The organism is Streptomyces sp. cmx-18-6 (assembly GCF_046548915.1).
GTDB lineage: Bacteria > Actinomycetota > Actinomycetes > Streptomycetales > Streptomycetaceae > Streptomyces.
The window spans coordinates 1-112,909 of record NZ_JAEBEP010000018.1; the positions used below are offsets into that span (position 1 = coordinate 1).

A 112,909-nucleotide genomic window follows, 5' to 3' on the forward strand; every position below is an offset into this window, starting at 1 on the left:
CACCGAGCGCACGGCAGCCCTGGCAGACTTCCTCCACACCTACAACCACCACCGCTGCCACACCGCACTCGGAGGCCAGCCCCCGATCAGCCGAGTCAACAACCCTGCGGGTCAATACAGCTAGGGCGTGTCCGGCGGATCATTGGCTGTCGGGGCGGACGGTCCGAGAGCCGGGGAGGGGTGGGTTCGGACGGATGTGCGCTATCCACGGGCGGCGAAGTAGGCGAGCAGCCCGGCTCCGAATCCCAGGACAACCAGCTGCACGAGGCCAGGGACACGCCACCCCAAGGCAAGGAGACCACCGCCAGTGACGAGAGCACCGGCGGCCAGGAGCCACATTCCTCGTAGTGCTTCCTTGGGTGCGCTGGGCGGATTGCCACCGTTGTAGTTGTCCGCCCAGCTGGACACTCCGTACTGGATGATCACTAGCCAGGCGATGACCATCAGGTCGATAACGAGCAGGGCCACGCTCACCCCAACCTGCTCGCCGATCGACGGTTCGCCCCCGGGCCTCATAACGTCCACCGATCTGATTTGAGGTGACAGCCTGTTGCTCGCATGCCCCTCAGCATGTTGTTACGCCGGGCGCCACACATGAGCACAGGTACTCAGACCCCGGTCACTTCCTCGAAGCCCTCGAAGCGCAGCCGGATCGTCATTGACCGCGAGGGTTGAATGGCCGCGTCGGCAGCCGACTAGGGTGCGCCCGACTGCTCATGTGACTTTCCGACCGGTCGCTCGTTGGTTCGGTCATGGGTCGGGGGGATCTGACGAGTCGCGAGTGGTCGCTGCTTGAGCCGCATCTGCCGCCTTCGGGTGGCCGGGGCGGCCGGTGGAACGACCACCGCACGGTGGTCAACGGGATCCTGTTCCGGGTCCGCACCGGTGTGCCGTGGCGTGACCTCCCGGAACGCTACGGCTCGTGGAAGACCGTCTACGAGCGGCATCGCCGCTGGTCGGCGGACGGCACCTGGGACCGGCTCTTGCAGGCGGTCCAGGCCCACGCAGACCTTGCCGGTCAAATCGACTGGGGCATGGTCGGCGTCGACTCGACGTCCTGCCGGGCCCACCAGCACGCCGCGGGCGCCCGCAAGGCCAGGCCGCGGATCCCGAAAAAAGGACGATGCCCCGGCACCACCGCCCCGACGAGGGACTCGGGCGGTCCCGGGGTGGTCTGACCTCCAAGGTCCACCTTGCCGGTGAAGGCGGTTGCCGCCCCATGGCTCTACTGATCACGCCGGGTCAGTGGGGTGACGCCCCGCAGATGATCGAGGTCCTGGACCAAATCCGGGTTCCTCGCCCGCTGGTCGGGCGGCCCCGGACCAGGCCCGACCATGTCAGCGGCGACAAGGCTTACAGCTCCCGCCGAAACCGCCGCTACCTGCGGAGACGACGCATCAAGCACACGATCCCCGAGCCGAGGGACCAGCGTGCCAACCGCCGGCGCAGAGGCAGCGCGGGCGGCAGACCTGCCAGCTTCGACCGCGAGCGCTACCGGCGACGCAACGAGGTCGAGCGGACCATCAACCGACTCAAGAACTCCCGCGCGATCGCCACCCGATATGACAAGAGGGCCTACGTCTTCCACGGCACGGTCACCGCAGCAGCAGTCCGCCTATGGCTCCGCCCATGATCCGCCGGACAGGCCCTAGTCGCCCTGGTGCTCGTCCTCGCTCGCCGGCTCGACCACGTACGAGCCACGACCGGACACGGTGTAGATGAGCCCACGTTCCCGTAGCACCGCGAGGGCCGACCGCGCCGTGTTACGTGCGACCCCGTATCGCTCCGTGAGTTCCTTCTCGGACGGAAGCGCCGAACGCGGGGGCAACTCGCCCCGCTCAATCTCCGCCATCAAGTCGGCAGCGATCTGCCGGTAAGGGGGCTCCGGGGCCCGGGGGTCGATTTCGCGCGCTGCCATAGGCGGAAGCGTAGACAACCCGCCAAGCACCCTTTGCACACTAGACAGGGTTGAACATGGCTAGATGGATCTATACAGGTTGGCTTAGCGTGATTCCCCGAACACGAAAAAGCCCCGGCGAACCGGTCCTACGCGGCTCACCGAGGCACCGCCGATCAGCTAATGGGAGCTGAACGAACATGCGCGTGCCCTTTCCTGGGTGCTCTCCGTCCTCGCCCCTCGCCGGCTAGGACGCCACTCCGCCGCATTCCTCGCCGACCAGGCCGAGCCGACCCCCGCCCCCGTCAACCCGTGGTCCCGCCCGTGGACCGGCCCGACGAAAGAGCAAGCACGGGAGTTCTTCCGAAGGGAGGCGGAGAGGCAGCGTGCGGAAGACACGATGGAACTCGGCATCATCCGTGAGCGTCGCCGCGCGGCAGCCCTCGCAGCGATGGGCGTGGACTACCCGTACACCTACGACGGGGCCCCCTTCCCGCGCTCCGCGTTCGCCGCTGCGGGGGTGTCGGCATGAGCGACAGATTCCCGCCCGTCCCCGCCCCGAGCGCTGCACAGTGCTGCCGGTGCCACCGGTGGACGGAAGCCGCGATACAGGTCCGGTACATAGAGCGCATGAGCGGCCCCGGATTCGCTCTGTACGCCTGCCCTGACCACGTGGCGGAACTTCGTCCCCGGACCGTTCCCCGGAGAGCTTGAGCGGGGCGCGTAGCCCCACGCAGACAGCAAAACGCCCCGTTCGACCAAGTGCCGGGCGGGGCTCTGTCGTTGGCGCTGACGTGCGCGTATCCTCAGAACTGGTAGTCAGGAGTGTTGGGGTCGGCCAGCACCACCCAGGTGGCGTCCGGCCCCTGCCCGACGTCCAGCCGCCGTGCGCCGAGCGCGATGATCCGCTCGACCTCGGCGTCCTGGTCGTCGGGGGCGAGATCGATGTGCAGCCGGTTCTTGACGGTCTTGCCCTCCGGCACGGGCAGGAAGCACATGCCGGGCAGCGCGGTCTCATGCGCGCCGATGACGATCTCGCCCTCGTCCTCGAACAGCACCTGCCAGTCCAGCACCGCACTCCAGAAGCGGGCCAGGAGCGGCAGGTCGTGGGCGTCGACGGCGAGGTGGTACAGGCGAACGGCCATGCCGGACAGTGTGCCAGGCGGGCGCGCCGCCGCACACCGGGGCGCACGGGAACGGCCGTGCCCGCCGCCAGTAGAACTGGTGGCGGGCACGGCCGTTCGCGTCGTGCGGAAGGTGCGGGATCAGACGTTGAAGCCGAGCGCGCGCAGTTGCTCGCGCCCGTCGTCGGTGATCTTGTCCGGGCCCCACGGCGGCATCCAGACCCAGTTGATCCGGAGCTCGTTGACGATGCCGTCCGTGGCGGACTTCGCCTGGTCCTCGATGACGTCGGTCAGCGGGCAGGCCGCGGACGTCAGGGTCATGTCGAGGGTGGCGATGTTGGCGTCGTCGACGTGGATGCCGTAGATCAGGCCCAGGTTGACGACGTCGATGCCCAGCTCGGGGTCGACGACGTCGTACAGCGCCTCGCGGACCTCCTCCTCGGAGGCCGGCTTCATGGTCGCGGTCTCGTTCTCGCTCATGCGGTCTTCCCTTCGGACAGCGCCTTGGCCGTCGCGTCCTTCCACGCCATCCAGCTCAGCAGCGCGCACTTGACCCGGGCGGGGTACTTGGAGACGCCGGCGAACGCGACGGCGTCCTCCAGCACCTCCTCCATCGCGTCGTCCGGCTCCAGCTGGCCCTTGGACTGCATCAGCTCCAGGAAGGCCGCCTGGATCTTCTGCGCCTCGGGCAGCTCCTTGCCGACGAGCAGCTCGTTCAGCACGGAGGCGCTGGCCTGGCTGATCGAGCAGCCCTGGCCCTCGTAGCTGACGTCGGCGATGGTCTCACCGTCGTACTTCACCCGGAGCGTGATCTCGTCGCCGCACGTGGGGTTGACGTGGTGCACCTCGGCGTCGCCGTCCCGCAGGCCGCGCCCGTGGGGGTGCTTGTAGTGGTCCAGGATCACTTCCTGGTACATCGAATCAAGCTTCACCAGTCAACCCTCAGCCGAAGAAGTTCCGGACGTGCTCCAGCCCGTCCACCAGTGCGTCTACCTCGGCGGGCGTGGAGTACAGATAGAACGACGCTCGCGTCGTCGCGGGAATTCCGTACCGCAGGCAGACCGGGCGGGCGCAGTGGTGGCCGACCCGGACGCAGATGCCCATCTCGTCGAGGACCTGGCCCACGTCGTGCGGGTGGATGTCGCCGAGCGTGAAGGAGATCGTCGCCCCGCGGTCCTCGGCCGTCGCCGGACCGATGATCCGCAGGTCGGGGACCTCCAGGAGGCGCTTCACCGCGTACTCGGTGATCGCCTTCTCGTGGCGGTGGATGTTCTCCATGCCGATCGAGGAGAGGTAGTCCACGGCCGCGCCGAGACCGACGGCCTGGGCGATCGGGGGCGTACCGGCCTCGAACTTGTGCGGCGCGGGAGCGTAGGTGGAGGAGTGCATCGACACGGTCTCGATCATCTCGCCGCCGCCGAGGAACGGCGGCAGGTCCTCCAGGAGCTCCTGCCGTCCCCAGAGCACGCCGATGCCGGTCGGGCCGACCATCTTGTGACCGGTGAAGGCCACGAAGTCGGCCTGGAGCGCCTGCACGTCGAGCACCATGTGCGGGGCCGCCTGCGAGGCGTCGATGCAGACCAGCGCGCCGACCTGCTGGGCGCGGCGGATGATCTGCTCGACCGGGTTGACGGTGCCGAGGATGTTGGAGACCAGCGTGAAGGAGACGATCTTCGTCTTCTCGGTGATGATCTCGTCGATGTTCGACAGGTCGAGCCGGCCGTCGTCGGTGATGCCGAACCACTTCAGCTTCGCGCCGGTGCGCTGCGAGAGCAGCTGCCACGGCACGATGTTGGAGTGGTGCTCCATCTCCGTGGTGACGATCTCGGTGTCGCGGTCCACCCGGTAGGGCTCGTCGGCCCAGCCGAGCATGTTGGCCACGAGGTTGAGCGACTCCGAGGCGTTCTTGGTGAAGATCACCTCGTCGCGGCTGGGTGCGTTGATGAAGGCCGCGACCTTGTCACGGGCGCCTTCGTACAGCGCGGTGGCCTCCTCGGCGATCGTGTAGACGCCTCGGTGCACGTTCGCGTTGTGGCGCTCGTAGTACGTGTTGAGCGCGTCGAGGACCTGGCGCGGCTTCTGCGAGGTCGCCGCGGAGTCCAGATAGAGGATCTTCTTGCCGTCGTGGACCGTGCGGTCCAGGATCGGGAAGTCCTTGCGGATCGCCTCGGTGTCGAGGAGGCCGGTGAGCCCCTGTCGGGCGTCAGTCACGCGGCTGCACCTCCTGAGTTCCCTCCGTTCACGGGACCACCCTTCGTGTATGCCTCGTAGCCCTCGTTCTCCAGCTGGTCGGCCAGCTCGGCGCCGCCGGAGGCCGCGATCCGGCCGTTGGCGAAGACGTGCACGAAGTCGGGCTTGATGTACTTCAGGATGCGGGTGTAGTGCGTGATCAGCAGCGTGCCGACCTCGCCGGTCGCGCGGACCCGGTTGACGCCCTCGGAGACGGTCTTGAGCGCGTCGACGTCCAGGCCGGAGTCGGTCTCGTCCAGGACGGCGATCTTCGGCTTGAGGAGCTCCAGCTGGAGGATCTCGTGGCGCTTCTTCTCACCGCCGGAGAAGCCCTCGTTGACGTTGCGCTCGGCGAAGGAGGGGTCCATCTGGAGCCCGGCCATCGTCTCCTTGACCTCCTTGACCCACGTGCGCAGCTTGGGGGCCTCGCCGCGGACGGCGGTGGCGGAGGTGCGCAGGAAGTTGGAGACCGAGACGCCGGGGATCTCGACCGGGTACTGCATGGCGAGGAACAGGCCGGCGCGGGCGCGCTCGTCGACGGACATCTCCAGGACGTCCTCGCCGTCCAGGGTGACCGTGCCGCTCGTGATCGTGTACTTGGGGTGACCGGCGAGCGAGTACGCGAGGGTGGACTTGCCGGACCCGTTGGGGCCCATGATGGCGTGGGTCTCGCCCTGCTTCACGGTCAGGTCGACGCCCTTGAGGATCTCCTTAGTGGCGTTGTCGGCCTCGACGGAGACGTGCAGGTCGCGGATTTCAAGCGTTGCCATGGGTGACTCAGGACTCCTGGGTGACGGAGACGAGCACATCGTCCCCTTCGATCTTTACGGGGTATACGGGAACGGGGCGCGTCGCGGGCAGACCGGACGGCTTGCCGGTGCGGAGGTCGAACGACGAGCCGTGCAGCCAGCACTCGATCGAACAGTCCTCCACCTCGCCCTCCGAGAGCGACACGTTGGCGTGCGAGCAGATGTCGTTGATCGCGAACACCTCGCCCTCGGTGCGGACGACGGAGACCGGTGTGCCGTCGAGCTCGACCCGCTTGGGGGTGTCGTCCTCCAGCTCACTCAGCGCGCACGCCTTGACGAAGGACATCAGACGGACGCCTTCAGCTCGTTCTCGATCTTGTCGAGCAGACGCGCTTCCACGTCCGGCAGGCCGATCTGCTGGACCAGCTCGGCGAAGAAGCCGCGCACGACCAGGCGGCGGGCCTCCTCGGCCGGGATGCCGCGGGACTGGAGGTAGAACAGCTGCTCGTCGTCGAAACGGCCGGTCGCCGAGGCGTGGCCGGCGCCGACGATCTCGCCGGTCTCGATCTCCAGGTTGGGTACGGAGTCGACCCGGGCCCCATCGGTGAGGACGAGGTTCCGGTTCATCTCGTAGGTGTCGGTGCCCTCGGCCGCGGCCTGGATGAGGACGTCCCCGATCCAGACGGCGTGGGCGCCGTCGCCCTGGAGTGCGCCCTTGTACACCGCGTTGGACTTGCAGTGCGGGGTGTTGTGGTCGACCAGGAGGCGGTGCTCCTGGTGCTGGCCCTTGTCGGTGAAGTACAGGCCGAAGAGCTCCGCCTCGCCGCCGGGGGCCGCGTAGGCGACCCGGGGGTGCAGCCGGACGAGGTCGCCGCCGAAGGTGACGACGATCGACTTGAAGGAGGCGTCGCGGCCGACCAGCGCGTTGTGCTGGCCGACGTGGACGGCCGTGTCGTCCCAGTCCTGGACGGAGACGACGGTCAGCTTGGCGCCGTCGCCCAGCACGTAGTCGACGTTGGCGGCGAGCACCGCGTCACCGGTGTGGTCGATGACGACGACGGCCTCGGCGAACGGCTTCAGCTCGATGAGCTGGTGGCCGTAGGCGGTGCCGCCCTCGCCGTGCACGGCGATCCGGATGGGCTCGGAGAGCACGGCCTCCTTGGCGACCGTGACGACCGAAGCCTGCTCGAAGGCGCTGTACGCCTGCGCGGCGACCCGGTCCACCGGCGTGCCGGCCTTGCCGAGCCGTGCGTCGTCGCGGCCCACGGTCTCGACGGTGACGCCCTCGGGCGCGTCGATCGCGACCTTCACGCCGCCGCCGTCCACGACGGCGGTGCCGTCGTGCAGCCCGCGCAGCCGCTCCAGCGGGGTGAAGCGCCACTCCTCCTCGCGACCGTGCGGGACGGGGAAGTCCGCGACGTCGAAGGACGGGGGCGCGCTCATGCGCGTGGCGACGGTCGACTCGGCGGCCACCGCGATGGAGCCGGCGGTGGTGGAGCCCACCGGAGTGTTCTGAGCCTCAGCCATGGCTGTCGTAGTGCTCGCTTTCTCAGTCAAGAAGGGGGGTGGTTCGGTGGGGGCGGGGGCGGCCGCGAGGGCCGCCCCACAGGACCCTCGTACGAGGACCTAGCCGACCGAACCCTCCATCTGCAGCTCGATCAGCCGGTTGAGCTCCAGGGCGTACTCCATGGGCAGCTCCTTCGCGATCGGCTCGACGAAGCCGCGCACGATCATCGCCATGGCCTCGAACTCGGTGAGTCCGCGGCTCATGAGGTAGAAGAGCTGGTCCTCGGAGACCTTGGAGACGGTCGCCTCGTGGCCCATCGACACGTCGTCCTCGCGGACGTCGACGTACGGGTAGGTGTCGGAGCGGGAGATCGTGTCGACCAGCAGAGCGTCGCAGAGCACGTTGGACTTCGCGCCCGGCGCGCCCTCGCCGATCTCGATCAGTCCGCGGTAGGACGTACGGCCGCCGCCTCGCGCCACCGACTTGGAGACGATGTTCGAGGAGGTGTTCGGCGCCATGTGCACCATCTTCGCGCCGGCGTCCTGGTGCTGGCCCTCGCCCGCGAAGGCGATGGACAGGGTCTCGCCCTTGGCGTGCTCGCCCATCAGGTAGATGGCCGGGTACTTCATGGTCACCTTGGAGCCGATGTTGCCGTCGACCCACTCCATGGTCGCGCCCTCGTAGGCGACGGCGCGCTTGGTGACCAGGTTGTAAACGTTGTTCGACCAGTTCTGGATGGTCGTGTAGCGGCAGCGGCCGCCCTTCTTCACGATGATCTCCACCACGGCGCTGTGCAGCGAGTCCGAGGAGTAGATCGGGGCGGTGCAGCCCTCGACGTAGTGGACGTAGGCGTCCTCGTCGACGATGATCAGCGTCCGCTCGAACTGGCCCATGTTCTCCGTGTTGATACGGAAGTACGCCTGGAGCGGGATCTCGACGTGGACGCCCTTGGGCACGTAGATGAACGAGCCGCCGGACCACACGGCCGAGTTCAGCGAGGCGAACTTGTTGTCACCGACCGGGATGACGGTGCCGAAGTACTCCTTGAAGAGCTCCGGGTGCTCCTTCAGCGCGGTGTCGGTGTCCATGAAGATGACACCCTGCGCCTCCAGCTCCTCGTTGATCTGGTGGTAGACGACCTCGGACTCGTACTGCGCGGCGACGCCGGCGACCAGGCGCTGCTTCTCCGCCTCCGGGATGCCGAGCTTGTCGTACGTGTTCTTGATGTCCTCGGGCAGCTCCTCCCAGGAGGCCGCCTGCTTCTCCGTGGAGCGCACGAAGTACTTGATGTTGTCGAAGTCGATGCCCGACAGGTCCGAGCCCCAGTTCGGCATAGGCTTCTTGCCGAAGAGCTTGAGGCCCTTCAGCCGCAGCTTCAGCATCCACTCGGGCTCGTTCTTCTTCTCCGAGATGTCGCGGACGACAGCCTCGGACAGGCCGCGCTTCGCCGCCGCGCCTGCCGCGTCGGAGTCGGCCCAGCCGAATTCGTACGTACCCAGACCCTCGAGCTCAGGGTGGGCAGTCTCCGTGGGGAGCGTCATGCGGGGTTCCTCCCGGCCGTGCTTGCAGATGCTGAATGGGTGGTCTGTGGGGGTGCTGCGTGGCCGCTGCGCGGCACGTACGTCGTGCACACGCCGTCGCCGTGGGCGAGGGTGGCCAGACGCTGCACATGGGTCCCGAGGAGGCTGGAGAAGAACTCCGTCTCCGCCTCGCACAGCTGTGGGAACTGCTCGGCGACATGCGCCACCGGGCAGTGGTGCTGGCACAGCTGCTCGCCCTGCTGCGGGCCCGGCGCGCTTCGCGCCGTAGCAGCGTACCCGTCGGCGCTCAGGGCCCTGGCGAGGGCCTCCGTGCGCTGCTCGGGCTCCGCGGCCTCGACGGCGGCGCGGTACGCCTCGCCCATCGCGGCCATCCGGGCCCGGGCGAAGGCGGTGATCGCCTCGTCCCCGCCGGATGCGGCGATGAAGCGCAGGGCGTCGGCGGCCAGCTTGTCGTAGGACTGGTCGAAGGCGTCCCGCCCGCAGTCGGTCAGGGCGAACACCTTGGCCGGCCTGCCGCGGGTCCGCGCCCCGTAGACCCGCTGTTCACGGGCTTCGACGACATCGTCGGAGACGAGGGCGTCCAGGTGGCGGCGGACGGCGGCCTGGGTGAGGCCGACGCGCTTGGCCAGATCGGCGGCGGTGGACGGACCGTGGTCCAGGATGGAGCGCGCGACCCGGTTGCGCGTCGAGCGCTCACCGGTCGCGAGTTCCTCCTGAGGAGTCCCACCGTCGTATTTCACAACACCATTGTTGCGTAATTCATTCGGCCATGACAACCACGGTCCGAAACGATCTACGGTGTGGTTCGTCACTTAGGGTTACCTAATCTGGCCCCGGCAGAGGGCGGGCCGCACCCCCTGCCTAGACTTACGCGCCATGGAGAACGAGCCCGTCGTACAGGTCAAGGGCCTGGTGAAGCGGTACGGCACGAAGACCGCGGTGGACGGCCTCGATCTGGTGGTCCCGACCGGCGTGGTGACGGCCGTGCTCGGCCCGAACGGCGCCGGGAAGACCACCACGATCGAGACCTGCGAGGGCTACCGCCGCCCCGACGCCGGCACGGTACGGGTCCTCGGGCTCGACCCGGTCGCCGACGCGGAGCGGCTGCGCCCCCGGATCGGGGTCATGCTCCAGTCCGGCGGCGTCTACTCCGGGGCGCGGGCCGACGAGATGCTCCGCCACATGGCCAAGCTCCACGCCCACCCCCTGGACGTGGACGCCCTGATCGAACGCCTCGGCCTCGGCTCCTGCGGCCGCACCACGTACCGGCGGCTCTCCGGCGGCCAGCAGCAGCGCCTGGCCCTGGCCCTCGCGGTCGTCGGCCGGCCCGAGCTGGTCTTCCTGGACGAGCCGACCGCCGGGCTCGACCCGCAGGCCCGCCGCTCCACCTGGGACCTGGTGTGCGAACTGCGCGCGGACGGGGTCTCCGTGGTGCTGACCACCCACTTCATGGACGAGGCCGAAGCGCTCGCCGACGACGTGGCGATCATCGACGCGGGCCGGGTCATCGCCCGGGGCAGCCCGGAACAGCTCTGCCGGGGCGGCGCGGAGAACACCCTGCGCTTCACCGGCCGTACGGGGCTCGACCTCGGCTCCCTCCTCAAGGCGCTGCCGGACGGCTCCGGGGCCGCCGAGCCGGCCCCGGGGACGTACCGCATCACCGGGACCATCGACCCGCAGCTCCTGGCCACCGTCACCTCCTGGTGCGCCCAGCACGGCGTGATGCCCGAGGGCATCTCGGTGGAGCGGCACACCCTGGAGGACGTCTTCCTCGAACTGACCGGCAAGGAGCTGCGCGCATGAGCGCCGGTACGTACACCCCGCGCCCCGGCGCGGCCCCGCTCCCCCGGATGATCGCCGCGCAGACCGCGCTGGAGACCCGGATGCTGCTGCGCAACGGTGAGCAGCTGCTGCTGACGGTGATCATCCCGACGCTGCTGCTGGTGCTGTTCAGCGCGGTCGACGTCGTCGACACCGGCCCGGGCGCGTCGGTCGACTTCCTGGCCCCGGGCATCCTGGCCCTCGCCGTGATGTCGACCGCCTTCACCGGCCAGGCCATCGCCACCGGCTTCGAACGCCGTTACGGAGTCCTCAAGCGGCTCGGGGCCTCCCCGCTGCCGCGCTGGGCGCTGATGACGGCGAAGACCCTGTCGGTGCTGGTCACCGAGGTGCTCCAGGTCGCGCTGCTGACGGCGATCGCCTTCGCGCTGGGCTGGTCGCCGCAGGGCGACCCGCTGTCGGTGCTGCTGCTCCTGGTGCTGGGGACCGCCGCGTTCTCCGGGCTCGGGCTGCTGATGGCCGGGACGCTGAGGGCGGAGGCGACGCTCGCCGCCGCCAACCTGGTCTTCCTGCTGCTGCTGGTCGGCGGCGGGGTCATCGTGCCGCTGGAGAAGTTCCCCGGCGCGGTGCAGTCGGCGCTGGGGCTGCTGCCCGTCTCGGCGCTCTCGGAGGGGCTGCGGGACGTCCTCCAGCACGGCGCGTCGATGCCGTGGGCGCAGGCCGGGATCCTGGCGGTGTGGGCGGTGCTGGGGCTGGGCGCGGCGGCGAAGTTCTTCCGCTGGGAGTAGCGGGACCAGCCAGGGCAAGCCGCCATGAACCCACCCCTCGTGAAAACGTGCACAAGCCGCGTCCTACGATGGTCCGCGTGGAAACCCCCATCTCTGCCATCGCCAAGCGCTGGACGCCGTCCACCAAGGTGGTGAAGCGCGCCGCGCTCTCCGCCATCATGATGAGCGTCTTCATCATCGTGACCGGCGGCGCCGTCCGGCTGACCGGTTCGGGCCTCGGCTGCGACACCTGGCCCAAGTGCACCGACGACAGCCTCTTCGCGACGCCCGAGCAGGGTCTGCACGGCGCGATCGAGTTCGGCAACCGGCTGCTGGCGTACGTCCTGTCGGCCGCCGTCGGCTGGGCGATCATCGCCGTCAGTGCGATGAAGCCGCGCCGCCGCAAGCTGACCCGGCTGGCCTGGTTGCAGTTCTGGATCGTGCTGGGCAACGCCATCCTCGGCGGGATCACGGTCTGGGCGGGGCTCAACCCGTGGACGGTGGCCGGGCACTTCCTGCTGGCCAACGTGCTCCTGGCGGTCGCCGTGATCACCTGGGTCCGGATCGACGAGGGCGACGGCCCGGCCCGCCCCCGCGCGCCCCTGCCCGTACGCCGGCTCGCCCGGGCGATCCTGGCGACCACCGTGGTCCTGATCGTGCTCGGCACCTCGGTGACCGGTTCCGGCAAGCACGCGGGCGACAGCAGCGACGTACCGCGCATGCCGTGGGACTGGTCGGCCGCCGCACACATCCACGCCATCGCCGCCTGGGTGGTCTGCGCGCTCGCCATCGCGATGTGGCTGGCCCTGCGGGTGGTCGACGCGCCCGCCGACGCCCGGGCCCGCGCCCGTGACCTGCTGGTCGTGCTGCTCGCCCAGGGCGCGATCGGGTACGTGCAGTACTTCACCGGCGTTCCCGAGCTCCTGGTCGGCGTCCATATGTTCGGCTCGGCCATCCTGTGGATCGCCGTGATCCGCCTGATGATGAGCATGCGCGAGCGCGGCGACGACGCGCCGGCCACACTGCCGGGTCCCTCCGCCTCCGCCGAGCGGCGGGAGTCGGCGTCCGCTCCGGCGGCCCAGTAGTCGATACGGCGAAGGGGCGGCGGGCAGGTGCCCGCCGCCCCTTCGCCGTATCCGCTCAGCTGTCGTTGGACGGGCCGCCGACCTGGATCCCGGCCATCCTCGACCACTCGTACGGGCCGGTGCGGACCTTGAGGGCGAACTCGCCGTCGAACTCCTCGTGCACCGTGATCCCGGCCTTCTGGACCGCGTTCTTGGCCACGGCGTAGGTCGGGGCCACCAGGTCGCCCCAGGCGCCGTCCTCGCCGACCAGGACGATGCGGGTGCCGGACTCGCCGATGTAGGCGAGCTGCCCCTCGGCGCCGCCGTGCTCCTTGGCGAAGGAGCCGATCTCGCGGGCCAGCTTCGCCGCCCTGCGCTCCGCGCGGGCCGCCCGCCGGGCGTCGCTCCGGCCGGTCTGTTCGGTCTCTGCTGCGTCTGCTGCCGTCTCTGCCATGGACAGGATGCTACCGACGAGTAGACAGACTGGCGACGGGCGGGTCACGTGGCATGGGCCACGCGAACCGCCCGTGGAGGGAGGAACCGAAGAGAAGCGCCTACCGGAGGAAGGGGTCCACCGCGACGGCCAGGAAGAGCAGCGAGACATAGGTGATGGACCAGTGGAACAGCCGCATCTCCTTCAGCTTGCCGCCGGTCACCCCGGACTTGGCCCGGTTCTGGAGGCCGTGCGCCTCCCAGAGCCAGAAGCCGCCGGCCAGCAGCGCCACCGCCGTGTAGAACCAGCCGGTGTAGCCCAGCGGGGTGAGCAGCAGCGAGACCGCGACCATCACCCAGCTGTAGACGACGATCTGCTGGGCGACCACCCGGTTGGAGGCGACGACCGGGAGCATCGGGACGCCGACCCGGGCGTAGTCCTCCTTCACCTTCATGGAGAGCGGCCAGTAGTGCGGCGGCGTCCAGAAGAAGATGACGGCGAAGAGGATGACGGCGGCCCAGGAGAGGGAGTTCGTCACGGAGGACCAGCCGATGAGCACCGGCATGCAGCCGGCGATGCCGCCCCAGATGATGTTCTGCGAGGTGCGGCGCTTCAACAGCATCGTGTAGACGACGACGTAGAAGAGCAGCGCCCCGAGGGCGAGTGCGGCCGACAGCCAGTTGACGAGCAGTCCGAACCACAGGGTGGAGACCACCGCGAGGGAGATGCCGAAGGCGAGGCACTCGCGCGGGCTGACCATGCCGGTGACCAGCGGACGCTGCGCCGTGCGGTCCATCAGCGCGTCGATGTCCCGGTCGATGTACATGTTCAGCGCGTTGGCGCCGCCCGCCGAGAGGTACCCCCCGATGGTGGTGGTGAGTACGAGCCACAGGTCGGGTACGCCCTGCGCGGCGAGGAACATCACCGGAACGGTGGTGATGAGCAGCAGCTCGATGATCCGTGGCTTGGTAAGCGCCACGAATGCCTTGACACGGGCCCCGTACGGGCGATGGCCCCCTGGGCTGGGAGTCAAGGCGACCCCTGCGGGTCGGGACTCGACGGCCGTCACGCACACCCCTGACAGAGAAATCCCAGCAAGCTCCGGGCGAGGAGGCCCGGTGAAGACTTGCGCGAACCCGACCACTCTAAACGTTGGGCACACACCGTCCTTCGCGGGGGTGGGGTCGTGTTGGGGGTGACTGTGCGATGGACGGGGGCGGGCGGCCGGGAGGCGAAGTGCGCAGGTCGACCGCACCCTGGAAAGTGCACGGAAAGTGTGTCCTGTGGCGGGGGTAGGCTCGACAGCGCCCGGTGCGGTAACAGTCACCGGTTTACGACAGTGGAGAGGAGCCCTGACTCAGGGTGAGCATCAAGCCGACCACCACAGACCTCCAGTGGACCGATTTGGACCAGCGGGCCGTGGACACCGCCCGCGTCCTCGCCGCGGACGCCGTACAGAAAGTCGGAAACGGCCACCCTGGCACGGCCATGAGCCTGGCTCCCGCCGCGTACACCCTGTTCCAGAAAGTCATGCGGCACGACCCCGCGGACGCGGAGTGGACCGGCCGCGACCGGTTCGTGCTCTCGGCGGGCCACTCCAGCCTGACCCTGTACATCCAGCTCTACCTCGCCGGTTACGGCCTGGAGCTGGACGACCTGAAGGCTTTCAGGACCTGGGGCTCCAAGACGCCGGGCCACCCGGAGTACGGGCACACCACCGGGGTCGAGACGACGACCGGCCCGCTGGGCCAGGGCGTCGCCAACGCGGTGGGCATGGCGATGGCCGCCCGCTACGAGCGCGGCCTCTTCGACCCCGAGGCGGCCCCCGGCGCCTCCCCGTTCGACCACACCGTCTGGGTCATCGCCGGTGACGGCTGCCTCCAGGAGGGCATCTCGGCCGAGGCGTCCTCGCTGGCCGGGCACCAGAAGCTGGGCAACCTGGTCCTGCTCTGGGACGACAACCACATCTCCATCGAGGGCGACACGGAGACCGCGGTCTCCGAGGACACCCTCAAGCGGTACGAGGCGTACGGCTGGCACGTCCAGCGCGTCGAGCAGCTGCCCAGCGGCGACCTGGACCCGGCGGGTCTGTACGCGGCGCTCCAGGCGGCCAAGGCCGAGACCGGGCGCCCCTCGTTCATCGCGGCCCGCTCGATCATCGCCTGGCCCGCCCCGAACGCCCAGAACACCGAGGCGGCGCACGGCTCGGCGCTCGGCGACGACGAGATCGCGGCGACCAAGCGGGTCCTCGGCTTCGACCCGGAGCAGACCTTCGAGGTCTCCGACGCGGTCATCGGCCACACCCGTGAGGCGCTGGACCGCGGGCGCGAGGCCCGTGCCGAGTGGGACAAGGCGTTCGCCGCGTGGCGCACCGCCAACCCCGAGCGCGCCGCCGACTTCGACCGGATCGCCGCGGGCGAGCTGCCCGCGGGCTGGGAGGAGAAGCTCCCGGTCTTCGAGGCCGGCAAGTCCCTGGCCACCCGTGCCGCGTCCGGCAAGGTGCTCCAGGCGCTGGGCGAGGTCGTGCCCGAGCTGTGGGGCGGCTCCGCCGACCTCGCCGGTTCGAACAACACCACCATCGACAAGACGTCGTCGTTCCTGCCGGTGGGCAACCCGCTGCCGGAGGCCGACCCGTACGGCCGCACGATCCACTTCGGGATCCGCGAGCACGCGATGGCCGCCGCGATGAACGGCATCGCGCTGCACGGCAACACGCGTATCTACGGCGGCACCTTCCTGGTGTTCTCCGACTACATGCGCAACGCGGTGCGGCTCTCCGCGCTGATGCACCTGCCGGTGACGTACGTGTGGACGCACGACTCGATCGGCCTCGGCGAGGACGGCCCGACCCACCAGCCGGTCGAGCACCTGGCCGCGCTGCGCGCCATCCCGGGCCTGAACATCGTGCGCCCGGCCGACGCCAACGAGACGTCCATCGCCTGGCGCGAGATCCTGCGCCGCTACACCAAGGTGTTCGGCGAGGGCGCCCCGCACGGCCTGGCGCTGACCCGGCAGGGCGTGCCGACGTACGAGGCGAACGAGGACGCGGCCAAGGGCGGTTACGTCCTGTTCGAGGCTGACGGCGGCGAGCCGCAGGTGCTGCTCATCGCGACCGGCTCCGAGGTGCACGTGGCCGTGGAGGCGCGCGAGCAGCTCCAGGCGGCCGGTGTGCCGACCCGGGTCGTCTCGATGCCCTCAGTCGAGTGGTTCGAGGAGCAGGACCAGGCGTACAAGGAGAGCGTGCTCCCGCCCTCGGTCAAGGCGCGGGTCGCCGTGGAGGCGGGCATCGGCCTGACCTGGCACCGGTACGTCGGGGACGCCGGGCGGATCGTCTCGCTGGAGCACTTCGGCGCTTCGGCCGACGCGAAGGTCCTCTTCCGCGAGTTCGGCTTCACCGCCGAGAACGTGGCCGCCGTCGCGCGGGAATCCCTCGAAGCCGCAGCGCGCTGACGCCGTATATACGACGTAGATATACGACTAGTAGGAGATGCAACCCATGACAGACGCACTCAAGCGCCTCTCCGACGAGGGCGTGGCGATCTGGCTCGACGACCTGTCGCGCAAGCGGATCACCTCCGGCAACCTGGCCGAGCTGATCGACCAGAGCCACGTCGTCGGCGTCACCACCAACCCGTCGATCTTCCAGAAGGCGATCTCGCAGGGCGACGGTTACGAGCAGCAGCTCACCGACCTCGCCGCCCGCAAGGTCACCGTCGAGGAAGCCGTCCGCATGATCACGACGGCGGACGTCCGCGACGCCGCCGACATCCTGCGCCCGGTCTTCGACGCGACCGGCGGCCAGGACGGCCGGGTCTCCATCGAGGTCGACCCGCGCCTCGCGCACAACACCACGGCCACCGTCGCCGAGGCCAAGCAGCTGGCGTGGCTGGTCGACCGGCCGAACACGCTCATCAAGATCCCGGCGACCAAGGCCGGTCTCCCGGCGATCACCGAGACCATCGGCCGGGGCATCAGCGTCAACGTGACGCTGATCTTCTCGCTGGAGCGCTACCGCGAGGTCATGGACGCCTACCTGGCGGGCCTGGAGAAGGCGAAGGCCCTGGGCCTGGACCTCTCCAAGATCCACTCGGTGGCGTCCTTCTTCGTGTCCCGCGTGGACACCGAGATCGACAAGCGGCTGGACGCCATCGGCTCCGAGGCGGCGAAGGCCGCCAAGGGCAAGTCGGCCCTGGCCAACGCGCGCCTGGCCTACGAGGCGTACGAAGAGGTCTTCGCGGGCGAGCGCTGGGACGCCCTGGACAAGGCGCGGGCCAACAAGCAGCGCCCGCTGTGGGCCTCCACCGGCGTCAAGGACCCGTCGCTCAAGGACACCCTGTACGTCGACGACCTCGTCGCCCCCAACACGGTCAACACCATGCCGGAGGCGACCCTGGAGGCCGTGGCCGACCACGGCGAGATCACCGGCAACACCGTCGCCGGCGGCTACGACCGGGCGCGCGCCGACCTCGACGCGATCAAGAAGCTCGGCGTCTCGTACGACGAGGTCGTGCAGCTGCTGGAGGACGAGGGCGTCGAGAAGTTCGAGGCGTCCTGGAACGACCTGCTCAAGTCGACCGAGGCGGAGCTCTCGCGCCTCGCCCCCTCGGAGGGCTGACCACTTTGTCTGCTGTTCCCGGAGCCAACCCGCTCCGTGACGCACAGGACCGACGGCTCCCGCGTATCGCGGGGCCGTCGGGCCTGGTCATCTTTGGCGTCACGGGCGATTTGTCCCGTAAAAAGCTGATGCCCGCCGTCTACGACCTGGCCAATCGCGGCCTGCTGCCACCGGGCTTCTCGCTCATCGGCTTCGCACGCCGCGACTGGGAGGACGAGGACTTCGCCCAGGTCGTCCACGACGCCGTCAAGGAGCACGCCCGTACGCCGTTCCGCGAGGAGGTCTGGCAGCAGCTCATCCAGGGGATGCGCTTCGTCCAGGGCAACTTCGACGACGACGAGGCGTTCGAGACGCTGAAGGCGACCATCCAGGAGCTCGACAAGGCCCAGGGCACCGGAGGCAACTTCGCCTTCTACCTGTCCGTGCCGCCGAAGTTCTTCCCCAAGGTCGTCCAGCAGCTCAAGAAGCACGGCCTGGCCGACCAGAAGGAAGGCTCCTGGCGACGGGCTGTCATCGAGAAGCCGTTCGGCCACGACCTGGCCAGCGCGCAGGAGCTCAACCAGCTCGTGCACGACGTCTTCCCGCCCAACGAGGTCTTCCGGATCGACCACTACCTGGGCAAGGAGACGGTCCAGAACATCCTGGCGCTGCGGTTCGCCAACACGATGTTCGAGCCGATCTGGAACCGGTCCTACGTCGACCACGTACAGATCACGATGGCCGAGGACATCGGCATCGGCGGCCGGGCCGGTTACTACGACGGCATCGGCGCCGCCCGTGACGTCATCCAGAACCACCTGCTCCAGCTGCTGGCGCTGACCGCGATGGAGGAGCCCGGCTCCTTCCACCCCAAGGCCCTGGTCGCCGAGAAGCTCAAGGTGCTCACCGCCGTCGAGCTGCCCGAGGACCTGGGTCTGCACACCGTGCGCGCCCAGTACGAGCACGCCTGGCAGGGCGGCCAGGAGGTCCTCGGCTACTGCGAGGAGGACGGCATCGACCCCAAGTCGACGACCGACACCTTCGCCGCGATCAAGCTGACGATCAACAACCGCCGCTGGGCGGGCGTGCCGTTCTACCTCCGGACCGGGAAGCGGCTCGGCCGCCGGGTCACGGAGATCGCGGTCGTCTTCAAGCGCGCGCCCTACCTCCCCTTCGAGTCCGGCGCGACGGAGGAGCTGGGCGGCAACGCCCTGGTCATCCGGGTCCAGCCGGACGAGGGCGTCACCGTGCGCTTCGGCTCCAAGGTGCCCGGCACCTCGATGGAGGTCCGGGACGTCACGATGGACTTCGCGTACGGCGAGTCCTTCACGGAGTCCAGCCCGGAGGCGTACGAACGGCTCATCCTCGATGTGCTGCTCGGCGACGCCAACCTCTTCCCGCGCCACCAGGAAGTCGAGCTCTCCTGGAACATCCTCGACCCGATCGAGGAGTACTGGGACAAGCACGGCAAGCCCGCGAAGTACCAGGCGGGCACCTGGGGTCCCGTCGAGGCGGACGAGATGCTCGCACGCGACGGACGGAGCTGGAGGCGGCCATGAAAATCGATCTCACGGAAACCACGTCCAGCAAGATCAACCAGGCGCTGGTCTCGGCCCGCCGGGCCATCGGCACCCCCGCCATCGGCATGGTGCTCACGCTGGTCATCGTCACCGACGAGGAGAACGCCTACGACGCGCTCAAGTCGGCCGGCGACGCCTCGCGCGAGCACCCCTCGCGGATCATCGCGGTGATCAAGCGGGTCAGCCGCTCGCCGCGCGCCCGGCGCGACGCCCGCCTCGACGCCGAGGTCCGGGTGGGCTCCGACGCGGGCACCGGCGAGACCGTGGTACTGCGGCTGCACGGCGAACTGGCCAACCACGCCCAGTCGGTGGTGCTCCCGCTGCTCCTGCCGGACGCCCCGGTCGTGGTGTGGTGGCCAGAGGGCGCCCCCGCCGACCCGGCGAAGGACCCCCTGGGCGCGCTCGCCCAGCGCCGGATCACCGACACCTACTCCGCCGAGCGCCCGCTCGACGAGCTGGCGGTGCGGGCGGCGACGTACAGCCCCGGCGACACCGACCTGTCGTGGACCCGGATCACGCCGTGGCGCTCGATGCTGGCCGCGGCCCTGGACCAGCAGCCGGCGACGGTGATCGGCGCGACCGTCGAGGGCGAGAGCGACAACCCGAGCTGCGAACTGCTCGCGATGTGGCTCGCGGACCGGCTCGGCGTCCCGGTGGAGCGCACGCTCTCCGGCGGCCCGGGGCTGACCGCCGTACGGATGGAGACGAAGAACGGCGTCATCGTCCTGGACCGGGCGGACGGCTCCCTGGCGACTCTCTCCATGCAGGGCCAGCCGGACCGCGCGGTGGCGCTCAAGCGCCGTGACACCGCCGAGCTGCTGGCGGAGGAGCTGCGTCGGCTGGACCCGGACAACACCTATGAGTCCGCGGTGAAGTTCGGGGTGGAGAAGCTCCACGCGGGCGGCGAGGTCAGGGCGACTCCGGCCGCCTCGGCCGAGGAGAAGGCCGCGGAGGGCGCGCAGAAGGCCCCGGCGGCGAAGAAGGCCCCGGCAAAGAAGGCGGCTGCCAAGTGACGCCTCCTCAGCTGGTCGTGCACCGCGACAAGGAGCTGATGGCGCAGGCCGCGGCGGCCCGGCTGATCACGAAGATCGTGGACGCCCAGGCCGCCCGGGGCCACGCCTCGGTGGTGCTGACCGGCGGACGCAACGGCAACGGCCTGCTGGCCGCGCTCGCCGCCGCGCCCGCCCGGGACGCGGTCGACTGGGCGCGCCTGGACCTGTGGTGGGGCGACGAGCGGTTCCTGCCCGATGGCGACCCCGAGCGGAACGTCACCCAGGCCCGCGAGGCGCTGCTCGACTCGGTGCCGCTGGACCCGGCCCGGGTGCACGCGATGCCCGCCTCGAACGGCCCGTACGGCGAGGACGTGGACGACGCGGCGGCGGCGTACGCGGCCGAACTGGCCGCCGCCGCAGGGCCGGAGGACCACGGCCCGGTGCCGTCGTTCGACGTGCTGATGCTCGGCGTCGGCCCGGACACCCATGTCGCCTCCCTCTTCCCGGAGCTGCCCGCCGTCCGGGAGACCGAGCGCACCGTCGTCGGTGTGCACGGGGCCCCCAAGCCGCCCCCGGTCCGCGTCTCGCTCACCCTGCCCGCGATCCGCGCGGCGCGTGAGGTGTGGCTGCTGGCGGCGGGCGAGGACAAGGCGGAGGCGGCGGCCATCGCGCTGTCCGGGGCCGGGGAGATCCAGGCCCCGGCGGCGGGCGCGTACGGCCGCAGCCGGACGCTGTGGCTGCTGGACGCGGCGGCGGCCTCGCGGCTGCCGCGCGCACTGTATCCGCCGGCGTCCGCCTGAGCTTTTCCGGCCTCCGGCCACCAGGCCCGGCCCGCTTTCTCCGAGCGGACCGGGCCTGTCGCGTGTAAGGCTCGCCCCATGGTGCATATCGGAACCGTGGTGATGGGCGCGAGCGACGTGCAACGGGCCGCCGCCTTCTGGAAGGCCGCGCTGGAGTACACCGAGCGCGAGCCGGGAACGGACGACTGGGTGGTGCTGGTCCCGGTGAGCGGACCCGGCGTGGGACTGTCGCTGGGCCGCTCCGTCTCCCCCGTCCAGGAGGTCCCCCGCGTCCACCTGGACCTCTACTCCGACACCCAGGAGGCCGAGGTGGAGCGGCTGATCGGGCTGGGCGCGCGGCGGGTGGCGTGGGAGCTGTACCCGCCGGACCCGGACTTCGTGGTGCTCGCGGACCCCGAGGGCAACCGCTTCTGCGTCATCGACACGACGCACGGCGGCTGAGGGCCCGTCCGGCCCCGAGCCGCCGGACGCTCCCCGGGCCCAGCGGCCTCAGCCGCCCTCGGGGGCCCGCTCCAGGAAGGGTTCCAGCAGCCCCGGCACGGCCTCGGCGGCGAAGGCCAGGCCCTCGGCCGCGCCGGTGTCGTACGCGCTGTACGCGCCTCCTCCGGCGGCCGTGGTGGCGGTGAGGGTGAGCAGCCCGGCCCGCCGCTGGAAGTACGACTGCTTGACGGTCCAGCCGATCACCCCGGCCCGCTCCAGGGCGGCGGTGGAGCGGCGGAACGTGCCGGAGCGGGTCACCAGGTAGCGGCCGGACAGCGCGTGGCCGAGGTTCCGGTACGCGTCCACCGCCAGCGCCGCCGCGAGCGGCGGGAACACCGCCGCGCAGCCGAGCGCGATCCACAGCAGTACGGGGGTGAGCAGCGCCCCGAGGACGGCGAGGAGCAGGATGGGGGCGAGGGCCGCGGCGAGCGCCCAGCGCAGTCTGCGGCCCCGGGCGGCGCGCGGGTGGCGGGTCAGCGCCGCGCCGGTCGGGGTGACCGCCTCGCGCAGGACGTCGGCGGCGACGGCATCGGCCGTCCCGCGCGGCACGGCCGGGAGCACCGTGTCGTGGTCGGCGTTCCTGGAGGCGTTGTCCTTGGCGAGCCCGGTGGTGATGGCGTCCAGCCGGGCCGCGCCGACCAGCCGTACGCCGAGGGGTTCGACCAGGTCGACGCCGCGCAGCCGGGCCTCCTCGACGGAGATCGAGCGGGAGGTGAGCAGCCCGCGCCGGACCCTGAGGGTGCCTCCGGGCTCGCGCTCCAGGCGGTAGTTCCACCACATCTCGATCCAGAGGCCGAGCGCTCCGACGACACCCGCGACCAGCGCGGCCGCGACGAGGGCGACGATCATCCAGAGGAGCGGGGTCTCCCGGAAGCGGTCGCCGACCCAGGCGATGACCTCGCCCTGCGCTCCGACCCAGTCGCTGATCTGCATCACGGCTCCGGCCGCCGCGCCGCCGAGCATGGGGGCGACGAACGAGACCGGTGCGTAGCGGATCCAGCGCGGGTCGAGGGCGGCCAGTTCGCCGTCGCGGTGGACGGCCCCCTCGGGGGCGGTGACGGCGCGCTCCAGCAGGAGGCGGCGCAGCCGTTCGCCCTCGGTGCGGGTGACCGGGTCCAGTTCGAGGGTGGACTCGGAGCCCTGTTCGCCGGTGCCGATCCTGACGGTGACCAGGCCGAGGAGGCGGAGCAGCGGGTTGGCGGTGAGGTCGACCGTGCGGATGCGGCGCCGGGCCAGGGAGCGGCGCTTGACGAGGAGCAGGCCGGTGTGGAGCTCGACGCGTTCCTCGCCGATGCGGTAGCGGGTGCGGTGCCAGCGGACCCGGTCGACGCCGGCCGCGGCCCCGATGACCACGACGGCCGCGGCGAGCACCCAGAGCACCGCGCCCGGGAGCCCCAGCCAGCGGGCGAGCCCGAGGGTGGCCGGCAGGGCCGCGCCCGCGACGACGCCCGCCACGACGAGGGCGGAGACCACTACCGTACGGGGGTCCAGGCGGCGCCAGTCGTCCTCGGGGGCATACGGCGGGCGCTCGGTGCTCATGTCGCGTCGCCGGGGGTGTCGCGGGTGATGCGGGTCAGCCGTTCCGCGAGCTCGGCGGCGACCTCGTGGTCCAGGCCCTCGATCCGTACCGCGCCCTTGGAAGAGGCGGTGGTGACCGTGACGGTGGCGAGCCGGTAGAGCTGTTCCAGCGGGCCGCGCACGGTGTCCACGGTCTGGATGCGGGACATCGGCGCGATCCGCCACTCCTGCCAGAAGAACCCGGTGCGCACGTACACCGCGTCCTCGGTGACCTCCCAGCGGTGGGTGCGGAACCACCACAGCGGGAGGAGGAGGGCGGACGCCACGCCCGCCGCGGCGATGACCGCGGCGGGCAGCAGCAGCCAGAAGCGGGCGGGCTCGATCAGCGCGCCCAGCACGGCCAGTGGCACGACGGGCACGGCGGTCATCAGCAGCCACTGGACCCGCCACCAGCCCACGACCCGCTCGTTCAGCGTGTTGCGCGGCGGCCGCAGCCGTATCTCCGCCGCCCCCTCCCCCGATGGCATGGGCTCAGCGCCCCCGCAGCGTGCGGTACGCGGCGACCAGGGCGGCGGTGGAGCTGTCGAGCTCCCCGGCGCCGGCCTCCCCGGTGAGGACGGGCTCGATCTTCTTGGCGAGGACCTTGCCGAGTTCGACGCCCCACTGGTCGAAGGAGTCGATGTTCCAGATCGCGCCCTGGACGAAGACCTTGTGCTCGTAGAGCGCGATGAGCTGGCCGAGGACCGAGGGCGTCAGCCGGTCGGCGAGGATCGTGGTCGTCGGGTGGTTGCCCCGGAACGTCTTGTGCGGGACCAGCTCCTCGGGCACGCCCTCCGCGCGGACCTCGTCGGGCGTCTTGCCGAAGGCGAGGGCCTGGGTCTGGGCGAAGAAGTTGGCCATCAGCAGGTCGTGCTGGGCGATCAGTCCGGGCAGCAGGTCGTGGACGGGGGCGGCGAACCCGATGAAGTCCGCCGGGATCAGCTTGGTGCCCTGGTGGATCAACTGGTAGTAGGCGTGCTGCCCGTTGGTGCCGGGCGTGCCCCACACGACCGGTCCGGTCTGCCAGTCCACCGGGTCGCCCTCGCGGTCGACGGACTTGCCGTTGGACTCCATGTCGAGCTGCTGGAGGTAGGCGGTGAACCTGGACAGGTAGTGGCTGTAGGGCAGCACCGCGTGCGCCTGGGCGTCGAAGAAGTTGCCGTACCAGACGCCGAGCAGGCCCAGCAGGAGCGGGGCGTTCTCCTCGGCGGGAGCGGTGCGGAAGTGCTCGTCGACGAGGTGGAAGCCGTCCAGCATCTCGCGGAACCGGTCCGGGCCGATGGCGATCATCAGCGAGAGGCCGATGGCGGAGTCGTAGGAGTAGCGGCCGCCGACCCAGTCCCAGAATTCGAACATGTTGGCCGTGTCGATGCCGAACTCCTCGACCTTCTCCGCGTTGGTCGACAGCGCCACGAAGTGCCGGGCGACGGCGTCCTGACCGGCCCTCAGCTCGGTGAGCAGCCAGTCCCGGGCGGAGGTGGCGTTGGTGATCGTCTCGATCGTGGTGAACGTCTTGGAGGCGACGATGAACAGCGTCTCGGCCGGGTCCAGGTCGCGGACGGCCTCGTGGAGGTCCGCGCCGTCGACGTTGGAGACGAACCGGACGGTGAGCGAGCGGTCCGTGAAGGAGCGCAGCACCTCGTACGCCATGGCGGGGCCGAGGTCGGAGCCGCCGATGCCGATGTTGACGATGTTCTTGACGGGGCGGCCGGTGTGGCCGGTCCACTCGCCCGCCCTGACCTTCTCGGCGAAGGCGGCCATCCTGTCCAGGACGGCGTGCACGGCGGGCACGACGTTCTCGCCGTCGACCTCGATCACGGCGTCGCGCGGGGCGCGGAGCGCGGTGTGCAGGACGGCCCGGTCCTCGGTGGTGTTGATCTTCTCGCCGCGGAACATCGCGTCCCGCAGCTCCGCGACCCCGGTGGCGGCGGCGAGCTCGCGCAGCAGGCGCAGCGTCTCGTCGGTGACCAGGTGCTTGGAATAGTCGAGGTGGAGGTCGCCGACCCTGAGGGTGTAGGCGGAGCCCCGGTCCGGCGTCCGCGCGAACAGCTCGCGCAGCCGGGTGGCGCCGAACTCCTCACGGTGCTTGGCGAGAGCCGTCCACTCGGGGGTCTGGTTGAGCCTGGTTCGGATTGCTGCGTTCATCCCGGATATCAGCCCGCTTCTTCTCGTCACTACGCTTCCCCGCTGCCCCTCCAACCTAATTGATCGAGGAGGCGGGTGGCGCGGACGCGGGGCGCGGCACGGGAAAGCGGTCCGGCCGGACGCCTCTTGGGCGTCCGGCCGGTGAACGACTGGGGGGTCCGTGGAGCTGTGCGGGGATCGCTAGATCTCGCCGCGGAGCTTGGCGAGCGCTTCCGCGAGGATGGCCTCGCCGTCCTCGTCGCTGCGCCGCTCGCGTACGTACGCGAGGTGCGTCTTGTACGGCTCGGTGCGGGGCGGGTCCGGCGGGCTGTCCCGGTCCTGGCCGGCCGGGAAGCCGCAGCGCGGGCAGTCCCAGGTGTCCGGCACCTGCGCGTCATGGGCGAAGCTCGGCTGCGTCTCGTGCCCGTTCGAGCACCAGAAGGAGATGCGCAGGCGCGGCGCGGACTCGCCCCGCTCGGCCTCACCCATCGGCCCCGCTCCGACCCGGCTTCCCCGGATCGCGTTGCCACTTGCCACGGTCGTAACTCCCTGCGTGATGGTGCTCGAGGATGCCCCAGTCTACGTAAGGCCCAACGCGCGTCCAGTGAAAGGAGTTACACCGTCACCGGGAATCGCGGACGGCGGGTCAGCCGTCCAGCTTGACCAGCAGGCCGAGGACGACGACGCACGCGAACCAGATCAGACCGACCACCACGGTGATCCGGTCGAGGTTGCGCTCGGCTACCGAGGAGCCGCCGACGGAGGACTGCATTCCGCCGCCGAACATGTCGGAGAGGCCGCCGCCCTTGCCCTTGTGCATGAGCACCAGCAGCATCAGCAGCAGGCTGAAGACGATCAGAGCGATCTGGAACGCCATAACCACGGCTGGTCCCTACTTTCCGGAATTCTCGACTACTGCCTGTACGTACCGCGGGGGCCGGAGGGTGACTGCCCTCTCGGCCCCCGCAAGGGTACGACGGATCCGCGCTACCGCATACTCACTGGTCGCGGAAGCGGACGATCTTGACGAACTCGTCGGCGTCCAGCGCCGCGCCGCCGATCAGGGCCCCGTCCACATCGGGCTGGGCCATGATGGCCGCCACGTTGCCGGACTTCACCGAGCCGCCGTACTGGATGCGGACGGCGTCGGCCAGCTCCGGGGAGTACAGCTCGGCCAGCCGGCGGCGGATCGCACCGCAGACCTCCTGGGCGTCCTCGGGGGTGGCGACCTCGCCGGTCCCGATCGCCCAGACCGGCTCGTAGGCGATGACGATGGACTCGGCCTGCTCGGCCGGGAGGTCCTTCAGCGCGCCGTCGAGCTGCGCGAGCGTGTGGGGGACCTGGTCGCCGGCCTTGCGGACGTCCAGGCCCTCCCCGACGCAGAGGATCGGGGTCAGGCCGTGCTGGTAGGCGGCCTTCACCTTGGCGTTGCAGATCTCGTCGCTCTCGCCGTGGTACTGGCGGCGCTCGCTGTGGCCGACCGCCACATACGTACAGCGCAGCTTGGCGAGCATCGCGCCGGAGATCTCACCGGTGTACGCACCGGAGTCGTGCGCCGAGATGTCCTGGGCGCCGTACTTGATCTTCAGCTTGTCGCCGTCCACCAGGGTCTGCACGGAGCGCAGGTCGGTGAAGGGCGGCAGGACGGCGACCTCGACGGCGTCGTAGTCCTTGTCGGCCAGGGCGAAGGCGAGCTTCTGGACGTGGGCGATGGCCTCGAGGTGGTTGAGGTTCATCTTCCAGTTGCCCGCCATCAGCGGGGTACGGGTGCTCATCAGGGGTCAGTCCTCCAGTGCGGCGAGGCCGGGAAGCGTCTTGCCCTCGAGGTATTCGAGGCTGGCGCCGCCACCGGTCGAAATATGTCCGAAAGCATTCTCGTCGAAGCCCAGGATGCGTACGGCCGCGGCGGAGTCGCCGCCGCCGACGACGGTGAACGCCGGGGAGTCGAGGAGCGCCTGGGCGACCGCGCGGGTGCCCTCGGCGTAGTCGGGGTGTTCGAAGACGCCCATCGGGCCGTTCCAGAAGACGGTGGCCGCGTCGGCGAGCTTCGAGGCGTAGAGCCGGCCGGACTCCGGGCCGATGTCCAGGCCCATCCGGCCGGCCGGGATGGCGTCGGCGGCGACCGTGTCCGGGTGGGCCGGGGCCTTGGTCTTCACGTCGGGGAAGGTCTCCGCGACCAGCACGTCGACGGGGAGCACGAACTCCACGCCGCGCTTCTCGGCCCGCTCGAGGTACTCCTTGACGACCGGGATCTGGTCCTCCTGGAGCAGCGAGGCGCCGACCTCGTGGCCCTGGGCCGCGAGGAAGGTGAACACCATGCCGCCGCCGATCAGAATGCGGTCGGCCTTCTCCAGCAGGTGGTCGATGACGCCGAGCTTGTCGGAGACCTTGGCGCCGCCGAGGACCACGGCGTACGGCCGCTTGACGTCGGTGGTGAGCTTCTTCAGCACGCCGACCTCGGTGGCGATGAGGTGGCCCGCGTAGTGCGGCAGCCGGGCCGGGAGGTCGACGACCGAGGCGTGCTTGCGGTGTACGGCTCCGAAGCCGTCGCCCACGTACACGTCAGCGAGCTCGGCGAGCCGGTCGGCGAACGCGCCGCGCTCGGCGTCGTCCTTGGACGTCTCGCCGGCGTTGAAGCGGAGGTTCTCCAGGACGGCGACCTGGCCGTCCTGGAGGCCCGCGACGGTGGCGCGGGCGGAGTCGCCCACGGTGTCGGCCGCGAAGGCGACGTCGGCGCCGAGGAGTTCACCGAGGCGCGCGGCGGCGGGCGCCAGCGAGAACACCGGGTCCGGGGCGCCCTTGGGGCGGCCGAGGTGCGAGGCGACGACGACGCGCGCGCCGGCCTCGGCGAGCCCCGCGATCGTCGGCAGGACCGCGCGGATGCGGCCGTCGTCGGTGATGGTGGTGCCGTCCAGCGGCACGTTGAGGTCGGCGCGGACGAATACCCGCCTGCCGGCGACCCCTTCGGTGAGAAGTTCGTCGATCGTCTTCATCTGTTCCGTTACTCCTTGGAAGGACCGATGAGCATGCTAGGCCGTGTCGACGAACTGCCGTCGTCCGGCCGGAGGCCGGGCCGCGCGGCGTCCGGTGCGTGCGACCGCAAGGCGCCGGAATGGCCTCGTAGCGGAGCTACTTGGCCATTCCGGCAAGGCTGCGGGCGTGCTTGCCGGGCGTCGCGCGGCAGACGGAAGTTCGTCGACACGGCCTAGGGGCTCGACCTGCGCCTCATTGCGCCGGTCGAGCCCCTCAGCTCACATCGATGTGCCTGCCGACCCGAGGATCAGAGCTGCTCGCCGACGAAGACCGTGAGGTCGACGAGGCGGTTGGAGTAGCCCCACTCGTTGTCGTACCAGCCGAGGATCTTCACCGTGTTCCCCTCCTGGACCATGGTCAGGGAGGAGTCGAAGGTGCAGGACGACGGGTCGCCGACGATGTCCGAGGAGACGATCGGGTCCTCGGTGTACGTCAGGAAGCCCTTGAGGTCGCCGTCGTCGGACGCCTTCTTGAACGCGGCGTTGACCTCGTCCTTGGTGACCTCGCGCTCCAGGGTGACGACGAGGTCGGTGGCGGAACCGGTCGGGACCGGGACGCGCATCGCGATGCCGTCGAGCTTGCCCTTGAGCTTCGGGAGGACCAGAGCGGTGGCCTTGGCGGCACCGGTCGTGGTCGGGATGATGTTCTCGGCGGCGGCGCGGGCGCGGCGCAGGTCCGAGTGCGGGAAGTCCAGGATGCGCTGGTCGTTGGTGTACGCGTGGACCGTCGTCATCAGGCCCTTGACGATGCCGAAGTTCTCGTCGAGGACCTTGGCCATCGGCGCCACACAGTTGGTGGTGCAGGAGGCGTTGGAGATGACGTGGTGGCTGGCCGCGTCGTACTTGTCCTGGTTGACGCCCATGACGATGGTGATGTCCTCGTCCTTGGCCGGAGCCGAGATGAGGACCTTCTTGGCGCCACCGGTGATGTGCTTCTCCGCGTCGGCCTTCTTGGTGAAGATGCCGGTCGACTCGATGACGATGTCGACGCCCAGCTCACCCCAGGGGATGTCGGCCGGGTTGCGCTCGGAGAGCACCTTGATGGTGTGACCGTCGACCGTGATGGTGTCGGCGGTGTGGCTGACCTCTGCCTTGAGACGACCCAGAATGGTGTCGTACTTCAGCAGGTGGGCCGTGGTCGCAGTGTCACCCAGGTCGTTGACAGCCACGATCTCGATGTCCGCACCCTGCTCCAGCAGCGCGCGGAAGTAGTTACGACCGATGCGGCCAAAGCCGTTGATGCCTACGCGGATCGTCACGAACCGATCTCCTCGTTAGGTACGCCGGTTTTCGACGCCGGCGAGTTGTATAGGGATGTCCCCGACCGCCTCCGACCCTACCTCTCCAAGTGCCCCGGGGTGACATCGACAGGGGCCGTACGCGCCACCGTGAGACGCCGGGAGGCCCGTACTCCCCAGTAGGGTCACGGGCCTCCGTTCGCGCTTCAGGACCTTGGTCCCGATGGCCGGGGACCAACGTCCCCCGGCCGCCACCGAGTCAGCCGACGAGGCCGTCCGCGAGCTCCTCGCTGAGGGTCGCCTCGGTCCCCGGGATGCCGAGATCCTGGGCCCGCTTGTCGGCCATGGCCAGCAGACGGCGGATCCGGCCGGCGACCGCGTCCTTGGTCAGCGGCGGGTCGGCGAGCGCTCCCAGCTCCTCCAGCGACGCCTGCTTGTGCTCCATGCGCAGCCGGCCGGCTGCCGCGAGGTGCTCGGGGACCTCCTCGCCGAGGATCTCCAGCGCGCGCCCCACCCGGGCCCCGGCGGCGACCGCCGCGCGGGCCGAGCGGCGCAGGTTCGCGTCGTCGAAGTTGGCGAGCCGGTTGGCCGTGGCGCGGACCTCGCGCCGCATCCGGCGCTCCTCCCAGGCCAGCACCGACTCATGCGCGCCGAGCCGGGTGAGCAGCGCGCCGATGGCGTCGCCGTCGCGGACGACGACCCGGTCCACGCCGCGCACCTCGCGGGCCTTGGCCGCGATGGAGAGCCGGCGGGCCGCGCCGACCAGGGCGAGGGCCGCCTCCGGGCCGGGGCAGGTGACCTCCAGCGAGGAGGAGCGGCCGGGCTCGGTGAGGGAGCCGTGCGCGAGGAACGCCCCGCGCCAGGCGGCCTCGGCGTCGCAGGTGGCCCCCGAGACCACCTGCGGGGGCAGGCCGCGGATGGGCCGGCCGCGGCCGTCCACCAGACCGGTCTGGCGGGCCAGCTGGTCGCCGCCCGCCACCACGCGTACGACATAGCGCGAGCCGCGCCGCAGCCCGCCGGGGGCCATCACGATCAGCTCCGAGCTGTGCCCGAAGATCTCGAGGATGTCGCGCTTGAGCCGGCGCGCCGCCATCGCGGTGTCCAGCTCCGCCTCGATCACAATCCGGCCGCTCACCAGGTGCAGCCCGCCCGCGAACCGAAGAATCGCCGAGACCTCTGCCTTCCTGCAGCAGGTCCGGGTGACGGGAAGCCGAGAGATTTCGTCCTTCACCGCTGGCGTCATCGCCATGGGCCGATCCTTCCATGCATCCGAAAAATACGGTCGTACGCGGCGGCCAACAGCTCCTGATCATGGACCGGAACGCCGTCGGGCGATGCCACCGGCGCCAGCTCGACCGCGGCGCCGAGCCGCCTGGCGGCGTCGTCGAGCGATGCGCGGTCGGGCACGGCTGCCTCGTCGGCCAGCACCACGTCCAAGGCGAGTTTAGGGGCGTGTCGTCCCAAAACCTCCAAATGACGCTGCGGTGAGAAGCCCTCGGTTTCACCGGGCTGTGGTGCGAGATTCAACGACAGGACCTTGCGGGCCTTCGTGGTGACCAGTGCGTCGAGCAGTTCCGGCACCAGCAGGTGGGGGATCACCGAGGAGAACCAGGAGCCGGGGCCGAGCACCACCCAGTCCGCGTCGAGGACCGCTTCGACGGCTTCCGGGACGGCCGGCGGGTCGGGCGGGACGACGTGCACGGACTGCACCTCGCCGGGGGTGAGCGCGACGGTGGCCTGGCCGCGCACGGTGACGATCGCGTCGGGCAGCTCGGGGTCGTGCCCCTTCACCAGCGCCTGGAGCTCCAGCGGCACGGCGGACATGGGCAGCACCCGGCCCTGCGCGCCGAGCAGCCTGCCGACCAGGTCGAGGGCCTGGACGTGGTCGCCGAGCTGCTCCCAGAGCGCCACGATCAGCAGATTGCCGACGGCGTGCTCGTGGAGGTCGCCCTTGGACTCGAAGCGGTGCTGGATGACCCGGGACCAGGTGCGGCCCCAGTCGTCGTCGCCGCAGAGCGCGGCCAGCGCCTTGCGCAGGTCGCCCGGCGGCAGGACGCCCAGCTCCTCGCGCAGCCGGCCGCTGGAGCCGCCGTCGTCGGCGACGGTGACCACGGCCGTGAGGTCGCCGGTGATCCGGCGCAGCGCCGTCAGGGAGGCCGAGAGGCCCATGCCGCCGCCGAGCGCGACGACCTTGGGCTGTCCGCCGCGCTTGCGGCCGGAGAGCGGCGCGCCGGCGCGGCTCAGCCGCCGCATCCGCAGATTGCGACCGGTCACTCTCGCCCCATGTCCCGGTGGACGAGGACGGTCTCGATCCCCTCGGAGGCCAGCCGGGCCGAGAGCTTCTCCGACATGGCGACCGAGCGGTGCTTGCCGCCGGTGCAGCCCACGGCGATGGTCACGTACCGCTTGCCCTCGCGGCGGTAGCCGGCGGCGATCAGCTGGAGCAGCTCCGTGTACTGGTTGAGGAACTCCTTGGCGCCGGGCTGGTCGAAGACGTAACCGGACACCTCCTCGTTCAGGCCGGTGAAGGGGCGCAGCTCCGGGACCCAGTGCGGGTTGGGCAGGAAGCGGCAGTCCACGACCAGGTCGGCGTCGACGGGCAGGCCGTACTTGTAGCCGAAGGACATCACCGTGGCGCGGAGCTCCGGCTCGTTGTCGCCGGCGAACTGGGCGTCCATCTTGGCCCGCAGCTCGTGCACGTTGAGGCTGGAGGTGTCGATGACCAGGTCGGCGTCGCCGCGCAGCTCGCGCAGCAGGTCGCGCTCGGCCGCGATGCCGTCGACGATGCGGCCGTCGCCCTGGAGGGGGTGGGGGCGGCGGACGGACTCGAAGCGGCGGACCAGGGCGTCGTCGGAGGACTCCAGGAAGACGATGCGCCGGGTGACGTGCTTGGCCTCCAGGTCCGCGAGGGACTCGCGGAGGTTGTCGAAGAACCGCCGGCCGCGCACGTCGACGACGACGGCGATCCGGGCCACGTTGCCCTGCGAGCGCGCGCCGAGCTCCACCATGGTGGGGATCAGCGCGGGCGGCAGGTTGTCGACGACGAACCAGCCGAGGTCCTCCAGACACTTGGCGGCGGTGCTGCGCCCGGCGCCGGACATGCCCGAGATGATCACCAGCTCGGGGATGGCCGGCACCGCCGCCTCGCCCGTCTCGTTCGTGGTGTTCGTACTCACGTCTGCTGCTCCGTCTGCTCGGTCGTTACGGTCGTGCGGCTGATCGGTCCGCTGCTCGGCGCCGTGGGCGCTCCCACGGGTGGGCTCGGTCATGACGCGCCCCCGTCGTCGTCTTCCATGATCTCTCCTGTGGCCGTGTTCACGGCAGGGGCCGCGGGAGCGGTCGAGGCGAGGGCGGCGGCCACCGATTCCGCCGTCCTGCGCCCTATCCCGGGGACCTCGCAGATCTCGTCGATTGTCGCCTGCCGGAGCTTCTTCACGGAGCCGAAGTGCTTGACGAGGGCCTGCTTGCGGGTCTCGCCGAGGCCCGCCACATCGTCCAGGGGGCTGGAGCGGATGCGCTTGGCCCGCTTGGCGCGCTGGTAGGCGAGGGCGAAGCGGTGGGCCTCGTCCCGGACGCGCTGGAGGAGGTAGAGGCCCTCGCTGGAGCGGGGCAGGACGACGGGGTCGTCGTCATCGGGCAGCCAGACCTCCTCCAGGCGCTTGGCCAGACCGCAGACGGCGATGTCGTTGATCCCCAGCTCGTCCAGCGCGCGCCGGGCGGCGGCGACCTGGGGCTGTCCGCCGTCGACCACGACGAGCTGCGGCGGGTAGGCGAACCGCTTGGGCCGGCCGTCGTCCTCCCGGGGTTCGTCCCGGGGTTCGTCGTCGGCCGGAGAGGCGGGGGGGAGGGCGGGGGCCGGGACGGGGCCGGTGGCGGCGGGAGCCCCGGACGCCGCCCCCGGCGTCTGCTCCCACTCCCCCGTGCGCTCCTTGTCCTGGAGGTAGCGCCTGAAGCGGCGGCCGATGACCTCGTGCATCGAGCGGACGTCGTCCTGGCCCTCGAAGCCCTTGATCTGGAAGCGACGGTACTCGCTCTTGCGGGCGAGGCCGTCCTCGAAGACCACCATGGAGGCCACCACGTCGTCGCCCTGGAGGTGGGAGATGTCGTAGCACTCGATGCGCAGCGGGACCGCGTCCAGGCCGAGCGCCTCGGTGATCTCCTCCAGTGCGCGGGAGCGGGTGGTCAGGTCGGAGGCGCGCTTGGTCTTGTGGAGCCCGAGCGCCTGCTGGGCGTTGCGCTGGACCGTCGCCATCAGGTCCTTCTTGTCGCCGCGCTGCGGGATGCGCAGGCTGACCTGGGAGCCCCGGCGCTCGGCGAGCCACTGGGAGACCGCGTCGGCGTCCTCGGGCAGGGCGGGGACCAGCACCTCCTTGGGGACGGCGTCGCCGCGCTCCTCCCCGTACAACTGCTGGAGGGCGTGTTCGACGAGGCCGGCGGTGTCGACCGCCTCGACCTTGTCGGTGACCCAGCCGCGCTGGCCGCGGACCCGGCCGCCGCGCACGTGGAAGATCTGGAGGGCGGCCTCCAGCTCGTCCTCGGCGACGGCGATCAGGTCGGCGTCGGTGGCGTCGGCGAGGACGACGGCGCTCTTCTCCATGGCCCGCTTGAGGGCCTCGGCGTCGTCCCGGAGGCGGGCGGCGCGCTCGTACTCCATCTCCTCGGCCGCCTGCGTCATGTCCTTCTCCAGGCGGCGGATGTAGGTGCCGGTGCGCCCGGCCATGAAGTCGCAGAAGTCCTCGGCCAGCTCCCGGTGTTCCTCGGGGGTGACCCGGGCGACGCAGGGGGCCGAGCACTTGTCGATGTAGCCCAGCAGGCAGGGGCGGCCGGTGCGGGCGGCGTTCTTGAAGACCCCGGCGGAGCAGGTGCGCACGGGGAAGACGCGGAGCATCAGGTCGACCGTCTCGCGGATCGCCCAGGCGTGCCCGTACGGGCCGAAGTAGCGCACGCCCTTCTTCTTGGCGCCGCGCATCACCTGGACGCGGGGGAACTCCTCGTTCAGCGTGACGGCGAGATAGGGATAGCTCTTGTCGTCCCGGTACTTGACGTTGAACCGGGGGTCGAACTCCTTGATCCAGGTGTACTCCAGCTGGAGCGCCTCGACCTCGGTGGAGACGACCGTCCACTCGACGGAGGCGGCGGTCGTGACCATCGTGCGCGTACGCGGGTGGAGTCCGGCCAGGTCCTGGAAGTAGTTGGCCACGCGCTGGCGGAGGTTCTTGGCCTTCCCGACGTAGATCACCCGGCGGTGCTCGTCGCGGAACTTGTAGACCCCCGGGGAGTCGGGGATCTGCCCCGGGCTGGGGCGGTAGCTGGAGGGGTCTGCCATGTCTCACACCCTACTTGCGGGCAGTGACAGTGCGTCGTCCTCGGGGGGTGGTGCGCTCCGGGGCGCGGGAGGCCGGCGGCAGCCCCGGAGCGCGGGTTCGCGGCGGGTGGGCGCTCCGGGGTGCGCGGGCCCCGGAGCGCTCCCGCTCAGGCGTCCGGCGCGGGGCTGTTCCGGGTGCGGACGCGGTGGCGTACGGCGGCTGCGCCGCAGAGGGCCAGCGCGAGCAGGGCCCCGGCTCCGGCCACCGTGGTGACGGCGGCGAGGCCGGTGCCGGGTGCGCCCGCCGCATCCGCGAGGACGGGGCCGGACGCGGCCTGTCCGGCGGCCGGGCCCGAGACCGGGCCCGGTGCGGCCTCCGGGGCCGCTCCGGTGTCCGTCACGGCCCCGGGGCCGTAGCCTCCCGCCTTGCCGGACCTGGCGTATCCGGAGCCGGGCAGCTTGTCGCCGTACGCCTCCGTGACCCGGGCCCGGTAGGCGTTCAGGGTCGTGCCCTTCGCGCCCACGGCGGCCTTGGCGTCCTCGTCCAGCGGGAGCACCCGGGAGGCGTCGTGGACGTACCAGGCGTCGATCTGCGGTTCCCGGAACACGGTGCCGCCGGGGAGCGCGCGGGCCCCTTGCGCGGTGTAGCGGGCCTCGTCGTCGCCGGTGGCGATGTTCACCACCTGCCACTTCCCGCTCCCGGCGGCCCCGGGGACGGTCCACAGGGATGCCTTCCGGCCGTCCGACGAGACGGCGGTGGCGGCGAGGTAGTCCAGGGTGCTGGGGGCCGCGCCCGGCTTCCCGGCGACGAACTCCGCCGAGAGCGTGCGTACGGGGACGGTCTTCGCCTCGATGCGCGGGGCGGCCGCCGTACGCGCCACCGCGCCCTCCCGGGCGAAGAACCGGGACAGGGTCTCCAGGGTCGCCGGTGCGGAGGCGGCGTCGTGGGCCGCTTCCAGGGTGGCGGCGGTCAGCTTCGGGGGCGCGGCGGGGCCCTCGTCGGCGGTGGCCGAGGGTGTGGCGGCGAGCAGGGCGGTGGCGGTGAGGGCGGTGGCGACGGCGAGGCGCCGGGTGGTCGCGGTCATGTCCTCACGCCCCGATCCGGTAGAGCGAGTGGGTCCAGGAGAACTGGTTGTTGTTCACGTACCAGGAGTGCGAGGCCCAGTTGTAGCGGTCGCTGGAGGGCCATGGGTCGCCCCAGTAGACCCAGCTGCCAGCGTCGTCGTAGCCGTAGATGACGTGCATGTGCCCGCCGCCGGACGACCACTGGATGCGGGTCTCGATGGGGCGCTGGGCCGCTATCTCGCTCTGCACGGTCGGGTAGCGCAGCCAGCCGGTGACGTAACTGCCGGGCCTCACCCCGGCCCAGGAGAGTCCGGTCTGGACGTTGCCCAGGGTGGCCTGCGAGTTGGGGCACTCGGTGTTCTGGGAGCGGTTGAAGGAGGCGTTGCAGAACTGGTTCTGCGAGTAACCGCGGCCGAACCAGGCGGCGATGGTGTTGCCGCCGGCCGCCCAGCACCAGTTGGTCTTCTGCTGGGCCTGCATGGTGATGTTGAGCCGCTGGGCGGCGGCGATGGAGACACCGCCGTCCTGGGCCTGGGGCTGGGCCGAGGACTGGACCGGAGGCTGGGCCGGGGACTGGGCCGCGGTGGCGGTGGCCGCGGGGACGGCGAGGAGGGCGGCGGCCAGAAGGGCCGTGAACGGGAACCTGCCGGGCCTTCGAGGCAGGATTCTTCGGTTGCGCATGGCGTTCCTCCCAAGGCGGGGGGCGGGGATCGGAGGAGCGCGTCCGGACGCTGATGAGGAGCATCGACCGTTGTCCGGAGCAGGTCAACACGCTTCAATGCGGAGTGACATCACGGTGTGAACGGCGCGACGCCCGTGTGAACGGCGCAGCCCGGTCACCTGCTCCCCCGCATCCCCCGGGGGCGGTGTCCCCTCTCCCCCACGTGAACGTTCACCGGAGGCCCGCCGTGCGGCACACCGAGAGAGAACTCGCCCAGGCCCTGGACACCGGCCCCTTCCATCTGGCCCTGCGCACGGCCCTCTCGGTGCGCGGGCTGCCGCTCCACCGGGTGCAGCACCATCTGGCGCACCGGGGCGTCAAGCTCGGGGTGACCAGCCTGAGTTACTGGCAGCAGGGCGTACGCCGTCCCCGCCGGCCCGAGTCGCTGCGGGCCGTCCGGGCGCTGGAGGACGTGCTCGCGCTGCCGGACGACTCGCTGCTGCGGCTGCTGCGGGGCGACGGTCCCGGTGCGGACGGGGAGCGCCCGGCGGCCCGCTCGTACCGCTCGCTGCTGGAGTCGTCGGGCGCGGTGGAACGGCTGCTGGCGGCGATGGAGTCGCCCGTGGACGGCGGGCTGCACACGGTGGGCCACCAGGAGCGGGTGCGGATCGGGGCGCGGCGCGAGCTGGCGGGCCGCTCCTCGCTCCATGTCGTACGGGCGCACCGGGACGGCGTCGACCGCTACCTGGCGGTCCACCGGGGCGACGCCGGGTGCGACCCGTCGCGGATCGCCGTGCGGGCCGGGGAGAACTGCCGGACCGGGCGGGTGCGCTGGGACGGGGACGCGGGGGTGCTGGTGGCGGAGCTGCTGTTCGACACCCGGCTGCGCCGCGGCGAGACGTACCTCTTCGGCTACGGCTTCGAGGACGGTACGGGCGGGGCGAGCGACGAGTACGTCCGCGGCTTCACCTTCGGCGGCGGGCAGTACGTGCTCCAGGTCGGCTTCGACGAGGCCGCGCTGCCGGTGCGGTGCCGCCGGTTCGAGCAGTCGTCGGCGGGGGCGGCGCGCGCGGCCCGGCGGGACCTCACGCTGACCGGCAGGCACCGGACGGTGCACGTGGTGGAGGAGGGGGCGGGGCCGGGCCTCGTCGGCATCGACTGGGACTGGGACTGACCCCGGCGTCGCGTGGGGCGTGCTTCCGTACGCGGGTGGGGCGTCCGGGCGCGGTCGAGGAGTCCGTGTACGCCGTTGAGTTGAGGCGTCCCCGGGCGCGGCTGAGGCGTCTGCGCGCGGCTGAGCCGTCCGTACGCGGTGGTGTCAGGCTCCGGGGCCCGCGACGAGCTTTCCGCCGTCGGCCGTGACCGGGACGGCGGGCAGCGGCACGGTGGCCGGGCCCTGGACGACCTTGCCGGTGGTCGTGTCGAAGCGGCTGCCGTGGCAGGCGCAGTGGCCCTCGGTGCCCTCGACCTTGGTCAGGACGCAGCCGCCGTGGGTGCACTGGGCGCTGAACGCCTTGTACTCGCCCTTGGCCGGGCAGCTGACGACGAGGCGCTGCTCGCGGTAGAGTTTCGCGCCGCCCACGGGCACCTCGGAGGCTTCGCCGAGGTCGACGGGGGCGGTGGGGAGGGGCGACTTGGCGTGGCCGAGCTTGGACTCGGTCGAGCAGGCGGCCGCTCCCAGCCCGGCGGCGCCGGCGAGCGCGGCGCCCTTCAGCACGGTACGGCGGGCGGCGGGCAGGCCGGGCATGCGGACTCCACGGGTCGTTGTGCGGGGTGGGGCGGGCGTCGCCGAGCGGGCCGGGAAGCGGCGAGGGCCGTTGCCGCCGGTGACGGAAGCGACGATACCGGCGGGGAACGGGCGGCCTGCGGCCGGGCCGGTATCCCGCCTGCCCGCCACGCGACCGCGGCCCCCTCCTGGACGGGAGGGGGCCGCGGTCGTCGGCTCACGCCTTGCGGGCGCGCGTCGCCTTCTTCGCGGTGGCCTTGGTGGCGGCGGCCTTCGTGGCCGTCGCCTTCTTGGCCGCCGTGACCTTGGTGGCCGCCGTCTTCGTGGCCGCCGCGGTCTTCTTGGCAGCGGCGGTCTTGCGGGCGGCGGTCTTACGAGCCGTCCCCCGGCCCGAGGGCACCGCGGCCTCGCTGATCCGGTCCGCGTCCAGGATGCCCTGGAGGAACTTCCCGGTGTGGCTGGCGGGGACCGAGGCGACCTGCTCCGGGGTTCCCTCGGCGACGACCAGACCGCCGCCGTTGCCGCCCTCGGGGCCCATGTCGATGACCCAGTCGGCGGTCTTGATGACATCGAGGTTGTGCTCGATGACGATCACCGAGTTGCCCTTGTCGACCAGGCCGGAGAGCACCGTGATCAGCTTGCTGATGTCCTCGAAGTGCAGACCGGTGGTCGGCTCGTCCAGGACGTAGACCGTGCGGCCGGTGGAGCGCTTCTGGAGCTCGCTCGCCAGCTTGACGCGCTGCGCCTCACCGCCGGAGAGGGTCGGCGCGGACTGCCCGAGCCGCACGTATCCCAGGCCCACGTCGTTGAGCGTACGGAGGTGGCGGGCGATCGCCGGGACGGCCTCGAAGAAGTCAAGGCCCTCCTCGATCGGCATGTCCAGCACCTCGGCGATGGACTTGCCCTTGTAGTGGACCTCCAGGGTCTCCCGGTTGTAGCGCGCGCCGTGGCAGACCTCGCACGGGACGTACACATCGGGCAGGAAGTTCATCTCGATCTTGATCGTGCCGTCGCCGGAGCAGTTCTCGCAGCGGCCGCCCTTGACGTTGAAGGAGAAGCGGCCCGGCAGATAGCCGCGCACCTTCGCCTCCATCGTCTCGGCGAACAGCCTGCGGACGTGGTCGAAGACTCCGGTGTACGTCGCCGGGTTGGACCGGGGGGTCCGGCCGATCGGCGACTGGTCGACGTGGACCACCTTGTCGACGAGGTCGTCGCCGTCGACCCGGGTGTGGCGGCCGGGGACCGACTTGGCGCCGTTGAGCTCGCGGGCCAGGTGGGTGTAGAGGATGTCGTTGACCAGGGTCGACTTCCCGGAGCCGGAGACGCCGGTGACGGCGGTGAGCACGCCGAGCGGGAAGGAGACGTCGATGTCGTGGAGGTTGTTCTCGCGGGCCCCGTGCACGGTGAGGCTGCGGGAGGGGTCGACCGGGCGGCGGACGTCCGGCGTCGGGATGGCCCGCTTTCCGGAGAGATACTGGCCGGTGATCGACTCCTTGTTGGCCAGCAGCTCCTTGAGCGAGCCGGAGTGGACGACCTTGCCGCCGTGCTCACCCGCGCCGGGACCGATGTCGACGACCCAGTCCGCCACCTTGATGGTGTCCTCGTCGTGCTCGACGACGATGAGCGTGTTGCCCATGTCGCGGAGCCGTACCAGGGTCTCGATCAGGCGGTGGTTGTCGCGCTGGTGCAGGCCGATGGACGGCTCGTCCAGGACGTACAGCACGCCGACCAGGCCGGAGCCGATCTGGGTGGCCAGCCGGATGCGCTGGGCCTCGCCGCCGGAGAGGGTGCCGGCCGCGCGGTTCAGCGAGAGGTAGTCGAGGCCGACGTCGACCAGGAACTTCAGCCGCTCGTTGACCTCCTTGAGGACCCGCTCGGCGATCTTCTTGTCGCGGGCGTTCAGCTTCAGCCGCCCGAGGAACTCGGCGCACTCGCTGATCGACATCGCGGCGACCTCGGCGATGGACTTCTCCATCACCGTCACCGCGAGCACGATCGGCTTGAGCCGGGTGCCCTCACAGGTGGGACAGGGCACCTCGCGCATATAGCCCTCGAAGCGCTCCCGGCTGGAGTCGCTCTCGGCCTCGGTGTGACGCCGCTTGACGAACTGCACCGCGCCCTCGAAGGCGGGGGTGGTGTAGGCGCGCTCGCGCCCGTACCGGTTGCGGTAGCGGACCTCGGTCTGGATCTTGTGGCCGTACAGCAGGGCCTTCTTGGCCCGCTGCGGCAGTCCGGCCCAGGGGATGTCCGTGCGGAAGCCGAGGGCCTTGGAGAGCGCGCCGATCAGCCGGCCGAAGTACTCCTTGGTGTGCCCGTGGGACCAGGGGTGGATGGCGCCCTCGTCGAGCGACTTCTCCTCGTCCGGAACGATCAGCTCCGGGTCGACCTCCATACGCGTGCCGATGCCGGTGCAGTCGGGGCAGGCGCCGAAGGGCGAGTTGAAGGAGAAGGAGCGCGGCTCCAGCTCCTCGAAGGAGAGGTCGTCGTACGCGCAGTAGAGGTGCTCGGAATACATCCGCTCGCGCTCGGGGTCGTCCTCGGGGAGGTCGACGAAGTCGAGCACGACCATGCCGCCGGAGAGGCCGAGGGCGGTCTCGACCGAGTCGGTGAGCCGGCGCTTGGCGCTGTCCTTGACGGTGAGGCGGTCGACGACCACCTCGATGGTGTGCTTCTCCTGCTTCTTGAGCGTGGGCGGCTCGGAGAGCTGGATGGTGGCGCCGTCGACCCTGGCCCGGCTGTACCCCTTGGTCTGGAGGTCGGCGAAGAGGTCGACGAACTCGCCCTTGCGCTCGCGCACCAGCGGGGAGAGCACCTGGAAGCGGCTGCCCTCGGGCAGGCCGAGGACCTTGTCCACGATGGCCTGCGGCGACTGGCGGGCGATGGGGCGGCCGCACTCGGGGCAGTGCGGCTTGCCGATCCGGGCGAAGAGCAGCCGGAGGTAGTCGTAGACCTCGGTGATGGTGCCGACCGTCGAGCGCGGGTTGCGCGAGGTCGACTTCTGGTCGATGGAGACGGCAGGGGACAGGCCCTCGATGAAATCGACGTCCGGCTTGTCCATCTGGCCGAGGAACTGCCGGGCGTACGAGGAGAGGGACTCCACATAGCGCCGCTGGCCCTCGGCGAAGATCGTGTCGAACGCGAGGGACGACTTGCCCGACCCGGAGAGCCCGGTGAAGACGATGAGGGAGTCACGGGGGAGATCGAGCGAGACGTTCTTGAGGTTGTGCTCGCGCGCGCCACGGACGATGAGACGGTCGGCCACGCCGGTCCGCACCTTTCTAGAGAGAAACGGGGGGAACTGAGCCCCCGTTCCAGGGTATGGGGGGCGCCACAGCGATGTAGGAAGTTTCCCTACCGAGCGTATAGCACGCACATTCGATTTATGGTCGCCGTTGGACTCCTTCACCCGAACGAGTGGCGGAGCTAGGCTCGGCCGCATGATTGATCATGCGCACGACCTGGGAGCTGTACGCGAGGCGACCGATCGGCTGCTCAGCGAAGCGGGCACGTGGGACAACGCCGCTGTCGCCGAGCCGTCACGGCTGCCCGGATGGAGTCGGGGCCATGTACTGGCCCACCTGTCACGTAACGCCGACGCGATCGGAAATGTTCTCCGGGGGCTCCCGATGTACGCGAGCAGCGAAACCCGGGACGCCGACATCGCCGCCGGCGCGCCTCGCCCGCTGGCCGAACAACTGGCCGACCTCAAGGAGAGCGCCGAACGCTTCGACGCGGCGGCCGCCGAACCGGCCGACTGGTCCCGTACGGTCACCCTGCGCAACGGAGTGACGGACACCGCGTCCCGGGTCCCCTTCCGCCGCCTGATCGAGCTGGAACTCCACCACGTCGACCTGGACGTCGGCTACGAGCTGGAGGACCTGCCGGATGCGTTCACCGAGCGGGAGATCGCCTTCCTCGCCGACCGCTTCACCGGCCACTCGGACGTCCCCGCCACCACCCTCGCCGACGACCGCGGCCGGACCTGGACGACGGGCGGCGGGGCGGCGGACGCTCCGGTGGCGGTACGGGGCACGGCCGCCGATCTGCTGGGCTGGCTGGCCGGCCGCCGCGACGGCTCCACGCTGACCGTGACCGGGGGCGCACTGCCCGCCCTGCCGCCGCTGTAGGGGCGGGGCCTGCCGGGGCCGGGCCGGGACTCTCCTCGGGAGCGGCCGGGCCTGGCGGGGACGGATTAGGCTGAGCCGCATGACGTACAGCGGAGCGGTGAAGGTCGGCGGACCGGCGAGCGTGCACGAACTGACGGGTCTGATGATCTCCAAGGTCGCCGTCGGCGGGATGAACAACAACGCCTATCTGCTGCGCTGCCGGGCCACCGGCGAGCAGCTCCTCATCGACGCGGCGGCCGAGCCCGCGACCCTCCTGGCGCTGATCGGTGACGACTCCATCGCCTCCGTCGTCACCACCCACCGGCACGGCGACCACTGGCAGGCGCTGGCCGAGGTGGTGGCGGCCACCGGCGCCCGGACGTACGCGGGCCGGTACGACGCCGAGGGCATCCCGGTCGCCACGGACGTGCCCGTGGAGGACGGCGACACGATCACGGTCGGCCGGGTCGAGCTGACCGCCCGCCACCTGACCGGCCACACGCCCGGCTCGATCGCCCTGGTCTACGACGACCCCCACGGGGCCCCGCACCTGTTCACCGGGGACTGCCTCTTCCCCGGCGGGGTCGGCAACACGCACCAGGACCCGGAGGCGTTCGCAAGCCTGCTGCACGACGTCGAGACGAAGCTCTTCGACCGGCTGCCCGACGAGACCTGGGTCTACCCGGGGCACGGCGACGACACGACACTCGGCGACGAGCGGCCGCACCTGCCCGAGTGGCGGGCGCGGGGCTGGTAGCCGACCGGGGGCCGGCGGGGGTGAGGTCCGGTCCGGGCGACTGTCAGACCCGGGTCGCAGGATCCCGGTATGACCTCGACCGGGCATTCCACCCCCTCCGTCGCCCCGGAAGCGGCACGTGTGGACCTGGGCCTCGACGGGCGTCGCCTGTCCTTCAGCGAGGGCTTCGCCGCCGCTGTCCGCGCATTCCTCACCGGCCTCGACCCGGGCATACGCACGGCAGCGGCCGGGGTGGACGGCTCGCACCGTGCCACCCCGGCCGCTGCCGGTGAGTGAGTCCCCGCACCGCCCCGGGGGCCTGTCCGGCGGATCAGGACCGGACAGGCTCTGGGCGGCCGGGCGTCAGCTGTTGACGCTCTCGGTTTCCTCGTCGGCCGCGTCGACGCTCTTCGCGTCCGCCGCGGCCTGCTTCTTGTTGGCCATCAGGCTGGTGATCGTCGTGATGACCAGCACGCCGCAGATGACGGTGAGCGAGAACGGGATGGAGATCTCCGGCACGTGCACCCCGGACTCGTGCAGGGCGTGCAGCACCAGCTTGACGCCGATGAAGCCGAGGATCACCGACAGGCCGTAGCTGAGGTGGACCAGCTTCTTCAGCAGACCGCCGATGAGGAAGTACAGCTGCCGCAGGCCCATCAGCGCGAAGGCGTTGGCGGTGAAGACGATGTACGGGTCCTGGGTCAGGCCGAAGATCGCCGGGATCGAGTCCAGCGCGAACAGCACGTCGGTGGTGCCGATGGCGAGCATGACCACCATGAGCGGGGTCAGGATGCGCTTGCCGTTGCGCTGGATGAAGAGCTTCGTGCCGTGGTACTGGTCGGCGACGCCGAAGCGCTGCTCGATCGACTTGAGGAGACGGTTCTCCTCGAACTCCTCTTCCTCCTCGCCGGCCCGCGCCTCCTGGATGAGCTTCCAGGCGGTGTAGATCAGGAACGCGCCGAAGATGTAGAACACCCACGAGAAGTTCGCGATCACGGCGGCGCCGGCGGCGATGAAGATCGCCCGGAGCACCAGCGCGATGAGCACGCCGATGAGCAGCACCCGCTGCTGGAGGTGCGAGGGGACCGAGAACTTCGCCATGATGAGGACGAAGACGAAGAGGTTGTCGACGCTGAGCGACTTCTCGGTGATGAAGCCCGCGAAGAACTCGCCGGATGCCTGGCTGTTGCCGAACACCAGCAGGCCGAGTCCGAAGACGACGGCCAGCGCGATCCAGACGATCGTCCAGATCCCGGCTTCCTTGGTCGACACGTCATGGGGCTTGCGCCCGATGAAGAAGTCGACGGCGATCAGGGCTGACAGCCCGAAGATGGTGAGGGCCCAAAGGGTCCATGAAACGTCCACTGCGCCTCCGGCAGTTCGCTACGGCTACTGATCAGCGTCGTCGCTGCCGGAGGTCTCTTCCGCCCTGGCACACGGGATGCGTGCCGGGCCGACGCCCCGGGACCGGTCACGGTCCGTACTGACGGGAACGTCGCGTAAGGAGTACTCCCCTCCGTGCCCCGAACAGTACAGGGATCACCAAGAAAAGGTAAAGGCGAGGCTAAAGAGGTCGCCGAACCCGCTGCTCAGGGCATCTTTCGCCGAGTCCGCACCGCAGCCCGGAAGGGGCGCCGGCTCAACGTCCGCCGGTCCGGCGGGCGGCAGCCACCGATGCCAGGACCCGCTCCAGTACGTGACTGCCCGGCGGTGTCGTCAGCGGTTCGTACGTCCAGGCGTGACCGACCCAGGGGTCGGCGAGGTGACTGTCGGCGACCGGGGTGATCCGCAGCAGCGAACGCCACAGCGGGTCGAGCACCGGCCCGTACGCGCTCGCCTCCTCCCGGTCCGCGACCATCAGCAGATGCACCCCGACCGAGGGGCCCTCGTCGGCGAGGTAGCGGAGCTGGGTGACGGCCCGGTCGTCGAAACCGTGCGGGAAGTCGTTGACCACCAGGAGCTGCTCACCGGTGTCCAGGTCCGGCGGGAGCGAGTCGGCCGCCCCGGCCCGGACCGCCATCTGCACCAGGTCCACGCGCCGGGTGAGGTGGGCGAGGACCGAGGCCACTCCCCCGGGTCCGGCGGCAGGCGGTCCGGCGAGGACGCCCGCGTCGACGAGCGGCGCGAGCGGCCCCGCCGCCGAGCCCGCCGGGTCGATGACGTGCACCGAGAACTCGCCGGGCGGGTAGACGGCGAGCAGCCGGGCCGCGTGCAGGACGGCGGTCTCCATCGCGAGGCGGCGGAGCCGGTCGCTGTCCATGAGGGCGGCGGCCTCGGAGGCCGTACGCCTGCTGTCCACCCACATCCCCCGCTCCAGCGGCAACCGGACGAGCAGCGGGATGCGCAGGTCGGTGCGCTCGGGCAGATGGAGGTCACCGATGCGCAGGGCCATCGGCAGCTCCATCGGGACGCGGTGGGCGTGCCAGACGGGGTTGTCCCAGCCCGCGTACGCGGCGGGGAGCGCGGGCTCCACGACGGCCGCTTCGGCGGCCAGCTGGGCGAGGTCGCGGTCGAGGACCTCGCGGGCCCGGGTGGTCAGCTCGTCGCGCTTGGCGCGGGCCTGCTCGCGGGCGCGGTCGCCCGCGCCGCCGATCCGGTTGCGCGGGTCGGACAGGGCGCGGTCGAGCTCCTGGTCCATCCGGGACTCGGCGAAGTCCACGGCGGAGCGGTAGGCCGCGGCGGCCCGTGCCAGGTCCTCGAACATGCCCCAGATCTGGTTGTAGAGGCGCTCGTCCATCGACCAGCCGGTGGCGTCCCCGGCGACCGGCTGCGCGGCCTGACCGGGCTGGGCGGGGGGCGCGACCGGCGGGGGCGGCGGTGGGGCGGCGTGCTGCCTGCGGGGGTGCGCGTAGTTGATCGGGCTGTCGGCGGTGGATCCCGCGCCCGCGTTCGCCGGGCCGCTCGGCGCGGGTCCGGCGGGGGCGGCCGGCGGTTCCGGAGGCCCGGCGGCGGGGTCGGTCAGCGGCTCGGCGGGGCGGGCGGGCGGAGGCGTGACGGACGGGCGGCGGTCCGACGAGCCGGTGGCCTGCCGTACGCGGTCGCCCTCCGGGGTCCGGGGCGGCGGCGGGGCCACCGAGCGGGCCAGGGACCGGGTGACCGCCTCCTGGATGGACACGGCCAGCTCCGCGGCCCGGTCCACGCCCTGGTCGGCGAGCATCTCGGCGAGCCCGGCCGCGTAACCCTGTCCGACGGCCCGGACCTTCCAGGCGCCCTGGCGGCGGTAGAGCTCCAGGGCGCTGACCGCCGACTCGGCGTCCAGGCCGGTGAGCGTGAAGGTGGCGATCTCGACGCCGTCGAGGCCGGTGACGGCGACGAAGGGGGCGGCGGTGGCGCCGAACCTGGTGGGGCCGCCGACGCCGGTCGGGAGGGCGAGCAGCACGGTGACGCGGTGCACCGCCTCGGGCAGGGCCTCCAGGTCGACGGCGAGGCGGTGGTCGGCCGCGGCCTGCCGGGAGACCTCGAGCCCGGGGAGCCGGGGCGATCCGGGGTGGGCGATCCGTTCGGCGCCGTGCACGGTGCCGTGTTCGTCGCCGAGGGTGGCGCCGGCCAGGACGGGGGAGCCCGCCGATATCCGGATCTCCAGACGGGTCTGGGGCAAGGTGTGGTTCTGCCCCCGGACCAGTTCGGCCGTCATTGCCCTGTCCCCCTCGACGATGGACCGCGCCTGCGGGGTGCGGTGCCGGTCGTGCCGTGTGTGCTGTACGTGCTCCGCGCCGCCGCTGGTGCGGGGCCGCGCTTGCTTCTCGGTGCTTGGTTCCTGCTTCTTGGCGCTCGGTTCCCCTGTGCTCTCCTGTGCGTGGCGGAGGGCTCGGCGCGGTCGTGTCCCCGCCGCGGGATGCGGCTCCCGGCAGCGAACGCCTCCGGGAGCCGCACGGGCCGGCGCCGGCCTGATCCGGTCCGGCCCGGTCCGCCTACAGGTGCGGCAGGATGGACGGCATCAGGTCCTGGAAGGTACGGCCGTTGGCCGGGTTCCCCAGAGCCGTCATCTGCCATCCGGCGCCCGCACGGTGCACCTTCGCCATGATCTGGGCGGTGTACTGGCCGCCGCCGTCCAGCGTGTACCGGGCGAGCTCCTGGCCGTTGGTCTCGTCGACGATGCGGCAGAAGGCGTTTTGCACCTCTTGGAACGTCTGCCCGGTGAAGGAGTTCACCGTGAAGACGATCTGGTCGATGTGGACCGGGACGCGCTGGAGGTCGACGAGGATGGCCTCGTCGTCCCCGCCCGAACCGGCGCCGCCGACCAGGTTGTCGCCGGTGTGCTTGACCGAGCCGTCGTCGCTGACGAGGTGGCGGAAGAACACGACGTCGACCGGCTGCTTGTCGGCGAAGAGCACCGCTGAGGCGTCCAGGTCGATCTCCCGGGTGCGCGAGCCGAACAGTCCGCGGCGCGGAGCCGCCTGCCAGCCGAGCCCCATCCGTACCGCGGTCAGGGTCCCCCCGTCGCTCTTCTGCAGGCTGATGGCCTGACCCTTGGTCATATTGACCGTCACGCGCTGTCCCCTCTCGGCATTGCCCCGCAACCGTCCTGTGCGGTTTCCCCGCACCCTACGCATTCCCCCCAGGGCGGCAGCAGGTTCCGTCCGTTTTCGTGTCGGTCTTGCAACACACCGGGATGGCCGGAACCCCGGTGCGCTCCTCGTCGCGGCCCCGGCGACGCCGCCCTCGGCGGAATCAGGCGAGGCCCGCCTCCTTCATCTGGCGCAGCTCCTTCTTCAACTCGCCCACCTCGTCACGCAGCCGGGCGGCCACCTCGAACTGGAGGTCGGCGGCGGCGGCCCGCATCCGGTCCGTCATCTCCTCGATGATCCCGGCGAGTTCGGTCGCGGGGCGGTCGCTGACCACCGCGCCGGGGGAAGCCCCCTTCGTCCTCGCGCCGCCCTTGGCCGCCTTGGCTCCGAGCGCGGGCACCGGGGTCTTGGCGTCCTTGCCCTGGCGGTAGCCGGTGCCGAGGAGCTGCTCGGTGTCGATCTCCTCGCGGTGGATGGTCGCGACGATGTCGTTGATCTTCTTGCGCAGCGGCTGCGGGTCGATGCCGCGCTCGGTGTTGTAGGCGATCTGCTTCTCGCGGCGGCGGTTCGTCTCGTCGATGGCCTGCGCCATCGCGGGGGTGACCTTGTCCGCGTACATATGGACCTGGCCCGACACGTTGCGGGCGGCGCGTCCGATGGTCTGGATGAGCGAGGTGCCCGAGCGCAGGAAGCCCTGCTTGTCGGCGTCGAGGATGGCCACGAGGGACACCTCGGGCAGGTCGAGGCCCTCACGCAGCAGGTTGATGCCGACCAGGACGTCGTACTCGCCGGAGCGCAGTTCGCGCAGCAGCTCGATGCGGCGCAGGGTGTCGACGTCGCTGTGCAGATACCTGACCTGGATGCCCAGCTCCAGGAAGTAGTCGGTGAGGTCCTCCGACATCTTCTTGGTGAGGGTGGTGACGAGGACCCGCTCGTCGCGCTCGGTGCGCTTGCGGATCTCGTGCACCAGGTCGTCGATCTGCCCCTCGGTGGGCTTGACGACGATCTCGGGGTCGACGAGGCCGGTGGGGCGGATGATCTGCTCGACGAAGCCGTCGCCGCGCGAGAGCTCGTACTTGCCCGGGGTGGCGGAGAGGTACACCGTCTGGTCGATCCGCTTGAGGAACTCCTCCCACTTCAGCGGGCGGTTGTCCATGGCGGACGGCAGCCGGAAGCCGTGGTCGACGAGCGTGCGCTTGCGGGAGGCGTCGCCCTCGTACATCGCGCCGATCTGCGGCACGGTGACGTGCGACTCGTCGAGGACGAGGAGGAAGTCCTCGGGGAAGTAGTCGAGGAGGGTGTTGGGGGCGGTGCCGGGGGCCCGCTCGTCGAAGTGCATCGAGTAGTTCTCGACGCCGGAGCAGCTGCCGATCTGGTGGAGCATCTCGATGTCGTACGTGGTGCGCATGCGCAGGCGCTGGGCCTCCAGCATCTTGCCCTGCTTCTCCAGCTCGGCCAGGCGTTCCTGGAGCTCCTCCTCGATGCCCCGGACGGCCTTCTGGAGCCGCTCGGGCCCGGCCACGTAATGGCTGGCGGGGAAGACGTGCAGGGACCGGTCCTCGCTGATGACCTCGCCGGTCAGCGGGTGCAGGGTGGAGAGGGCCTCGATCTCGTCGCCGAACATCTCGATGCGGACGGCGAGCTCCTCGTAGACCGGGAAGATCTCGATGGTGTCGCCGCGCACCCGGAAGGTGCCGCGGGTGAACGCGAGGTCGTTGCGCGTGTACTGCATCTCGACGAACCTGCGCAGCAGCTGGTCGCGGTCGACCTCCTCGCCGACCTTGAGCTGGACCATCCGGTCCACGTACTCCTGGGGCGTGCCGAGGCCGTAGATGCAGGAGACGGAGGCGACCACGACGACGTCGCGGCGGGTGAGCAGCGAGTTCGTCGCCGAATGGCGCAGCCGCTCGACCTCCTCGTTGATGGAGGAGTCCTTCTCGATGTAGGTGTCCGACTGCGGGACGTACGCCTCGGGCTGGTAGTAGTCGTAGTACGAGACGAAATACTCCACCGCGTTGTTCGGCAGGAGCTCGCGGAACTCGTTGGCCAGCTGGGCGGCGAGGGTCTTGTTCGGCGCCATCACCAGGGTGGGGCGCTGCAGCTTCTCGATCATCCAGGCGGTGGTCGCCGACTTGCCGGTGCCGGTCGCGCCGAGCAGGACGACGTCCTTCTCACCTGCGCGGATGCGCCGCTCCAGCTCGGCGATGGCCGCCGGCTGGTCGCCGCTGGGCTGGTAGGGACTGACGACCTCGAAGGGCGCCACCGAACGTTCGATCTTGGAAACGGGCCGCATGCAACCACCGTACGGCTCCCCACTGACAACGGCCTCGCATCCGGGGGATCGCCGGGATCCGGCGGGCCCCGTGATCGACGATCAACGCCGTGCGGGTCGCTCCCCGCTGCCCGACAATGAGGCTCCGGCGGCGGGCGAGGCGATGGGCCCGTCGCAGGGTCCTCCGCAGGGGCCTCCGCAGAGCCCTCCGTGGGGCCGCCGCAGGGCCTTCCGTGGGAGATCGGCGCCTCCTTCGGCGGGAGAGCTCGTCACCGTCGCGCAACGCGTCGTCCACCGCGCCCCCGCCCGGCGTTGACGCGCCACTGTCAACCTCGACGTGTCCCCGCACTCCGTCACGAGGAGTTCACGTGTTCGTACGCACTGCAACCGCCTCCACCGCCGCCGCGGCCGTGTTCGGCGCCGGCGCCCTGCTGCTGCCCGGCTCCCAGACGCAGGCCACGGCCCCGCAGGCTGCCGACCGGCAGGCCGCCCCCGTCGTCGTGGCCCACCGGGGCGCGTCGGGCTACGCACCGGAGAACACGCTCGCCGCCGTCGACGCCGCCGCGCGGCTCGGCGTCGACTGGGTGGAGAACGATGTCCAGCGCACCAGGGACGGCGTGCTGGTCGTGCTGCACGACACCGGCCTGAAGCGCACCACGAACGTCGAGGAGGTCTTCCCCGACCGCGCGCCGTGGGCGGTCAAGGACTTCACCGCCGCGGAGCTGGCACGGCTGGACGCGGGCAGCTGGTTCGGCGAACGGTTCGCCGGGACCCGGGTGCCGACGCTCGCCCAGTTCCTGCACCGCCTGGAGCGCAACCGCCAGAAGCTGCTCCTGGAGATCAAGAGTCCCCAGACCTACCCGGGCATCGAGCGGGACATCCTGCGGGTGCTGCGCCAGGCGGGGTGGCTGGACCGCTCGCACGTGCGGGACCGGCTGGTCATCCAGAGCTTCGGCGCCGACAGCGTGAAGAAGGTGCACACCCTGCGCCCCGACGTCACCACCGGCTTCCTGGGCACCCCGCCGGTGGCCGACCTCCCCGCGTACGCGGCCTTCACCGACCAGATCAACCCCTCGTACACGACGATCGGCGCCGACTACGTGGCGGCCGTGCAGCGGCTCAAGGGCCCGCACGGCAAGCGGCTCCAGGTGCACACCTGGACGGTCAACGACGCGGCGAACGCGGCGAAGGTCAACGCCTTCGGCGTCGACGGCATCATCACCAACTACCCCGACGTGGTGCGCGACGCCACCGGCTGACGCACACCCCGGGCACGTGGTGGCTTCGCGGTGGGCCCGTAGCCGGACGCGTCTCTCCGGCGGGCCCGCCGTTGTCACCCGTTCCTCCGGCGGGCCCACCGTTGTCAAGCGATTCTCCGGTGGGCCCGCCGTTGTCAGTGGCCGGTCGTACGGTGGTCGGCATGAACAGCTACGGGCTCAGCGAGGAGCCGACCGTCGAGTGGTCCGTCGTGGAGAGCGGCATCGGGCCGCTGCTGCTCGCCGCGACCTCCGCCGGACTGGTGAGTGTGGCCTTTCACGCCGACCCCGCCGTGCGGGACGCGACGCTGGCGCGGTTGCGGACCCGGCTCGGCGCGGAGCCGGTGGAAGCGCCCGGATCGACGCGGCTCGCCGAGCCGATACGCCGGCTCGCCGCGTACTTCGCGGGCGAGCGGCAGGATCTCGGCCTGGAGCTGGACTGGTCGCTGACGGCGGGCTTCCACCGCGAGGTGCTCCGCGAGCTGGCCTCGGGCGTGCCCTACGGCACGGTCGTCGGCTACGGGGAGCTGGCCGCGCGGGTCGGCCGGCCGGAAGCCGCGCAGGCGGTGGGGGTCGCCATGGGATCCAACCCGCTGCCGGTGGTGGTGCCCTGCCATCGGGTGGTGGAGAGCGACGGGGGCCTCGGCGGGTTCGGGGGCGGGCTGGAGACCAAGCGGCAGCTGCTGGCGCTGGAGGGGGTGCTCCCGCAGCCGCTGTTCTAGGGCCTGTCACCCCCCTCGGGGTGCGCTCGCGGAGGCCGCGGTGGCCGGTTCACTCGTACGGGTGCGTCTTCGGGTACGTCTGATGGCACACTGCGCCGGTGACGCCATCCCTGCCCCGCTCCGCGCTCTCCCCGGTCACGGCCGCCGGGCTGCCCGCCCTCCAGCGCCGGACGTCGGCCGTGCTCATCGTCAGCCAGATACTCGGCGGCCTCGGTGTGGCCATCGGCATCGCCCTGGCCCCGATGCTGGCCACCGAGGTGACCGGCTCCGAGGCGCTGTCCGGGCTGGCCCCGACCGCGTCCGTCGCCGGCACGGCGCTGCTGTCGCTGCCGCTGGCCGCCCTGATGACCTCGCGCGGCCGTCGCCCCGGTCTGGTGCTCGCCTACCTGATCGGCGCGCTGGGCGGGGCGCTGGTGGTCCTCGGCACGGTGGTGCGCAGCTTCCCGTTGCTGCTGCTGGGGATGGCCGCGTTCGGAGCCGGGTCCTCCGCCAACCTCCAGGCCCGGTTCGCGGCGGCCGACCTGGTCGGGCCGGAGCGGCGGGGGCGGGCGATCTCCACCGTCGTCTGGGCCACCACGATCGGCTCGGTGCTGGGCCCCAACATCGCGGCTCCGGCCGGCCGGCTGTTCCGCGGGACGCCGGTGCCCGAGACCGCGGGCCCCTACCTCTGGTCCGCCGTCGCCTTCCTGCTCGCCGGCGTGGTCGTGGCGCTCCTGCTGCGCCCGGACCCGCTGCTCACGGCGCGCGCCCTGGCCCCGCAGAGCTCCGGGGGCGAGCAGAAGCGGTCCCTGCGCGCCGGGGTCGCGGCCGTCCGGGAGTCGCCGATGGCCAAGCTGGCCCTGGCGACCATCACCGTGTCGCACACCGCCATGGTGTCGATCATGGTCATGACCCCGGTCGACCTGGGCCACCACGGCGCGGACCTCCAGCTGATCGGGCTCGTCATCAGCGGGCACATCGCGGGCATGTACGCGTTCTCGCCGGTGATGGGGTGGCTGGCGGACCGCTTCGGCCGGCTCGCCGTGATCGGCCTGGCGGTCGGACTGCTGAGCTGCGCCGCACTGCTCGCGGGCACCGCCGGGCCCCGGCACGGCCAGACGGCCGTGGGCCTGTTCGTCCTCGGCCTCGGCTGGTCGGCGGGGATGATCGCCGGTTCGGCGCTGCTCACCGACTCCGTGCCGCAGGCCGCCCGCGCCGCCGTGCAGGGGCTGTCGGACCTCACCATGAACACGGCGGCGGGCGTCGGCGGCGCCACGGCCGGGGTGATCGTCGCCCAGTGGGGGTACGGCCCGCTGAACGCGATCGGCGCCGCGCTGCTCCTGCCGGTGGCCGCGCTCGCGCTGCGCCGGAGCATGAAGCCGTCCGGCGCTTGAGCATGAGGCCGTCCGCCGGAGCATGAAGCCCTCCACCGCCGGAACCTCTCGGGCCTCAGAGGCTGATGTGGTACGCCTTGCGGAGCGTCTCGTGCACCGTCCAGGTCGTCCGGTCGCCCTCGCGCAGTACGCAGGCGTCCCCCGGCCCGATCTCCAGCGTCGCGCCGCCCTCGACCGCCACGGTGGCCCGCCCGCTGACCACCACGAACAGCTCGTTCGCCTCGGTGTCGGTGACCACTCCCGGCGTGATCTGCCAGATCCCGCGCACCTGCTCGCCGTCCGCGGACTCCCACAGCACCTTGCCCGTCACCACGGGGTCGCCCGAGACGATCTGTGCCGGATCGAGGGGCTCCGGTTCCAGCTCGGCGTCCGGGATGTGCACGGCGAAAGAGGCGGGGGCCTGGTCGTTTGTCGTCATGGCCGGTCACCTTAGCGACCACTTCCGGCCGACCCGTCACCAGGACCGGCCGGAACTCGTCTCCCCGTGGTTTGCGGCCCTTCCACCCGCGACAGGGATGGGGGCATGCCACAGAACACCGACACCGCCTACGAGCCGGTTCTCTCGACCGAGGTGCGCGCGGCGCTGGCCGGCGGGCTGCCCGTCGTGGCCCTGGAGTCGACGATCATCGCGCACGGGCTGCCGCGTCCCCGCAACCTTCGGGTGGCGACCGAGCTGGAAGGCATCGTCCGGTCCGCCGGTGCGGTCCCGGCCACCGTCGCCGTGCTGGACGGGCAGGCCCATGTGGGGCTGGAGAAGGACCAGTTGGAGCGGGTGGCCGGGGAGCCGGCGGTCCGGAAGCTGGGCCACCGCGACCTCGCCCCCGCCCTCGCGCTCGGGGCGAGCGGAGCGACGACGGTGTCCGCGACGGCGTTCCTGGCGGCGCGGGCGGGCCTGCGGGTCTTCGCGACCGGCGGGCTCGGGGGCGTACACCGGGAGTGGGCCGAGAGTCAGGACGAGTCGGCTGATCTGCGGCTGCTCGCCCGCACCGGGATCACCGTGGTCTGCGCGGGCGTGAAATCGATCCTCGACGTCCCGGCGACGCTCCAGCGGCTGGAGACCCTGGGGGTCGGCATCGTCGGTTACGGCACCGGGCACTTCCCGGGCTTCTACCTCAGCAGCTCCGGCCGACCGGTCGACTGGACCGTGCACAGCCCCGAGCAGGTGGTGGAGGTGATGCGGGCGAAGGAGGCGCTGGGCGGCCCGCGGGCCGCGCTGATCGTCGCCAACCCCGTCCCGGAAGCGGACCAGTTGGACCCCGCCCTGCACGACCGGGTGCTCGCGGAGGCGCTCGACGCGTGCCGGGAGCGCGGGATCAGCGGGCAGGGCGTCACCCCGTTCCTGCTGGACCAGCTGATGCGGCGGACCGAGGGCGCGTCGCTGGAGGCGAACCTGGCGGCGGTACGCGGAAACGTGCGGCTCGCGGCGCGGATCGCCGCAGCGGCCGTCCGGTGAGCCTTTCGGGGCCGGCCCGGGGGCTCCTGGTGGTGGGAGACGTGGTCACCGACGTGGTGGCGCTCCACGGCTCCGGGCTCGTCCACGGCACGGACAACGCGGCCCGCATCCGCTCCCTGCCGGGCGGGGCGGGGGCCAACGTCGCGTGCTGGGCGGTGCGTTCGGGGTGTACGGAGGTGGCGCTGCTGGCCCGGGCGGGGGCGGGGTCCGCCGGCTGGCACCGGGACGCCCTGGAGCGGGCGGGGGTGCGGGCGCTGCTGGCGGTGGACGCGGAGGTGGCGACCGCGACCGTCATCGCGCTGGTGGACGCCGCCGCCGAGCGGACGTTCCTCACCGACAGCGGGGCCGTGACGCGGCTCGCGACCGACGACTTCGCGCCATCGATGCTCGACGGTGCGGGGTGGCTGCACATCTCCGGCTACCTCCTGTTCGCCGCGACGAGCCGCGCCACGGCGCTGCTGGCCCTGCGCACCGCCCGGGAGCGGGGTGTTCCGGTGAGCGTCGATCCGGCGTCGGCGGGGTTCCTGGCGGAGCTGGGCCCGAAGCGGTTCCTGGAGTTCGCCGAGGGGGCCGAGCTGCTGCTCCCGAACGCGGACGAGGCGCGACTCCTGACCGGCCTCCCCGAACCGGGCGACGCGGCGGCCGAGTTGAGCCGTACGTTCCCGAGGGTCGTCGCCACCCTGGGCGACCGGGGTGCGGTGCTCGCCGCCGGGGGCGCGGTGACGGGGCGGGTCCACGCCCGCCCGGTCCGCGACCCGGTCGACTCGACGGGCGCGGGCGACGCGTTCACCGGCGGGTTCCTCGCGGCCCTGCTGGCCGGGGCGGACGACCGGGCCGCCGCGGCGGAGGGCTGCCGGGCCGGGGCCGAGGCGGTGGCCACGGTGGGCGGACGCCCACCGGCGTGACGGCGGGTGCACCGGCTTGCGGCGGGGTGCGCCGGGCGTAACGGCGGGGTGCGTCCGCGCAACGGCTAAGCCCACCGGCGTGACGGCGGGCGCACCCGCGCAATGGCGAGGTGCGCCGGGCGCAACGGCGGGGTGCGTCCGCGCAACGGCGAAGCCCACCGGCCTAACAGCGTGCGCACCGGCGCAACGGCGGGGTGCGCCGGGCATAACGGCGGGGTGCGCCAGGCATGTACGGCCCGGGCGACCTCGCCCGCGCGCCCGGCAGCGAGGGCGAGCCCGCCCGCACATCCGCGTGGGGATCCGTCTCGGCGGGCAGAAGGATCCCTCCGGCAGGACGCCGCCGTCGTCAGTCGCTGCCGGGCAGCCCCGACCACGCCGGGTGCCGGGGGTCGTCCGCGCGCACGACCACGTCCGCCGCGTCGGAGGGCGCGACCTCCTCCTCGTACCGGGCGAAAGCAGGCAGCGTCCACCGCTCCGCCTCCGCCGTGCGCCGCCGCAACGCCCCCGGCGAGAGCCGCACATGGACGCTCAGCGCGAACGGGAACCAGTGGCCGAGCAGCAGCGGCCCGTGCACGATCACCACCCCGCCCTCCGGCAACGGGTGGTACGGCGTGCGGGTGGCGCGGTCCGTGACCGGGTCCCACAGGTCGGGCAGCACCCGCCCGGAGCCGCCCGCCTCCAGCGGCCCGAACACCTCGCGCCGGAGCGCCGCCGTGTCGAACCAGCTCTCGGCGTACGAGTCCGGGTCCTCCTTGCCGTACTCGAAGCGCAGGCTGGCCGGGCGCAGGAAGCCGCCGGTGGAGACGACGAGCACCGACCGGCCGCGCGATCTCAGCTCCTCGGCCACGCGTTCGGCCAGGTCATCGGTGCGGGCGGCCGGAGCGCCGTCGATGCCGAGGGTCAGCCACGGGGCGCCGTCGGCGGCGGAGAGGCCGTCGCCGTGCCGGGCCAGCTCGCCGGCCAGCCGTTCCCAGGTGATCGCTTCGAGTCGCACGCCTCCATCATCCGTCCCGGGCGGCCGTGTCCCCGTCACCCGCCGCGCAGTTCGGCGGCGAGCGGCCCCTCCCCCGCCACCTCGATCCGGCCGTCCTCGACCGCCTGCGCGAGGGTGACGCCGCCGCGCCCGAGCTCCAGGCACAGTGCGGCGTCGAGGGTGATGCGGGCGTCGGGCCGGTGCGCCGGGCCGAACCCGTACGGCTCGCCCTCGAACTCCACCGCCGCTCCCCCTCCCGTACGGACGTGGAACTCGCCCTCGTCCAGCCGGACTTCGAGGACGCCCTCCTGGGCGATTCCAGCCAGCGCGCGCAGCAGCGGCAGGGCGAACCAGTGGGCGCGTACGGCGTCGGTGGGGCGGCGTTCGGTGAGGGCGGGAGCGCCCCAGTCGGCGAGAGCGGCGAGGACGGGGAGCAGGCCGTGGCCGCGCTCGGTGAGCTCGTAGACCGATGCGGCGGCGGGGGGCGGGAGTCTGCGGCGCACGGCCAGGCCGCCCTGCTCCAGGTCCTTGAGGCGGGAGGCCAGGACGTCGGTGGAGACGCCCGGCAGGTCGGCGTGGAGATCGGTGTAGCGGCGGGGTCCGGCGAGCAGTTCGCGGACGATCAGCAGCGTCCACCGGTCGCCCACGGAGTCGAGGGCGCGTGCGGTGGCGCAGAACTGGTCGTAGCTCCGGCGTCTGACGGGGCGCTGGGCGGCGGGCTGCTGACGTGGCATGCGACGCAGTCTAGACATGTTGTTGGACTTTCCAAGCTCCAGCTTGGTAAAACCAAGTATCGCAGTTCGGCTCGGGGAGGCACCGCATGGAGTTCCGGCAGTCCAGCAAGCTCAACGAGGTCTGTTACGAGATCCGGGGCCCGGTCATCGAACACGCCAACGCCCTGGAGGAGGCGGGCCACAGCGTGCTGAGGCTCAACACGGGCAACCCGGCGCTCTTCGGCTTCGAGGCGCCGGAGGAGATCGTCCAGGACATGATCCGGATGCTGCCCCAGGCCCACGGCTACACCGATTCGCGCGGCGTCCTCTCCGCGCGGCGGGCGGTGGCGCAGCGCTACCAGGCCATGGGCATGACCGAGGTCGGCGTGGACGACGTCTTCCTCGGCAACGGCGTGTCCGAGCTGATCTCGATGGCCGTGCAGGCGCTGCTGGAGGACGGCGACGAAGTGCTGATCCCGGCCCCGGACTTCCCGCTGTGGACGGCGGTGACGACGCTCGCGGGCGGCAGGGCCGTGCACTACATGTGCGACGAGGAGTCCGACTGGAACCCGGATCTCGCCGACCTGGCCTCCAAGATCACCGACCGCACCAAGGCCCTCGTGATCATCAACCCGAACAACCCGACCGGGGCGGTCTATCCGCGCGAGATCCTGGAGGGCATGCTCGATCTGGCCCGCCGGCACCACCTGATGGTCTTCGCCGACGAGATCTACGACCAGATCCTGTACGACGGGGCCGAGCACCACAGCGCTGCCGTCCTCGCCCCGGATCTGGTCTGCCTGACCTTCAGCGGGCTCTCGAAGACGTACCGGGTGGCCGGGTTCCGCTCCGGCTGGATGGTGGTGTCCGGTCCGCGGCAGCACGCCCGCAGCTATCTGGAGGGCCTCACCATGCTGGCCTCCATGCGGCTGTGCCCCAACGCCCCCGCCCAGTACGCCATCCAGGCCGCGCTCGGCGGGCGGCAGTCCATCCGCGAGCTGGTCGCGCCGGGCGGCAGGCTGCACGAGCAGCGGGACCGGGCGTGGGAGCGGCTGAACGAGATCCCGGGCGTCTCGTGCGTGAAGCCGAAGGGCGCGCTGTACGCGTTCCCGCGCATCGATCCGAAGGTGCACCCGATCGCCGACGACGAGAAGTTCGTGCTGGACCTGCTGCTGCGGGAGAAGATCCAGGTGGTGCAGGGCACGGGCTTCAGCTGGCCGCGCCCGGACCACTTCCGCATCCTGACCCTCCCGTACGCCGACGACCTCGACGCGGCGATCAGCCGCATCGGCCGCTTCCTGAACGGGTACCGGCAGTGACCAGGCTTCGGGTGATGGGCGGCTGCCGCCGGTGGTATCGGACGCGAGGTCTGGGCCCCGGAAACGGGAGCGGGCCCGGAGGCGTAGCCGGCCTCCGGGCCCTGAGTGTGCCGCCCATCTGGCACGCCGGCGCGTTTAAGGGTCCGGGTCAGTCATGATGTCGTCGCGTCCTGCCTTTGGACCACCGCAGATCGGAGCTCTGCGGGCCGGACTTGAACCGGCATCTCGACGCGCGCGGGCCCGGGCCCGTTCGATCCGGCGATCGGCGGCGAATGCTGAGTCTGGAGCAATAGTCTGAGATTGACGGCGGTCTGCCTCTGCCTGCTTGGGCTACTCCGGCCCGTGCCGGAGGGAGGAGTCGAACCTCCACTGGAACCGCGCCTTCACGACAAGCCTCAGTTTCAGCTTGCGCTCCTCGCGCACCCCGGTGGCCTTGATCGGCTGCCGGGGAATCCATGGTCGGTCACCCGAAGAGGTAACCGAATACCGCGTCACCCACCCGCTGGTCGGTGATCTCGACGCCGTTGGCCTCCTCGCGGGCGAACTTCACGGCCTGCTGGAGCTTCTCGACCCGGTCCAGCAGCTCGTTGACGCGCCGCGCGGGCAGCGCCCCGGAGAACTTGACGGTCGTCCAGTACCCGATCGGGATGTCCTCGTAGTACACCTCGACCTGCGCCGGGTGCTTCTCGGTGGCCTCCGCCTTCACGTGGTTGCGGGGCACCTTCTTCGTACGGAGCGTCCGGACCGGCTCGGTCTTCCAGGAGTCCGTCGACGGGTCCTGCACCCATGCCTCGGCGGCGTCCAGCACCGGCAGCTTGCGGATGAAGGTGTTGAGGTCGGTCAACTGCTTCTCCAGGAAGAGCAGATACGACACCGGCACCTCGGCCACCAGCACCCGGCCGTCGACCTTCACGTCCGCCCGGGCCGAGCAGTTCGCCCAGTCCTTCGTGGCGGTCACATCGAAGAGCCGGGTGAGCGTGACGGCGGTGTCCCGCAGCACGTCCTCGGCCTTGACCTGGACCAGCGTCGACTCGGGCGGAAGCTGCTCGCCCTCCTCGTCCTTGGGCTGGTAGGTCCGGGAGATCCCGGCGAGCAGTCCGGCCTTCTGGAGGCCGTGGTGTGCTGCCGTCAGGTCCTGGTGCGCCTTGGACTTGACGCCCTTCTCCACTGCGATGATCTGATTGAGTTTCGCCACGCCGAGGACGGTAACAGCGTCAACTGCGCTGTGGCCAAGGGTTTTGCCGTACGTACGTGTCGTCGGCCCGACCGCACGCACGTGTCGTCGGGTTCTACCGTACGTACGTGTCGTCGGGGGCCGCCGTGTCCGTGTCACCGGCGAGCAGGGCTTCGAGGGCGGTCACCGGGTCGGGGCCCGGGGTGGCGCGGGGCCACCAGTCGTCCGCGCCGGGGTCGGACTCGTAGCCGTACCAGCGGGCGTCGTGGCCGAAGCGGAGCTGGAGCGCGCCGGCCTGGTCGGTGAGGTGGTTGCGCCGGGGCGTCAGACGCGGCAACCCGGCGGCCGCCAGCAGGGGCCTGGCCCGGTCGAAGGGGCCGGCCGGAGGGTCCCAGGGGCTCTCCAGGACCGTGAGCCCCTCGGCCCCGCCCTGCCGCCAGGCGGCCACCGCGCGGGCGAGGTCGGTGGTGTTGCGGCCGGTGGCGTGGGCGAGCTCCCGGTAGAGCGCGCGGGTGGTGGCGGTGAGCCCGGCGGTGGGGCGTGAGGCGGCGATCCGGACGGCGTCCTGCCAGGGGGTGAGCCCGGCGAGCGGATCCCGGCCCGTGGTCAGCAGGGTGTGGGCGCGGGCGGCGGCGTCGGTGGCGAGGTGGTCCAGGCCCAGCGGGTCGCGCGCGCCCGGCAGGTCCGGGTAGGACGGCGGCCGGCCCGGATACGGGGGTACGGGGAGGGGGGCCGGGAGCGGCGGCAGGAAGCGGTCCACCAGGGCGTCCGCCGCCGGGACCGACGACGGGACGGGGGCGGTGGGGCGCTCGCGGGCGGAGTGCTCGGCGTTGCGGCGGCCGAGCTCGTCCAGCAGTTCGCGCTCCCCCCGGCCCCGCATCAGCAGCAGGACGAACGGGTCGCTGTCCAGGAGCCGGGCGGTCTGGAAGCAGAGGGCGGCGACATGCTTGCACGGCCGGCCGTGGTCGGGGCACGTACAGCTCGGGTCCAGGTCGTCCGCGGCCGGCAGCAACCGGACCCCGGCCTCCCGCGCGGTGTCGGCCAGGGAGTGCGGCATCTCCTTGGCCAGCAGCGCGGACAGATGGCCGGGGTGGGCGGCGACCGCGTCGAGCAGAGTGTCCCAGCCGGTGTCGGTGAAGGTGCGCAGGCGCAGCTCCGCGCGGTAGGGGCGGACGCGGCTGCCGTGGACGTAGGCGACGATGCGGCCGGGGGTGACGGTGATCGCGGCGACCTTGCCCGCGTCCGCGTACGCGCGGCCGCGGGCGAGCCGGGCCCCGTCCATCGACAGCGTCTCCAGCGCGACTGCCCAGGCGCGGCCCCACCAGCTGTCCGCGAAGGGCTCGCCGTCCGCGGGGGTGCGGGCGGGCACGGCCTCGAAGGTGCGCCGCAGGTCGTCGGGGCCGGGCCGGGACCGGGCCCCGGAACGGGAGCCCGCAGGGGGCGTCGTGCGTGATGGCGAACCGGGCGACGCGGGCCGGGGCGTGGGTCCGGGCGTCGTACGGGGCGTGGGGCGGGGGCTCATGCGGGCCTCCGCAGCGAGACGAGGTCGGCGAGATCGCGGTCGCTCAGCTCGGTGAGGGCGCTCTCGCCGCTGGAGAGGACCGCGTCCGCCAAGGCCCGCTTGGACTCCAGCAGTTCACCGATCCGGTCCTCCACCGTGCCCTCCGCGATGAGGCGGTGGACCTGCACGGGCTGGGTCTGCCCGATGCGGTACGCCCGGTCGGTGGCCTGCTCCTCCACGGCCGGGTTCCACCAGCGGTCGTAGTGGATGACATGGGCGGCGCGGGTCAGGTTCAGCCCGGTCCCGGCGGCCTTGAGGGAGAGCAGGAAGACGGGGACCTCGGCCGACTGGAAGCGGTCCACCATCCGTTCCCGCTCGGCCACCGGCGTACCGCCGTGGAGGAGTTGCGAGGGGATGGCCCGGGAGGCGAGGTGTGCGGAGAGGAGCTTGGCCATCGTCACGTACTGGGTGAAGATCAGAACCGAGCTGTCCTCGGAGAGGATCGTGTCGAGGAGCTCGTCCAGCAGGGCGAGCTTTCCGGAGCGGCCGGTGAGCCGGGTGGGCTCCTCCTTCAGATACTGCGCCGGGTGGTTGCAGACCTGCTTGAGCGAGGCCAGCAGCTTCATGACCAGACCCCGGCGGGCGATGCCCTCCGCCGCCTCGATCCGCGCCATCGTCTCGCGCACCGCCGCCTCGTACAGCGTGGCCTGCTCGCGGGTGAGGGAGACGGGGTGGTCGGTCTCGGTCTTCGGCGGCAGCTCGGGCGCGATGCCGGGGTCGGACTTCTTGCGGCGGAGCAGGAAGGGGCGGACCAGCCGGGACAGCCGCTCGACGGCCTCCTCGTTGCCCAGCCCCGCCGCCGTCCCCGTGTTCTCCACGATCCGGGCGTGCCGGGCCCGGAACGCCTTGAGCGGGCCGAGCAGTCCGGGGGTCGTCCAGTCGAGCAGGGCCCAGAGCTCGGAGAGGTTGTTCTCCACGGGGGTGCCGGTGAGGGCGACGCGGGCCGGGGCGGGGATGGTGCGCAGGGCCTTCGCGGTGGAGGAGTGCGGGTTCTTGACGTGCTGCGCCTCGTCGGCGACGACCAGGCCCCAGGTGTGCGCGGCGAGTCGGGGCGCGCTGGAGCGCATGGTGCCGTATGTGGTGAGGACGAAGCCGCCGTCCGGCTCGCCCAGGGTCCGGTCCGTGCCGTGGAAGCGGCGGACCGGGACGCCGGGGGCGAAGCGGTTGATCTCCCGGTGCCAGTTGCCGAGGAGGGAGGCGGGGCAGACGACGAGCGTGGGGGCCTGCTGTGCGCGGTGCAGGTGGAGGGCGATGAGGGTGATCGTCTTGCCGAGGCCCATGTCGTCGGCGAGGCAGCCGCCGAGCCCGAGCGAGGTCATCCGGTCCAGCCAGGCCAGGCCGCGCAGTTGGTAGTCGCGCAGGGTCGCGTCGAGCCCGGGCGGCGGTGCGATCGTCGTGCGGTCGTCGAGGATGCGCGTACGCAGCGCGGCGAGGGCTCCGGCCGGGACGGCCTCGACCTGCTCCCCGTCCACCTCGGCGCTCCCGGTGAGGGCGACGGCCAGCGCGTCCACCGGGTCCAGCAGCCCCAGCTCCCGCTTGCGCGCCTTGCGGACGAGCGCGGGGTCGACGACCACCCACTGGTCGCGCAGCCGCACCACCGGGCGGTGGGCCTCGGCCAGGGCGTCCATCTCGGCCTCGGTCAGCCGCTGGTCGCCCAGGGACAGCTGCCAGTCGAAGGCGAAGAGCTGCTCGGCGTCGAAGAACGAGGTGCCGTCGGTGGCCGATCCGGGAGCCGGCCGCACGACGGCGGCCGCGGTGAGCGAACGGGCCAGCTCACGCGGCCAGTGGACGCCGACCCCCGCCGCCGCCAGCCGGGCCCCCGCGTCGCTCAGCAGCTCGTACAGCTCGTCCTCGGTGATCGCGAGCACGTCGGGGACGGGCTGCTCCAGCAGCCGTTCCAGCGGGACCCAGACCCGGGCGGCCCGGCGCAGCGCCAGCACCGCGTCGACCCGGGCGCGCGGCCCGAAGGGCTCACCGGCCTCGCCGGCCCACAGGGCGGCCGCGTCGACGACATACGTCGGGTCGGCGAGGCTGTGGACCTGCACCACGGCCGCGGCGGCGTGGCGGACCGCCGGGTCGTCCGGGTGCTCCGGAGCACTCTGGTGGTCCAGCCCGTCCGGGCGGTCCGGGACGCCCGGCTCCGGCTTTTCGGCGGAGGCCGATACGGCGTAGGTGTCGGCGGTGTCGAACAGCTCGAAGGCCGAGAGGTCGAGCCGGAGCGAGACCCGCACGCCCGCGTCCAGGCCGGACGCCACCTCGACGGCCCAGGCCGCCGCGTGGGGCAGGTGCTGGGGCTCGCGGGCGGCGAAGGGGGCGCCCATCGCGAAGGCGGCGGCGGGGCTGCGCGGGAGCGTGTCGGCGACGGCGTCCAGGAAGGCCCCGATCAGCGCCTCCGGATCGGGGAGCCGGGGCGGGTCGAGACCCGGGAGCGGCGTCGCGTACCCCTCGGGCGGCAGGGCGGCGGCCGTGGCCCGCAGGTGCGCGATGTCCTCGGCGTCCCTCGGCCCCGCCCGCCAGGCGTCGTGGCCGCCCGCCGTGAGACCGGGCAGGAGCCTGCCGCGTGCGACCAGGTGAAGGGCGTGCAGCGCGGCCGCGCCCCAGCAGCGGGTGGCGGGGTGGGCGGACGCCTGGTGCCGGGCGCGGACCAGCACGGGCAGCGCGTCGGCCAGGGAGAGCAGCGCGGCGGGCGTCTCGGCGCTCCGGACAGAGGCTTCCCCCGGACCCGCACTCCCCGACCCGTCTCCGGACCGCCGTACCACCGTGATCGCGGCGGCGCTGTACGGCACGGCGTCCACCGGAGCCTGGTCGTCCGCGTAGGCGAAGGAGGACCTGCCGCCCCTCGCGGTCCGGTCGTCGTCGTGGGTCGCGTGCGGGTCCCAGAAGGCGATCCGCCCCTCCCTCGGGACCGGGCCGGGCAGGAAGACCGCAGCACAGCGCAGCAGGCGGCCGATGTCCGCGATCCGCTGCTCGCCCCCGCGCACGTCGTCGCCGGCGGCGTGCCGTGCGGCACCGTCGCGGGCCGGATGGCCCCGCGTGTCCCGGGCATCCTGTGCCGCCATGTCGGCCACCCCCTCCCACCTGATCGGCTGCCTCGGCCAGCACCTTTCATGCTGACTCTGCGAGTCTAGGCGGGGGGTCTGACAACACGTGCCTCAGCCGCGTCACCGCAGCTCAGAGCGGTACGCGGGGCACGCGGAACCACCTCGGCGCCGGTCACGCTCCGTGATGGGGCGAACGGCGCCCCGTCCAGGCGCGCGGCGCACCCCTGACACCCCCGCCTCGCCCGGTCGGCCGCGCACCGGATGCCGGGGCGGTGGGGAGCGGGCAGGGTGGCCAGCGCCAGCACGTCTTCCCGGCGCGCCGATGAGAGCCGGAGGCGTACCGATGAGAGCCGGACGAGCGCCGGACGAGCAGACGAGGACCCGCCCATGTCCGTGACCGCGCCCGATCTCCGCCGCCGACGCAGTCTCGGCGTCGCCGCAGCCGCCTCGCTCCTGGCCCTCACCGTGTCGGGCTGCTCCGGCCTCGGCCGCACTGCGGTCGGCCCGGTGACCTACCACACCGACCGCGAGGCGGTGGTGCAGGTGAACAGCCCTTCGGTACGCGGCTGCCACCGCCTCGACCCCGCCGGGGCCCGCGAGGTCGAGAACGGCACGCTCGTCGACATCGTCCTCTACCCCAGCCGTGACTGCACCGGCGGCGGGACGAGCTATGTGGCCACCCGGTTCAGCGATGTGGCGGCCGAGAGCGGCCCGCCGTGGCGCAGCTACACCTTCGTGCACTGAGCGAACCGTACGGGGAGGGCAGGCGCAGCCGACCGCACGGGGAGGGCGGGCGCAGCGGCCCGCACGGGGAGGGCAGGCGCAGCGGACCGTACGCCGAGGGCAGGCGCGGCGGCCCGTACGCGGAGAGCGGGCGCAGCCGACCGTACGCGGAGGGCCGGCGCGACCGCCCGTACGCGGAGGGCCGGCGCGACCGCCCGTACGCGGAGGGCCGGCGCGACCGCCCGTACGCGGATGCTGCCGGAGCGGAGCCCGTAACCGGAGCCTGTACGCGGAGACCGCGGCACCCCGCGAGCGGGGGACCGCCGGTCAGCGCGCGGGGCGGGCGAGCAGCCAGGTGCCGTCGTCGGTGAGGGTGCGGTCCACCGTCAGCCCCGCCGCCCCCAGGTGCCCGGCGAGCTGCTCGTCGGACAGCTCCCGCGACAGGAACGTCTGGGTCCACCGGGCGTCGCCGAAGTCGTACTCCGCGCGCACCGAGCGCACCCCGTCCCCCACCGGCTCGGCGGAGACGACCCGGATGACGCCGCCGGACGGGTCGACCCGCTCCCACGGCAGCTCGGAGCGGTGCGCCGCGCCCTCGCGCTGGATGAGGACGATCCCGTCGTCCTTCACCTGCGCACGGCAGACGCGCAGCATGCCGTCCCGGACCCGGTGCTCGCCCGCGTGGACCAGGAACGAGCCGAGCAGCACGACGTCGAAGCGCTCCGCGCCGAGATCCAGCGTCTCGATGGGGCTGCGCACCGTACGCGCTCCGACGATCCGCTCCAGCATCTCCGCCGACTCGTCCACCGCTGTCACGGCGAACCCACGCCGCACCAGCGGATGCGTCACCCGGCCCGCCCCGCAGCCCAGTTCCAGGATGCTCGCGCCGGCGGGGGCCACCGACGCGATCACGTCCGGCTCCTCGCCGACGGACAGTCTCCGGTAGAGCTCGACCGCGCACCCGTCCGGAGTGATGGCTCCCGGACCCGTCCCCGCATATCCCTCGCGTACCAGTGATTCATCCATGAAGGACCAACGAGCCCTCACCCGGCCCCGGTTCCCGCCGAGGGCGTCGGGGGTCCATGCTGGAGAGTGAGGTGATCGGCATGCGGCGTACCGGCAGTGAGCCCGCGACCGCCCGCAGTCCGCTGCGGATGCGGCTCTGGCTGAGTCTGTGGGGGACGGCGTGGGCCCTCTTCGGCCTGGTGGCCTTCTCCCTGAACGGGCGGCCGGGCTGGGCGGTGGCCTGCGCGGTGCTCCTGGCCCTGACGCTCCTGGACCTCTGCGTGGTCACGTACCGCATTCGCCAGGGAGCGCACTACCAGCCGGGCCGGGACGTCCCGCCGTACGAACCCGACCGGGGCGGACGCCCCAGGTGGCGCAGGCCGGACCCGCGGGACCGCACGAAACCGCCGTGACGGCCCGGACTCCCCGACGCTCGGCCACCCGGTCCTCGGTGTGTCCCGGCGCTCGGTCCCTCGGCGATCGGCGCTCGGTCCCCCGGCGATCGGCCCCCCGACCCCCGGTGCCCGGGCGCTCAGTCCCCGGCGCTCGGTCTCTTGTCCCTCAATCCTCCGGCGCTCAGTCCCCCGCCTCGAACCTGGCCGCCTTCAGGTACTCCGGCTTCGGATCGAGCGCCGCCGCGAGCCGGAAGTGCCGGGTGGCCTGGGCCGGGCGGCCCGCCCGCTCGAAGGTGCGGGCCAGGGCGAAGTGGGCGAACGCGTTGTCCGGTTCGCGCTCCAGCACCAGCTCGAATTCCAGCTCGGCCGGACGCAGTTGGGCGGCGGCGAAGAAGGCGCGCGCCCGGAGCAGCCGGGCGGCGGTGTTCTCCGGGTGGGCGGCGATCACCGAATCGAGCAGCTTGACCGCGCCCTGGGGGTCCCGGGCGTCGAGCAGTTGCTCGGCCGCACGGAAGTCGATGACATGGGTTTCCGGGTTGTTCTCGGGCACGGTCGCATCCTTCCCTTCGCTCGCGCGTTTCCAACGTCCGCCCCGGCCCGGGTATTCCGGCGGCGCGGACGGCGGGGGGCGGGTGCCGGGGCGGGCGGCGGTGCGGTCCGCAGCCGGATCAACCGGTGGCGGCGGCTCTGCGGAGCAGTTCTTCCCAGACCATGCGGACCTGCGGCTCCAGGGCGTCCAGCGGCCCGTCGTTGTCGACGACCAGGTCGGCCACCGCGAGGCGCTGCTCGCGGGACGCCTGGGCGGCCATCCTGGCGCGGGCGTCGGACTCGGTCATTCCGCGTACGGTGACCAGTCGGTCGAGCTGGGTCTCGGGGGACGCGTCCACGACCACGACCAGGTCGTAGTGCGGGGCGAGGCCGTTCTCCGCCAGCAGCGGTACGTCGTGGATGACGACGGAGTCGGGACCGGCGGCCCCTTCCAGCTCGGCGGAGCGGGCCCCGACCAAGGGGTGGACGATCGCGTTCAGCGCGGCGAGGCGGTCCGGGTCGGCGAAGACGATCGCCCCGAGCGCCGGGCGGTCCAACGCGCCCTCGGCGGTCAGGATGTCCGGCCCGAACTCCTCGACCACGGCCGCGAGTCCCGGCGTCCCGGGCTCGACGACCTCGCGCGCGATCCGGTCGGAGTCGATCAGCACGGCCCCGTAATCGACGAGTCGCCGCGACACTTCGCTCTTGCCGGCGCCGATGCCGCCGGTCAGGCCCACTTTCAGCATGGGCGGCAGCCTACGGGGGCCGCCGGGCCGCTCAGCCGTCGCCCTCCCGTTCGGCGAGGAAGCGTTCGAAGTCGCGGCCGATCTCGTCGGCGGACGGCAGGTCGACGGGCTCGGCGACGAGGTTGCCGCGCGTCTCGGAGCCGGCGACCGCGTCGTACTGGTGCTCAAGGCCCTCGACGAGGGAGACGAGCTCCTCGTCGCCCTGGCCGATCTGCCGGTCGATCTCGGTCTGGGTCCGGTGGGCCTCGGTGCGCAGGGAGTGCGCCAGGGTCGGCAGGACCAGTCCGGTCGCGGCCGTGATGGCCTCCAGCGCGGTGAGCGCCGCGTCCGGGTAGGAGGACCGGGCGACGTAGTGCGGGACGTGGGTGGCGACCCCGAGGACGTCGTGGCCGGACTCCATGAGCCGGTACTCGATGAGCGCCTCCGCCGAACCGGGCACCTGGGCCTCGTCGAAGGGGCTGCGGTGTCCGGGCATCAGGTCGGTGCGGTTGCCGTGCGGGGTGATGCCCACGGGACGGGTGTGCGGGACGCCCATGGGGATGCCGTGGAAGTTCACCGTGAGGCGTACGCCGAGACGCTCGACGATCTCCTCCACGGCGGCGGCGAACCGCTCCCACTCCACGTCGGGCTCCGGGCCGGACAGCAGCAGGAAGGGCGCTCCGGTGGCGTCCTGGACGACCCGGACCTCCAGGGTCGGGGCGTCGAACGACGTCCAGCGGTCACGCCGGAAGGTCAGCAGCGGACGCCGCGCGCGGTAGTCGACGAGCCGGTCGTGGTCGAAGCGGGCCACGACCTGGTGGGTCAGCGTTTCGAGCAGGCCGTCGACGATCTGCTCGCCGGTCTCGCCCGCGTCGATGTATCCGTCGAAGTGGTAGAGCATGACCAGACCGGCCGACTCCTGGGCCAGCGCCATGTCGACGACGGCCAGGCCCTTCGGCTCCCATTCGTACAAACTCTGCGGATCAGGCACCGTTACCGCTCCTCCTCGTGTTCCTAAGGAAGAACGCCCCCGGCCGCACGGTCATTCCCCGCGACCGCACTTTCCGGCAGGGGAGCTTCACGGCGCGTCAGCCACCGGTCCGGCCCCTGAGGCCCGTCAGTCCCCGGTCCCGCCCTCGACGTCTGTCGGTTACCGGTCTCGACCTCGACACGTGCCCCGACTACGCGAGTGAGGCCCGCCCCCCGAAGGGAACGGGCCTCACTCACCTACTGCTCTACAGCTCTACCGCAGCCGATGGAGCCGTCGGGGTCCGGAGCGTCAGCTCTGGCCGCCCGCCAGCTTCTCGCGCAGCGCGGCCAGGGCCTCGTCCGACGCCAGGGCGCCGGAGTTGTCCGCCGACTCCGAGGAGTACGAGCCGCCGCCACCGCTGCCGCCGGAGGCGGCCGGAGCGGCGCCGGCCGGGGCGGCAGCGCCCTCGGCAGCGGCAGCCTCGTCGGCCTCGCGGGACTTGATGACCTGGGCCTGGTGCTGCTCGAAGCGCTGCTGCGCCTCGGCGTACTGGGTCTCCCAGACCTCGCGCTGCGCCTCGAAGCCCTCGAGCCAGTCGTTGGTCTCGGGGTCGAAGCCCTCGGGGTAGATGTAGTTGCCCTGGTCGTCGTACGACGCGGCCATGCCGTACAGCGTCGGGTCGAACTCGACCGAGGCCGGGTCGCCGCCGAAGGACTCGTTGGCCTGCTTCAGCGAGAGGCTGATGCGACGGCGCTCGAGGTCGATGTCGATGACCTTGACGAAGATCTCGTCGTTGACCTGGACGACCTGCTCCGGGATCTCCACGTGGCGCTCGGCCAGCTCGGAGATGTGGACCAGACCCTCGATGCCCTCGTCGACGCGGACGAACGCACCGAACGGAACGAGCTTGGTGACCTTACCCGGGACGACCTGACCGATCTGGTGCGTCCGGGCGAACTGCTGCCACGGGTCTTCCTGCGTCGCCTTGAGCGACAGGGAGACGCGCTCGCGGTCCATGTCGACGTCGAGGACCTCGACGGTGACTTCCTGGCCGACCTCGACAACCTCGGAGGGGTGGTCGATGTGCTTCCAGGAGAGCTCGGAGACGTGCACGAGACCGTCGACGCCGCCCAGGTCCACGAAGGCGCCGAAGTTGACGATCGAGGAGACGACGCCGGAGCGGACCTGACCCTTCTGAAGGGTGGTGAGGAACGTCTGGCGCACCTCGGACTGGGTCTGCTCGAGCCAGGCGCGGCGGGACAGGACCACGTTGTTGCGGTTCTTGTCCAGCTCGATGATCTTCGCCTCGAGCTCCTTGCCCACGTAGGGCTGGAGGTCGCGGACACGACGCATCTCGACGAGCGACGCCGGGAGGAAGCCGCGGAGGCCGATGTCGAGGATGAGACCACCCTTGACGACCTCGATGACGGTACCGGTGACGATGCCGTCTTCTTCCTTGATCTTCTCGATGGTGCCCCAGGCACGCTCGTACTGAGCGCGCTTCTTCGAGAGGATCAGGCGGCCTTCCTTGTCCTCCTTCTGGAGAACCAGGGCCTCGATCTCGTCGCCGACCTTGACGACCTCGTTCGGGTCGACGTCGTGCTTGATCGAGAGCTCGCGGCTCGGGATGACGCCTTCGGTCTTGTAACCGATGTCGAGGAGAACTTCGTCCCGGTCAACCTTGACGATGACACCGTCAACGATGTCGCCGTCGTTGAAGTACTTGATCGTCTCGTCGATCGCCGCGAGGAACGCGTCCGCGTCGCCGATGTCGTTGACCGCAACCTGCGGAGTGGTGGCGGTGGTCTCGGTGCTGCTCGTCATGTGGGAAAGGGCTCCGGTACGGACAGAGAGTCGTAGGTACTGCTACGCCGAAAGCCCGTATCGCCTCTGCAGAAGCCGGACAGCCCGCAAAGCGCCCTACCCGTTTCCGGGGAGGCGCCTCGACAACCGAGGGGACATGCAACAGACGCGAGCGCGGCCTGCTAGGTCTGAGGCGCGCAGGCTCGCAGCGCAACTTGTAGCATACGGGGGCAGCCGGACAGGGTCAATGCGCGCAGGCGCGGACCGGGGGCGCCACGGCCCCGTGCCGGCCCTGTACCGGAGCAACTCCTGTTCTCCGAGGCGTGTTCGGGCCGATCGACCCGAACACGATACGGCAGTGCGGCAAGACGTCGCGCACACGCGTCCCTGTCCCGGTACCCACGGGCGACCCTGGTACGTACCGCGTGCGGCGAGTGAAGGCAAACTACAACGACGGGCACGATGAGCCAAGAGATCCACGGAACCCACTCCGACGAACCCGCGGAACCCGAAGCCACCCGCCGCGCGGCGGACGAGGCCGAGAGCAGCCGGGCCAGCCGCGGATGGTGGGACCGCAACGCCGACGAGTACCAGCACGATCACGGCGGCTTCCTGGGGGACGACCGCTTCGTCTGGGGCCCGGAAGGACTCGACGAGGCGGATGCCGCCCTGCTGGGGCCCTCCTCCTCCCTCAAGGGCCTCGACGTCCTGGAGATCGGCGCCGGGGCCGCGCAGTGCTCGCGCTGGCTGGCCGGGCAGGGCGCCCGCCCGGTGGCGCTGGACCTCTCCCACCGCCAGCTCCAGCACGCCCTGCGGATCGGGGAGGGCATCCCGCTCGTCGAGGCGGACGCGGGCCGGCTTCCGTTCCGGGACGGCTCCTTCGACCTGGCCTGTTCCGCGTACGGGGCGGTGCCCTTCGTCGCGGACCCCGTACAGGTCTTCCGCGAGGTGCGCCGGGTGCTGCGGCCCGGCGGGCGCTGGGTCTTCTCCGTGACGCACCCGATCCGCTGGGCGTTCCCGGACGAGCCGGGGCCCGAGGGGCTCTCCGTCGCCGCCTCCTACTTCGACCGCGTCCCCTACGTCGAGCAGGACGAGCGGGGCGAGGCCGTCTATGTGGAACACCACCGCACGCTCGGCGACCGGGTGCGGGACGTGGTGGCGGGCGGCTTCCGGCTGGTCGACCTGGTCGAGCCGGAATGGCCCGAGTGGAACGACCAGGAGTGGGGCGGCTGGTCCCCGCTGCGCGGCAACCTCATCCCGGGGACGGCGATCTTCGTGTGCGAGCGGGACTGAACGTCCTCATGTGCGGGCGGGACCGACGTCCTCGTGGACGAGCGGGACCGACGTCTTCCTGAGGGAGCCCGCGTACGACACTGGGAGGCGTGATCCGCACCGAAGCCCTGGACCGTCTCCCCGTCCGCACCGCCGTGCCCGCCCTTCGGCGCGCGCTCGACGACCGGGGCGTCGCCGTCCTGTGCGCCCCGCCCGGCACCGGCAAGACCACCCTCGTCCCGCTCGTCCTGGCCGGGCTCACCGGCCAGGGGCCCGTGCGGCGGGTCGTCGTCGCCGAGCCGCGCCGCATCGCCGCCCGGGCCGCCGCGCGGCGGATGGCCTGGCTGCTGGGCGAGCAGCCGGGCGGCCGGGTCGGCTTCACCGTGCGCGGGGAGCGCGTGGTGGGGCGGGACACGGTGGTGGAGGTCGTGACCACCGGCGTACTGCTCCAGCGGCTCCAGCGGGACCAGGAGCTGGCCGGGGTCGACGTGGTGATCATCGACGAGTGCCACGAACGCCACCTGGACGCGGACACGGTGGCCGCCTTCCTCCTGGACGTACGGGAGGCGATCCGGCCCGATCTGCGGCTGGTGGCGGCCTCCGCGACGACGGACGCGCAGGGGTGGGCCCGGCTCCTGGGCGATGCCCCGGTGGTCGAGGCGCGGGGCGTCTCGCATCCGGTGGAGGTGGTGTGGGCGCCGCCCGCGCGGCCCGTGAGACCGCCGCACGGGATGCTCGTCGATCCCGCGCTGCTCACGCATGTGGCGGCCACCGTGCGGCGGGCCCTCGCGGAGCGGGAGGGGGACGTGCTCTGCTTCCTGCCCGGCGTCGGGGAGATCGCGCGGGTGGCCGGGCAGCTCACCGGGGTGGACGCCGAGGTGCTCCAGGTCCACGGCCGCGCCCCGGCCGCCGTGCAGGACGCGGTGCTCGCCGGGTCGTCCCAGGGGCGGCGGGTGGTCCTGGCGACCTCGGTGGCGGAGTCGTCCCTGACGGTGCCGGGCGTGCGGGTCGTCGTCGACTCGGGCCTGGCCCGGGAGCCCCGTACCGACCATGCCCGGGGCCTGAGCGCCCTGACCACCGTACGGGCCTCCCAGGCGGCCGGCCGGCAGCGTGCGGGAAGGGCCGGGCGGGAGGCTCCGGGGGCGGTGTACCGGTGCTGGGAGCAGGCCGAGGACGGGCGGCTCGCGCGCTTCCCGGCCCCGGAGATCAAGGTGGCCGACCTCGCGGCGTTCGCGCTCCAGGCGGCGTGCTGGGGCGACCCGGACGCCTCCTCGCTCGCCCTGCTGGACCCGCCGCCCGCCGGGGCGATGGGCGCGGCCCGCGAGGTGCTGGAGGCGATCGGGGCGGTGGACGCGCGGGGCCGGGTCACCGACCGGGGCGTACGGATGTCCCGGCTCGGGCTGCACCCCCGGCTGGCCCGCGCCCTGCTGGACGGGGCCCGGGAGGCCGGGGCGCGGCGGGCCGCGGAGGTGGTGGCGCTGCTGAGCGAGGAGCCGCCGAGGGAGTACGGGGACGATCTCGCGGCGGCGCTGCGGACCGCCCGCCGGGGGCAGGACGGGTACGCGGGGCGCTGGCGGCAGGAGGTGCGGCGGCTGTCGGCCCAGGTGGACGGCGTCTCCACCGGCGAACACCGCTCCGACGACGCCGTCGTCGGGCTCGTCGCCGCCCTGGCCTTCCCGGAGCGGGTGGCGCGGGCCCGGGGCGACGGGGCGTTCCTGATGGTGTCGGGGACGGGCGCGGAGCTGCGGGACGGATCGCGGCTGCGCAGCGCGCCCTGGCTGGCCGTCGCCGTCGCGGACCGGCCCTCCCACGCGGCCTCGGCCCGGGTGCGGCTGGCGGCGGTGGTCGACGAGTCCACGGCGCTGTCGGCCGCCGGGCGTCTGCGGGTGCGGGGCGAGGAGGTCCGCTGGGTGGACGGCGAGGTGGTGGCCCGGTCGGTGGACCGGGTGGGGGCGGTGGAGCTGGCGGTGCGGCCGCTGAGGCGGCCGGACCCGGAGCTGGTGCGCGGGGCCCTGGTGGAGGGGCTGCGGCGGGAGGGGCTCGGGTTGCTGCGGTGGACCCGGGACAGCGAGCAGTTCCGGCTGCGGCTGGCGTTTCTGCACCGGGTGGTGGGCCCGCCGTGGCCCGATGTGTCGGACGGGGCGCTGCTCGCGGAGACCGGGGCGTGGCTGGAGCCGGAGCTGTCGCGGGCGCGGCGGCGCTCCGACCTGGGCCGGATCGACGCGGGGCAGGCGCTGCGCCGGCTGCTGCCGTGGGCGACGGGCGAGGCGGTCCGGCTGGACGAGCTGGCGCCGGAGCGGATCGAGGTGCCGAGCGGCTCCCGTATCCGGGTGGAGTACGGCGGCGAGCAACCCGTACTGGCCGTGAAACTCCAGGAGTTGTTCGGGCTGGCCGAGACGCCCCGGGTGGCCGGGGAGCCGGTCCTGGTGCACCTGCTCTCCCCCGCTGGCCGGCCCGCCGCTGTCACGGCGGACCTGGCGTCGTTCTGGCGGGAGGGCTACAAGGCCGTACGGGCGGAGCTGCGCGGCCGCTACCCGAAGCATCCGTGGCCGGAGGACCCCGCGACCGTACAGGCGACGCGGCACACCTCGGCGCGGCTCAAGCGGTCGTAGCACCCTCCGGAGCGCTCGGGGCGCTCGGGCCGCTCCCCGGCCGCGCACCCGCCGGCCGCCGGGACCGCGCCTCCAGCCACAGCGCGAGCGCGAGCAGCCCGAGGCCCAGGCCCGAAAAGCCCCAGGGCAGGTAGGAGGTGAGGAGGAGGACCAGGAGGCGCTGGGAGCCGACCAGTTCGACGGTGTCGGCGATGTAGTCCTCGCGCATCTTCACATGGCCGGAGAACGCGGTGACGGTGTCCTTGGACATCCCCATCTTCTTCGCGTCGCGCAGCTCCTCCTCATGGATCTCCTCGCCGTTGACCGGGGCCCCGGTGACGGGCTCGACCCAGAACATGCGCTTGGTGGTGTACCAGCGGGTCATGCCGGTCTGCGCGATCTGCTCGGCGGTGACGCCCTCGATGGGCATCTTCTTCGGCATCGGGACCTTGGTCCACGGGATGGTCTGCTCGAAGTAGTAGACCTCCAGGCCGCGGAAGGTCTGCGTCCCCTTGTAGTGGATGGGGGCGGTGGTGCGGCTCTGGGCGTCGAAGTACGCGTAGTCCCGTTTCTCGGTGAGGAAGGGCCACTTGAACTCGATGCCCTCGCGGCGGACCGGGTCGCCGTCGACCATCTCGCCGGTGGCGTTGACGGGGGCCTGGGTGTGGGCGTCGAAGATGTAGCGCTCGGGGATCTCGGAGACCATCTTGCCGTCCGGGCCCTCGATGTAGGAGAGCGCGTCCCAGACGACGACATCCCGCCCGGCGCTGCGTTCGATCCTCTCGGACTCCTCCACGTTGCCCTTGAGCGTCTGGACGATGGTGACCTTCTCGACCTCCTTCGCCTTGAGGGTGGTGTAGTCGAGGAGGGTGGCGGGGGCCGCTTCCAGGACGACCGCCTGGTACTGGTCCGGCGGGACCTTGGCCAGCCGGGGGAAGGCGTACCAGCGCAGCAGCGGTGACAGGGCGGCGAAGAACACGGCGAAGGCCAGGAGTACGAGACCGGCTCGGCGGCGCATGGTGGTGGACCTCTCTCCCTCTGCGGTGCTGCTGCTTGGGGTTCTGCCTGCCGTCCCGGGCGTTCTCCGTCCGCTACCCCTTGGGGCCCGGGACCGTGGTGAGCAGGGGTTCGGGCGAGATCTCTCCGGCCGGGGCGCCGAGCGCGGAGATCGTGAACACGAGCGCGAGGGCGGCGGCCAGTCCGATGGCGGCGGCGACGAGGGCACGCATGCTCGACCTCCCGGGACGGTGAACTGACAGGGCGTCAGGGATGGGGCACCGTAGCAACCGGGGCGCGAGATGAGAACAGCGCCGACGACCCCCGCGCCGGTTGGGCGCGGGGGTCGTCGGCGGGGCGGTGGGTCAGGCTTCGGGCGTCGGCGTCGCTTCCGGGGCCTGGACGGTCAGCTCGATGACGACGGTGGCGCCGCCCTCGGCGGTGAGGAGCAGCTTGTACGTGCCCGGGTTCTCGTCGGCGAAGAGCGCCGGCAGCCGGAGCAGGCCCTCGGCGTCCGTCGTGAGGTCCAGGGTCCGCAGCGGCTTTCCGGCCGCGTCCTTGAAGTACGGGCCCTTGTCTTCGTCCAGGAGCCCCAGGCTGTCCTTGACCAGGGCGGCGGTGACGGCCACGCCGGCCGCCGGGGCGCCCTGGTGCGTGGCCCTGACGGTGACGGGGTCCGCGAACCGCGTGCCCGGCGCGGCGACGAGCGCCTTGTCGTCGGTCCGGACGATCGCGTCGGCCCGGCGGGCGGTGACGCTCGCCGCGAAGGTCAGGACGCGCGGCCTGGAGACGCCCGCGGTGGCGGTCACGGTGAACTCACCGGTCTTCTCGCCCGCCTTGAGCGCGGGGGCGGTGGCCGTGCCGTCCGCCCGGCTGATCACGATGGCGGTCTTCCGGCCGCCCTCGAAGAGCGCGCCGGTGTTCCCGGTGACGGTGAAGGTGACCGGCACCTTGGCCATGGGCGCGCCGAGCGCGTTCCTGGTGCGTACGGAGACGCGCTCGCCGAACGTCCCGCCCGCGGTGGCGCTGAGGGGGCCGGTGCCCGCGTTCTCCAGGGAGCCGAGGGTCTCGGACTGGGGCGGGGTCGGCTTCGGGGTGGTGGGCGGCGTGGGCTTCGGGCTGGGGCTGGTGGAGCCGTCGCCGGGCTTGGAGGGGCCGGGGCCCGGCTTCGTACCGCCCGGCTTGGAGGAGGGCGGCGGGGAGGGCTTCGTGCTCGGCGTCCCGTCCGGCCGGGGGCTGGGGCTGGGGCCGGGCGACGGGCTGCCGGTGCTGGGGGCGGTGGGCAGGACTCCGCTGCCGTCCGGGACCTCGTGCGTGCCGCGCTGGTAGTACGCGAACCAGGACCGGACCGTACGCAGGTACTCCGTCGACCGGTTGTAGCTCAGCACGGCCCGGTCGAGGTCGGCGGCGACGGCGAGGTCGCGGTCGCCCGCGCAGAGGTAGCGGCCGGCGGCGAGCGCGGCGTCGTAGATGTTGTTGGGGTCCTTGCGGCCGTCGCCGTTCGCGTCCTGGCCCCAGACCGCCCAGGTCGTCGGGATGAACTGCATCGGGCCGACCGCGCGGTCGTGGACGGCGTCGCCGTCGTACGCCCCGCCGTCGCTGTCCTTGATCAGGGCGAAGCCCTGGCCGTTGAGGGCCGGGCCGAGGATCGGGGAGAGGGTCGTGCCGTTGGCGTTGACCTGGCCGCCGCGAGCCTGGCCGGACTCGACCTTGCCGATCGCCGCGAGGAGCTGCCAGGGCAGCCGGCAGGCCGGGTCGGTTCCGGCGACGGTCCGCTCGGCCTGCTTGTACGCGGCCAGGACCGACGCCGGAATGCCCGCTTCCGCAGTGCCGGTGACGACCGGGAGGTTGCTGGACGAACCGGGCCTGTCGGGCGTGACGAGGGGCGGAAGGTCGGTGTAGTACGGCGAGTTGCCCGTGGCGGCGCCGTCCTGCGAGCCGTCCGACTCCTCGCCGGCCGCCTGCTGGTCGCCGCCGCCCGACGACGTCTCGGCCAGGGGCGCGGCGGGGGCCTGGGAGGCCGCGAGCGCCGCCACGGCGGCCGCTGCCACCGCGGTGGTCGTGGCTCCCTTGCGCAGACGTCGGCGCATGTGCGCTGCCATACGTTCCGGTCCCTCCCCCTCGACGGCTGTTCGCGCTCCCCAGCGCGAGGACTCAGGCGACACTACGGCACCTTGTGGCGTTCCAGCACCGGACCCTGACCGCTTCTTACGGTATTTTCACGTTCTCGTACGCACGTTGTCCGGGAGGGCAACACAGGGTGCCCTCCCGTTCCCGTCCGCTTGCCGTTCCGGCGTGTTCGTCGTTCCCGTACTCCCGCGCTCCCGCCCGCCGGCCCCTCCCTCCCTCCTGCCGTTGGCGCACTCCTGCCGCTGCCGCGATTCCGCCGGTCCCGCATACTTGCCGCCATGCCGTTCACGCTCAGTCATGCCGCCGCCGTGCTCCCGGCCATCCGCCGGGACGGGACCGCCCGTTGGCCGCTGGTCCCCTCGGCGCTGGTCGCCGGTTCGTTCGCGCCCGACGTCACCTACTTCGCGGACACGCTGATCCCCGGCGCCATGAAGTTCGGCTTCTTCACGCACACCGCCCTCGGCGTGGTCACCGTGAACGTGCTGATCGCGGCGGCGCTGGTGGCGGTCTGGGTGCTGCTGCGGGAGCCGTTGACGGCTCTGCTGCCGGTACGCGTACGGGGCCGCGTCCACGCCTTCGTACGGGGGCGGCGGTGGACCCGGGCGTCGTTCGGGCCCGTCGCCTGGCTGTGGTTCGGGTCCTCCGCCGCGCTCGGCGCGGCCACCCATGTGATCTGGGACGCGTTCACCCATCACAGCCGGTGGGGAACGGAGTTGCTGCCCTTCCTCAACCGGAGCTTCGGCGGTTTCCCCGGCTATCAGATCGCGCAGTACGGCAGTTCGGCGCTCGCCCTCGCCGTGCTCGCCCACTTCGTCGTCACCGGCCTGCGGCGCACTCCCGCGGCCCCGGCGCCACAGGCAGTCCCCGAGCTCGGACGCCGGGAGCGGTGGGGGGCGCTGGGCCTGCTGGCGCTGTGCGTGCTGCTCGGCGTCGTGCACCGGTGCGTGCGCTGGTACCTCCACTTCGGGCGGGTGGAGAGCCCGCTCGACATCATCCCGACCGCCTGTTTCGGCGCGGGCGCGGGCCTGGCGGCCGGGCTGCTGCTGTACGGGGTGTGGGTGCGGCTGCTCCTGAGGCGGCGGCTCGCCAAGGGCCCGGGGCCGGCCCCCGTAGCGGACGAGCACCGCACGGAAGCGCCGGCCGGCCGCACGTGAGGCGCACGGGTGCGGGCCCGGAACCACCTGGTGGTTCCGGGCCCGCACCCGCACACCGGCAGCGCGCCGGCGGCTCGGCTCAGTGCGCCGCCGACTCCCAGTCCCGGCCCACGCCGACCGAGACGTCCAGCGGGGCGCGGAGCTCGACCGCGTGCGCCATCTCGTGGCGCAGGATCTCCTCCACCCGGCCGCGCTCGCCCTTCGAGATCTCCAGGACGATTTCGTCGTGGACCTGGAGCAGCATCCGCGAGGTCAGCTTCGCCTCCCGCAGCGCCCGGTCCACCCGCAGCATCGCCACCTTCACGATGTCCGCGGCCGTGCCCTGGATCGGGGCGTTGAGCGCCATCCGCTCGGCGGCCTCGCGGCGCTGGCGGTTGTCGCTGTTCAGGTCGGGGAGATAGCGGCGGCGGCCCAGGATCGTCTCCGTGTACCCGGTGGCCCGCGCCTCCTCGACGACCCGGTGGAGATAGTCCCGTACACCGCCGAAGCGCTCGAAGTAGGTGTCCATCAGCACCCGGGCCTCGGCGGGCTCGATGTTGAGCTGCTGGGACAGGCCGAACGCGGACAGGCCGTAGGCCAGGCCGTAGGACATGGCCTTGATCTTGCGGCGCATCTCCGCGTCGACAGCGGTCTTCTCCACGCCGAAGACCTGGGAGGCGACCGTGGTGTGCAGGTCCTCGCCGGAGGTGAACGCCTCGATGAGACCGGCGTCCTCGGAGAGGTGCGCCATCACCCGCAGCTCGATCTGGCTGTAGTCCGCCGTCATCAGCGACTCGTAGCCCTCGCCGACGACGAAGCCCCGGCGGATCGCCCGGCCCTCGTCGGTGCGGACGGGGATGTTCTGCAGGTTGGGGTCCGTGGAGGAGAGCCGGCCGGTCGCCGCCACGGTCTGGGTGAACGTGGTGTGGATGCGGCCGTCGGGGGCGATCGACTTGATCAGGCCCTCGACGGTGACCCGCAGCTTCGCCTGCTCGCGGTGGCGCAGCATCAGGACCGGCAGCTCGTGCTCGGTCTGCGCGGCCAGCCAGGCCAGCGCGTCCGCGTCCGTGGTGTATCCGGTCTTGGTCTTCTTCGTCTTCGGCAGGCCCAGCTCACCGAACAGGATCTCCTGGAGCTGCTTGGGCGAACCGAGGTTGAACTCGCGGCCCACCGCCGCGTGCGCCTCCTTCACCGCCTGCTGCACGGTCCCGGCGAACTGCTGCTCCATGCCCTCCAGATGCGGCCGGTCGGCGGCGATCCCGTGTCGCTCCAGACGGGCCAGGAGGATCGAGGTCGGCAGCTCCATGTCGTGCAGCAGCTCGGCCGCGCCCACCTCCTTCAGCCGGGTCGTGAACGCGTCGCCCAGGTCGAGCACGGCCCGGGCCTGCGCCATCAGGGCGTCCGCCTCGGCCCGGTCGTCCGCGCCGAAGGCGAGCTGCCCGTCCGAGGAGGCGGCCGGGGCCAGCTCACGGCCCAGATACTCCACCGCCAGCGCGTCCAGGGCGAAGGAGCGGCGGCCCGGCTTCACCAGATACGCGGCGAGCGCGGTGTCCATGGTGACGCCTTCGAGCTGCCAGCCGTGCTCGGGGAAGACCCGCAGCACGTTCTTCGCGTTGTGCACGACCTTCGGCCGCTCGGGGTCCGCGACCCAGGCGGCGAACGCCCGCTCGTCGGCCTCCTCCAGCTGCGCCGGGTCCAGCCAGGCGGCGGCCCCGTCCGCGGCGGCGAGCGCGACCTCGGTGACCGTGCCGCTGCCCAGCGACCAGGTGTCGACCGTCGTCATGCCGAGCGGCTGCGCCGCATGGGCCTCCAGCCACGGCGCGACCTCGCCGGACCCGAGCACCGCACCGTCCAGCGCGATACCGGCCGCGGGCGCGGGCGGCTGGGCCTCGGCCGCACCCGGGTCGACGGCGAGCAGGCGCTCCCGCAGGCTCGGGTTGCGGATCTCCAGGACGTCCAGGACGCCGGTGACCGCCGTGCGGTCGTACGGAGCGCGCTCCAGGTCGGCCGGGGCCTTCGGCAGCTCCACATCCCGGACCATCTCCGTCAGCACGCGGTTCATCTTCACCGCGTCCAGGTGGTCCCGGAAATTCTGCCCGGCCTTGCCCTTGACCTCGTCGGCCCGCTCGACCAGCTCCGCGAACGAACCGAACTGGTTGATCCACTTCGCGGCCGTCTTCTCGCCCACCCCCGGGATGCCCGGCAGATTGTCCGAGGGGTCGCCGCGCAGCGCCGCGAAGTCCGGATACTGCTGCGGGGTCAGCCCGTATTTCTCCTCGACCTTCTCCGGGGTGAACCGGGTCAGCTCGGAGACCCCCTTGGTCGGGTAGAGCACGGTCACGTTCTCCGTGATCAGCTGGAAGGAGTCCCGGTCGCCGGTGACGATCAGCACCTCGAACCCGGCCGCCTCGGCCTGGGTCGCCAGCGTCGCGATGACGTCGTCCGCCTCGAACCCGTCCACCGCGAACCGGTCCGCGTGCATCGCGTCCAGCAGCTCGCCGATCAGCTCGACCTGCCCCTTGAACTCGTCGGGGGTCTTGGAGCGGTTCGCCTTGTACTCCGGGAACTCCTGGGCCCGCCAGGTCTTGCGGGACACGTCGAACGCGACCGCGAAATGCGTGGGCGCCTCGTCGCGCAGCGTGTTCGCCAGCATCGACATGAAGCCGTACACGGCATTCGTCGGCTGGCCCGCGCCGGTCGTGAAATTCTCCGCGGGCAGGGCGAAGAACGCCCGGTACGCCAGGGAGTGCCCGTCCATGAGGAGCAGGCGCGGTCGGTTGTCTGCCGTCTTCTTCGATGCCGTCTCAGCCACGCCCCCGATCCTGCCACGGCCCACTGACATTCCGGACCGGTACAGCTCGTGCGGCGCTCGCGCGCGGCTGAACCCGCGCCCGGCCGGGTGCGGTGTCGGTGGCACATGACAGGATCGGTACAGAGGAGAACGAGGAATACCGGGGAATCGGCAGCGGATCCCGGCGCAGACAGTGGAACCAGCGGAAGACGCGCTCGAAGGGGAGCAGCATCATGGCCACCAAGCCTCCGACCGGTGACCCGGTCCAGGACGCCCCGCAGGTCGAAGCGGCCCCGCACGCCGCCGCCGGGCTGCCCGCCGTCGCCCACTCCCTGCGCATCGCCCAGCAGCAGATGGGCGTGCGCCGCACCGCGCGGACCCTCCTCAAGGTCAACCAGAAGGACGGCTTCGACTGCCCCGGCTGCGCCTGGCCCGAGGGCGAGAGGCGGCACACCGCCGAGTTCTGCGAGAACGGGGCGAAGGCCGTCGCCGAAGAGGCGACGCTGCGCCGCGTGACCCCCGACTTCTTCGCCGCCCATCCGGTCGCCGACCTCGCGGAGCGCAGCGGTTACTGGCTGGGCCAGCAGGGCCGGATCACCCAGCCGGTGTACCTCCCCGAAGGCGGTGACCGGTACGAGGCGGTGACCTGGGAGCGCGCCTTCGCGATCATCGCGGAGGAGCTGACCGCGCTCGCCTCCCCCGACGAGGCCCTCTTCTACACCTCGGGCCGCACCAGCAACGAGGCCGCGTTCCTCCTTCAGCTCTTCGCCCGCGAGTTCGGCACCAACAACCTGCCGGACTGCTCCAACATGTGCCACGAGTCGTCCGGTTCGGCGCTCAACGAGACCATCGGCATCGGCAAGGGCAGCGTCTCCCTGGAGGACGTCCACCAGGCCGACCTGATCATCGTCGCCGGACAGAACCCGGGCACCAACCACCCCCGGATGCTCTCCGCCCTGGAGAAGGCCAAGGCCGCCGGAGCGAAGATCATCTCGGTGAACCCGCTGCCCGAAGCCGGCATGGAGCGGTTCAAGAACCCCCAGACGCCGCGCGGCATGCTCAAGGGCACAGCGCTCAACGACCTCTTCCTCCAGATCCGCATCGGCGGCGACCAGGCCCTCTTCCGCCTCCTGAACAAGCTGATCCTGGCCGCCGAGGGCGCTGTGGACACCGCCTTCGTCGCCGAGCACACCCACGGTTACGAGGAGTTCGCCCGGGCCGCCGAAGCGGCCGACTGGGACGAGACCCTCACCGCCACCGGCCTCACCCGCACTGAGATCGAGCAGGCCCTCGCCCTCGTCCTCGCCTCGCGGCGCACCATCGTCTGCTGGGCCATGGGCCTCACCCAGCACAAGCACTCCGTGCCCACCATCCGCGAGGTCGTCAACTTCCTGCTGCTGCGCGGAAACATCGGCCGCCCCGGCGCGGGAGTCTGCCCCGTGCGCGGCCACTCCAACGTCCAGGGCGACCGCACCATGGGCATCTTCGAACGGCCCGCACCGGCCTTCCTCGACGCCCTCGACAAGGAGTTCGGCATCACCTCGCCACGCCACCACGGCCTGGACGTGGTGCGCTCCATCCAGGCCCTGCGCGACGGCGAGGCCAAGGTCTTCTTCGCCATGGGCGGCAACTTCGTCGCCGCCACCCCCGACACCGCCGTCACCGAGGCCGCGATGCGCCGCGCCCGCCTCACCGTCCACGTGTCGACCAAGCTCAACCGCTCGCACGCCGTCACCGGCACCCGCGCCCTGATCCTGCCGACGCTCGGCCGCACCGACAAGGACGTCCAGGCGAGCGGCAAACAGTTCGTCACCGTCGAGGACTCCATGGGCATGGTCCACGCCTCACGCGGCAACCTCACCCCCGCGAGCCCCCACCTCCTGTCCGAGCCGGCGATCATCGCCCGCCTCGCCCGCGCGGTCCTCGGCGCCAACTCCCGTACGGACTGGGAGTCCTTCGAGCGGGACTACGCCGCCATCCGCGACCGCATCTCCCGCGTCGTCGCCGGCTTCGAGGACTTCAACGCCCGCATCGCCCGCCCCGGCGGCTTCACCCTCCCCCACGCCCCCCGCGACGAACGCCGCTTCCCCACCGCCACCGGCCGCGCCAACTTCACGGCGGCGCCCGTCGAGTTCCCCCGGCTCCCCGCCGGCAGGCTCCTGTTGCAGACCCTGCGCTCCCACGACCAGTACAACACCACGATCTACGGCCTCGACGACCGCTACCGGGGCATCAAGGGCGGTCGCCGCATCGTCATGGTCAACCCCGACGACGCCGCCGCCCTCGGCCTCCCGGACGGCTCCTACACCGACCTCGTCAGCGAGTGGAAGGACGGCGTGGAGCGGCGGGCCGAAGGCTTCCGCGTCGTCCACTACCCCACCGCCAGGGGCTGCGCCGCCGCGTACTACCCGGAGACCAACGTCCTGGTCCCGCTCGGCTCCACCGCCGACACCAGCAACACCCCCGCCAGCAAGTCCGTCGTCGTCCGCTTCGAGAACCCCCTCGACGGCTGAGAACCGCCACCCCCTAAGCGTCCGCTCAGTCGTCTGATATGAACAGTGCAGACAGCGATGAACCAGCGCAGACGATCGGAGCCGGACCCATGGGCGAGCACACAGCACCCCTCTTCCCGCAGGAAGTCATCGACGAGTACGCGGCCCTCGGCGTCGACCTCCCCGCCCTCTTCTCCGCCGGCCACCTCGGCGAACGCATGGGCGTGACCATCGTCGAGGCCGCCGCCGACCGCGTCGTCGGCACCATGCCCGTCGAGGGCAACACCCAGCCCTACGGCCTCCTCCACGGCGGCGCGTCCGCCGTCCTCGCCGAGACCCTCGGTTCCATCGGCTCCATGCTCCACGGCGGCGCGGGCAAGCTCGCGGTCGGCGTCGACCTGAACTGCACCCACCACCGCGGCGTCCGCAACGGCCTCGTGACCGGCGTCGCCACCCCCGTGCACCGGGGCCGCTCGACGGCGACGTACGAGATCGTCATCACCGACGACCAGGACAAGCGCGTCTGCACCGCCCGCCTCACCTGCCTCCTGCGCGACACCCCCCGCCCCGAAGCCGGCTGACCCCCGCAGCTCGTGGAACGGCCTGCCGCCCGAGACCGGCAGGCCGTTCGGAGCACAGGCGGTGACGCGGGAGCGGAGGCACGGGGGCTGCGGCGGCACGTCCCTGTCATGCGACGCGGCCGCCGACCGCATGACAGATCTGCCGGTGGAAGAAACCCCGGCTTTTCCCGCAATAGCAGAATTCGCGGAGTGCGGCGTCCGCCTCGGCCACCGTTCGGGGCGCGCGAGCCCGCCCGAATCCCCTCGCCGACGGAACTCACCACTCCGATCGCAGCGTCTCCTTCTCGGCGGAAATGCATATGCGACGAATGAGACAGACACCGGCAGCATCGAATATCCCATCCCGCACATTCTGGGTATACCCGCGGACAACGCCGCCCGCGCCCGCACCACCACATCCCGGACGGAGAACGGGATTCCGGATACGACGCCTTGCCAACTGCCTCCTGCATTGCGATTGACAACCCCCCGGGCCGGATGCACGATCATGCGATCCGAACCGCTGACAGGGTGGGCAGATGCAGACTTTCTGGGTGGCTGGCGGAATCGCATCGGTGATCGTGGCGTGTTTTTCGATTGCACTTAATTTGCGCAAACGGTTCACCGTGGTGACAGTCGAGGGAACCAGCATGGAACCCACCCTCTCGCCCGGGGACCGCGTCGTGGTGAAACGCCGCGCAATAGACCGGATCGAATCGGGCGACATTGTCGTCCTGCCCCCTCCCCCGACGCACAACAGCTACGAATCCCTTGACGGATCCGCCTGGAACATCAAACGCGCCGCCGCCGTCCCCGGTGATCCCGTCCCGGCCGGAATACCGGGCGCGGACGGTCTGACCGAGGTACCCGCCGGCTCCCTCGTGGTGTTCGGCGACAACCCCGACAGCATCGACTCCCGGCACCGGGGCCTCTTCCCCGCCGACCGGATGCTGGGCGTGGCGACCCGCAGACTGGGCGGCCCCGCACTGTGAGCGACGACCTGGGGCGACGTCCGCAGACCCCCGCGGTCCGCTTCGGACTCCTGGGGCCTCTGAGGATCACGCAGGACGGCCACCCGATCCACGTCCCCGCCGACAAGCAGCGAACCATCCTCGCGATGCTCATCGCCCACAGGGGAAGCGTCGTGCCGGTGCGCACGCTGACCGAAGAGATCTGGGGCAGCGCACCTCCCCGCTCGGCCGTGGCCAATCTGCGGACCTACATCATGCAACTCCGGCGGCTGCTGCGACCGCTGGACCGCCCGGAGCACATCCGGCTGGCCACAGCGCGCTTCGGATACACCCTCAGCATCGCCGACCACGAACTCGACTCCGCCCGCTTCGAAGCCCTCACCGAGCAGGGCCGGCGGGCGGCGGCACGCCAGGACATGGCCGAGGCGTCCCGGGCCTACCGCAGCGCCCTCGCCCTCTGGCAGGCGGAGCCCCTGGCAGACGTACCCCAGGGCCCCGTCCTGCGGGGCATCGCCGAGGAGCTCGGCGAGAACTGCGTCAACGCCTTCGAGAACCGCATCACCGCCGAACTCACCCTCGGCGAAGGCGCATCGCTGATCGAACCCCTGCGCAGGATCATCCGGAGACATCCGCTGCGCGAACGGCTGAGGAGCCAGCTGATGGTCTCCCTCTACCGCAGCGGCGACGCCGCCGCCGCGCTGACCGCGTTCGCCGACGCCCGGGGCGTGCTGCGCCACGAACTCGGCATGGACCCGGGACCGGAGCTCCTGGAAACCCACCAGGCCGTCCTGCGCCGCGACCCCTCGCTGTCACCCCTGCGCACCGCCGCCCGGGTGACCGGGGACACCACCGGGAAAACCACCGGACCCCGCCAACTCCCCCGCGAATCAGCGGTGTTCGTCGGCCGGGGCACGGAACGCGAACAGGCGCACAAGGCCCTGCGCGCCCAGGCCGGCGAGACCGTCGGAGCGCCGGTGGTCCTCTTCCACGGCCCCTCGGGCACGGGGAAGTCCGCTCTGGCCCTGCGCGTCGCCCACTCGGTGAGCAGCGCCTACCCCGACGGCAGGCTCTACGCCGACCTGCGGGGCGGCGGCCCGGGCGCCCGGCCGCTCGGACCGACCGAGGTACTGCGCCGATTCCTCAAGGCGCTGGACGTGCCGGGCCACGACGTACCCGACTCCGAGGACGAGGCGGCGGCCGCCTACCAGTCCGTACTGGCGGACAGACGCGTCCTGATCGTCCTCGACAACGTGCCCCCGGGCGACGGGGTGAACTCCCTCCTGCCCGCCGGCCCGCACTGCGCCGTGCTCATCACCGGCATCGGCGCCATGCCCACCCTGGACGCCGTCCGGATCCCCGTGCACCCCCTGACCGCGGAGCACTCCGTCAGCCTGCTCGCCGAGCTGATAGGCCGGGCCCGGGTCACCGCCGAACCCGGCCCGGCCGTGGAGATCGCCCGCCTGTGCCAGGGAAACCCGCTGGCCCTCAGCATCGTCGGCGCGCGCTGCACGAACCGCCCCGACCGGCTGCTCGCGGACGTCGCCGACCGGCTCCGCGACCCGGAGCAACGCCTCGACCAGCTCCAGGTAGCCGGCCTCACCATGCGCTCCGGATACACGCTCAGCTACGCCGCCCTGCCGCGCACCGGCCGCCGGCACTCCGCCGCGTTCGCCTTCAGACGCCTCGGCCTGCTGGACCGGCCCTTCGACGGGCAGCTCGCCGCGAAGACGATCGGCGCCACCCTGCCGGACACCGAACTCCTCCTGGAAGAGCTGCTCGCCGCGGGCCTCCTGCGGCCCGTGGGCCGGGAGCAGTTCGACATGCCCGTCCTCACCCGGCTCTTCGCCCGGGAACTGGCGGCCCGTGAGGACGTGCCCCCGTGAGCCTCCCGCGCCCGGACGGTCCGGCGGAACGGTGCTCAGGCGGCCGCGTCAGCGGGAGCGGATCCTCCGGACGTCTTGAGCCGGCAGCCGATCGGGGCGAAACCCCGGACGGCAGTCGCTTCAGCCCCGGTCAGGAGACCACGGCCCGCGCACCGTCCGTGTCGCGGTAGCCGTCCGCCTGGATGGAGAACAGCTTCGCGTACGTCCCCGCCCGCGCCATCAGCTCGTCGTGGCTGCCCCGTTCCACGATCCGCCCCTCCTCCAGCACCACGATCGTCCCCGCCTCCCGGACCGCGCCGAGCCGGTGGGACACCAGCAGACTGGTGCGCCCGGCACGCTGTTCGCGCAGCCCCCGGTGGATCTCGTACTCGGCCTCCGCGTCCAGCCCCGCGCTCGGCTCGTCCAGGATCAGCAGATCCCGCCGGTCGCGCAGCAGCGTGCGGGCCAACGCGAGCCGCTGCCACTGCCCGCCCGACAGGGCCACACCCGCCTGCCCGCCCTCCTCGTCATCCGCCTGATCGGTAAAGATCCGGCTCAGCAACGTGTCGTAGCCACGGGGCAGCGCCGCGACCGCACCGTCCGCCCCCGCCCGCCGGGCCGCCTCCTGAAGCCGCCCCCGGTCCGGCAGGGCCTCCAGGTCGCCCACGCCGATGTTCTCGGCGGCGGTCAGGTCGTAGCACATGTAGTCCTGGAAAAGGACGCTCATACGACGCCGCAGCTCCTCCGGAGGCACGTCGCGGATGTCCACCCCGTCCCAGAGGATGTCCCCCCTGGTCGGATCGTAGAACCGGCACAGCAGCTTGATCAGCGTGCTCTTGCCCGCCCCGTTGAGCCCCACCAGCGCGACCGAACTCCCCTTGGCCAGCGTCAGGTCGACCCCCCGGAGGATCCACGGGTGGTCCTCGTCGTAACGGAACCAGACGTCCCGCAGCTCGATCCGGGCTCTCAGCTCGGGCAGGTCCCGGACCACCGCCGAGGGCCGGACGGGCAGGTCGTCGGGAAGGGAGGTCACCTTGTCGTGATAGCCGAACACCAAAAGCGCCTGGTGCGCGAGAGCCACGTTGTCGACCAGACCGGCCAGCGCCGCCTGGGTGCCGGCCACCGCCGCGACGAACGCCGTGACGTCGCCGACGCTCAGCGAACCCCGCGCGGCCGCGTGCACGGCCCACAGCAGCCCCACGGCCGCCACCAGAGTGGACAGCAGCGCCAGCAGCGACTGCGTACGCGCCTCGCGCCGGTCCAGCGCCCGCTCCCCCGACTGCCGGACCGCCAGCTCACCGAGCATCCGCTCCCGCAGGAAATCCCCCAGCCCGAACAGCCTCGTCTCCTTGGCGCCCCGGACATCGGTGATCAGCAGCGAATAGAAGATCTCGCGCCGGGCCGACGCCGACACACCCGCCAGCATCGTCACCCGCTGCCTCGACAGCACCAGCCGCGCGATCAACGCCGGCACCGCGGCCGCCGACACCAGACCGGCCATCACCGGGCTCAGCAGAGTCAGCGTCCCCAGCAGGCTGACCAGCGTGATCACATTGCGCACGGTGTCGAACAGCCCCGTGGTGACCGGCCCCATCGCACCGCCCGACGCCTGCAACGCCATGCTCAGGTCATTGCGGAACTCCGGGTTCTCGAACCTCGACAGACCACGGAAACCGTTGATCGAACTGTAGAGCCGGTCCTGCATCAAACGGTCGAGCCTGCGGGCCAGTTCGTTCTGGAGATACGTCGACAGATGCGGCAGCACACCCGCCGCGAGCCCCACCGCCGCCAGCATCACCGTCCACCGGACCACCTCGTCCGCACGGCCGGCGGCGAGGTCGTCGACGATGAACTTGGTGAACCACGCGGTCGCGGTCGGAAGAAGACCCGAAACCACCATGATCAGGAGATACACCGCCGCCGGCAGCCGCCCGGCCCGCCAGCACAGCAGCCAGGCCGCCACGAGGTACCTCAGCAGCCACCGCGAGCCCCTGCGCTCACCGGCGGCCCCGGCGATCGGCCGCACCGCGGTCACACCGCCGCCGCCGGCTCGCCCAGCGCCTCCAGATCCGCCTCCGCCCGCACCACGACACCGTCCGGGCCGACCACCAGGAACGTCGGGAACGCCCCGATCTCCAGGGCGCTCACCACCTCGGCGGCCGCCGCGTCCCGTATCACCACCGCGTCGTGGGCCACATGCGCCGCCAGCTCGTCCGCCCGGGGCCCCTCGCCGGAAACCACCGCCAGCGCCCCCCGTCCGCGCGCCCGTGCCGCGAACCGCGGCGCGTGCTCGTGGCAGGTCCCGCACCGCGCGTCGAAGAAGGCGACCAGAGCGGGCTTGTGCGCGGCCGCCGCCTCGGGCAGCGCGCGGCCCACCAGGACACCGTGGTCGTACGGCGTGAACGACGGCCCGACCGCGAGCCGTTCCAGCTCGGCCGTGTGCTCCCGCAGCCTGCGCAGCACCGCGAACGTCAACACCAGGTCGAACACGCACAGCACCCCGACCAGCACCACGGCCGCAACAACGAACGTCATGAGAACCACCTCAGTCGCACCGGCTCACTCACCCACGGCCGGCATCACAGGTCGAGACGAGAAAAGGGACATCAGATCGTCGAGGCGCACCACCAGGAACACCCCGAGCACGGCCGCCACCCCGGCGACGGCCACACCACCGGCATGCGCCGGCCACGCCGCCCCGGCGCCCAGGGCGGCGGACGCCAGCCCTCCGGCGCCCGCCACCGCGAGGATCAGGTTGCGCACGACATGGACCCGCCCCAGCGGAGCGGACGACGCCCCGAAACACCGGCAGGGAGCGGAACCGCCGGCACGCAGCGCCAGCACGATCCCCGCCGCGAAGGCGCAGAGCAGGAGTACCGCCGCCAGGAACCCGGCGGGAACCGTGCCCGCCGGAACCAGCAGCGCCAGGACCAGGAACTCGACACCGACCACCACGGCCGCGCACACCCGCGACACGCGCCGGGAGAAAAGCCCCAGCCGCACCACCGAGCCAGCGAATTCGCGATAGGCGGCCGCACTGCGGATCTTCCCGGCGAACGCCGCCAGGAATACCCCCGCCAGCAGAATCCGGCAGAACAGCACGAGATACGTCATGTGATCAACCCCCCGGGCTCCCCGGATCCGGCAGAACCGCCGGCGCGGACGCCGTCGTGCGCCAGGCGGGACGCACGGCGGCACTCACCAGCAGCCTCAGCAACCGATGTAACGGACGCTGGTGCACTTGCCGCACGACGTCCGGCCACCGACCACGTGACAGAGCCGGTAGATCTTCCGCCAGTCGGCCGTGCAGAAGCAGTACTCCCAGAAACTCGTATCCGCCGAGGCGTTCGCCTTCGGAACCAGACGTGCGAGCACCCGGTCACCCACACGGTTGATCACAGAATTCATGAGCCATTCCTCCCACAGGCCGCGAACAGAGACCCCCGGCGCTCCGCTCGGCGAGCCCCGCGCCGGGAGATCCGCACGCTACGGACACGCCGTAGAACGACCCATACAGCCGGGCTACAACGCGGCGTCCGCACGGCCGGCCACCGCCCGGGCCGCACCGCATTCCGGACCGGGCGGACCCATATCCGTAACGCGATACGGGAAGTTGACGGGAACGCACGGTCAACACCCTTGACCGCCGCACCCGTTCCATGACCTGCTGCAACAGCAGAAACCAGCCTCGCGACGCATTCCACATATCCCACACATGTAACACTGCGTAACATGTGTGCAATACACGAAAAACACCACACCCCCACCCCCGCACCCCCGGGCAGGCATCCCCCCGCACCCCTTGCGCCCCGATTCGTGCGACAGCACCAAGATCACCCCAAGCCCCTTAGCAGAGCTGCGGGTTCTCACTATGTGGGCACTTCACCGCTCGGGCAAAAGCCGTACACCTCCACAGTGCGGTCAACAAGCCTTCCCCACGGCATAACAAGACAGTCACATCATCAGCGGACCCATCCCGCACCCCCTCGGCTGCGCTTAGAGTCACCGCCAGTCACCGCGCCGCCGGGCGCCTCTGCTGCACAGCCCCAGCACCACCCCAGTACGGCCCCGGCGAACTACACCGCACCTCACGCCAGAGGAGCGCCGCGCCAGGGAAAGGACCCTCTCGTGCGACACCGTTCTTTGCTCATACTCACCGCAGTGCTCACCACCGGAGCACTGACGCTCACCGCCTGCGGGTCGCGCGACGACAGCAGCAAGGGCAGCGGCGACAGCGGTGGCAAGACCACCGTCGTCATCGGTGTCGACGCACCCCTCACCGGCTCCCTCTCCGCGCTCGGCCAGGGCATCAAGAACTCCGTGGACCTCGCGGCCAAGACCGCGAACAAGAACAACGAGGTCCCCGGCATCGAGTTCAAGATCGAAGCCCTCGACGACCAGGCCGTCCCCGCCTCCGGACAGGCCAACGCCACCAAGCTCGTCGGCAACACGGACGTCATCGGCGCAGTCGGCCCCCTGAACTCCGGCGTCGCCCAGTCCATGCAGGGCGTCTTCGAGAAGAGCGGCGTCGCCCTCGTCTCCCCCGCCAACACCAACCCCGCCCTCAGCCAGGGCGACAACTGGGGCAAGGGCGAAATCAAGCGCCCCTTCAAGACCTACTTCCGCACCTGCGCCACCGACGTCGTCCAGGGCAAGTTCGCCGCCCAGTACCTCTACAACGACGCCAAGAAGAAGAAGGTCTACGTCGTCGACGACAAGCAGACCTACGGCGCCGGCCTCGCCGCCATCTTCTCCGCGGAATTCAAGCGCCTCGGCGGCAAGGTCGTCGGCACCGACCACGTCACCGTCAAGGAGACCGACTTCTCCAGCACCGCCGACAAGGTCAAGTCCTCCGGCGCCGACTCCGTCTACTTCGGCGGCCAGTACCCCGAGGGCGGCCTCCTCTCCGACCAGATCAAGAAGACCGGCGCCAAGATCCCCACCATGGGCGGCGACGGCATCTTCGACCCCGCGTTCATCAGCGCCTCCGGCGTCGCGAACGACAGCGACCTCGCCACCTCCATCGGCTACCCCGTCGAGGCCCTCCCGACCGCCAAGAAGTTCATCGCGGACTACAAGGCAGCCGGCTACAAGGACGCCTACGCCGCATACGGCGGCTACTCCTACGACGCCGGCTGGGCCATCATCCAGGCCGTCAAGACCGTCGTCGCCGACAACGACGGCAAGCTCCCCGACGACGCCCGCGCCAAGGTCGTCGAAGCCCTCGGCAAGGTCTCCTTCGACGGCGTGACCGGCTCCGTCGCCTTCGACGAGAACGGCGACACCACCAACAAGCAGCTCACCGTCTACGAGGTCCAGAAGGGCGCCTGGAAGGACGTCAAGAGCGCCACGTTCGAAGACTGACCCACCAGCACCACCCCGCCCCACCTGACCCACACCGCGCGAGGGCGCAAACAGCGCCCTCGCGCGGAGTCATATCCGACAAGCTCATCGGAGGCCCTGCGGTGCACGAACTGCCGCAACAGCTGGCCAACGGCCTTGCCCTCGGCGCCCTCTATGGCCTCATAGCCATCGGGTACACCATGGTGTACGGCATCGTCCAGCTCATCAACTTCGCCCACGGCGAGATCTTCATGATCGGGGGCTTCGGCGCCCTCACCACCTACATCATGCTCCCCAGCGGAACGACCCTCCTCGTCGCCATCCCGCTCATGATCATCGGTGGTGCCATCGCCTCCGTCGCCGTGGCCACCGCCGCGGAACGGTTCGCCTACCGGCCCCTGCGCGGCGCCCCCCGCCTCGCCCCGCTCATCACCGCGATCGGCCTCTCGATCGTGCTCCAGCAGCTCATCTGGGGCTTCTACCCCGACGCCAAAAAGCCCCGCAGCTTCCCCGAATTCCAGGGCGAGTCGTTCAAACTGCTCGACAACCTCTACCTCCAGCGCGCCGACGCCTTCGTCCTCGTCCTCGCCCCGCTCTGCATGCTCGCCCTCGGCCTCTTCGTCGCCAAGAGCCGCAGCGGCCGCGCCATGCAAGCCACCGCCCAGGACCCCGACACGGCCAAGCTCATGGGCATCAACACCGACCGCATCATCGTCATGGCCTTCGCCATCGGCGCCGCGTTCGCCGCCGTCGCCTCCGTCGCCTACGGCCTCGACAAGGGCCAGATCAACTTCGAGATGGGCTTCGTCCTCGGACTCAAGGCATTCACCGCCGCAGTCCTCGGCGGCATCGGCAACATCTACGGAGCCATGGTCGGCGGCGTCGTCCTCGGCCTCGCCGAAGCCCTCTCCATCGCCTACATCGAAGAAATCCCCGGCATGCAGCAGCTCGGCGGCGGCGCCTGGGCCAACGTCTGGGCCTTCGTACTCCTCATCGTCGTCCTCCTCGTCAGGCCACAGGGCCTGCTCGGCGAGCGCGTCACGGATCGGGCGTGATACCGATGACCACCAACACCAACGAGACGACGCCCGTCCTCGCCATCCCCGCGCCCGCGGCCCGCACAGCCACCACCGCGAGCGCCGCACTCACCATCGGCACCACCTTCCTCGCCTGGACCTGGACCTCCGCCTTCCCCGGCGACCTCACCGTCACCGGCTACCCCGGCGGCCTCCAAGTCCTCACCCTCGTCGGAGCAGCACTCACCCTGCTCTTCGCCGCAGCCGGCTACGGCACCCGCGGCCTGCGCTGGCTCAACCCCGCCCAGAGCAACAACGCGACCTTCCTCCTCGCCCTGGGCACCTTCGCCACCACCTGGTTCGCCACCCTCGCCATCGCCATCGAACTCGGCGGACTCGCCAACCTCGAACCCGGCGGCTTCGCCGCCATGGCAGCCTCCCTCCTCACCGTGATCGCCGCCCTGGGACTCCCCCTCGACCGGCACACCAAGGAATCCCTGCCCGAGTGGAACTGGGCCGTAGCCGCCCCCACCCTCGTCATCGGCTACACCCTCTGGCGCACCATCCGCCTCGGCCCCAACACCCGCAAGGCCAAACGACCCATCGAGCTCCCCTCCTGGGCCGAAATCCTCATCATCGTCGCCGCCTTCGGCATCGGTCTCTACGTCGTCACCTACGGCATCGACACCGAATACGCCGAACTCTTCACCGGCTACATGATCATCACCGCGTTCGCCGTCACCGCGCTCTTCAAAGCCGGCCTCACCGCACGCCTCTCCGCACTCACCACCAAATACCGCTCCATCGCCGTATCCGCGGCCTTCGTCGCCGCGGCAGCCTTCCCCTTCACCCAGAACACCGACCAGTTCACCCTCATCGCGGTCAACATCCTCATCTTCGCGACCGTCGCACTCGGACTGAACATCGTCGTCGGCCTCGCCGGACTCCTCGACCTCGGATACGTCGCCTTCCTCGGCGTCGGCGCCTACACAGCCGCCCTCGTCTCAGGCACCACCGCATCCGCCTTCGGCGTCCAGTTCCCCTTCTGGGCCTCCGTCCTCACCGGCGCCTTCGTCTCCCTCATCTTCGGCGTCATCATCGGAGCACCCACCCTCCGCCTCCGCGGCGACTACCTCGCCATCGTCACCCTCGGCTTCGGAGAAATCTTCCGCATCGCCGTCGGCAACCTCGACGGAGTCTCAGGCCCCCGCATCACCAACGGCCCCAACGGCGTACCGAACATCCCCGACCTCAACTTCTTCGGGTACAACTTCGGCGAATCCCACACCATCCTGGGCTTCGAACTCGGCTCCTACGCCAACTACTACCTGCTCATGCTGCTCGCGATGATCCTCGTGGTCGTCGTCTTCAGCCGAGCCGGCAGCAGCCGCATCGGCCGCGCCTGGGTCGCCATCCGCGAAGACGAGACCGCCGCCACCGCCATGGGCATCAACGGCTTCCGCACCAAACTCATCGCCTTCGCCCTCGGCGCCACCCTCGCCGGCATCGCCGGCACCGTCCAGGCCCACGTCCAAAGCACCGTCGTCCCCGAGATGTACGTCTTCGCCGGACCCGTGCCGCCCAACTCCGCCTTCCTCCTCGCCGCCGTCATCCTCGGCGGCATGGGAACCATCAGCGGACCCCTCATCGGCGCCACGCTCCTCTACATGATCCCCGCGAAGCTCCAGTTCCTCCAGGACTACCAGCTCCTCGGATTCGGCCTCGCACTCATCCTGCTCATGCGCTACCGCCCCGAAGGGCTCATCGCCAACCGGCGCGCCAAGCTGGAATACCACGAGACCGGCCAACTCGACGTACCCGACGAAACCCTGGCCGGCACCACCTCCGGCACCACGAAGGCGGGGGCGTGACCACCATGACCACCACCACGACCAACACCGCCACCACCGTCCTCGACGCCAGCGGGGTCACCATGCGATTCGGCGGACTCACCGCCGTACGCAACGTCGACCTCACCGTCAACGCAGGCGAGATCGTCGGCCTCATCGGCCCCAACGGCGCAGGCAAGACCACCTTCTTCAACTGCCTCACCGGCCTCTACGTCCCCACCGAGGGCAAGGTCAGCTACAAAGGCACCGTCCTGCCCCCCAAGCCCCACCTCGTCACCCAGGCAGGCATCGCCCGCACCTTCCAGAACATCCGGCTCTTCGCCAACATGACCGTCCTGGAAAACGTCCTCGTCGGACGCCACACCCGCACCAAAGAAGGTCTCTGGTCCGCCCTCCTGCGCGGCCCCGGCTTCAAGAAGGCCGAAGCCGCCTCCCACGCCCGCGCCATGGAACTCCTCGAATTCATCGGACTCCAGGACAAGGCCGACCACCTCGCGCGCAACCTCCCCTACGGAGACCAGCGCAAACTGGAAATCGCCCGCGCCCTCGCCAGCGACCCCGGACTCCTCCTCCTCGACGAGCCCACCGCAGGCATGAACCCCCAGGAAACCCGCGTCACCGAAGAACTCATCTTCGCCATCCGGGACCAAGGCATCGCCGTACTCGTCATCGAGCACGACATGCGCTTCATCTTCAACCTCTGCGACCGCGTCGCCTGCCTCGTCCAGGGCGAGAAACTCGTCGAAGGCACCCCCAACGTCGTCCAGGCCGACGAACGCGTCGTCGCCGCCTACCTCGGCACGCCCTTCGAAGGCGCACCCGGGCAGGAAGAAGTCGCCGAGGTCGAAGCCGCCGAAGCGCACAGCAACACCCGCACGGAAGGGGAAACCCAGTGACCGCCCTGCTCGAGGTCGAAGACCTCCGCGTCGCCTACGGCAAGATCGAAGCCGTCAAGGGCATCTCCTTCAGCGTCGAAGCCGGCCAGGTCGTCACCCTCATCGGCACCAACGGCGCCGGCAAGACCACCACCCTGCGCACCCTCTCCGGGCTCCTCAAGCCCTCCGGCGGCCGCATCACCTTCGACGGGAAACCCCTCGGCAACGTCCCCGCCCACAAGATCGTGGCACTCGGACTCGCCCACTCCCCCGAAGGCCGCCACATCTTCCCCCGCCTCAGCATTGCGGAGAACCTCCAGCTCGGAGCGTTCCTCCGCACCGACAAGGCAGGCATCGAGAAGGACATCCAGCGCGCCTACGACCTCTTCCCCATCCTCGGGGAACGACGGAAGCAGGCGTCCGGCACCCTCTCCGGCGGCGAACAGCAGATGCTCGCCATGGGACGCGCCCTGATGTCCCAGCCCAAGCTGCTCATGCTCGACGAGCCCTCCATGGGCCTCTCCCCGATCATGATGCAGAAGATCATGGAGACCATCGTCGAACTCAAGGCGTCGGGCACCACGATCCTGCTCGTCGAACAGAACGCCCAGGCCGCCCTGTCCCTCGCGGACCAGGGCCACGTCATGGAGGTCGGCAAGATCGTCCTCTCGGGCCCCGGCTCGGACCTGCTCCACGACGAGTCCGTCCGCAAGGCGTACCTCGGCGAGGACTGACCCTCCGGCACGTACGCGAGAGGCCCGCACCCGGTTCACCCCGGTTGCGGGCCTCTCGCTTTCGTACGCTTCTCCGTACGTACGCGGCTACTCGGCCGCCTTCTTCTTCTCCTCGGCGTCCGCGATCAGCGCCTCCGCCAACTGCTGCATCGACATCCGGCGATCCATCGACGTCTTCTGGATCCACCGGAACGCGGCCGGCTCGGAGAGCCCGTAATCCGTCTGCAGGATGCTCTTCGCCCGGTCCACCAGCTTCCGCGTCTCCAGCCGCTGCGACAGGTCCGCGATCTCGCTCTCCAGCGCCTTCAGCTCCGCGAACCGCGACACCGCCATCTCGATGGCCGGCACCACGTCGCTCTTGCTGAACGGCTTCACCAGATACGCCATCGCCCCGGCGTCCCGGGCCCGCTCGACCAGGTCGCGCTGCGAGAAGGCGGTGAGCATGAGGACGGGCGCGATGGACTCCTCGGCGATCTTCTCGGCGGCGGAGATCCCGTCTAGGACCGGCATCTTCACATCGAGGATCACCAGATCCGGCTTGTGCTCCCGGGCCAGCTCCACGGCCCGCTGCCCGTCGCCCGCCTCACCGACGACGGAGTAGCCCTCCTCCTCCAGCATCTCCTTGAGGTCGAGGCGGATGAGGGCCTCGTCCTCGGCGATGACGACGCGGGTCGTCAGCGGCGGGACGTGCGACTTGTCGTCGTCGACGGCGTCTACGGGCTGGGGCGACTCGGGGGTGGTCACGGGGCTCCTTGAGATGGGGCAGATACTGCTGCCACGAGCCTACCTAGCTCCTGTAAGGTAGTGACGCGCAGGGCAGCAATGACCCTTCCTTTCTAAGGCCCCAGTACTCCAACTGGTTAGAGAGGCCGCTCTCAAACAGCGGACAGTGTGGGTTCGAATCCCACCTGGGGCACTTATCCTTGGATTCCAAGGCGCAAGGCGGTTCGGCGAACTTCACTTGATCTGAGTACGCGTGCCCCATTCCACGCCGAGTTCGCCGGGTGCGCGACGAAAATCGGCGGCATGTACGACATGGGAACCCGCGAGCGGGCACTGGCTCTGGTCGCGCAGGGCCGCAGCCTCAATTCCGTGAGCAAGCAGACCGGCATATCGCGCGCCGCGATTCGCTCCTGGCAAACCCGCCTCGAACCGCTCGACCCGAATCGGGGCAAGCCGTGCCCAAGGTGCGCCGACGCGCCCGCGGCGATCGAGAACCCGTCCTCGTACGCCTACTTACTGGGTCTCTATCTCGGAGACGGCTGCATCAGCGCCGCCAAGCGGGGGGTGTACTCCCTGCGCATCGCGTGTGCTGACGCGTGGCCGGGGCTGATCGATGCCTGTGCCGAAGCCATTCAGATCGCACGGCCGCACAACAAGGTCTGCCGGGTGGCAAGTGTGGGTTGCCAGTACGTCACTTCCTTCAGCAAACACTGGCCCTGCCTCTTCCCCCAGCACGGCCCCGGCAAGAAGCACGACCGCAGGATCATCCTGGAGCCGTGGCAGCAGCAGATCGTGGACGCCCACCCCTGGGAATTCATCCGCGGCCTCATCCACTCCGACGGGTGCCGCATCACCAACTGGGCCACACGCATGGTTCGCGGCGAAAGCAAGCGCTACGAATACCCCCGGTATTTCTTCACCAACAAGTCCGACGACATCCGCAAGCTCTTCAGCGACACCCTCACCGCCGTAGGCGTGGAGTGGACCACCCTCGCACGCGGCAGCAAGCCGCTGAACATCTCCGTAGCCCGACGTGCATCCGTAGCCCTCATGGATGCGCACGTCGGGCCGAAATACTGAGCCGAGCCTGAGCCGCCCTACTTCGGGCTGTCGTCCTCGCCGATGTGGTGGACGCGGACCAGGTTCGTCGAGCCTGCCACGCCGGGCGGGGAGCCGGCGGTGATCACCACGATGTCGCCCTTCGCGCAGCGGCCGATGCGGAGGAGTTCCTCGTCGACCTGGGCGACCATCGCGTCCGTGGAGTCGACCTTCGGGCCGAGGAAGGTCTCCACGCCCCAGGTGAGGTTGAGCTGGGCGCGGGTCGCTTCGTCGGGGGTGAAGGCGAGAAGCGGGATGGGTGAGCGGTAGCGGGAGAGGCGTTTCACCGTGTCGCCGCTCTGGGTGAAGGCGACGAGGAACTTGGCGCCGAGGAAGTCGCCCATCTCGGCGGCGGCCCTGGCGACCGCGCCGCCCTGGGTGCGGGGTTTGTTGCGTTCGGTGAGGGGCGGGAGGCCCTTGGCGAGGATGTCCTCTTCTGCGGCTTCGACGATGCGGGACATGGTGCGCACGGTCTCGATGGGGTATTTGCCGACGCTGGTCTCGCCGGAGAGCATGACGGCGTCGGTGCCGTCGATGATCGCGTTGGCGACGTCGGAGGCTTCGGCGCGGGTGGGGCGGGAGTTGTCGATCATCGAGTCGAGCATCTGGGTGGCGACGATGACGGGTTTGGCGTTGCGCTTGGCGAGCTTGATGGCGCGCTTCTGGACGATGGGGACCTGTTCCAGGGGCATTTCGACGCCGAGGTCGCCGCGGGCGACCATGATGCCGTCGAAGGCGGCGACGATGTCGTCGATGTTGTCGACGGCCTGGGGTTTTTCGACTTTGGCGATGACGGGGAGGCGGCGGCCTTCTTCGTCCATGATGCGGTGGACGTCGTCGATGTCGCGGCCGGTGCGGACGAAGGAGAGGGCGATGAGGTCGGCGCCGGTGCGCAGGGCCCAGCGGAGGTCGTCGATGTCCTTTTCGGAGAGGGCGGGGACGGAGACGGCGACGCCGGGGAGGTTGAGGCCCTTGTTGTCGGAGACCATGCCGCCTTCGATGACGGTGGTGTGGACGCGGGGGCCGTCGACGTCGGTGACTTCGAGGGTGACGCGGCCGTCGTCGACGAGGATGCGTTCGCCGGTGGTGACGTCGGCGGCGAGGCCGTCGTAGGTGGTGCCGCAGATGTCGCCGTCGCCTTCGTTCTCGAGGGGTTCGACGGTGATGGTGAAGGTGTCGCCGCGTTCAAGGAGTACGGGGCCTTCGCGGAAGCGTCCCAGGCGGATCTTCGGGCCTTGAAGGTCGGCGAGGATGCCGACGCTGCGGCCGGTTTCTTCGGATGCTTTGCGTACGTGGTGGTATCGCTGCTCGTGTTCGGTGTAGGAGCCGTGGCTGAGGTTGAAGCGGGCGATGTCCATTCCCGCTTCGACCAAGGCTTTGATCTGGTCGTATGTGTCGGTGGCGGGTCCCAGGGTGCAAACGATTTTCGCTCGGCGCATGGTTCGAGCCTAAACCTTACCTACGGGTAGGTATTTGGCTCGGCATGACACCTCAACAACCTTTGGGTGAAGGGTTATTGACAAGTGTTGAATTGTGCGGTGGTGCGCTCTGATGAGCGTTTATCCGAGGTTCGGGGGGATGAGGGTGAAGGAGGCTTCGACCTGGGCGTCGACGTTCTGGCGTACGGGTTCGAGGTCGATGGGGGCGGCGTCGGCGGCTGCTTCCGCGCCTGCCGCTCCGTAGGGCATGGCCTGGGCGAAGGCGGCGCGGCCGAGGGGGCCGTGGTGGGTGCCGGTGTCGCTGAGTTCGAGGAGGGCGCCGAGGCGGGTGTCGAGGGCTTCGGCGTATTCGCGGGCGCGTTGGAGGGCTTCGCGGACGGCTTGGCGCCTGGCGGCGGCGTGGTGGGGGGAGGTGGGGCGCAGGGACCACCAGGGGCCGTCGACGCGGGCGAGGTCGTGGTCGGCGAGGCGGGCGGTGAGTTCGCCGAGGGTGGTGAAGTCGTTGAGGGTGACGGTGAGTTGGATGTGGCCGTGGTAGGTGCGGATGCGTTCGCCGCGGCCGTGGCGGGTGAGTTCGGGGCTGAGGGAGAGGGTGCCGGTTTCGAGTTTTTCGATGGTGTCGCCGTAGCTCTTGATGAGGTCGAGGGTGGTGGTGTTGCGGTGGGTGAGGCTGTCGAGGGTGGTGCGGCGGTCGGTGCCTCGGGCGGTGAGGGTGATGGTGATGTGGGCGATTTCGGGGTCGACTTCGAGGTGGGCTTCGCCGCGGACGGTGACGTGGGGGGTGTCGGGGGTTCCGTAGGGGTGGTGGGTGGTGGTGGGCGCGGGTGTGGGGGTTTCGGTCATGCGTTCACTGTGGCATGGCGGGTGGTTGTGGAGGGGGTGTGTCGGGTGGTCATCGGATCGAAACCTGCGTGGGGTGTCGCGTGGAATGTGGACTGGGCCAGAATCTACGCGCGTTGCCCGTACTGAACGAGGAGTGAGTGAGCGATGTCGTTGAACCCCTTGGACCGTAGGACGTTTCTGGGCCGTTCGGCTGCTGCCGGTGCGGGTGTGGCGATGGCGGGCGGTGCGGTGGTGGGGGCGGCCGGTGGGGCTCGGGCGCATGGTCACGGGCATGGCTCCGGGCTGGGTCATGGGCGGCCGGGCAAGCGGTATTCGTTCACGGTGATGGGCACGACGGATCTGCACGGGAACGTCTTCAACTGGGACTACTTCACCGACAGGGAGTACGACGACGCGGCCCGCAACGACATCGGGCTGGCGAAGATCTCGACGTTGGTGGACCGGGTGCGGCGGGAGAAGGGGCGGCGGAACACGCTGTTGATCGACGCGGGTGACACGATCCAGGGCACGCAGTTGTCGTACTACTACGCGAAGGTCGATCCGATCACGGCGCGTCGTGGTCCGGTGCATCCGATGGCGAAGGCGATGAACGCGATCGGTTATGACGCGGCGGCTCTGGGGAATCACGAGTTCAATTACGGGATTCCGGTGCTGCGGAAGTTCGAGGAGCAGTGTGATTTTCCGCTGCTGGGGGCGAACGCGCTGGATGCGAGGACGTTGCGGCCGGCGTTCGCCCCGTATGTGATCAAGCGGTTGCGGACGCCGTTCGGGCGTGATGTGCGGGTGGCGGTTCTGGGGTTGACGAATCCGGGGATCGCGATCTGGGACAAGGCGAATGTGGGCGGGAAGATGGTGTTCCCGGGGTTGGAGGAGCAGGCGGCGAAGTGGGTGCCGAAGCTGCGTTCGATGGGTGCTGATGTGGTGATCGTGTCGGCGCATTCGGGTTCGTCGGGGACGTCGTCGTACGGGGATCAGTTGCCGTATGTGGAGAATGCGGCGGGTCTGGTGGCGGAGCAGGTGCCGGGGATCGACGCGATTCTGGTGGGGCACGCTCATGTGGAGATCGCCGAGCATTTCGTGGTGAACAGGGCGACGGGGAAGCGGGTCGTTCTTTCGGAGCCGGCGAAGTGGGGGCAGCGGCTGACGTTGTTCGATTTCGATCTGGTGTGGGAGAAGGGGCGCTGGGTGGTCGAGAGGGCCGGTTCGCAGGTGCTGAACTCGAATACGGTGGCGGAGGACCGGAAGGTGGTGTCGCTGTTGCGGAGCGAGCACCGGAAGGTCGTGGCGTACGTCAATCAGGTGATCGGCACGTCGGTGGCGGCGATGTCGACGGCGGCCGCGCCGTGGCGGGACGAGCCGATCATCGATCTGATCAACCAGGTGCAGACGGAGACGGTGGCGGCGGCGCTGGCGGGTGGGGAGTACGGGGCGTTGCCGGTGTTGTCGCAGGCTTCGTGTTTCTCGCGTACGGCGGGGATTCCGGCGGGTGATGTGACGATCCGGGATGCTGCGGGGCTGTATCCGTTCGAGAACACGTTGGAGGCGCGGCTGCTCACGGGTGCGCAGTTGAAGGATTATCTGGAGTATTCGGCCCGGTATTACGTGCGGACGCCGGCGGGTGGTCCGGTGGATACGGCGAAGTTGACGAATGCGGAGGGTATTCCGGATTACAACTATGACGCGGTGTCGGGGGTGACGTACGACATCGATATCGCGCAGCCGGTGGGGTCGCGGATCGTGGAGCTTTCCTTCGGGGGGAAGGCGGTGGATCCGGCGGCTCGGTTCGTGTTCGCGGTGAATAACTACCGGGCGAGTGGTGGGGGTGATTTCCCGCATGTGCCGGGGGCGAAGCAGGTGTGGGCGGATTCGGACGAGATCCGGAACACGATCATCTCGTGGGTGCGGGCGAAGGGGTCGGTGGATCCGGCGGTGTTCGCTTCGGTGGGGTGGCGGCTGACGCGTGAGGGGACGCCGGTGTTCCCGTAACCCTGTCGGTTGTGGGGTGGTGTCTGTGGCCCGGGGCTCCGTGGGGTGAATTCCATGGGTCCCGGGCCGTTTCGCGTCCCGGGGGGTCAGATGGATTGGCTGAGGGGGATGAGGGCGGGGGCCTGGGCGGGGATTCTCGGGGGGCTGGGGGTGAGGCCGAAGGTGGTGAAGGCGGTGCGTTCGGGGAGGGGGTAGGGGGTGGCGCCGGTGAGGTCGTTGAGGATGGTGGCGCTGCGCCAGGCGGCGAGGCCGAGGTCGGGGGCGCCGACTCCGTGGGTGTGGCGTTCGGCGTTCTGGACGTAGACGTGTCCGGTGACCGCGCGGTCGAGGACCAGGCGGTAGTGGTCGTCGATGCGGGGGCGGTGGGAGGTGTCGCGGCTGAGGTAGGGGTCGAGGCCGCCGAGGATGGCGTCGAGGGGGCGTTCGCGGTAGCCGGTGGCGAGGATGACGGCGTCGGTGGTGAGGCGGGTGCGGGTGCCTTGCTGGGTGTGTTCGAGGTGGAGTTCGACGCGGGTGTTGGCGAGGCGTCCCGCGGTGCGGACGTGGACGCCGGGGGTGAGGGTGGCGTCGGGCCAGCCGCCGTGGAGGGTGCGGCGGTAGAGCTCGTCGTGGATGGCGGCGATGGTGTCGGCGTCGATGCCTTTGTGGAGCTGCCATTGGCGGGGGACGAGTTCGTCGCGGGCGGTTTCGGGGAGGGCGTGGAAGTAGCGGCTGTAGTCGGGGGTGAAGTGCTCCAGGCCGAGCTTGGAATATTCCATGGGGGCGAATGCCTGGGTGCGGGCGAGCCAGTGGATCTTCTCGGCGCCTTCGGGGCGGGCGCGCAGGAGGTCGAGGAAGATCTCGGCGCCGGACTGGCCGGAGCCGATGACGGTGATGTGGTCGGCGGCCAGGAGCCGTTCGCGGTGGCGGAGGTAGTCGGCGGAGTGGAGTACGGGGACGGATTCGGCTTCGGCGAGGGGGCGCAGGGGTTCGGGGACGAACGGTTCGGTGCCGATGCCGAGGGCGATGTGGCGGGCGTAGGCGCGGCCGAGTGCTTCGGCTTCGCCGTCGGGGTCGAGTTGGGTGAAGTCGACTTCGAACAGGGCGCGTTCGGTGTTCCAGCGGACGGCGTCGACCTGGTGGCCGAAGTGGAGTCCGGGGAGTTGCTGGCTGACCCAGCGGCAGTAGGCGTCGTATTCGGCTCGTTGGATGTGGAAGCGCTCGGCGAAGTAGAAGGGGAAGAGGCGGTCGCGGGTGCGGAGGTAGTTGAGGAAGCTCCAGGGGTTCGCGGGGTCGGCGAGGGTGACGAGGTCGGCGAGGAAGGGGACTTGGAGGCTGGCGCCGTCGAGGAGGAGGCCGGGGTGCCAGTGGAAGGCGGGGCGTTGTTCGTAGAAGGTCGCGGCGAGGGGGCGGGGGTCGTCGGGGGCGGCGGGGATGTTGTGGGCGAGGGCGGCCAGGGAGAGGTTGAAGGGGCCGATGCCGATGCCGACGAGGTCGTGGGGCTGGTCGGGTGCGGGGGCGGGCCGGTCGGTCATCGGGGGGTGTCGCCTTCTGTGCGGGGGGTGGTGGGCGCCAGGTCGGTGGCGGTGAGGTCGGTGGCGGTGGCGGTGGGGTCGTTGGCGGTGGCGGTGACGAGGTCGATGAGGGCTTGGAGGTCGGCGGGGGTGGTGTGGGGGTTGAGGAGGGTGGCCTTGAGCCAGAGGCGGCCTTCGGCGTGGGCGCGGCCGAGGACGGCGTGGCCTCGGTTGAGGAGGGTGCGGCGGAGGGCGGCGACGGTGTGGTCGTCGGTGCCGGTGGGGCGGAAGAGGACGGTGCTGATGGTGGGGCGGTCGTAGAGGTCGAGGGCGGGGGTGCGGGTGATGAGGTCGGCGAGGTGGTGGGCGGTGGCGATGGTGCGGTCGATGAGGTCGGCGAGTCCGGTGCGGCCGAGTGCTTGGAGGGTGACGGCGATTTTGAGTGCGTCGGGGCGGCGGGTGGTGCGCAGGGAGCGGCCGAGGAGGTCGGGGAGGCCGGCTTCGGTGTCGTCGTCGGCGTTGAGGTAGGGGGCGTGGTGGTGGAGGGGGGTGAGGTGGTGGCGTTCGGGGACGGCGAAGAGGCCGGCGGATGCGGGTTGCCAGCCGAGTTTGTGCAGGTCGAGGGTGATGCTGTGGGCGCGGTCGAGGCCGTGGAGGAGGGTGCGGTGGGTGGGGCTGAAGAGGAGGGGTCCGCCGTAGGCGGCGTCGATGTGGAGTTCGGCGCCGTGGGTGGTGCAGAGGTCGGCGATGGCGTCGAGGGGGTCGATGCGGCCGGTGTCGGTGGTGCCGGCGGTGGCGACGACGAGGAGGGGGCGGTGGAGGGCGGTGAGGGCTTCGTCGAGGGCGGCGAGGTCCATGGCGCCGTGGGGGGCGGGGATGGTGACGGGTTCGGGGAGGCCGAGGAGCCAGGCGGCGCGGGCGATGCTGTGGTGGGTGTTGGCGGCGCAGACGGTCTGTACGGGGCCGTGGCGTTCGCGGGCGAGGAGGAGGGCGAGTTGGTTGGCTTCGGTGCCGCCGGTGGTGATGACGGCGTCGGGTGAGGGGGCGTGGGGGTAGATCTCGGCGGCGAGTGCGGTGGTGAGGTCGGCTTCGAGGGCGGAGGCGGCGGGGGCCTGGTCCCAGGAGTCCATGGAGGGGTTGAGGGCGCTGGCGGCGAGGTCGGCCGCCGCGGCGAGGGCGAGGGGCGGGGTGTGGAGGTGGGCGGCGCAGTGGGGGTGGGCGGGGTCGGCGGCGCCTTCGGTGAGGGCGGTGACGAGGGCGCGCAGGGCGTGGTGGGGGCCGGTGCCGTGGTCGGGGATGAGGGGGTGGGTCGCGCTGCGGGTGCGGGGGGTGACGGTGTCGGGTCCGCCGGCGGGGAGGGGGCCGCCTCGGCGGGTCGCGCCGTCGTGGAGTGCGGTGAGCACGGTGTCGATGAGGGGGCGCAGTGCGGCGGGCCCTGCGGTGCCTCCGGCGAGGGGTGGGGTGGGCATGGGTGGGGTGGTCCTTCGGGAGCGCGGGGGTGGACATGCCAGCTTGTCCCGGGTTTCGGGTGGCGCGGCCGAAGAGCCCAACGATCTGAACTCGAAAGGGGTACTGGTGGCCGGTGTGGGCTGTTTGCCGGGGGTTCAGGTGGTAAGGGTGTGCGGTTGCGGAACGGGTGTGCGGGTATTCGGGGGCGAGTGGATGAGCGCCCTGGGCTGGGGCGGAGCCTCGACGGAAGTTAGTTGATCAATGAATTGCGAAATTCTGCAATTGACTTCATGCTGTGTGGGCCGTGCCGCCGTCGCCCGCGGCACACGGCCCCGCTCGGCCTTTCCGCCCGCGGTGGTGGCGTACTGCCGAGGAGGCTGACCGGTGATCAGACCTCATGACGCGTTGCCGTTCCGCCATGTGCTGACGCTGCCCGCGATGGGTTCGGCGGTGCGTATCGCGCGGGAGACGACGGAGCAGGTGCTGGCGGAGTGGGGGGTGGGTCCGCGCGAGCCGTGTCTCGGTCCGGCGCTGCTGATCCTGAGCGAGCTGGTGGCCAACAGTGTGCGGCACGCGGCCGTGCTCTCCCCGAACGTGACGGTCGTCTTCGCGGGCGGCCCGGACGCGTTCGCGTTCGGCGTCCATGACCGGCATCCCTACCGGCCCGCTCTCTACACGTCCGCCGTGGCCGGATCCGGTCGGGGTCTGGCCACCGTGGTGGAACTGACCCTGGAGCTGGGCGGCAGCGCGGTGGTGCGGGGGGACGCGGACCAGGGCGGCAAGAGCATCTGGGTCACTCTTCCGCTCCAGCGGGCCGGCGCGCCTCTCCAGCGCTGAGACCTCGGCCGGTCCCCCCGATCCCCCGGTCTCCCAGTCCCCCGACCCCCCGGTCCCCCGGTTCCCCGGTTCCCCGGTCCTCACGGTCCCCCGGTTCATCGTCGCGGTGAGAAGGCGCGAGGATGAACCCATGGAGAAGAGATCTGGTGCACCGGGACGCGGTGGACTGCGATGGGGTGGGTCGGGGCGCGGCGAGTCGGGCCGCGATGGGCTGCGGTGCGGTGGGTTTTCGGGGTGCGGAACGGGGCCGCGTCGGTGAGTACGCCGCTGTACCGGCTGAAGGCCGAGTTCTTCAAGACGCTGGGGCATCCGGTCAGGATCCGGGTGCTCGAACTGCTCAGTGAGCGTGAGCACGCGGTCTCGGAGATGCTGGGCGAGGTGGCGGTGGAAGCCGCCCACCTCTCGCAGCAGTTGGCGGTGTTGCGCCGCGCGGGTCTGGTCGTCGCGCGGCGGGAGGGGTCGGCCGTGTACTACACGCTGGCCGCCCCTGAGGTGGCGGAGCTGCTGAGGGTGGCCCGGACGATCCTGACCGAGGTGCTGACGGGTCAGGCGGAGTTGCTGGCCGACCTGCGGGCGGCCGATCCGGGGGCGGAGGGGTCGGGGGCGGAGGGGCCGGGGGCCGAAACCGGGTGAGGTGGGGCCGGCCGGTGCGTGACGGCTGTCGCCGCGCACCGGCCGGCCCCGTGTCGGCTTACCGGCTCAGTGCGCCGTCGTCCGTACGGTCAGGGCCCGGCGCAGGTCGTCGAGCTGGTCGACGAGCTTGCGGCGCAGGGCGGGGATGAGCGCCGGGTCGTCCAGGGCCGCGGTGCCGGTGGCGAGGGCCTCGGCGTCGATGGCGTACGAGGGGAAGGCGTGGCGTCCGGCGGCCTCCGCGATGGCCGGGCCCCGGCGTGCGGCGAGTGCGGTGGCCTCGGGGTAGAAGCGGGGCACGTACGCGCGGACGAGTTCCTCCTGTCCGGGCTGCCAGAAGCCCTGGGCGGTGGCGGTGAACAGGTAGTTGGACAGGGTGTCGTCGCTGAACATCGCCTGCCAGGCGGCGGCCTTGGCCTCGGCGGCGGGGAGGGCGGCGCGGCAGCGGGCGGCGCCTTCGCGGCCGGTGGCGCTGGGGTCGGCGGCGAGTTCGGCGGCGATGGCCTTCTCGTCGGCGGCGCCGAGGGCGGCGAGGCGGGTGAGGATGCGCCAGCGCAGCTCGGGGTCGAGTTCGGGGCCGCCGTGGACGGTGCCTTCGGTGAGCCAGCTCTGGAGGGTGTCGGGCTGGGTCGCGGCGTCGATGAAGTGGCGTACGGCGGTGAGGCGCAGGCCCGGGCGGGAGCCGTCCTCGGTGCGGCGGATCAGGTCGCGGCAGAGGTCGGTGAGGGTGGCCAGTGCGGCCGGGCGTGCCTCGGGGGTGACGTATCGGGCGGCGATCTGCCCGTCCGCGAAGGTCAGGACGCCCTGGACGAGGGCGAGGTCGCTCTCGTACGGGAGGTGGGTGCGGGCGGCGGTGAGGTAGCGCGCGGGGTCCAGTTCGCCGTCGCGGACGAGGTCGCGGGCGGCGTTCCAGACGACGGCCCGGGTCAGGGCGTCGGGGATCGCGGAGAGGTGGGTGAGCGCGGTGTCCCAGGAGGCGGTGTCGAGGCGGATCTTGGCGTAGGTGAGGTCGCCGTCGTTGAGGACGACGAGGGCGGGGCGGCGGCCGGGGCGGATGGTGGGGGCGCCGTCGCCGGGTCCGGGTACGTCGATCTCGAAGCGGTCGCGGGGGGCGAGGTGGCCGGGGCCCGCCTGGGTGTTGAGGGCGTGGTCGAAGGTGGCGACGGCGATGCGGTGGGGGCGGCTGCCTTCGCGTTCGACGGCCAGGGCCCAGGACTGGCCGGCCTCGGTGGGGGCGGTGGGTTCGTGGACGTCGGCGGTGAGGGTGTCGACGCCGGTGGTGCGCAGCCACTGTTCGGCCCAGGCGTGGACGTCGCGGTCGGTGGCGGAGGCGAGGTTGTCGATGAAGTCGGCCAGGGTGGCGTTGGCGAACTTGTGCCGGGCGAAGTGGGTGTTGATGCCGGCCAGGAAGTCCTTCTCGCCGAGCCAGGCGACGAGTTGGCGGAGGGCGGAGGCGCCCTTGGCGTAGCTGATGCCGTCGAAGTTGAGGAGGGCGGAGGCGGTGTCGGGCACGGCGTCGGGGTCGGGGGCGACCGGGTGGGTGGAGGGGCGCTGGTCGGCGTCGTAGCCCCAGCTCTTGCGGGAGACGCCGAACTCGACCCAGGTGTCGGGGAACAGGGGCTCCCCCGCCTGCGGGGAGTTGAGGGCTCGGGGAAGGGTGGCTTCGGTGAGGGTCTGGTAGCCCATGTACTCGGCGAAGGACTCGTTCAGCCAGATGTCGTCCCACCAGCTCAGGGTGACGAGGTCGCCGAACCACATGTGGGCCATCTCGTGGGCGACGACCATGGCGCGGGTCTGGCGTTCGGTGTCGGTGACGGCGGAGCGGTAGACGAAGTCGTCGCGGAAGGTGACGAGTCCGGGGTTCTCCATGGCGCCGGCGTTGAACTCGGGGACGAATGCCTGGTCGTAGGAGTCGAACGGGTAGGGCTCGTCGAACTTCTCGTGGTAGCGGTCGAAGCAGGCGCGGGTGATGTCGAGGATCTCGTCCGCGTCGGCGTCGAGGTAGGGCGCGAGGGAGCGCCGGCAGTGGAGGCCGAAGGGCAGTCCGGCGTGCTCGGTGGTGACCGAGTGCCAGGGGCCGGCGGCGACGGCGACGAGGTAGGTGGAGATGAGGGGGGTGGGCGCGATGGTCCAGCGGCCGTCCCCGGTGTGTTCGGCGATGCCGTTGCCGAGGACGGTCCACCCTTCGGGGGCGGTGACGTCGATGGCGAAGACGGACTTGAGGTCGGGCTGGTCGAAGGCGGCGAAGACCCGCTGGACGTCCTCCATGAACAGCTGGGTGTAGAGGTAGGTCTCGCCGTCTGCGGGGTCGGTGAAGCGGTGCATGCCCTCGCCGGTGCGCGAGTAGTTCATGGCGGCGTCCACGCGCAGTTCGTGGGGGCCGGGGGTGAGGCCGGTGAGGGGGTAGCGGTTCCCGTCGAGGAGGGCGGGGTCCAGGGGCTGTCCGTCCAGCGCGATCGAGTGCAGGGTGGCGGGTTTGATCTCGACGAAGGTGTCTGTGGCCGCGCGGGCGGTGAACCGGATGGCGGTGCGGGAGGCGAAGGTCTCCTCGCCGGTGGCGAGGTCGAGGGCGATCGTGTACCGCTCCACGTCGATGATCTGGGCTCGGGTCTGCGCTTCTTCGCGCGTCAGTACGGACATGGGCCCATGCTGCCGTACGGGGTGGCGGGGGTGCAGGGGGATTCTCGCTGGGCGTACGTACCGGGAGGGGCGGTCCGGGGAGGTGGCGGGGGCCGGGGTGCGGACGGGAGGTGGCACGGAGGTCGGGGTGCGGACGGGAGGTGGCGGGCCTGGGGTGCGGGCACCCGGGGCTTGCGTGAGATCCTTCGCCCATGAGCACACCGCCTGATGGATTGCCCCTCTACCGGGTCTTGACGGGGCCGGACGACTCCGCCTTCTGCCACCGTGTGAGCGAGATGATCAGCCTCGGTTATGAGCTGCACGGAGGCCCCGCCGTCACCTTCAACGGGGAGAGCGTCATCGTCGCCCAGGCGCTGGTCTGGCCGACGCGGCCGTAGGGGTCTCGCGAGCGGCGGTGATCGCGGCCGGCCCGTGACGGGGGAAGGGCCTTGCGGCGTGGGCGAGTTGTGAGGCTTGCCGTTACCATCTCCTCGGCGCGGCACACCGAGTACCGAGGACGTCCTCATGACGCTCACGCCTGCGCGCACTCTCCATCCGGCTCCCGCTCCGCCTCTCCCTCCCGCCTCCTCCCCCGGCCTCCTGCGCCGTGTCAGCTGTGAGTTCGGGCTGACGGCCCTGTTGCTCCTGGCCGTCGTGAGCGGGGTGCGGTGGCTCTTCGCGCCGGACGGGTACGGGGGCGGCGGGACGGCGTTCGCCGTGCTCGGGGCGGGGGTCGGCGCGCTGCTGGCCGTGCTCATGCTCTCCGTGCCGGGCCGGTGCTCGGGCGGGCATCTGAATCCGGCGGTCACCGTCGCCCTGTGGCGGCTGGGGGTGTTCCCGGGGCGGGAGGTGGCGGCGTACGCCGTCGCGCAGTTGGGCGGCTCGGTGGTGGGGACGTGGCTGGCGGGGCTGGTGTGGGGGCCCGTGGTCGCCCGGCCGCCGGTCTCCCACGCGGTGGTGCGGCCCGGTGCGGGCTGGGGCGAGGGGGCCGTGGCGGCGGCGGAGGCGGGGGTGCTCGCCGGGTCGGCGCTGCTGCTCGCGGGGCTCCTGGCGCGTCCGGTGGGGCGGAGGCTTCTCCCGTACGCCGTGGGGGTGGTCACCGCCCTGGTCATCGCGGTGCTCGGTCCGCTGAGCGGCGGATCGGCCAACCCGGCCCGGCAGTTCGGCCCGGCGCTGCTGTCGGGGGAGGTCGGGCGGCTGTGGGTGTACGGGGGCGGGCCGGTGCTGGGGGCGGTGGTCGGGGCGGGGCTCGCCGGGCTCGTCAGACGTCGGTGGCGGTAGCGGACGCGCCCCCGTTGCCCGCCTCCTCCGCGATGCGCTCGTGGTGCCTGATGACTTCCGCGATGATGAAGTTCAGGAGCTTCTCCGCGAACGCCGGGTCCAGGTTGGCGCTCTGCGCGAGCTGCCGCAGCCGGGTGATCTGGCGGGTCTCGCGGGCCGGGTCGGCGGGCGGCAGCTGGTGGTCGGCCTTGAGGCGGCCGACCTGCTGGGTGGCCTTGAAGCGCTCGGCGAGCATGTGGACGACGGCGGCGTCGATGTTGTCGATGCTCTCGCGCAGCCGGTTCAGCTCCGCCCGGACGGACGCGTCGATCCGCCGGGACGCCTCGTTCTGTCCGGACGCGCCGGTTTCGCTCGTACTCATGGTCAGCGAGCTTAGACGCCCGCCGTCACGCTCCGATCATCGACGGCCGAACGCCCACCGTCACGCTCCGATCATCGGCGGCCGAACACCCGCTGTCACGGTCCGATCATCGGCGGGTCGTCCGGGTCGGGCACCTGGTCGCTCCAGCCGCCGGGCACGGTGCGCCCCTGCTGTTCGCGGAAGCGGACGGGGGCGGCGCCGACGCGGCGGGCGAAGAGGCGGGAGAAGTAGGCGGGGTCGTCGTAGCCGACGCGGCGGGCGACGGCGGCGACCGGGAGGTCGGTGGCGGCGAGGAGTTCCTTGGCCCGGCCGAGGCGGATGGCGAGCAGGTAGTCCTTGGGGCTGCACCCGGCTCCGCGCCGTACGGCGGTGCGCAGTTCGGCGGGGGTCATGCCGTGCTTCGCGGCGTGCTCGGCGACGGTGAGCGGCTGGTAGGCGTCGCGGGCCAGCGCCTGGAGGACCGGGTCGCCGTCCGGACCGAGGTCGGCGCGGGCGCGGCGCAGGGCGACGAGGAGTTCGTGGACGGCGGCCCCGGTCTCCACCTCCAGGAGGGGGTTGCCCCGGCGGGCGGCGCGGACGATGCGGCCGATGGCGGCGCGGGGGCCGGCGGTGTCGGAGAGCGGGACGAGGGGGCGGTCCGGCTCGATGAGGCCGAGTTCGGTGTAGGTGGTGGTGGCGGGTCCGGTGAAGTCGACGAAGCTCTCGTCCCAGCCGGTTGCGGGGTCGGCGCCGTAGTGGTGCGGGGTGCCGGGGGTCAGCCAGATGAGGCTGGGGCCGGTGACGGGGGTGCGGCGGCCGTCCGGGCCGGTGAACCAGCCGGTGCCGGAGTTGACGATCACGGCGACGTGGTGGTCCAGGGTGCGGGGGCCCACGGTGGGCAGTGCGCCGTGCTGGAGGCCGACGCCGAGGCAGACGAGGCCCAGGCGGTGGTGGAGCGGGCTGGGGGTGAAGAAGCGCATCCAGGTGTGGTAGGTCGGCATTCCGCTTCTCCTCCCGGCTGACCGGTGTTCCGGCGCGTTGCGTCCAATC

Annotated in this window: 100 protein-coding genes, 1 tRNA gene and 1 pseudogene; 43 read left to right on the plus strand and 59 right to left on the minus strand. The window is 71.3% G+C overall.

The window, feature by feature from the left end:
- A pseudogene (locus ACLJPL_RS30545) lies at window positions 1-124 on the plus strand (IS481 family transposase); the annotation flags it as partial.
- Window positions 125-201: 77 nt separating this feature from the next.
- Here ACLJPL_RS30545 and ACLJPL_RS30550 read toward each other — a convergent pair.
- On the minus strand, window positions 202-474 hold the full coding sequence (locus ACLJPL_RS30550) for a hypothetical protein (RefSeq protein WP_411084195.1): 273 nt from the start codon (window positions 472-474) through the stop codon (window positions 202-204).
- A 278-nt stretch (window positions 475-752) separates the two neighbouring features.
- Here ACLJPL_RS30550 and ACLJPL_RS30555 point away from each other — a divergent pair.
- Window positions 753-1,633, plus strand: a protein-coding gene (locus ACLJPL_RS30555) for an IS5 family transposase (RefSeq protein WP_411084196.1) whose coding sequence is annotated in 2 segments (ribosomal slippage) — window positions 753-1,113 and window positions 1,113-1,633 — 882 coding nt in all. Because the reading frame shifts where the segments join, the coding sequence is not laid out codon by codon here.
- A gap of 15 nt (window positions 1,634-1,648) precedes the next feature.
- On the opposite strand, the gene ACLJPL_RS30560 is transcribed toward ACLJPL_RS30555, so the two are convergent.
- Window positions 1,649-1,918, minus strand: a complete 270-nt coding sequence (locus ACLJPL_RS30560; RefSeq protein WP_411084197.1) for a GntR family transcriptional regulator — start codon at window positions 1,916-1,918, stop codon at window positions 1,649-1,651.
- A 379-nt stretch (window positions 1,919-2,297) separates the two neighbouring features.
- On the opposite strand from ACLJPL_RS30560, the gene ACLJPL_RS30565 reads away from it, so the two are divergent.
- Entirely contained in the window at window positions 2,298-2,429 is a 132-nt protein-coding gene (locus ACLJPL_RS30565) for a hypothetical protein (protein WP_411084198.1), read from the plus strand.
- A gap of 274 nt (window positions 2,430-2,703) precedes the next feature.
- Here ACLJPL_RS30565 and ACLJPL_RS30570 read toward each other — a convergent pair whose 3' ends face one another.
- The 9 genes from ACLJPL_RS30570 to ACLJPL_RS30610 form a co-directional block, all read right to left on the minus strand.
- Complete coding sequence (locus tag ACLJPL_RS30570; protein WP_411084199.1) at window positions 2,704-3,042, minus strand: VOC family protein; 339 nt, start codon at window positions 3,040-3,042, stop codon at window positions 2,704-2,706.
- Window positions 3,043-3,162: 120 nt separating this feature from the next.
- Window positions 3,163-3,501: a metal-sulfur cluster assembly factor gene (locus tag ACLJPL_RS30575; RefSeq protein WP_015607822.1), complete on the minus strand. Its 339-nt coding sequence runs from the start codon at window positions 3,499-3,501 to the stop codon at window positions 3,163-3,165.
- Window positions 3,498-3,953 carry a Fe-S cluster assembly sulfur transfer protein SufU gene (gene sufU, locus ACLJPL_RS30580; protein WP_073880112.1) on the minus strand — a complete coding sequence of 152 codons (456 nt, stop codon included), beginning with the start codon at window positions 3,951-3,953 and terminating at the stop codon, window positions 3,498-3,500. Before sufU ends, ACLJPL_RS30575 begins: the two co-directional genes overlap by 4 nt.
- Before the next feature lie 10 nt (window positions 3,954-3,963).
- Entirely contained in the window at window positions 3,964-5,232 is a 1,269-nt protein-coding gene (locus ACLJPL_RS30585) for a cysteine desulfurase (RefSeq protein ID WP_411084200.1), read from the minus strand.
- Window positions 5,229-6,020, minus strand: a complete 792-nt coding sequence (gene sufC, locus ACLJPL_RS30590; protein WP_411084201.1) for a Fe-S cluster assembly ATPase SufC — start codon at window positions 6,018-6,020, stop codon at window positions 5,229-5,231. Before sufC ends, ACLJPL_RS30585 begins: the two co-directional genes overlap by 4 nt.
- Window positions 6,021-6,027: 7 nt before the next feature.
- Window positions 6,028-6,345 carry a bifunctional 3-phenylpropionate/cinnamic acid dioxygenase ferredoxin subunit gene (locus tag ACLJPL_RS30595; RefSeq protein WP_356841302.1) on the minus strand — a complete coding sequence of 106 codons (318 nt, stop codon included), beginning with the start codon at window positions 6,343-6,345 and terminating at the stop codon, window positions 6,028-6,030.
- On the minus strand, window positions 6,345-7,526 hold the full coding sequence (gene sufD / locus ACLJPL_RS30600) for a Fe-S cluster assembly protein SufD (RefSeq protein WP_411084202.1): 1,182 nt from the start codon (window positions 7,524-7,526) through the stop codon (window positions 6,345-6,347). The genes ACLJPL_RS30595 and sufD overlap by 1 nt, the downstream gene beginning before the upstream one ends.
- 99 nt (window positions 7,527-7,625) lie before the next feature.
- Window positions 7,626-9,047 (minus strand): Fe-S cluster assembly protein SufB, encoded by a 1,422-nt coding sequence (gene sufB / locus ACLJPL_RS30605; RefSeq protein WP_030568051.1) that lies wholly within the window; start codon window positions 9,045-9,047, stop codon window positions 7,626-7,628.
- Window positions 9,044-9,787 (minus strand): helix-turn-helix transcriptional regulator, encoded by a 744-nt coding sequence (locus tag ACLJPL_RS30610; RefSeq protein WP_411084203.1) that lies wholly within the window; start codon window positions 9,785-9,787, stop codon window positions 9,044-9,046. The genes sufB and ACLJPL_RS30610 overlap by 4 nt, the downstream gene beginning before the upstream one ends.
- Before the next feature lie 136 nt (window positions 9,788-9,923).
- Here ACLJPL_RS30610 and ACLJPL_RS30615 point away from each other — a divergent pair, with 136 nt between their 5' ends.
- From ACLJPL_RS30615 to ACLJPL_RS30625, 3 genes are all read left to right on the plus strand, one after another.
- Window positions 9,924-10,850 (plus strand): ABC transporter ATP-binding protein, encoded by a 927-nt coding sequence (locus ACLJPL_RS30615; protein ID WP_411084204.1) that lies wholly within the window; start codon window positions 9,924-9,926, stop codon window positions 10,848-10,850.
- Window positions 10,847-11,614, plus strand: a complete 768-nt coding sequence (locus tag ACLJPL_RS30620) for an ABC transporter permease (RefSeq protein ID WP_411084205.1) — start codon at window positions 10,847-10,849, stop codon at window positions 11,612-11,614. The genes ACLJPL_RS30615 and ACLJPL_RS30620 overlap by 4 nt, the downstream gene beginning before the upstream one ends.
- Window positions 11,615-11,682: 68 nt before the next feature.
- On the plus strand, window positions 11,683-12,678 hold the full coding sequence (locus tag ACLJPL_RS30625; RefSeq protein WP_411084206.1) for a COX15/CtaA family protein: 996 nt from the start codon (window positions 11,683-11,685) through the stop codon (window positions 12,676-12,678).
- Window positions 12,679-12,733: 55 nt separating this feature from the next.
- Here ACLJPL_RS30625 and ACLJPL_RS30630 read toward each other — a convergent pair whose 3' ends face one another.
- Both ACLJPL_RS30630 and ACLJPL_RS30635 read right to left on the minus strand, forming a co-directional pair.
- On the minus strand, window positions 12,734-13,111 hold the full coding sequence (locus ACLJPL_RS30630; protein WP_411084207.1) for a hypothetical protein: 378 nt from the start codon (window positions 13,109-13,111) through the stop codon (window positions 12,734-12,736).
- Window positions 13,112-13,211: 100 nt separating this feature from the next.
- Entirely contained in the window at window positions 13,212-14,165 is a 954-nt protein-coding gene (locus ACLJPL_RS30635; RefSeq protein WP_411084208.1) for a heme o synthase, read from the minus strand.
- A gap of 287 nt (window positions 14,166-14,452) precedes the next feature.
- Here ACLJPL_RS30635 and tkt point away from each other — a divergent pair, with 287 nt between their 5' ends.
- The 6 genes from tkt to ACLJPL_RS30665 all read left to right on the plus strand — a co-directional run bounded on the left by tkt (window position 14,453) and on the right by ACLJPL_RS30665 (window position 21,497).
- A complete protein-coding gene (gene tkt / locus ACLJPL_RS30640; RefSeq protein WP_411084209.1) occupies window positions 14,453-16,540 on the plus strand; it encodes a transketolase in 2,088 nt (695 codons plus the stop codon).
- 46 nt (window positions 16,541-16,586) lie between these two features.
- Window positions 16,587-17,705 carry a transaldolase gene (tal, locus tag ACLJPL_RS30645; protein ID WP_411084210.1) on the plus strand — a complete coding sequence of 373 codons (1,119 nt, stop codon included), beginning with the start codon at window positions 16,587-16,589 and terminating at the stop codon, window positions 17,703-17,705.
- Window positions 17,706-17,710: 5 nt separating this feature from the next.
- Window positions 17,711-19,243 carry a glucose-6-phosphate dehydrogenase gene (gene zwf / locus ACLJPL_RS30650; protein WP_411084211.1) on the plus strand — a complete coding sequence of 511 codons (1,533 nt, stop codon included), beginning with the start codon at window positions 17,711-17,713 and terminating at the stop codon, window positions 19,241-19,243.
- Window positions 19,240-20,277, plus strand: coding sequence for a glucose-6-phosphate dehydrogenase assembly protein OpcA (gene opcA, locus ACLJPL_RS30655; protein ID WP_411084212.1), 1,038 nt, complete (start codon window positions 19,240-19,242; stop codon window positions 20,275-20,277). The genes zwf and opcA overlap by 4 nt, the downstream gene beginning before the upstream one ends.
- Window positions 20,274-21,056 (plus strand): 6-phosphogluconolactonase, encoded by a 783-nt coding sequence (gene pgl, locus ACLJPL_RS30660; protein ID WP_411084213.1) that lies wholly within the window; start codon window positions 20,274-20,276, stop codon window positions 21,054-21,056. The genes opcA and pgl overlap by 4 nt, the downstream gene beginning before the upstream one ends.
- Before the next feature lie 78 nt (window positions 21,057-21,134).
- Window positions 21,135-21,497 (plus strand): VOC family protein, encoded by a 363-nt coding sequence (locus ACLJPL_RS30665; RefSeq protein ID WP_411084214.1) that lies wholly within the window; start codon window positions 21,135-21,137, stop codon window positions 21,495-21,497.
- 48 nt (window positions 21,498-21,545) lie between these two features.
- Here the strand turns inward: ACLJPL_RS30665 and ACLJPL_RS30670 are convergent, their stop codons facing one another.
- The 14 genes from ACLJPL_RS30670 to ACLJPL_RS30735 form a co-directional block, all read right to left on the minus strand.
- A complete protein-coding gene (locus ACLJPL_RS30670; RefSeq protein ID WP_411084215.1) occupies window positions 21,546-23,075 on the minus strand; it encodes a PH domain-containing protein in 1,530 nt (509 codons plus the stop codon).
- Window positions 23,072-23,581, minus strand: a complete 510-nt coding sequence (locus tag ACLJPL_RS30675; RefSeq protein ID WP_411084216.1) for a PH domain-containing protein — start codon at window positions 23,579-23,581, stop codon at window positions 23,072-23,074. Before ACLJPL_RS30675 ends, ACLJPL_RS30670 begins: the two co-directional genes overlap by 4 nt.
- A 4-nt stretch (window positions 23,582-23,585) precedes the next feature.
- Window positions 23,586-25,238, minus strand: coding sequence for a glucose-6-phosphate isomerase (gene pgi, locus ACLJPL_RS30680; protein ID WP_411084217.1), 1,653 nt, complete (start codon window positions 25,236-25,238; stop codon window positions 23,586-23,588).
- A 180-nt stretch (window positions 25,239-25,418) separates the two neighbouring features.
- The gene (locus ACLJPL_RS30685; protein ID WP_073880172.1) at window positions 25,419-25,754 is read right to left on the minus strand and encodes an RNA polymerase-binding protein RbpA; all 336 of its coding nucleotides are present in this window, start codon (window positions 25,752-25,754) and stop codon (window positions 25,419-25,421) included.
- 109 nt (window positions 25,755-25,863) lie between these two features.
- Window positions 25,864-26,100, minus strand: a complete 237-nt coding sequence (gene secG, locus ACLJPL_RS30690) for a preprotein translocase subunit SecG (protein ID WP_411084218.1) — start codon at window positions 26,098-26,100, stop codon at window positions 25,864-25,866.
- A gap of 115 nt (window positions 26,101-26,215) precedes the next feature.
- Window positions 26,216-26,992 (minus strand): triose-phosphate isomerase, encoded by a 777-nt coding sequence (gene tpiA, locus ACLJPL_RS30695; RefSeq protein ID WP_411084219.1) that lies wholly within the window; start codon window positions 26,990-26,992, stop codon window positions 26,216-26,218.
- Window positions 26,993-26,998: 6 nt separating this feature from the next.
- Window positions 26,999-28,210, minus strand: a complete 1,212-nt coding sequence (locus tag ACLJPL_RS30700) for a phosphoglycerate kinase (protein ID WP_411084220.1) — start codon at window positions 28,208-28,210, stop codon at window positions 26,999-27,001.
- Window positions 28,211-28,497: 287 nt separating this feature from the next.
- Window positions 28,498-29,508, minus strand: coding sequence for a type I glyceraldehyde-3-phosphate dehydrogenase (gene gap, locus ACLJPL_RS30705; RefSeq protein WP_411084221.1), 1,011 nt, complete (start codon window positions 29,506-29,508; stop codon window positions 28,498-28,500).
- A gap of 238 nt (window positions 29,509-29,746) precedes the next feature.
- Window positions 29,747-30,736: a DNA-binding protein WhiA gene (gene whiA / locus ACLJPL_RS30710; RefSeq protein WP_084745309.1), complete on the minus strand. Its 990-nt coding sequence runs from the start codon at window positions 30,734-30,736 to the stop codon at window positions 29,747-29,749.
- Window positions 30,727-31,761 carry a gluconeogenesis factor YvcK family protein gene (locus ACLJPL_RS30715; RefSeq protein WP_411084222.1) on the minus strand — a complete coding sequence of 345 codons (1,035 nt, stop codon included), beginning with the start codon at window positions 31,759-31,761 and terminating at the stop codon, window positions 30,727-30,729. The genes whiA and ACLJPL_RS30715 overlap by 10 nt, the downstream gene beginning before the upstream one ends.
- A complete protein-coding gene (rapZ, locus tag ACLJPL_RS30720) occupies window positions 31,758-32,756 on the minus strand; it encodes an RNase adapter RapZ (protein ID WP_411084223.1) in 999 nt (332 codons plus the stop codon). The genes ACLJPL_RS30715 and rapZ overlap by 4 nt, the downstream gene beginning before the upstream one ends.
- Complete coding sequence (gene uvrC, locus ACLJPL_RS30725; protein WP_411084224.1) at window positions 32,753-34,813, minus strand: excinuclease ABC subunit UvrC; 2,061 nt, start codon at window positions 34,811-34,813, stop codon at window positions 32,753-32,755. Before uvrC ends, rapZ begins: the two co-directional genes overlap by 4 nt.
- A gap of 146 nt (window positions 34,814-34,959) precedes the next feature.
- Window positions 34,960-35,877, minus strand: a complete 918-nt coding sequence (locus ACLJPL_RS30730) for a hypothetical protein (protein WP_411084225.1) — start codon at window positions 35,875-35,877, stop codon at window positions 34,960-34,962.
- Between the two features lie 4 nt (window positions 35,878-35,881).
- On the minus strand, window positions 35,882-36,538 hold the full coding sequence (locus ACLJPL_RS30735; protein ID WP_411084226.1) for a papain-like cysteine protease family protein: 657 nt from the start codon (window positions 36,536-36,538) through the stop codon (window positions 35,882-35,884).
- A gap of 227 nt (window positions 36,539-36,765) precedes the next feature.
- Here ACLJPL_RS30735 and ACLJPL_RS30740 point away from each other — a divergent pair, with 227 nt between their 5' ends.
- Window positions 36,766-37,692 (plus strand): hypothetical protein, encoded by a 927-nt coding sequence (locus ACLJPL_RS30740; protein ID WP_411084227.1) that lies wholly within the window; start codon window positions 36,766-36,768, stop codon window positions 37,690-37,692.
- A gap of 144 nt (window positions 37,693-37,836) precedes the next feature.
- On the opposite strand, the gene ACLJPL_RS30745 is transcribed toward ACLJPL_RS30740, so the two are convergent.
- Together ACLJPL_RS30745 and uvrA are read right to left on the minus strand one after the other, a co-directional pair.
- Window positions 37,837-38,265 (minus strand): Rieske (2Fe-2S) protein, encoded by a 429-nt coding sequence (locus tag ACLJPL_RS30745; RefSeq protein ID WP_411084228.1) that lies wholly within the window; start codon window positions 38,263-38,265, stop codon window positions 37,837-37,839.
- 196 nt (window positions 38,266-38,461) lie between these two features.
- Entirely contained in the window at window positions 38,462-41,506 is a 3,045-nt protein-coding gene (uvrA, locus tag ACLJPL_RS30750) for an excinuclease ABC subunit UvrA (protein WP_411084229.1), read from the minus strand.
- Window positions 41,507-41,681: 175 nt separating this feature from the next.
- Here uvrA and ACLJPL_RS30755 point away from each other — a divergent pair, with 175 nt between their 5' ends.
- From ACLJPL_RS30755 to ACLJPL_RS30765, 3 genes are all read left to right on the plus strand, one after another.
- Window positions 41,682-42,371 (plus strand): maleylpyruvate isomerase family mycothiol-dependent enzyme, encoded by a 690-nt coding sequence (locus tag ACLJPL_RS30755; protein ID WP_411084230.1) that lies wholly within the window; start codon window positions 41,682-41,684, stop codon window positions 42,369-42,371.
- A 79-nt stretch (window positions 42,372-42,450) separates the two neighbouring features.
- Window positions 42,451-43,107 (plus strand): MBL fold metallo-hydrolase, encoded by a 657-nt coding sequence (locus tag ACLJPL_RS30760; RefSeq protein WP_411084231.1) that lies wholly within the window; start codon window positions 42,451-42,453, stop codon window positions 43,105-43,107.
- Window positions 43,108-43,176: 69 nt separating this feature from the next.
- On the plus strand, window positions 43,177-43,383 hold the full coding sequence (locus ACLJPL_RS30765) for a hypothetical protein (RefSeq protein WP_411084232.1): 207 nt from the start codon (window positions 43,177-43,179) through the stop codon (window positions 43,381-43,383).
- 66 nt (window positions 43,384-43,449) lie between these two features.
- Here the strand turns inward: ACLJPL_RS30765 and ACLJPL_RS30770 are convergent, their stop codons facing one another.
- From ACLJPL_RS30770 to uvrB, 4 genes are all read right to left on the minus strand, one after another.
- On the minus strand, window positions 43,450-44,451 hold the full coding sequence (locus ACLJPL_RS30770) for a TerC family protein (protein WP_411084233.1): 1,002 nt from the start codon (window positions 44,449-44,451) through the stop codon (window positions 43,450-43,452).
- 274 nt (window positions 44,452-44,725) lie between these two features.
- A complete protein-coding gene (locus tag ACLJPL_RS30775; RefSeq protein WP_411084234.1) occupies window positions 44,726-46,720 on the minus strand; it encodes a TerD family protein in 1,995 nt (664 codons plus the stop codon).
- 277 nt (window positions 46,721-46,997) lie between these two features.
- Window positions 46,998-47,576: a TerD family protein gene (locus ACLJPL_RS30780; protein WP_324979169.1), complete on the minus strand. Its 579-nt coding sequence runs from the start codon at window positions 47,574-47,576 to the stop codon at window positions 46,998-47,000.
- Window positions 47,577-47,757: 181 nt separating this feature from the next.
- Entirely contained in the window at window positions 47,758-49,887 is a 2,130-nt protein-coding gene (uvrB, locus tag ACLJPL_RS30785) for an excinuclease ABC subunit UvrB (RefSeq protein WP_411084235.1), read from the minus strand.
- Window positions 49,888-50,234: 347 nt separating this feature from the next.
- On the opposite strand from uvrB, the gene ACLJPL_RS30790 reads away from it, so the two are divergent.
- The 3 genes from ACLJPL_RS30790 (at window position 50,235) to ACLJPL_RS30800 (ending at window position 53,217) form a co-directional block, all read left to right on the plus strand.
- Window positions 50,235-51,125, plus strand: a complete 891-nt coding sequence (locus ACLJPL_RS30790; protein WP_411084236.1) for a glycerophosphodiester phosphodiesterase — start codon at window positions 50,235-50,237, stop codon at window positions 51,123-51,125.
- A gap of 161 nt (window positions 51,126-51,286) precedes the next feature.
- The gene (locus ACLJPL_RS30795) at window positions 51,287-51,844 is read left to right on the plus strand and encodes a methylated-DNA--[protein]-cysteine S-methyltransferase (protein WP_411084237.1); all 558 of its coding nucleotides are present in this window, start codon (window positions 51,287-51,289) and stop codon (window positions 51,842-51,844) included.
- Between the two features lie 98 nt (window positions 51,845-51,942).
- Window positions 51,943-53,217: an MFS transporter gene (locus ACLJPL_RS30800; RefSeq protein ID WP_411084238.1), complete on the plus strand. Its 1,275-nt coding sequence runs from the start codon at window positions 51,943-51,945 to the stop codon at window positions 53,215-53,217.
- 55 nt (window positions 53,218-53,272) lie between these two features.
- Here ACLJPL_RS30800 and ACLJPL_RS30805 read toward each other — a convergent pair whose 3' ends face one another.
- Window positions 53,273-53,635: a cupin domain-containing protein gene (locus tag ACLJPL_RS30805; protein WP_411084239.1), complete on the minus strand. Its 363-nt coding sequence runs from the start codon at window positions 53,633-53,635 to the stop codon at window positions 53,273-53,275.
- 105 nt (window positions 53,636-53,740) lie between these two features.
- On the opposite strand from ACLJPL_RS30805, the gene ACLJPL_RS30810 reads away from it, so the two are divergent.
- Together ACLJPL_RS30810 and ACLJPL_RS30815 are read left to right on the plus strand one after the other, a co-directional pair.
- Window positions 53,741-54,670, plus strand: coding sequence for a pseudouridine-5'-phosphate glycosidase (locus ACLJPL_RS30810; RefSeq protein ID WP_411084240.1), 930 nt, complete (start codon window positions 53,741-53,743; stop codon window positions 54,668-54,670).
- Window positions 54,667-55,575, plus strand: coding sequence for a carbohydrate kinase family protein (locus tag ACLJPL_RS30815; RefSeq protein WP_411084241.1), 909 nt, complete (start codon window positions 54,667-54,669; stop codon window positions 55,573-55,575). The genes ACLJPL_RS30810 and ACLJPL_RS30815 overlap by 4 nt, the downstream gene beginning before the upstream one ends.
- 346 nt (window positions 55,576-55,921) lie before the next feature.
- Here ACLJPL_RS30815 and ACLJPL_RS30820 read toward each other — a convergent pair whose 3' ends face one another.
- Window positions 55,922-56,569 (minus strand): uridine kinase, encoded by a 648-nt coding sequence (locus ACLJPL_RS30820; protein WP_411084242.1) that lies wholly within the window; start codon window positions 56,567-56,569, stop codon window positions 55,922-55,924.
- A gap of 35 nt (window positions 56,570-56,604) precedes the next feature.
- Window positions 56,605-57,282 carry a winged helix-turn-helix transcriptional regulator gene (locus ACLJPL_RS30825; protein WP_411084243.1) on the minus strand — a complete coding sequence of 226 codons (678 nt, stop codon included), beginning with the start codon at window positions 57,280-57,282 and terminating at the stop codon, window positions 56,605-56,607.
- Window positions 57,283-57,368: 86 nt separating this feature from the next.
- Between ACLJPL_RS30825 and ACLJPL_RS30830 the strand changes: the two genes are divergently transcribed.
- Window positions 57,369-58,580: a pyridoxal phosphate-dependent aminotransferase gene (locus ACLJPL_RS30830; protein WP_411084244.1), complete on the plus strand. Its 1,212-nt coding sequence runs from the start codon at window positions 57,369-57,371 to the stop codon at window positions 58,578-58,580.
- 463 nt (window positions 58,581-59,043) lie between these two features.
- Here ACLJPL_RS30830 and ACLJPL_RS30835 read toward each other — a convergent pair whose 3' ends face one another.
- The 3 genes from ACLJPL_RS30835 to ACLJPL_RS30845 form a co-directional block, all read right to left on the minus strand.
- Window positions 59,044-59,775: a hypothetical protein gene (locus ACLJPL_RS30835; protein ID WP_411084245.1), complete on the minus strand. Its 732-nt coding sequence runs from the start codon at window positions 59,773-59,775 to the stop codon at window positions 59,044-59,046.
- A gap of 94 nt (window positions 59,776-59,869) precedes the next feature.
- Window positions 59,870-61,276: an SWIM zinc finger family protein gene (locus ACLJPL_RS30840; protein ID WP_411084246.1), complete on the minus strand. Its 1,407-nt coding sequence runs from the start codon at window positions 61,274-61,276 to the stop codon at window positions 59,870-59,872.
- Complete coding sequence (locus tag ACLJPL_RS30845; RefSeq protein ID WP_411084247.1) at window positions 61,273-64,374, minus strand: DEAD/DEAH box helicase; 3,102 nt, start codon at window positions 64,372-64,374, stop codon at window positions 61,273-61,275. The genes ACLJPL_RS30840 and ACLJPL_RS30845 overlap by 4 nt, the downstream gene beginning before the upstream one ends.
- A 369-nt stretch (window positions 64,375-64,743) precedes the next feature.
- Between ACLJPL_RS30845 and ACLJPL_RS30850 the strand changes: the two genes are divergently transcribed.
- Window positions 64,744-65,100, plus strand: coding sequence for a hypothetical protein (locus tag ACLJPL_RS30850; protein ID WP_411084248.1), 357 nt, complete (start codon window positions 64,744-64,746; stop codon window positions 65,098-65,100).
- A 306-nt stretch (window positions 65,101-65,406) separates the two neighbouring features.
- Here ACLJPL_RS30850 and ACLJPL_RS30855 read toward each other — a convergent pair whose 3' ends face one another.
- Complete coding sequence (locus ACLJPL_RS30855) at window positions 65,407-66,105, minus strand: class I SAM-dependent methyltransferase (protein ID WP_411084249.1); 699 nt, start codon at window positions 66,103-66,105, stop codon at window positions 65,407-65,409.
- A 56-nt stretch (window positions 66,106-66,161) separates the two neighbouring features.
- Between ACLJPL_RS30855 and ACLJPL_RS30860 the strand changes: the two genes are divergently transcribed.
- Window positions 66,162-66,497 carry a DUF6343 family protein gene (locus ACLJPL_RS30860; protein WP_411084250.1) on the plus strand — a complete coding sequence of 112 codons (336 nt, stop codon included), beginning with the start codon at window positions 66,162-66,164 and terminating at the stop codon, window positions 66,495-66,497.
- A gap of 163 nt (window positions 66,498-66,660) precedes the next feature.
- Here the strand turns inward: ACLJPL_RS30860 and ACLJPL_RS30865 are convergent, their stop codons facing one another.
- From ACLJPL_RS30865 to rpsA, 4 genes are all read right to left on the minus strand, one after another.
- Window positions 66,661-67,029 (minus strand): tetratricopeptide repeat protein, encoded by a 369-nt coding sequence (locus tag ACLJPL_RS30865; protein ID WP_411084251.1) that lies wholly within the window; start codon window positions 67,027-67,029, stop codon window positions 66,661-66,663.
- A gap of 118 nt (window positions 67,030-67,147) precedes the next feature.
- Window positions 67,148-67,753: a dephospho-CoA kinase gene (gene coaE, locus ACLJPL_RS30870; protein ID WP_411084252.1), complete on the minus strand. Its 606-nt coding sequence runs from the start codon at window positions 67,751-67,753 to the stop codon at window positions 67,148-67,150.
- A 31-nt stretch (window positions 67,754-67,784) separates the two neighbouring features.
- Complete coding sequence (locus ACLJPL_RS30875) at window positions 67,785-68,723, minus strand: PAC2 family protein (protein WP_411084253.1); 939 nt, start codon at window positions 68,721-68,723, stop codon at window positions 67,785-67,787.
- 288 nt (window positions 68,724-69,011) lie between these two features.
- Entirely contained in the window at window positions 69,012-70,526 is a 1,515-nt protein-coding gene (gene rpsA, locus ACLJPL_RS30880; RefSeq protein WP_006123726.1) for a 30S ribosomal protein S1, read from the minus strand.
- Window positions 70,527-70,967: 441 nt separating this feature from the next.
- Here rpsA and ACLJPL_RS30885 point away from each other — a divergent pair, with 441 nt between their 5' ends.
- Window positions 70,968-71,798, plus strand: a complete 831-nt coding sequence (locus ACLJPL_RS30885) for a class I SAM-dependent methyltransferase (protein WP_411084254.1) — start codon at window positions 70,968-70,970, stop codon at window positions 71,796-71,798.
- Window positions 71,799-71,887: 89 nt separating this feature from the next.
- Window positions 71,888-74,389, plus strand: coding sequence for an ATP-dependent helicase HrpB (gene hrpB, locus ACLJPL_RS30890; protein WP_411084255.1), 2,502 nt, complete (start codon window positions 71,888-71,890; stop codon window positions 74,387-74,389).
- Here the strand turns inward: hrpB and ACLJPL_RS30895 are convergent.
- The 3 genes from ACLJPL_RS30895 to ACLJPL_RS30905 form a co-directional block, all read right to left on the minus strand.
- Window positions 74,376-75,386 (minus strand): DUF3068 domain-containing protein, encoded by a 1,011-nt coding sequence (locus ACLJPL_RS30895; protein WP_411084256.1) that lies wholly within the window; start codon window positions 75,384-75,386, stop codon window positions 74,376-74,378. The two genes, hrpB and ACLJPL_RS30895, sit on opposite strands and share 14 nt — an antisense overlap.
- 73 nt (window positions 75,387-75,459) lie before the next feature.
- Window positions 75,460-75,597, minus strand: a complete 138-nt coding sequence (locus ACLJPL_RS30900; protein WP_411084257.1) for an SPW_0924 family protein — start codon at window positions 75,595-75,597, stop codon at window positions 75,460-75,462.
- Window positions 75,598-75,729: 132 nt separating this feature from the next.
- Entirely contained in the window at window positions 75,730-77,466 is a 1,737-nt protein-coding gene (locus tag ACLJPL_RS30905; RefSeq protein ID WP_411084258.1) for a lytic transglycosylase, read from the minus strand.
- A 306-nt stretch (window positions 77,467-77,772) separates the two neighbouring features.
- Here ACLJPL_RS30905 and ACLJPL_RS30910 point away from each other — a divergent pair, with 306 nt between their 5' ends.
- Window positions 77,773-78,648: a DUF4184 family protein gene (locus tag ACLJPL_RS30910; protein ID WP_411084259.1), complete on the plus strand. Its 876-nt coding sequence runs from the start codon at window positions 77,773-77,775 to the stop codon at window positions 78,646-78,648.
- Window positions 78,649-78,727: 79 nt separating this feature from the next.
- Here ACLJPL_RS30910 and polA read toward each other — a convergent pair whose 3' ends face one another.
- Window positions 78,728-81,439, minus strand: a complete 2,712-nt coding sequence (gene polA / locus ACLJPL_RS30915) for a DNA polymerase I (RefSeq protein WP_411084260.1) — start codon at window positions 81,437-81,439, stop codon at window positions 78,728-78,730.
- A gap of 212 nt (window positions 81,440-81,651) precedes the next feature.
- On the opposite strand from polA, the gene ACLJPL_RS30920 reads away from it, so the two are divergent.
- The 4 genes from ACLJPL_RS30920 to ACLJPL_RS30935 all read left to right on the plus strand — a co-directional run bounded on the left by ACLJPL_RS30920 (window position 81,652) and on the right by ACLJPL_RS30935 (window position 87,324).
- Entirely contained in the window at window positions 81,652-83,931 is a 2,280-nt protein-coding gene (locus ACLJPL_RS30920) for an FdhF/YdeP family oxidoreductase (RefSeq protein ID WP_411084261.1), read from the plus strand.
- 89 nt (window positions 83,932-84,020) lie between these two features.
- Window positions 84,021-84,491 carry a PaaI family thioesterase gene (locus ACLJPL_RS30925; RefSeq protein ID WP_411084262.1) on the plus strand — a complete coding sequence of 157 codons (471 nt, stop codon included), beginning with the start codon at window positions 84,021-84,023 and terminating at the stop codon, window positions 84,489-84,491.
- Window positions 84,492-85,009: 518 nt separating this feature from the next.
- Window positions 85,010-85,462: a signal peptidase I gene (gene lepB, locus ACLJPL_RS30930; protein ID WP_411084263.1), complete on the plus strand. Its 453-nt coding sequence runs from the start codon at window positions 85,010-85,012 to the stop codon at window positions 85,460-85,462.
- Window positions 85,459-87,324, plus strand: coding sequence for a BTAD domain-containing putative transcriptional regulator (locus ACLJPL_RS30935; protein ID WP_411084264.1), 1,866 nt, complete (start codon window positions 85,459-85,461; stop codon window positions 87,322-87,324). The genes lepB and ACLJPL_RS30935 overlap by 4 nt, the downstream gene beginning before the upstream one ends.
- A gap of 130 nt (window positions 87,325-87,454) precedes the next feature.
- Here the strand turns inward: ACLJPL_RS30935 and ACLJPL_RS30940 are convergent, their stop codons facing one another.
- Genes ACLJPL_RS30940 through ACLJPL_RS30950 form a run of 3 tightly spaced genes read right to left on the minus strand, consistent with a single transcriptional unit; the run spans window position 87,455 to window position 90,417 of the window.
- The gene (locus ACLJPL_RS30940) at window positions 87,455-89,338 is read right to left on the minus strand and encodes an ABC transporter ATP-binding protein (protein WP_411084265.1); all 1,884 of its coding nucleotides are present in this window, start codon (window positions 89,336-89,338) and stop codon (window positions 87,455-87,457) included.
- Window positions 89,335-89,838, minus strand: a complete 504-nt coding sequence (locus tag ACLJPL_RS30945) for a hypothetical protein (protein WP_411084266.1) — start codon at window positions 89,836-89,838, stop codon at window positions 89,335-89,337. The genes ACLJPL_RS30940 and ACLJPL_RS30945 overlap by 4 nt, the downstream gene beginning before the upstream one ends.
- A 24-nt stretch (window positions 89,839-89,862) precedes the next feature.
- Window positions 89,863-90,417 carry a MauE/DoxX family redox-associated membrane protein gene (locus ACLJPL_RS30950; protein WP_411084267.1) on the minus strand — a complete coding sequence of 185 codons (555 nt, stop codon included), beginning with the start codon at window positions 90,415-90,417 and terminating at the stop codon, window positions 89,863-89,865.
- A 1,014-nt stretch (window positions 90,418-91,431) separates the two neighbouring features.
- On the opposite strand from ACLJPL_RS30950, the gene ACLJPL_RS30955 reads away from it, so the two are divergent.
- The 5 genes from ACLJPL_RS30955 (at window position 91,432) to ACLJPL_RS30975 (ending at window position 97,121) form a co-directional block, all read left to right on the plus strand.
- Entirely contained in the window at window positions 91,432-92,667 is a 1,236-nt protein-coding gene (locus tag ACLJPL_RS30955) for a branched-chain amino acid ABC transporter substrate-binding protein (protein ID WP_411084268.1), read from the plus strand.
- A 101-nt stretch (window positions 92,668-92,768) separates the two neighbouring features.
- Complete coding sequence (locus tag ACLJPL_RS30960) at window positions 92,769-93,701, plus strand: branched-chain amino acid ABC transporter permease (protein ID WP_411084269.1); 933 nt, start codon at window positions 92,769-92,771, stop codon at window positions 93,699-93,701.
- A gap of 5 nt (window positions 93,702-93,706) precedes the next feature.
- The gene (locus tag ACLJPL_RS30965) at window positions 93,707-95,533 is read left to right on the plus strand and encodes a branched-chain amino acid ABC transporter permease (RefSeq protein ID WP_411084270.1); all 1,827 of its coding nucleotides are present in this window, start codon (window positions 93,707-93,709) and stop codon (window positions 95,531-95,533) included.
- A 5-nt stretch (window positions 95,534-95,538) separates the two neighbouring features.
- The gene (locus ACLJPL_RS30970; RefSeq protein WP_411084306.1) at window positions 95,539-96,408 is read left to right on the plus strand and encodes an ABC transporter ATP-binding protein; all 870 of its coding nucleotides are present in this window, start codon (window positions 95,539-95,541) and stop codon (window positions 96,406-96,408) included.
- Window positions 96,405-97,121 carry an ABC transporter ATP-binding protein gene (locus tag ACLJPL_RS30975; RefSeq protein WP_411084271.1) on the plus strand — a complete coding sequence of 239 codons (717 nt, stop codon included), beginning with the start codon at window positions 96,405-96,407 and terminating at the stop codon, window positions 97,119-97,121. The genes ACLJPL_RS30970 and ACLJPL_RS30975 overlap by 4 nt, the downstream gene beginning before the upstream one ends.
- Before the next feature lie 87 nt (window positions 97,122-97,208).
- On the opposite strand, the gene ACLJPL_RS30980 is transcribed toward ACLJPL_RS30975, so the two are convergent.
- Window positions 97,209-97,865 (minus strand): ANTAR domain-containing response regulator, encoded by a 657-nt coding sequence (locus ACLJPL_RS30980; protein WP_388291690.1) that lies wholly within the window; start codon window positions 97,863-97,865, stop codon window positions 97,209-97,211.
- A gap of 97 nt (window positions 97,866-97,962) precedes the next feature.
- On the opposite strand from ACLJPL_RS30980, the gene ACLJPL_RS30985 reads away from it, so the two are divergent.
- Together ACLJPL_RS30985 and ACLJPL_RS30990 are read left to right on the plus strand one after the other, a co-directional pair.
- Window positions 97,963-98,037, plus strand: a tRNA-Leu gene (locus ACLJPL_RS30985).
- Window positions 98,038-98,147: 110 nt separating this feature from the next.
- Window positions 98,148-98,924: a transcriptional regulator gene (locus ACLJPL_RS30990; protein WP_411084272.1), complete on the plus strand. Its 777-nt coding sequence runs from the start codon at window positions 98,148-98,150 to the stop codon at window positions 98,922-98,924.
- Window positions 98,925-98,941: 17 nt separating this feature from the next.
- Here the strand turns inward: ACLJPL_RS30990 and pyk are convergent, their stop codons facing one another.
- Together pyk and ACLJPL_RS31000 are read right to left on the minus strand one after the other, a co-directional pair.
- Window positions 98,942-100,381: a pyruvate kinase gene (gene pyk, locus ACLJPL_RS30995; protein ID WP_411084273.1), complete on the minus strand. Its 1,440-nt coding sequence runs from the start codon at window positions 100,379-100,381 to the stop codon at window positions 98,942-98,944.
- Window positions 100,382-100,501: 120 nt separating this feature from the next.
- A complete protein-coding gene (locus ACLJPL_RS31000) occupies window positions 100,502-101,224 on the minus strand; it encodes an SIMPL domain-containing protein (RefSeq protein WP_411084274.1) in 723 nt (240 codons plus the stop codon).
- A 144-nt stretch (window positions 101,225-101,368) separates the two neighbouring features.
- Between ACLJPL_RS31000 and ACLJPL_RS31005 the strand changes: the two genes are divergently transcribed.
- The gene (locus tag ACLJPL_RS31005) at window positions 101,369-103,210 is read left to right on the plus strand and encodes a bifunctional metallophosphatase/5'-nucleotidase (RefSeq protein WP_411084275.1); all 1,842 of its coding nucleotides are present in this window, start codon (window positions 101,369-101,371) and stop codon (window positions 103,208-103,210) included.
- Window positions 103,211-103,296: 86 nt separating this feature from the next.
- Here ACLJPL_RS31005 and ACLJPL_RS31010 read toward each other — a convergent pair whose 3' ends face one another.
- Together ACLJPL_RS31010 and ACLJPL_RS31015 are read right to left on the minus strand one after the other, a co-directional pair.
- The gene (locus ACLJPL_RS31010) at window positions 103,297-104,724 is read right to left on the minus strand and encodes a lysine N(6)-hydroxylase/L-ornithine N(5)-oxygenase family protein (protein WP_411084276.1); all 1,428 of its coding nucleotides are present in this window, start codon (window positions 104,722-104,724) and stop codon (window positions 103,297-103,299) included.
- Window positions 104,721-106,172: a pyridoxal phosphate-dependent decarboxylase family protein gene (locus ACLJPL_RS31015; RefSeq protein ID WP_411084277.1), complete on the minus strand. Its 1,452-nt coding sequence runs from the start codon at window positions 106,170-106,172 to the stop codon at window positions 104,721-104,723. Before ACLJPL_RS31015 ends, ACLJPL_RS31010 begins: the two co-directional genes overlap by 4 nt.
- A gap of 364 nt (window positions 106,173-106,536) precedes the next feature.
- Between ACLJPL_RS31015 and ACLJPL_RS31020 the strand changes: the two genes are divergently transcribed.
- Entirely contained in the window at window positions 106,537-106,989 is a 453-nt protein-coding gene (locus ACLJPL_RS31020; protein WP_411084278.1) for an ATP-binding protein, read from the plus strand.
- Between the two features lie 255 nt (window positions 106,990-107,244).
- A complete protein-coding gene (locus tag ACLJPL_RS31025) occupies window positions 107,245-107,622 on the plus strand; it encodes an ArsR/SmtB family transcription factor (RefSeq protein WP_411084279.1) in 378 nt (125 codons plus the stop codon).
- 66 nt (window positions 107,623-107,688) lie between these two features.
- Here ACLJPL_RS31025 and pepN read toward each other — a convergent pair whose 3' ends face one another.
- Window positions 107,689-110,259 (minus strand): aminopeptidase N, encoded by a 2,571-nt coding sequence (gene pepN, locus ACLJPL_RS31030; protein WP_411084280.1) that lies wholly within the window; start codon window positions 110,257-110,259, stop codon window positions 107,689-107,691.
- A gap of 191 nt (window positions 110,260-110,450) precedes the next feature.
- Here pepN and ACLJPL_RS31035 point away from each other — a divergent pair, with 191 nt between their 5' ends.
- Together ACLJPL_RS31035 and ACLJPL_RS31040 are read left to right on the plus strand one after the other, a co-directional pair.
- Window positions 110,451-110,636 (plus strand): DUF1737 domain-containing protein, encoded by a 186-nt coding sequence (locus tag ACLJPL_RS31035; protein WP_411084281.1) that lies wholly within the window; start codon window positions 110,451-110,453, stop codon window positions 110,634-110,636.
- A gap of 127 nt (window positions 110,637-110,763) precedes the next feature.
- A complete protein-coding gene (locus ACLJPL_RS31040) occupies window positions 110,764-111,519 on the plus strand; it encodes an aquaporin (RefSeq protein WP_411084282.1) in 756 nt (251 codons plus the stop codon).
- Here ACLJPL_RS31040 and ACLJPL_RS31045 read toward each other — a convergent pair.
- Together ACLJPL_RS31045 and ACLJPL_RS31050 are read right to left on the minus strand one after the other, a co-directional pair.
- A complete protein-coding gene (locus ACLJPL_RS31045) occupies window positions 111,500-111,880 on the minus strand; it encodes a chorismate mutase (protein ID WP_411084283.1) in 381 nt (126 codons plus the stop codon). The two genes, ACLJPL_RS31040 and ACLJPL_RS31045, sit on opposite strands and share 20 nt — an antisense overlap.
- A gap of 95 nt (window positions 111,881-111,975) precedes the next feature.
- Window positions 111,976-112,860, minus strand: coding sequence for an AraC family transcriptional regulator (locus ACLJPL_RS31050; RefSeq protein ID WP_411084284.1), 885 nt, complete (start codon window positions 112,858-112,860; stop codon window positions 111,976-111,978).
- Window positions 112,861-112,909: the final 49 nt, after the last annotated feature.

Coding starts and splice junctions, on each gene's coding strand:
- ACLJPL_RS30560 (WP_411084197.1), bottom strand. CDS start 1,918: ATGGCAGCGCGCGAAATCGACCCCCGGGCCCCGGAGCCCCCTTACCGG.
- ACLJPL_RS30565 (WP_411084198.1), top strand. CDS start 2,298: ATGGAACTCGGCATCATCCGTGAGCGTCGCCGCGCGGCAGCCCTCGCA.
- ACLJPL_RS30570 (WP_411084199.1), bottom strand. CDS start 3,042: ATGGCCGTTCGCCTGTACCACCTCGCCGTCGACGCCCACGACCTGCCG.
- ACLJPL_RS30575 (WP_015607822.1), bottom strand. CDS start 3,501: ATGAGCGAGAACGAGACCGCGACCATGAAGCCGGCCTCCGAGGAGGAG.
- sufC (WP_411084201.1), bottom strand. CDS start 6,020: ATGGCAACGCTTGAAATCCGCGACCTGCACGTCTCCGTCGAGGCCGAC.
- ACLJPL_RS30595 (WP_356841302.1), bottom strand. CDS start 6,345: ATGTCCTTCGTCAAGGCGTGCGCGCTGAGTGAGCTGGAGGACGACACC.
- sufD (WP_411084202.1), bottom strand. CDS start 7,526: ATGGCTGAGGCTCAGAACACTCCGGTGGGCTCCACCACCGCCGGCTCC.
- sufB (WP_030568051.1), bottom strand. CDS start 9,047: ATGACGCTCCCCACGGAGACTGCCCACCCTGAGCTCGAGGGTCTGGGT.
- ACLJPL_RS30615 (WP_411084204.1), top strand. CDS start 9,924: ATGGAGAACGAGCCCGTCGTACAGGTCAAGGGCCTGGTGAAGCGGTAC.
- ACLJPL_RS30620 (WP_411084205.1), top strand. CDS start 10,847: ATGAGCGCCGGTACGTACACCCCGCGCCCCGGCGCGGCCCCGCTCCCC.
- ACLJPL_RS30625 (WP_411084206.1), top strand. CDS start 11,683: ATGGTCCGCGTGGAAACCCCCATCTCTGCCATCGCCAAGCGCTGGACG.
- ACLJPL_RS30630 (WP_411084207.1), bottom strand. CDS start 13,111: ATGGCAGAGACGGCAGCAGACGCAGCAGAGACCGAACAGACCGGCCGG.
- tal (WP_411084210.1), top strand. CDS start 16,587: ATGACAGACGCACTCAAGCGCCTCTCCGACGAGGGCGTGGCGATCTGG.
- opcA (WP_411084212.1), top strand. CDS start 19,240: ATGAAAATCGATCTCACGGAAACCACGTCCAGCAAGATCAACCAGGCG.
- ACLJPL_RS30665 (WP_411084214.1), top strand. CDS start 21,135: ATGGTGCATATCGGAACCGTGGTGATGGGCGCGAGCGACGTGCAACGG.
- ACLJPL_RS30670 (WP_411084215.1), bottom strand. CDS start 23,075: ATGAGCACCGAGCGCCCGCCGTATGCCCCCGAGGACGACTGGCGCCGC.
- ACLJPL_RS30675 (WP_411084216.1), bottom strand. CDS start 23,581: ATGCCATCGGGGGAGGGGGCGGCGGAGATACGGCTGCGGCCGCCGCGC.
- pgi (WP_411084217.1), bottom strand. CDS start 25,238: ATGAACGCAGCAATCCGAACCAGGCTCAACCAGACCCCCGAGTGGACG.
- tpiA (WP_411084219.1), bottom strand. CDS start 26,992: ATGAGCACCCGTACCCCGCTGATGGCGGGCAACTGGAAGATGAACCTC.
- ACLJPL_RS30700 (WP_411084220.1), bottom strand. CDS start 28,210: ATGAAGACGATCGACGAACTTCTCACCGAAGGGGTCGCCGGCAGGCGG.
- whiA (WP_084745309.1), bottom strand. CDS start 30,736: ATGGCGATGACGCCAGCGGTGAAGGACGAAATCTCTCGGCTTCCCGTC.
- rapZ (WP_411084223.1), bottom strand. CDS start 32,756: ATGACCGAGCCCACCCGTGGGAGCGCCCACGGCGCCGAGCAGCGGACC.
- uvrC (WP_411084224.1), bottom strand. CDS start 34,813: ATGGCAGACCCCTCCAGCTACCGCCCCAGCCCGGGGCAGATCCCCGAC.
- ACLJPL_RS30730 (WP_411084225.1), bottom strand. CDS start 35,877: ATGACCGCGACCACCCGGCGCCTCGCCGTCGCCACCGCCCTCACCGCC.
- ACLJPL_RS30735 (WP_411084226.1), bottom strand. CDS start 36,538: ATGCGCAACCGAAGAATCCTGCCTCGAAGGCCCGGCAGGTTCCCGTTC.
- ACLJPL_RS30745 (WP_411084228.1), bottom strand. CDS start 38,265: ATGCCCGGCCTGCCCGCCGCCCGCCGTACCGTGCTGAAGGGCGCCGCG.
- ACLJPL_RS30755 (WP_411084230.1), top strand. CDS start 41,682: ATGATTGATCATGCGCACGACCTGGGAGCTGTACGCGAGGCGACCGAT.
- ACLJPL_RS30760 (WP_411084231.1), top strand. CDS start 42,451: ATGACGTACAGCGGAGCGGTGAAGGTCGGCGGACCGGCGAGCGTGCAC.
- ACLJPL_RS30765 (WP_411084232.1), top strand. CDS start 43,177: ATGACCTCGACCGGGCATTCCACCCCCTCCGTCGCCCCGGAAGCGGCA.
- ACLJPL_RS30775 (WP_411084234.1), bottom strand. CDS start 46,720: ATGACGGCCGAACTGGTCCGGGGGCAGAACCACACCTTGCCCCAGACC.
- uvrB (WP_411084235.1), bottom strand. CDS start 49,887: ATGCGGCCCGTTTCCAAGATCGAACGTTCGGTGGCGCCCTTCGAGGTC.
- ACLJPL_RS30795 (WP_411084237.1), top strand. CDS start 51,287: ATGAACAGCTACGGGCTCAGCGAGGAGCCGACCGTCGAGTGGTCCGTC.
- ACLJPL_RS30805 (WP_411084239.1), bottom strand. CDS start 53,635: ATGACGACAAACGACCAGGCCCCCGCCTCTTTCGCCGTGCACATCCCG.
- ACLJPL_RS30810 (WP_411084240.1), top strand. CDS start 53,741: ATGCCACAGAACACCGACACCGCCTACGAGCCGGTTCTCTCGACCGAG.
- ACLJPL_RS30825 (WP_411084243.1), bottom strand. CDS start 57,282: ATGCCACGTCAGCAGCCCGCCGCCCAGCGCCCCGTCAGACGCCGGAGC.
- ACLJPL_RS30830 (WP_411084244.1), top strand. CDS start 57,369: ATGGAGTTCCGGCAGTCCAGCAAGCTCAACGAGGTCTGTTACGAGATC.
- ACLJPL_RS30840 (WP_411084246.1), bottom strand. CDS start 61,276: ATGAGCCCCCGCCCCACGCCCCGTACGACGCCCGGACCCACGCCCCGG.
- ACLJPL_RS30845 (WP_411084247.1), bottom strand. CDS start 64,374: ATGGCGGCACAGGATGCCCGGGACACGCGGGGCCATCCGGCCCGCGAC.
- ACLJPL_RS30850 (WP_411084248.1), top strand. CDS start 64,744: ATGTCCGTGACCGCGCCCGATCTCCGCCGCCGACGCAGTCTCGGCGTC.
- ACLJPL_RS30855 (WP_411084249.1), bottom strand. CDS start 66,105: ATGGATGAATCACTGGTACGCGAGGGATATGCGGGGACGGGTCCGGGA.
- ACLJPL_RS30860 (WP_411084250.1), top strand. CDS start 66,162: ATGCTGGAGAGTGAGGTGATCGGCATGCGGCGTACCGGCAGTGAGCCC.
- coaE (WP_411084252.1), bottom strand. CDS start 67,753: ATGCTGAAAGTGGGCCTGACCGGCGGCATCGGCGCCGGCAAGAGCGAA.
- rpsA (WP_006123726.1), bottom strand. CDS start 70,526: ATGACGAGCAGCACCGAGACCACCGCCACCACTCCGCAGGTTGCGGTC.
- ACLJPL_RS30885 (WP_411084254.1), top strand. CDS start 70,968: ATGAGCCAAGAGATCCACGGAACCCACTCCGACGAACCCGCGGAACCC.
- ACLJPL_RS30895 (WP_411084256.1), bottom strand. CDS start 75,386: ATGCGCCGCCGAGCCGGTCTCGTACTCCTGGCCTTCGCCGTGTTCTTC.
- ACLJPL_RS30900 (WP_411084257.1), bottom strand. CDS start 75,597: ATGCGTGCCCTCGTCGCCGCCGCCATCGGACTGGCCGCCGCCCTCGCG.
- ACLJPL_RS30905 (WP_411084258.1), bottom strand. CDS start 77,466: ATGGCAGCGCACATGCGCCGACGTCTGCGCAAGGGAGCCACGACCACC.
- ACLJPL_RS30910 (WP_411084259.1), top strand. CDS start 77,773: ATGCCGTTCACGCTCAGTCATGCCGCCGCCGTGCTCCCGGCCATCCGC.
- ACLJPL_RS30920 (WP_411084261.1), top strand. CDS start 81,652: ATGGCCACCAAGCCTCCGACCGGTGACCCGGTCCAGGACGCCCCGCAG.
- ACLJPL_RS30925 (WP_411084262.1), top strand. CDS start 84,021: ATGGGCGAGCACACAGCACCCCTCTTCCCGCAGGAAGTCATCGACGAG.
- lepB (WP_411084263.1), top strand. CDS start 85,010: ATGCAGACTTTCTGGGTGGCTGGCGGAATCGCATCGGTGATCGTGGCG.
- ACLJPL_RS30945 (WP_411084266.1), bottom strand. CDS start 89,838: ATGACGTTCGTTGTTGCGGCCGTGGTGCTGGTCGGGGTGCTGTGCGTG.
- ACLJPL_RS30950 (WP_411084267.1), bottom strand. CDS start 90,417: ATGACGTATCTCGTGCTGTTCTGCCGGATTCTGCTGGCGGGGGTATTC.
- ACLJPL_RS30965 (WP_411084270.1), top strand. CDS start 93,707: ATGACCACCAACACCAACGAGACGACGCCCGTCCTCGCCATCCCCGCG.
- ACLJPL_RS30970 (WP_411084306.1), top strand. CDS start 95,539: ATGACCACCACCACGACCAACACCGCCACCACCGTCCTCGACGCCAGC.
- ACLJPL_RS30990 (WP_411084272.1), top strand. CDS start 98,148: ATGTACGACATGGGAACCCGCGAGCGGGCACTGGCTCTGGTCGCGCAG.
- pyk (WP_411084273.1), bottom strand. CDS start 100,381: ATGCGCCGAGCGAAAATCGTTTGCACCCTGGGACCCGCCACCGACACA.
- ACLJPL_RS31000 (WP_411084274.1), bottom strand. CDS start 101,224: ATGACCGAAACCCCCACACCCGCGCCCACCACCACCCACCACCCCTAC.
- ACLJPL_RS31005 (WP_411084275.1), top strand. CDS start 101,369: ATGTCGTTGAACCCCTTGGACCGTAGGACGTTTCTGGGCCGTTCGGCT.
- ACLJPL_RS31010 (WP_411084276.1), bottom strand. CDS start 104,724: ATGACCGACCGGCCCGCCCCCGCACCCGACCAGCCCCACGACCTCGTC.
- ACLJPL_RS31015 (WP_411084277.1), bottom strand. CDS start 106,172: ATGCCCACCCCACCCCTCGCCGGAGGCACCGCAGGGCCCGCCGCACTG.
- pepN (WP_411084280.1), bottom strand. CDS start 110,259: ATGTCCGTACTGACGCGCGAAGAAGCGCAGACCCGAGCCCAGATCATC.
- ACLJPL_RS31035 (WP_411084281.1), top strand. CDS start 110,451: ATGAGCACACCGCCTGATGGATTGCCCCTCTACCGGGTCTTGACGGGG.
- ACLJPL_RS31040 (WP_411084282.1), top strand. CDS start 110,764: ATGACGCTCACGCCTGCGCGCACTCTCCATCCGGCTCCCGCTCCGCCT.
- ACLJPL_RS31045 (WP_411084283.1), bottom strand. CDS start 111,880: ATGAGTACGAGCGAAACCGGCGCGTCCGGACAGAACGAGGCGTCCCGG.
- ACLJPL_RS31050 (WP_411084284.1), bottom strand. CDS start 112,860: ATGCCGACCTACCACACCTGGATGCGCTTCTTCACCCCCAGCCCGCTC.